General features: G+C 73.8%; 79 protein-coding genes, 1 rRNA gene and 1 pseudogene. 63 read left to right on the top strand and 18 right to left on the bottom strand.

Going from position 1 to position 109,726, the window contains the following annotated elements; all coding sequences use genetic code 11:
• Positions 1-91: ribosomal RNA gene (gene rrf, locus ACZ6EM_RS28465) — 5S ribosomal RNA — on the top strand; the annotation flags it as partial.
• 59 nt (positions 92-150) lie between these two features.
• On the top strand, positions 151-996 hold the full coding sequence (locus tag ACZ6EM_RS28460; RefSeq protein WP_465773549.1) for a phosphatase PAP2 family protein: 846 nt from the start codon (positions 151-153) through the stop codon (positions 994-996).
• A gap of 20 nt (positions 997-1,016) precedes the next feature.
• Here ACZ6EM_RS28460 and ACZ6EM_RS28455 read toward each other — a convergent pair whose 3' ends face one another.
• Together ACZ6EM_RS28455 and ACZ6EM_RS28450 are read right to left on the bottom strand one after the other, a co-directional pair.
• Entirely contained in the window at positions 1,017-1,580 is a 564-nt protein-coding gene (locus tag ACZ6EM_RS28455) for a GPR1/FUN34/YaaH family transporter (protein WP_401047942.1), read from the bottom strand.
• Positions 1,581-1,940: 360 nt separating this feature from the next.
• A complete protein-coding gene (locus ACZ6EM_RS28450) occupies positions 1,941-4,502 on the bottom strand; it encodes a SpoIIE family protein phosphatase (protein ID WP_452180523.1) in 2,562 nt (853 codons plus the stop codon).
• A 481-nt stretch (positions 4,503-4,983) separates the two neighbouring features.
• Here ACZ6EM_RS28450 and ACZ6EM_RS28445 point away from each other — a divergent pair, with 481 nt between their 5' ends.
• The 9 genes from ACZ6EM_RS28445 to ACZ6EM_RS28405 all read left to right on the top strand — a co-directional run bounded on the left by ACZ6EM_RS28445 (position 4,984) and on the right by ACZ6EM_RS28405 (position 18,347).
• On the top strand, positions 4,984-9,585 hold the full coding sequence (locus ACZ6EM_RS28445) for a HAMP domain-containing protein (RefSeq protein ID WP_465773548.1): 4,602 nt from the start codon (positions 4,984-4,986) through the stop codon (positions 9,583-9,585).
• 311 nt (positions 9,586-9,896) lie between these two features.
• Positions 9,897-10,535, top strand: a complete 639-nt coding sequence (locus tag ACZ6EM_RS28440) for a response regulator (RefSeq protein WP_359913916.1) — start codon at positions 9,897-9,899, stop codon at positions 10,533-10,535.
• 146 nt (positions 10,536-10,681) lie between these two features.
• A complete protein-coding gene (locus tag ACZ6EM_RS28435) occupies positions 10,682-13,354 on the top strand; it encodes an FtsK/SpoIIIE family DNA translocase (protein ID WP_452180524.1) in 2,673 nt (890 codons plus the stop codon).
• A 281-nt stretch (positions 13,355-13,635) separates the two neighbouring features.
• On the top strand, positions 13,636-14,499 hold the full coding sequence (locus tag ACZ6EM_RS28430; RefSeq protein WP_387694053.1) for a helix-turn-helix domain-containing protein: 864 nt from the start codon (positions 13,636-13,638) through the stop codon (positions 14,497-14,499).
• 96 nt (positions 14,500-14,595) lie between these two features.
• A complete protein-coding gene (rimO, locus tag ACZ6EM_RS28425; protein ID WP_401048230.1) occupies positions 14,596-16,116 on the top strand; it encodes a 30S ribosomal protein S12 methylthiotransferase RimO in 1,521 nt (506 codons plus the stop codon).
• On the top strand, positions 16,113-16,751 hold the full coding sequence (pgsA, locus tag ACZ6EM_RS28420) for a CDP-diacylglycerol--glycerol-3-phosphate 3-phosphatidyltransferase (protein ID WP_465773547.1): 639 nt from the start codon (positions 16,113-16,115) through the stop codon (positions 16,749-16,751). Before rimO ends, pgsA begins: the two co-directional genes overlap by 4 nt.
• A gap of 83 nt (positions 16,752-16,834) precedes the next feature.
• Positions 16,835-17,296: a CinA family protein gene (locus ACZ6EM_RS28415; RefSeq protein ID WP_359913911.1), complete on the top strand. Its 462-nt coding sequence runs from the start codon at positions 16,835-16,837 to the stop codon at positions 17,294-17,296.
• A gap of 318 nt (positions 17,297-17,614) precedes the next feature.
• Positions 17,615-17,983, top strand: a complete 369-nt coding sequence (locus ACZ6EM_RS28410) for a helix-turn-helix domain-containing protein (protein ID WP_387694057.1) — start codon at positions 17,615-17,617, stop codon at positions 17,981-17,983.
• 55 nt (positions 17,984-18,038) lie between these two features.
• Positions 18,039-18,347, top strand: coding sequence for a hypothetical protein (locus ACZ6EM_RS28405; RefSeq protein WP_465773546.1), 309 nt, complete (start codon positions 18,039-18,041; stop codon positions 18,345-18,347).
• A gap of 94 nt (positions 18,348-18,441) precedes the next feature.
• On the opposite strand, the gene ACZ6EM_RS28400 is transcribed toward ACZ6EM_RS28405, so the two are convergent.
• Complete coding sequence (locus ACZ6EM_RS28400) at positions 18,442-23,175, bottom strand: ATP-dependent helicase (protein WP_465773545.1); 4,734 nt, start codon at positions 23,173-23,175, stop codon at positions 18,442-18,444.
• 213 nt (positions 23,176-23,388) lie between these two features.
• Between ACZ6EM_RS28400 and ACZ6EM_RS28395 the strand changes: the two genes are divergently transcribed.
• The 7 genes from ACZ6EM_RS28395 (at position 23,389) to rny (ending at position 31,087) form a co-directional block, all read left to right on the top strand.
• Positions 23,389-24,987, top strand: coding sequence for a S8 family serine peptidase (locus ACZ6EM_RS28395; protein ID WP_465773544.1), 1,599 nt, complete (start codon positions 23,389-23,391; stop codon positions 24,985-24,987).
• A gap of 113 nt (positions 24,988-25,100) precedes the next feature.
• Positions 25,101-25,691 carry a GNAT family N-acetyltransferase gene (locus ACZ6EM_RS28390; RefSeq protein WP_465773543.1) on the top strand — a complete coding sequence of 197 codons (591 nt, stop codon included), beginning with the start codon at positions 25,101-25,103 and terminating at the stop codon, positions 25,689-25,691.
• The gene (locus ACZ6EM_RS28385) at positions 25,688-25,882 is read left to right on the top strand and encodes a DUF3046 domain-containing protein (protein WP_359907122.1); all 195 of its coding nucleotides are present in this window, start codon (positions 25,688-25,690) and stop codon (positions 25,880-25,882) included. The genes ACZ6EM_RS28390 and ACZ6EM_RS28385 overlap by 4 nt, the downstream gene beginning before the upstream one ends.
• Before the next feature lie 37 nt (positions 25,883-25,919).
• A complete protein-coding gene (locus tag ACZ6EM_RS28380) occupies positions 25,920-27,146 on the top strand; it encodes an AI-2E family transporter (RefSeq protein WP_465773542.1) in 1,227 nt (408 codons plus the stop codon).
• A gap of 197 nt (positions 27,147-27,343) precedes the next feature.
• Positions 27,344-28,471 (top strand): recombinase RecA, encoded by a 1,128-nt coding sequence (gene recA / locus ACZ6EM_RS28375; RefSeq protein ID WP_401043927.1) that lies wholly within the window; start codon positions 27,344-27,346, stop codon positions 28,469-28,471.
• Between the two features lie 4 nt (positions 28,472-28,475).
• A complete protein-coding gene (locus ACZ6EM_RS28370; RefSeq protein ID WP_465773541.1) occupies positions 28,476-29,483 on the top strand; it encodes a regulatory protein RecX in 1,008 nt (335 codons plus the stop codon).
• 134 nt (positions 29,484-29,617) lie between these two features.
• Positions 29,618-31,087, top strand: a complete 1,470-nt coding sequence (gene rny, locus ACZ6EM_RS28365) for a ribonuclease Y (protein WP_465773540.1) — start codon at positions 29,618-29,620, stop codon at positions 31,085-31,087.
• A gap of 83 nt (positions 31,088-31,170) precedes the next feature.
• Here rny and ACZ6EM_RS28360 read toward each other — a convergent pair whose 3' ends face one another.
• The 5 genes from ACZ6EM_RS28360 to ACZ6EM_RS28340 form a co-directional block, all read right to left on the bottom strand.
• Entirely contained in the window at positions 31,171-32,898 is a 1,728-nt protein-coding gene (locus ACZ6EM_RS28360) for an FAD-dependent monooxygenase (RefSeq protein ID WP_452180250.1), read from the bottom strand.
• Positions 32,899-33,020: 122 nt separating this feature from the next.
• On the bottom strand, positions 33,021-33,869 hold the full coding sequence (locus ACZ6EM_RS28355; RefSeq protein ID WP_401043918.1) for an amino acid ABC transporter permease: 849 nt from the start codon (positions 33,867-33,869) through the stop codon (positions 33,021-33,023).
• On the bottom strand, positions 33,866-34,516 hold the full coding sequence (locus ACZ6EM_RS28350) for an amino acid ABC transporter permease (RefSeq protein WP_359907105.1): 651 nt from the start codon (positions 34,514-34,516) through the stop codon (positions 33,866-33,868). Before ACZ6EM_RS28350 ends, ACZ6EM_RS28355 begins: the two co-directional genes overlap by 4 nt.
• Before the next feature lie 52 nt (positions 34,517-34,568).
• Positions 34,569-35,474, bottom strand: coding sequence for a glutamate ABC transporter substrate-binding protein (locus ACZ6EM_RS28345; RefSeq protein ID WP_359907103.1), 906 nt, complete (start codon positions 35,472-35,474; stop codon positions 34,569-34,571).
• Between the two features lie 115 nt (positions 35,475-35,589).
• Complete coding sequence (locus ACZ6EM_RS28340) at positions 35,590-36,363, bottom strand: amino acid ABC transporter ATP-binding protein (protein WP_359907100.1); 774 nt, start codon at positions 36,361-36,363, stop codon at positions 35,590-35,592.
• Between the two features lie 391 nt (positions 36,364-36,754).
• Here ACZ6EM_RS28340 and ACZ6EM_RS28335 point away from each other — a divergent pair, with 391 nt between their 5' ends.
• Together ACZ6EM_RS28335 and ACZ6EM_RS28330 are read left to right on the top strand one after the other, a co-directional pair.
• Positions 36,755-37,513 (top strand): response regulator transcription factor, encoded by a 759-nt coding sequence (locus tag ACZ6EM_RS28335; RefSeq protein ID WP_380540185.1) that lies wholly within the window; start codon positions 36,755-36,757, stop codon positions 37,511-37,513.
• Between the two features lie 6 nt (positions 37,514-37,519).
• Positions 37,520-38,944, top strand: a complete 1,425-nt coding sequence (locus tag ACZ6EM_RS28330; RefSeq protein WP_401043911.1) for a sensor histidine kinase — start codon at positions 37,520-37,522, stop codon at positions 38,942-38,944.
• A 22-nt stretch (positions 38,945-38,966) separates the two neighbouring features.
• Here the strand turns inward: ACZ6EM_RS28330 and ACZ6EM_RS28325 are convergent, their stop codons facing one another.
• On the bottom strand, positions 38,967-39,986 hold the full coding sequence (locus ACZ6EM_RS28325) for a TAXI family TRAP transporter solute-binding subunit (protein ID WP_401043909.1): 1,020 nt from the start codon (positions 39,984-39,986) through the stop codon (positions 38,967-38,969).
• Between the two features lie 95 nt (positions 39,987-40,081).
• Between ACZ6EM_RS28325 and miaB the strand changes: the two genes are divergently transcribed.
• A complete protein-coding gene (miaB, locus tag ACZ6EM_RS28320; RefSeq protein WP_452180251.1) occupies positions 40,082-41,584 on the top strand; it encodes a tRNA (N6-isopentenyl adenosine(37)-C2)-methylthiotransferase MiaB in 1,503 nt (500 codons plus the stop codon).
• Between the two features lie 82 nt (positions 41,585-41,666).
• Complete coding sequence (locus ACZ6EM_RS28315) at positions 41,667-42,365, top strand: class III extradiol dioxygenase subunit B-like domain-containing protein (RefSeq protein ID WP_465773539.1); 699 nt, start codon at positions 41,667-41,669, stop codon at positions 42,363-42,365.
• 85 nt (positions 42,366-42,450) lie between these two features.
• On the opposite strand, the gene ACZ6EM_RS28310 is transcribed toward ACZ6EM_RS28315, so the two are convergent.
• Entirely contained in the window at positions 42,451-42,711 is a 261-nt protein-coding gene (locus tag ACZ6EM_RS28310) for an antitoxin (protein ID WP_401043901.1), read from the bottom strand.
• Positions 42,712-42,875: 164 nt separating this feature from the next.
• Between ACZ6EM_RS28310 and miaA the strand changes: the two are divergent.
• The 5 genes and pseudogenes from miaA to hflX all read left to right on the top strand — a co-directional run.
• Positions 42,876-43,814, top strand: a pseudogene (gene miaA / locus ACZ6EM_RS28305) (tRNA (adenosine(37)-N6)-dimethylallyltransferase MiaA); the annotation flags it as partial.
• A 249-nt stretch (positions 43,815-44,063) separates the two neighbouring features.
• Positions 44,064-44,576 carry a hypothetical protein gene (locus ACZ6EM_RS28300; protein ID WP_401043898.1) on the top strand — a complete coding sequence of 171 codons (513 nt, stop codon included), beginning with the start codon at positions 44,064-44,066 and terminating at the stop codon, positions 44,574-44,576.
• A gap of 96 nt (positions 44,577-44,672) precedes the next feature.
• Entirely contained in the window at positions 44,673-45,578 is a 906-nt protein-coding gene (gene dapF, locus ACZ6EM_RS28295) for a diaminopimelate epimerase (protein WP_401043895.1), read from the top strand.
• 201 nt (positions 45,579-45,779) lie between these two features.
• Positions 45,780-48,017, top strand: coding sequence for a RelA/SpoT family protein (locus tag ACZ6EM_RS28290; protein ID WP_465773538.1), 2,238 nt, complete (start codon positions 45,780-45,782; stop codon positions 48,015-48,017).
• A gap of 209 nt (positions 48,018-48,226) precedes the next feature.
• A complete protein-coding gene (gene hflX / locus ACZ6EM_RS28285; RefSeq protein ID WP_401048534.1) occupies positions 48,227-49,729 on the top strand; it encodes a GTPase HflX in 1,503 nt (500 codons plus the stop codon).
• A gap of 69 nt (positions 49,730-49,798) precedes the next feature.
• Here the strand turns inward: hflX and ACZ6EM_RS28280 are convergent, their stop codons facing one another.
• Both ACZ6EM_RS28280 and ACZ6EM_RS28275 read right to left on the bottom strand, forming a co-directional pair.
• Positions 49,799-50,917 carry a trypsin-like serine peptidase gene (locus tag ACZ6EM_RS28280; protein WP_465773537.1) on the bottom strand — a complete coding sequence of 373 codons (1,119 nt, stop codon included), beginning with the start codon at positions 50,915-50,917 and terminating at the stop codon, positions 49,799-49,801.
• Between the two features lie 74 nt (positions 50,918-50,991).
• Positions 50,992-52,185 carry a trypsin-like serine peptidase gene (locus tag ACZ6EM_RS28275; protein ID WP_465773536.1) on the bottom strand — a complete coding sequence of 398 codons (1,194 nt, stop codon included), beginning with the start codon at positions 52,183-52,185 and terminating at the stop codon, positions 50,992-50,994.
• A gap of 368 nt (positions 52,186-52,553) precedes the next feature.
• Between ACZ6EM_RS28275 and ACZ6EM_RS28270 the strand changes: the two genes are divergently transcribed.
• From ACZ6EM_RS28270 to ACZ6EM_RS28250, 5 genes are read left to right on the top strand one after another with little or no spacing between them, the layout of a single operon-like run.
• Positions 52,554-54,413, top strand: a complete 1,860-nt coding sequence (locus tag ACZ6EM_RS28270) for an IucA/IucC family protein (RefSeq protein WP_401048538.1) — start codon at positions 52,554-52,556, stop codon at positions 54,411-54,413.
• Entirely contained in the window at positions 54,305-55,033 is a 729-nt protein-coding gene (locus ACZ6EM_RS28265; protein WP_465773552.1) for a GNAT family N-acetyltransferase, read from the top strand. The genes ACZ6EM_RS28270 and ACZ6EM_RS28265 overlap by 109 nt, the downstream gene beginning before the upstream one ends.
• Positions 55,034-55,042: 9 nt before the next feature.
• Complete coding sequence (locus tag ACZ6EM_RS28260; RefSeq protein ID WP_401048540.1) at positions 55,043-56,443, top strand: lysine N(6)-hydroxylase/L-ornithine N(5)-oxygenase family protein; 1,401 nt, start codon at positions 55,043-55,045, stop codon at positions 56,441-56,443.
• Positions 56,421-58,244, top strand: coding sequence for an IucA/IucC family protein (locus ACZ6EM_RS28255; RefSeq protein WP_359907056.1), 1,824 nt, complete (start codon positions 56,421-56,423; stop codon positions 58,242-58,244). Before ACZ6EM_RS28260 ends, ACZ6EM_RS28255 begins: the two co-directional genes overlap by 23 nt.
• 12 nt (positions 58,245-58,256) lie before the next feature.
• On the top strand, positions 58,257-60,371 hold the full coding sequence (locus ACZ6EM_RS28250; RefSeq protein ID WP_401055405.1) for an ATP-dependent DNA helicase: 2,115 nt from the start codon (positions 58,257-58,259) through the stop codon (positions 60,369-60,371).
• Positions 60,372-60,523: 152 nt separating this feature from the next.
• On the opposite strand, the gene lexA is transcribed toward ACZ6EM_RS28250, so the two are convergent.
• A complete protein-coding gene (gene lexA / locus ACZ6EM_RS28245) occupies positions 60,524-61,186 on the bottom strand; it encodes a transcriptional repressor LexA (RefSeq protein WP_359907136.1) in 663 nt (220 codons plus the stop codon).
• Between the two features lie 574 nt (positions 61,187-61,760).
• Here lexA and nrdR point away from each other — a divergent pair.
• The 13 genes from nrdR to ACZ6EM_RS28180 all read left to right on the top strand — a co-directional run bounded on the left by nrdR (position 61,761) and on the right by ACZ6EM_RS28180 (position 78,522).
• Positions 61,761-62,261, top strand: a complete 501-nt coding sequence (gene nrdR, locus ACZ6EM_RS28240) for a transcriptional regulator NrdR (protein WP_401055850.1) — start codon at positions 61,761-61,763, stop codon at positions 62,259-62,261.
• 207 nt (positions 62,262-62,468) lie between these two features.
• The gene (locus ACZ6EM_RS28235; protein WP_401046360.1) at positions 62,469-65,354 is read left to right on the top strand and encodes a vitamin B12-dependent ribonucleotide reductase; all 2,886 of its coding nucleotides are present in this window, start codon (positions 62,469-62,471) and stop codon (positions 65,352-65,354) included.
• Between the two features lie 170 nt (positions 65,355-65,524).
• Positions 65,525-66,289 (top strand): SDR family oxidoreductase, encoded by a 765-nt coding sequence (locus tag ACZ6EM_RS28230; RefSeq protein ID WP_465773551.1) that lies wholly within the window; start codon positions 65,525-65,527, stop codon positions 66,287-66,289.
• Positions 66,290-66,593: 304 nt separating this feature from the next.
• Entirely contained in the window at positions 66,594-68,501 is a 1,908-nt protein-coding gene (locus ACZ6EM_RS28225; protein WP_465773535.1) for a sensor histidine kinase, read from the top strand.
• Positions 68,501-68,938, top strand: a complete 438-nt coding sequence (locus ACZ6EM_RS28220) for a roadblock/LC7 domain-containing protein (protein ID WP_465773534.1) — start codon at positions 68,501-68,503, stop codon at positions 68,936-68,938. The genes ACZ6EM_RS28225 and ACZ6EM_RS28220 overlap by 1 nt, the downstream gene beginning before the upstream one ends.
• The gene (locus ACZ6EM_RS28215; RefSeq protein WP_465773533.1) at positions 68,935-69,303 is read left to right on the top strand and encodes a DUF742 domain-containing protein; all 369 of its coding nucleotides are present in this window, start codon (positions 68,935-68,937) and stop codon (positions 69,301-69,303) included. Before ACZ6EM_RS28220 ends, ACZ6EM_RS28215 begins: the two co-directional genes overlap by 4 nt.
• Entirely contained in the window at positions 69,284-70,036 is a 753-nt protein-coding gene (locus ACZ6EM_RS28210) for a GTP-binding protein (RefSeq protein ID WP_465773532.1), read from the top strand. Before ACZ6EM_RS28215 ends, ACZ6EM_RS28210 begins: the two co-directional genes overlap by 20 nt.
• Complete coding sequence (locus tag ACZ6EM_RS28205) at positions 70,033-71,277, top strand: cytochrome P450 (protein WP_452177373.1); 1,245 nt, start codon at positions 70,033-70,035, stop codon at positions 71,275-71,277. The genes ACZ6EM_RS28210 and ACZ6EM_RS28205 overlap by 4 nt, the downstream gene beginning before the upstream one ends.
• A 35-nt stretch (positions 71,278-71,312) precedes the next feature.
• Entirely contained in the window at positions 71,313-72,527 is a 1,215-nt protein-coding gene (locus tag ACZ6EM_RS28200) for a cytochrome P450 family protein (RefSeq protein WP_465773531.1), read from the top strand.
• A 299-nt stretch (positions 72,528-72,826) separates the two neighbouring features.
• Positions 72,827-74,215 carry an ABC transporter substrate-binding protein gene (locus ACZ6EM_RS28195; protein WP_465773530.1) on the top strand — a complete coding sequence of 463 codons (1,389 nt, stop codon included), beginning with the start codon at positions 72,827-72,829 and terminating at the stop codon, positions 74,213-74,215.
• Positions 74,216-74,425: 210 nt separating this feature from the next.
• Positions 74,426-75,493, top strand: coding sequence for a carbohydrate ABC transporter permease (locus tag ACZ6EM_RS28190; RefSeq protein WP_401055178.1), 1,068 nt, complete (start codon positions 74,426-74,428; stop codon positions 75,491-75,493).
• Entirely contained in the window at positions 75,490-76,464 is a 975-nt protein-coding gene (locus tag ACZ6EM_RS28185; protein ID WP_465773529.1) for a carbohydrate ABC transporter permease, read from the top strand. Before ACZ6EM_RS28190 ends, ACZ6EM_RS28185 begins: the two co-directional genes overlap by 4 nt.
• Before the next feature lie 534 nt (positions 76,465-76,998).
• Positions 76,999-78,522, top strand: a complete 1,524-nt coding sequence (locus tag ACZ6EM_RS28180; protein ID WP_465773528.1) for a DUF4153 domain-containing protein — start codon at positions 76,999-77,001, stop codon at positions 78,520-78,522.
• 218 nt (positions 78,523-78,740) lie between these two features.
• Here the strand turns inward: ACZ6EM_RS28180 and ACZ6EM_RS28175 are convergent, their stop codons facing one another.
• Positions 78,741-80,288: an MFS transporter gene (locus ACZ6EM_RS28175; RefSeq protein ID WP_380633448.1), complete on the bottom strand. Its 1,548-nt coding sequence runs from the start codon at positions 80,286-80,288 to the stop codon at positions 78,741-78,743.
• Between the two features lie 403 nt (positions 80,289-80,691).
• On the opposite strand from ACZ6EM_RS28175, the gene ACZ6EM_RS28170 reads away from it, so the two are divergent.
• From ACZ6EM_RS28170 to ACZ6EM_RS28160, 3 genes are all read left to right on the top strand, one after another.
• Positions 80,692-81,297, top strand: a complete 606-nt coding sequence (locus ACZ6EM_RS28170; RefSeq protein ID WP_359912705.1) for a TetR/AcrR family transcriptional regulator — start codon at positions 80,692-80,694, stop codon at positions 81,295-81,297.
• Between the two features lie 297 nt (positions 81,298-81,594).
• Positions 81,595-82,293 (top strand): ribonuclease HII, encoded by a 699-nt coding sequence (locus tag ACZ6EM_RS28165; RefSeq protein WP_380540118.1) that lies wholly within the window; start codon positions 81,595-81,597, stop codon positions 82,291-82,293.
• Positions 82,294-82,394: 101 nt separating this feature from the next.
• Positions 82,395-83,051, top strand: a complete 657-nt coding sequence (locus ACZ6EM_RS28160; protein WP_452177376.1) for a hypothetical protein — start codon at positions 82,395-82,397, stop codon at positions 83,049-83,051.
• A 142-nt stretch (positions 83,052-83,193) separates the two neighbouring features.
• Here ACZ6EM_RS28160 and ACZ6EM_RS28155 read toward each other — a convergent pair whose 3' ends face one another.
• Positions 83,194-83,850 (bottom strand): hypothetical protein, encoded by a 657-nt coding sequence (locus ACZ6EM_RS28155; protein ID WP_465773527.1) that lies wholly within the window; start codon positions 83,848-83,850, stop codon positions 83,194-83,196.
• Between the two features lie 426 nt (positions 83,851-84,276).
• The gene (locus ACZ6EM_RS28150; RefSeq protein ID WP_380540110.1) at positions 84,277-86,472 is read right to left on the bottom strand and encodes a RecQ family ATP-dependent DNA helicase; all 2,196 of its coding nucleotides are present in this window, start codon (positions 86,470-86,472) and stop codon (positions 84,277-84,279) included.
• 229 nt (positions 86,473-86,701) lie between these two features.
• Between ACZ6EM_RS28150 and ACZ6EM_RS28145 the strand changes: the two genes are divergently transcribed.
• Positions 86,702-88,270, top strand: coding sequence for a DUF4192 domain-containing protein (locus tag ACZ6EM_RS28145; RefSeq protein ID WP_465773526.1), 1,569 nt, complete (start codon positions 86,702-86,704; stop codon positions 88,268-88,270).
• Positions 88,271-88,304: 34 nt separating this feature from the next.
• On the opposite strand, the gene ACZ6EM_RS28140 is transcribed toward ACZ6EM_RS28145, so the two are convergent.
• On the bottom strand, positions 88,305-89,618 hold the full coding sequence (locus ACZ6EM_RS28140) for an alpha/beta fold hydrolase (protein WP_401051031.1): 1,314 nt from the start codon (positions 89,616-89,618) through the stop codon (positions 88,305-88,307).
• A 771-nt stretch (positions 89,619-90,389) separates the two neighbouring features.
• Between ACZ6EM_RS28140 and ACZ6EM_RS28135 the strand changes: the two genes are divergently transcribed.
• From ACZ6EM_RS28135 to ACZ6EM_RS28100, 8 genes are all read left to right on the top strand, one after another.
• Complete coding sequence (locus ACZ6EM_RS28135; protein WP_465773550.1) at positions 90,390-92,516, top strand: amylo-alpha-1,6-glucosidase; 2,127 nt, start codon at positions 90,390-90,392, stop codon at positions 92,514-92,516.
• Positions 92,517-92,696: 180 nt separating this feature from the next.
• Entirely contained in the window at positions 92,697-93,455 is a 759-nt protein-coding gene (locus ACZ6EM_RS28130) for an NUDIX hydrolase (RefSeq protein WP_359912725.1), read from the top strand.
• A 183-nt stretch (positions 93,456-93,638) separates the two neighbouring features.
• Complete coding sequence (locus ACZ6EM_RS28125; RefSeq protein WP_387694106.1) at positions 93,639-93,917, top strand: hypothetical protein; 279 nt, start codon at positions 93,639-93,641, stop codon at positions 93,915-93,917.
• A 354-nt stretch (positions 93,918-94,271) separates the two neighbouring features.
• Positions 94,272-95,900 carry an ATP-binding cassette domain-containing protein gene (locus ACZ6EM_RS28120; protein ID WP_465773525.1) on the top strand — a complete coding sequence of 543 codons (1,629 nt, stop codon included), beginning with the start codon at positions 94,272-94,274 and terminating at the stop codon, positions 95,898-95,900.
• Positions 95,901-95,903: 3 nt separating this feature from the next.
• On the top strand, positions 95,904-96,809 hold the full coding sequence (locus ACZ6EM_RS28115; RefSeq protein WP_452177380.1) for a hypothetical protein: 906 nt from the start codon (positions 95,904-95,906) through the stop codon (positions 96,807-96,809).
• A gap of 225 nt (positions 96,810-97,034) precedes the next feature.
• On the top strand, positions 97,035-97,967 hold the full coding sequence (locus ACZ6EM_RS28110; RefSeq protein ID WP_380540092.1) for a FadR/GntR family transcriptional regulator: 933 nt from the start codon (positions 97,035-97,037) through the stop codon (positions 97,965-97,967).
• A gap of 563 nt (positions 97,968-98,530) precedes the next feature.
• A complete protein-coding gene (locus ACZ6EM_RS28105) occupies positions 98,531-100,168 on the top strand; it encodes an RNA polymerase sigma factor (protein WP_380350869.1) in 1,638 nt (545 codons plus the stop codon).
• A 310-nt stretch (positions 100,169-100,478) separates the two neighbouring features.
• Positions 100,479-101,279, top strand: a complete 801-nt coding sequence (locus ACZ6EM_RS28100) for a S1 family peptidase (RefSeq protein WP_452177392.1) — start codon at positions 100,479-100,481, stop codon at positions 101,277-101,279.
• A 251-nt stretch (positions 101,280-101,530) separates the two neighbouring features.
• Here the strand turns inward: ACZ6EM_RS28100 and ACZ6EM_RS28095 are convergent, their stop codons facing one another.
• Entirely contained in the window at positions 101,531-101,761 is a 231-nt protein-coding gene (locus ACZ6EM_RS28095; RefSeq protein WP_359912625.1) for a DUF7455 domain-containing protein, read from the bottom strand.
• A 538-nt stretch (positions 101,762-102,299) separates the two neighbouring features.
• Between ACZ6EM_RS28095 and ACZ6EM_RS28090 the strand changes: the two genes are divergently transcribed.
• The 6 genes from ACZ6EM_RS28090 to ACZ6EM_RS28065 all read left to right on the top strand — a co-directional run bounded on the left by ACZ6EM_RS28090 (position 102,300) and on the right by ACZ6EM_RS28065 (position 109,512).
• Positions 102,300-104,411, top strand: coding sequence for a DNA gyrase/topoisomerase IV subunit B (locus ACZ6EM_RS28090; RefSeq protein ID WP_380540089.1), 2,112 nt, complete (start codon positions 102,300-102,302; stop codon positions 104,409-104,411).
• Positions 104,412-104,566: 155 nt separating this feature from the next.
• Positions 104,567-105,052 carry a DUF1453 domain-containing protein gene (locus ACZ6EM_RS28085; protein WP_465773524.1) on the top strand — a complete coding sequence of 162 codons (486 nt, stop codon included), beginning with the start codon at positions 104,567-104,569 and terminating at the stop codon, positions 105,050-105,052.
• A gap of 29 nt (positions 105,053-105,081) precedes the next feature.
• On the top strand, positions 105,082-106,257 hold the full coding sequence (locus tag ACZ6EM_RS28080; RefSeq protein ID WP_465773523.1) for a sensor histidine kinase: 1,176 nt from the start codon (positions 105,082-105,084) through the stop codon (positions 106,255-106,257).
• Positions 106,254-106,961 carry a response regulator transcription factor gene (locus ACZ6EM_RS28075; RefSeq protein WP_401052582.1) on the top strand — a complete coding sequence of 236 codons (708 nt, stop codon included), beginning with the start codon at positions 106,254-106,256 and terminating at the stop codon, positions 106,959-106,961. Before ACZ6EM_RS28080 ends, ACZ6EM_RS28075 begins: the two co-directional genes overlap by 4 nt.
• Positions 106,962-107,281: 320 nt before the next feature.
• Positions 107,282-107,713 (top strand): DUF485 domain-containing protein, encoded by a 432-nt coding sequence (locus ACZ6EM_RS28070; RefSeq protein ID WP_359912610.1) that lies wholly within the window; start codon positions 107,282-107,284, stop codon positions 107,711-107,713.
• Entirely contained in the window at positions 107,710-109,512 is a 1,803-nt protein-coding gene (locus ACZ6EM_RS28065; protein ID WP_401052580.1) for a solute symporter family protein, read from the top strand. Before ACZ6EM_RS28070 ends, ACZ6EM_RS28065 begins: the two co-directional genes overlap by 4 nt.
• The last annotated feature ends 214 nt before the right edge of the window (positions 109,513-109,726 follow it).

Here is a 109,726-nt window from a genome sequence, read left to right as displayed (position 1 = left end):
GCCCGGTTACATTCCGAACCCGGAAGCTAAGCCTTACAGCGCCGATGGTACTGCAGGGGGGACCCTGTGGGAGAGTAGGACGCCGCCGAACAATTATTCCGAAAAGCCCCTTCCCAACCGGGAAGGGGCTTTTTGCGTTACCCTCTGCCAATGCAGAACCTGACCCTGACCTGGCAGTCCGCCGGGGCCGCCGCCATCGGCCTCCACGCGGGCGCGTACGCCGCGGCGAAGGGCCGGAAGCCGGCGCTGTCCGCGCTGCTGCGGGAGGCCGGGACGCTGCTGGCGCTGTTCGCGCTCTGGCAGCTGGTCGGGCACCTCTCGGTGATGAGTACGGACCACGCGCTGGACCGCGCGAGCTGGATCCACCACACCGAGCAGGTGGTCGGGCTGCCGGACGAGGCGTCCTGGCAGCGGGCGGTCACGCCGTACCCGGTGCTGGTGAGGCTGGCGAACTACTACTACGCGGCCATGCACTTCGCCGTGATGCTGGGCGTGCTGCTCTGGGTGTTCGTGCGGCACCGCGAGCGCTACGCGTGGGTGCGCAACACGGTGGTGATCACGACCGCGGTCTGCCTGCTGGTGCAGTTCATCCCGGTGGCGCCGCCGCGGATGCTGCCGGAGAGCGGTTTCGTCGACGTGGCCGCCCAGTACGGGCAGTCGGTCTACGGCGGCGCGGTCGGCGGTGTGGTGGTGGCCGATCAGCTGTCGGCGATGCCCTCGGTGCACGTCGCCTGGTGCGTGCTGGCGGCGGTCGCGGTGATCCGGGTGTCGCGCAGTTCACTGCGATGGGTGATGGTGCTGCATCCGGTGCTGACGGTGGCCGTGGTGGTGGTGACGGCGAACCACTTCTGGTTGGACGGCATCGTGGCGGTGGTGATCCTGCTCCTCGCCTACGCCGTGCTGGCGTTGGCGGCACGCCGACGGGGCCGGGCCTCCGTCGGGACGGAGGCCAGGCCCCGCGGCACCGCCGAGGAGCAGTTGGAGCAGGTGGGCTGACCGAGGTCGTTCCCGGCCGGTTACTTGACCGGCAGGGCGATCTTTCCCCAGGAGCCGTTGCTCAGTGCGGAGGTGGCCCAGTACCAGGCGGCCAGCCCGGAGACGGCCGCGATCCAGCCGGCGGCCTTGGCCAGGCCGCCGTAGCCGCCGAAGGTGGCGATGGCGGAGAGCAGCAGGGAGACCGTCAGCAGGCCGTAGACGGCGCGGCCGAGCAGGCCCGAACCCCAGCTCGCGGCGGTGAGGGTGAGGGCGAGCAGGGCCCACAGCAGCAGGAAGAGTCCGGCGGCGTTCTTGCCCGCCCCTGCGGCAGTTGACCAGGTCGCCCAGAAGGCGCCGAGGGTGGTGAAGGCGGTTCCGGTGAAGCCCTCGCCGCCGCGGAGTTGCCAGAGGCCCGCGATGAAGAGGGTGACGCCGCCGAGGATATGGGCGAGGTGGGCCGCGTTCCCGGCTCCGGCGCCGTGCAGGATGCCGGTGGAGAGCAGGCCGTAGGCGAGCAGTGTGAGACCGAGCGCGAGGTAGCCGAGGTTACCCGCGTCGGCTCCGGTGGAGCGGGCGTTCGTTGCCCCGGAAGCGTCGTTGCTCACCGGAGGCTCCTTTCACTCTGGGCGCGCGCAGGGCGCAGTGACGCTGTGGTGTCGTCTCGATGAGTGGATGCGCGCGACCGCGCCGAAGGCGCACGGTTGTGAGTGTGCGCGGGCTGCGGTCGGAAGTGAGGGGCCATCGGAAGTGGTGGGCCAGCGGAGAGCCGCTGGTCGTGCCCCCGCCGGAGGGAATCTCCGGTGAGATCGGTCTACCCGACCCAGTTTCGCTTGTACCCTTGTGAATATAACAATTTGTGACTGCGTCAGCATGGCCCAGCACGGCGTCAGCACGGCCCAGCACGGCGCCAGCAAGGCACCGACGCCGCGCCGACACTCGCCAGCATGCGCCGGCCCGCCGGACGCTCAGGTCTTGCGCTGGGTGGGCACCCGGAGGGTCAGGATCGCCATGTCGTCGGACGGCGGCTCCGGGGCGAAGCGTTCGACCGCACGCTGCACCCTCGCCGCGACCGCCCCGGCGGTCAGGCCGGTACAGCCGGTGAGCACCTCGGCGAGGCCGTCGTCGCCCAGCATCCGCCGGCCCTCGCGGCGTTCGGTGACCCCGTCGGTGACACAGAGCAGGACCTCGCCGGGGGCGAGCACCAGGTGCTCGGCGGTGAGGTCGAGGTCCTCCATGACGCCGAGCAGCGGCTGCGGGGTGGCGGCCCGGTCGACCTGGCCGTCGGTGCGCAGCCGCAGCGGCAGCGGGTGGCCGGCGCAGACCAGGGAGAGCTCGGTGCTGCCGTCCGGGCGGGGCGTCAGCTCGCCGTAGAGCAGGGTGAGGAAGCGGCTGCGCGAACCCTCGTCCAGGATGGCCGCGTTGAGCCGGCGCAGCACCTGCGGGGCGTCCAGGCCCTCGCGGGCGAGGAGCCGCAGCGAGTGCCGGGCCAGGCCGGTGACCGAGGCGGCCTCGGGGCCGGTGCCGCAGACGTCGCCGATGGCGAAGCCGTAGGTGCCCTCGCGGATGGTGAACAGGTCGTAGAAGTCGCCGCCGACCTCGTTGCCCTCGCCGGCCGCCTGGTAGTAGACGTCCACCTCGACGCCGGGGATCTCCGGCAGGTCCGGCGGGAGCAGGCTGCGCTGGAGGGCCTGGCTGGTGGCGGTGCGCTCGGAGTAGAGGCGGGAGTTGTCCAGGGCGAGGGCGGCCCGGCGGGAGAGGTCCTCGGCGAGTTCGAGGATCTCCTGGCGGAATCCGACGCCGGCCGGGACCCCGAGCACCAGCAGGCCGATGACGCGGTTGCGGGCGGTCAGTGCGAGGACGACGGTCTCGCCGAGCAGGCCGGCGAGCTCCGGGCTGTCGGCGAGGCCGCCCGCCTCGGCGGACTCTGCGAGGGCCGTCCAGAACCGGACGCCGTGGGCGGGGCCGGCCTCCGGTACGGGCGTCTTGTCGAGCAGGTCGCGCAGCGGGTCGATGCGGTCCTCGTCCTCGTGCAGGACGAAGGCGAGCCTGGCCGGTGAGGAGCGGTCGGCGGTGGTGTAGACGGCACACCAGGAGGCGAGGGTGGGGACGGCCATCTGGGCCATCAGCGCGAGGGTCTGCTCGTGTTCGAGGGTGCCGGCCAGCAGGTCGGAGGCCTCGACCAGGAAGGAGAGCGAGCCTCGGCGCAGCTGTTCGAGCTCGGTCAGCCGGGTGCTCTCGACGGCGAGGGCGACCCGGTCGGCGGCGAACTGCAGGCGCAGCGCGTCCTCGTTGTCGTAGCGGCCGGGCACGGCGGCGGCGATGCCCAGCGAACCGATCAGCCGGCCCTCGACCTTGAGCGGGACGGTGATCAGGGAGCGCATGCCGCTGTCGGAGAGCAGTGGCAGGCCGGTGGGCCGGGCGGAGAGGTCCTCGTGGACGGAGGGCAGCCGGGCGGAGTCGTAGCGGTTGCCGGTGCCGACCGGGAAGCGGGTGTGCCTGCGGTGTCCGGAGGTGAGGCCGGTGGCGGCGCGGACCTCGAACTCGGCCTCGTCGTCGGTGGTGAGCAGCAGGTACGCGGCGTCGCCGTCGAGCAGGTCGCGGGCGCGTTCGACGGTGCGCTGGAGCAGGGTGTCGAGGTCGTCGGTGGCGACCGGGCCGGCCAGCAGGTCGAGCCGGGGGCCGGCCGGGTCGGGGCGCTCGCCGGGCAGGGCCCGGGCGGGGGAGCGCAGCACCGCGCGGTCGGGTTCGAGGACCAGCAGGCAGAGGGTGGAGGGGACACCCTCGGTGTCGCGCAGCCGGACCTGGACGCCGTACACCTCGACCTCCTGGCCGTCCTGGCGGCGGATGCCGTAGCCGCCCTCCCAGCGGGCCATCCGCAGGGTGTCGGTCAGGCCGAGGCCGCGGGCGGGGGACTTGGGCCAGACCGCGAGGTCGGCCCAGGGGCGGCCGAGGACGGCCCCGGCGGGGTACTGGAAGAGCGCCTCGGCGTCCGGGTTCCAGGCCAGCACCCGGCCGTCCTCGTCGAGCTGGACGACGGCGACGCGCACCGGGCCGGGGCCGCTGGGCAGATCGCTGCCGGGGGTCGCGGGAACGGCGTAGCGGGTCCCGGACACGTGTACGGGCAGCGCGAGGCGGAACCAGACGGTCTTGCGTCCGGCCGCGTACTCGACGCCCCACCGCTCCGAGAGGGCGGAGCACATCAGCAGGCCGCGACCGCCCTCGCCGTCCGGGTCGGCGTAGCGGTCGGAGCCGGTGACCGGACCGTCGCCGAGCGAGGGCAGGCCGCGCTCGGGGTGGTGATCGGTGACCTCGATCCGGACGCTCTCCTCCTCGCGCAGGCAGCAGACCTCCGCGGCGGTGCCGGCGTGCACGACGGCGTTGGTGACGAGCTCGCTGACCAGCACGACCGCGTCGTCGACGACCTCGGGCAGGCCCCAGCCGAGCAGCGCGTCCCGGATGAACCCCCGTGCGGCGGCCGCGGACCGGCCGTCGGGATCGAAGGTGGCGGCTGCGCGCGCGGTGACCACGTTGCCACTTCTCCTCTGCTGCTCTTGCCCTGGCTGTCCGGGGTGCGGCGCCGAATCCCCGTGCGCGCCGTCGGGGTGAGCGGCGGCGCTGGGTCGGGTCGTGGCCCGGTGCAGCGCTCCACCCTACTTTCCGCTTGGTTCCCCGTGGGGACGGGGAGTCGAAACAGGCACCTGAGGGTGATTCTGCCCACCTGTTTCGGACGGTGCGGTACGAACCGAGCGCAACCGGCCGTGCACCCGGTGCCGGTGCTGCCAGACTGGGGGGTCCGCGACGGTCGGTGCGAGCAGTACGGTCGTGTGGGTGCCGGCGCGTCGCGGACCGTCGGCACGCAGCCCAGCCGGGCCGGTGCCCGGGTGCGTGCCGCACCGGCACGGTCGGTCACCGGACAGTTCACGATGTGGGAGGGGCCCGTTGAGTTCGGCCACCAAGGACGCAACCGGAACGACGCCGCCCACTGCGCGCGGTGGACGCCCCGGGGCCGTGCCGCGGAACGCGGCCGGCCGACGGGCGCCGGGCCACAATCGTGGCGCGGAGCCCGCCGAGCTGCGCAAGCTGCTGTCGGCGCTGACCGCGATGAGGGACGGCAACTTCCGCCGCCGGCTGACCGTCCCGGGGGACGGGCCGCTGGCCGAGATCGCCGCGGTGTTCAACGAGGTCGCCGAGCGCAACCAGCACCTGACCGGTGAACTGGCGAGGGTCCGGCGCGCGGTGGGCCGCGAGGGCCGGCTGAACGAGCGGCTGGAGACCGGCGCGGGCGAGGGCGCCTGGATGGCGGCGGTCGACAACTGCAACGCGCTGATCGACGACCTGGCCCGCCCGATGGCCGAGGTGGGCCGGGTGCTCACCTCGATCGCCGAGGGCGACCTGGACCAGAAGATGGAGCTGCGCTCGCTGCACAGCAACGGGGTGAGCCACCCGCTGCGCGGCGAGTACCTGAAGATCGGGCGGACCGTCAACGGGCTGGTGGACCAGCTCTCCGAGTTCACCGACGAGGTGACCCGGGTGGCCCGCGAGGTCGGTACCGAGGGCAAGCTCGGCGGCCAGGCCAAGGTCCGCAGCGTGTCCGGCAGTTGGAAGGACCTGGCGGACTCGGTCAACACCATGGCGGGCCGGCTGACCGCCCAGGTGCGCAACATCGCCCAGGTGACCACGGCGGTGGCCAAGGGCGATCTGTCCCGCAAGGTCACCGTCGAGGTGGCCGGCGAGATGCTGGAGCTGAAGAACACCGTCAACACGATGGTCGACCAGCTGAACGGGTTCGCCGCCCAGGTCACCACGGTGGCCCGGGACGTGGGGACGGAGGGCCGGCTCGGCGGGCAGGCCCAGGTGCCGGGCGTGGCCGGGGTCTGGCGGGACCTGACCGACTCGGTGAACTTCATGGCGAACAACCTGACCGGCCAGGTGCGCAACATCGCCCAGGTGACGACCGCGGTGGCCAAGGGCGACCTGTCGCAGAAGATCGAGGTGGACGCGCGCGGCGAGATGCTGGAGCTGAAGAACACCATCAACACGATGGTCGACCAGCTCTCCGGCTTCGCCGAGCAGGTGACCCGGGTGGCCCGTCAGGTGGGCACCGAGGGACGGCTCGGCGGTCAGGCGCAGGTGCCCTGGGCGGCCGGGGTCTGGCGGGACCTGACCGACAACGTCAACTTCATGGCGAACAACCTCACCGATCAGGTGCGCAACATCGCCCAGGTGACGACCGCGGTCGCCAAGGGCGACCTGTCGCAGAAGATCCAGGTGGACGCGCGCGGGGAGATCCTTGAGCTGAAGAACACCATCAACACGATGGTGGACCAGCTGGGCGCCTTCGCGGACGAGGTGACCCGGGTCGCCCGGGACGTGGGCACCGAGGGCATCCTCGGCGGCCAGGCCAGCGTGCCCGGCGTGGCCGGGATCTGGAAGGACCTGACCAACTCCGTCAACCTGATGGCCAACAACCTGACCAGCCAGGTCCGGAACATCGCCGAGGTGACCACGGCGGTGGCGCGCGGCGACGTCTCCAAGAAGATCACCGTCGACGCCCGGGGCGAGATCCTGGAGCTGGTGACGACCGTCAACACGATGGTGGACCAGCTGTCGGCGTTCGCCGACGAGGTGACCCGGGTGGCCCGCGAGGTGGGCACCGAGGGCATCCTGGGCGGCCAGGCCCGGGTGCGAGGGGTGTCGGGCATCTGGAAGGACCTGACCGACAACGTCAACTTCATGGCGTCGAACCTGACCGGGCAGGTGCGCAACATCGCCGAGGTCGCCGGTGCGGTGGCCCGCGGCGACCTCTCCAAGAAGATCGCCATCGACGCCCAGGGCGAGGTGGCGGCGCTCGCCGCGACCCTCAACACCATGGTCGACCAGCTGTCCTCCTTCGCGGTGGAGGTCACCCGGGTGGCCCGCGAGGTCGGCACCGACGGCACCCTGGGCGGCCAGGCCAGCGTGCCGGGCGTGGCCGGCATCTGGAAGGACCTGACCGACAACGTCAACCAGATGGCCAACAACCTCACCGGCCAGGTGCGGAACATCGCGCTGGTGATCACCGCGGTGGCCCGCGGCGACCTCTCGCAGAAGATCGACGTCGACGCGCGCGGCGAGATCCTCCAGCTCAAGACCAACATCAACACCATGGTCGACCAGCTGTCGGCCTTCGCCGACGAGGTGACCCGGGTGGCCCGCGAGGTGGGCACCGACGGGCGGCTCGGCGGCCAGGCCCGGGTGCCCGGCGTGGACGGCACCTGGCAGGACCTCACCGAGTCGGTGAACGAGCTGGCCAACAACCTGACCCGGCAGGTGCGCGCGATCGCCCAGGTCGCCACCGCGGTCACCAGGGGCGACCTGAGCCTGCGGATCGACGTGGACGCCGCGGGCGAGCTCGACGAGCTCAAGGACAACATCAACCAGATGATCGCCAACCTGCGCGAGACCACCCGCACCAACCAGGAGCAGGACTGGCTCAAGACCAACCTGGCCCGGATCTCCGGTCTGCTCCAGGGCCGCCGGGACCTGGAGGCGGTCGCCTCGCTGATCATGACCGAGCTGACCCCGGTGGTCTCCGCCCAGCACGGAGCCTTCTTCCTCGCCCAGCCGGCCGGCCGCACCGCCGAGCTGATCACCGAGGACGACGACGAGAACGACACCGTGCTGCGCCTGATCGGCAGCTACGGCTACCAGCGGCGGGCGATGCCGACCACCTTCCGCCCCGGCGAGTCGCTGATCGGCCAGGCCGCGGTGGAGAAGCGGGCGATCATCCTCAAGGAGGCGCCGCCCGGGTACCTGAAGATCGCCTCCGGACTCGGCGAGGCCTCCCCGGCCCACATCGTGGTGCTGCCGGTGCTGTTCGAGGGCCGGCTGCTGGGCGTGATCGAACTGGCCACCTTCAGCTCCTTCACCACCGTCGCGCTGGACTTCCTGAACCAGATCGCGGACCTCATCGGCGTCACGGTCAACACCATCAGCGTCAACACCAAGACCGAGGGCCTGCTGCTGGAGTCCCAGCGCCTCACCGCCGAACTCTCGATGCGGTCAGCCGAGTTGGAGGCCCGCCAGGAGGAACTGGAGCGCACCAACGAGGAATTGCAGGAGAAGGCCGAGCAACTCGCCCAGCAGAACCGCGACATCGAGATCAAGAACGGCGAGATCGAAGAGGCCCGGCAGGTCCTGGAGGAGCGCGCCGAGCAGCTCGCCCTGGCCTCCCGGTACAAGAGCGAGTTCCTCGCCAACATGTCGCACGAGCTGCGCACCCCGCTCAACTCGCTGCTGATCCTGGCCAAGCTGCTCTCCGACAACAACGAGGGCAACCTCTCGCCGAAGCAGGTCGAGTTCGCCGACACCATCCACGGCGCCGGCTCCGACCTGCTCCAGCTGATCAACGACATCCTCGACCTGTCCAAGGTCGAGGCCGGCAAGATGGACGTCCGCCCGGCCCGGATCGCGCTGGTCCAGCTGGTCGACTACGTCGAGGCCACCTTCCAGCCGGTCGCGCTGGACAAGAACCTGGACTTCGCCGTCCGGGTCTCGCCCGCCCTGCCGGTCACCCTGCACACCGACGAGCAGCGGCTCCAGCAGGTGCTGCGCAACCTGATCTCCAACGCGGTGAAGTTCACCGACGCCGGAGCCGTCGACTTCTCGATCCGCCCGGCCGGCCGGGAGGTCCCGCAGGACGTGCGCGAGCGGCTGCTGGAGTCCGGCTCGATCCAGGGCCCGGACGACGAGCTGATCGCCTTCGCGGTCTCCGACACCGGCATCGGCATCCCCGGGAACAAGCTGCGCGAGATCTTCGAGGCGTTCAAGCAGGCCGACGGCACCACCAGCCGCAAGTACGGCGGCACCGGCCTCGGCCTGTCCATCAGCCGCGAGATCGCCCGGCTGCTCGGCGGCGAGATCCACGCCGAGAGCGAGCTGGGCAAGGGCTCGACCTTCACGCTCTACCTGCCGCTGCGCACCGAGGCCCCGGAGGCCGTCGGCGACCCCCGCTCGACCGTGCCGGCCGGCCTGGCGCCGCGCGCCTCGGTCGGGGTGACCCCGGTGGGCCTGCCGGTGCCGGTCGGCGAGAACCCGGCCGACCACTGGGCCCAGGAGGTCCGCGAGCTGGCCGAGGAGCGCCGCCGCGGCGCGGTGGAGCGCCGGCGCAGCGCCGCCCTGGAGAGCGCCGCCGGACCGCGGCCGGCGGAGCCCCTCCAGCCCCGCCCGGTCAACGGCGGCCGGCGCTTCGACGGCCAGCAGGTGCTGATCGTGGACGACGACGTCCGCAACGTGTTCGCCCTCACCAGCGTGCTGGAGCAGCACGGCCTGACCGTCCTGTACGCCGAGAACGGCCGCGAGGGCATCGAGATGCTGGAGCAGCACGAGAACGTGGCGCTGGTCCTGATGGACATCATGATGCCGGAGATGGACGGCTACGCGACCACCGAGGCGATCCGCCGGATGCCCCAGTTCGCGGGCCTGCCGATCATCGCGCTGACCGCCAAGGCGATGAAGGGCGACCGGGAGAAGTCGCTGCAGGCGGGTGCCACCGACCACATCACCAAGCCGGTGGAGACCGACCACCTGCTGTCGGTCATGCGCGAGTGGCTGAACGCGGACCGCGCGTGAACGCGGACCGCGCGTGGTCGCGGGGGGAGGCGTGAAGCCCCGACCGGGCCCCGGGGTTCACGTCGGCCGGTCGGCCGGTTTGCTGGCGGTCGGGCCCGGGAACCGGGTAGGGTCACCGATCGTTGCGAACAGTGACCGGATGGCGACACGCTGCTGAGCGTGCGCCGGAGCACTGGCTGCGCGCCGCCCCGGATCGGGTCACGACGGGGCGATGTGCCGGGCGAGGGGGTGCGGCTAGCATGACCGGGGTAGCGGTGGGCAGTACGCGGGTGCCTGCACCGGGCGGCAGGCAGGCGACAGGAGGGCGAGCCCTGATGCAGAAGGCCAAGATCCTCCTGGTCGACGACCGACCGGAGAACCTGCTGGCGCTGGAGGCGATCCTCTCGGCCCTGGACCAGACACTGGTCCGTGCGGCCTCGGGTGAGGAGGCGCTGAAGGCGCTGCTCACCGACGACTTCGCGGTGATCCTGCTGGACGTCCAGATGCCGGGGATGGACGGCTTCGAGACCGCCGCCCACATCAAGCGCCGCGAGCGCACCCGGGACATCCCGATCATCTTCCTGACCGCGATCAACCACGGCCCGCACCACACCTTCCGCGGCTACGCGGCCGGCGCGGTGGACTACATCTCCAAGCCCTTCGACCCGTGGGTGCTGCGCGCCAAGGTCTCCGTCTTCGTCGACCTGTACGCGAAGAACTGCCAGCTGAAGGAGCAGGCCGCGCTGCTGCGCCTGCAGCTGGAGGAGGGCGGCGACGAGCGGGCCCTCGGCGGGGCGCTGCTGGGTGAGCTGTCCGCGCGGCTGGCGGCGGTCGAGGAGCAGGCGGAGGCGCTCGGCAAGCAGCTGGACGGGGGCGAGGACGCCGGGGTGGCCGCCACCGCGGCACACCTGGAGCGCAAGCTCGCCGGGCTGCGCCGGGCCCTGGACGCGATGCGCCCGGGCAGTTCCTGATCCCCTGCCGGGGTTCACCCGTCCGGGTGGTCCGGTGTGGCGACCGGGTGAATCCCGGTCAGGGTGACGGTGTGTCTGCGACACGTCCCGGCGCCCGGGCTCGGGCACATGTGCAGTGGTCGCCGGCCCCGGTAGGCTGCTGACCCATGGCCACTCGCACGCCCGGGAACGCAGCACGTAAGTCGAGTCCGGGAGCGTCCGGGAAGGCCGCGGCGAAGGCCCCGGGCAAGCCGCCCGCGAAGAAGGCGGCGGCCGGGAAGGCGGCTCCCGCGAAGAAGGCGGCGGCCAAGCCGGCCGCACCCGCGCCGAAGCCGTCCAGATCGGTGCTGATGGGCGCGCTCAACGCCCTGGCCAGCCCGATCGCGGCGATCTTCCGGGGCTTCGGCGACGGCGCCAAGAACCTGCATCCGGACCACCGCAAGGACGGCGTGGGCCTGCTGCTGTTCGCGCTCGCGCTGGTGACCGCGGCCGGCACCTGGTTCAGCCCGCAGGGCTGGCTGGGGGAGGGGGCCACCGCCGTGGTGTCCGGGCTGTTCGGCCGGCTCGACGTGCTGGTGCCGTTCCTGCTGGCCGCGATGGCGATCAGGCTCTGGCGCCACCCGGAGCTGCCGGAGGCCAACGGGCGGATCATGATCGGGCTGAGCGCGCTGCTGGTCGGCGTCCTCGGCCTGGTCCACATCGGCTGCGGCGCGCCCATGATGGGCAGCGGCGCCTCCCGGATAAGGGCGGCCGGCGGAATCATCGGCTGGGCCGCGTCCACCCCGATGATGGCCGCCGCCGGGCCGGCGCTCGCCGTGCCGCTGCTCCTGCTGCTGGCCTTCTTCGGCCTGCTGGTGGTCACCGCCACCCCGATCAACCGGATCGGCGAGCGGGTGCGGGGGATCGGCATACGGCTGGGTGTGGTCGAGCCCGGGCCGGAGGACGAGCGGTGGGGGCGCGCGCCGGAGCGCGAGCTGTCCACCGACCCGCCGGAGGACGCCGACCCCGACGCGCTGCCGTTCACCGTGGACACCGGCGGTGACGACCCCTCGGACGAGGTGGCCGCCCGCCGGCGCCGCCGCCGGCGCAAGCCCGCCGAGGAGCCGGAGGACGCCGAGCGGATCTCCCTGGACAAGGAGCCGCTGGACCCGTACGCCACCCGCGACCTCGCCGCCGGCGCGGCCGCGGACCTGGACGGCGCCCTGGTCTACGGCGTGCCCGCCTCCTCCGCGGTGGCGGACATGATGCACCAGGTGCAGGACCGCACCGCCCCGCCGGAGGAGGCCGCCGTCCCCGCCGCCCGCAGCGGCGGCCCGGGCGCGCCCGAGGAGCACGGCGCGGCGCCGGTGCGGATGGAGCAGCTGCAGTTCGGCGAGGGCGTCACCTACGCCCTGCCCTCGCTCGACCTGCTGGAGCGCGGCGGCCCGGCCAAGGCCCGCAGCGCCCTCAACGACGAGGTGGTCGCCCAGCTCACCGGCACCTTCGCCGAGTTCAAGGTGGACGCCAAGGTCACCGGCTTCACCCGGGGGCCGACGGTCACCCGCTACGAGGTCGAGCTCGGGCCGGCCGTCAAGGTGGAGCGGATCACGGCGCTCGCCAAGAACATCGCGTACGCGGTGGCCAGCCCGGACGTGCGGATCATCAGCCCGATCCCCGGAAAGTCCGCGGTCGGGATCGAGATCCCCAACCGGGACCGCGAGATGGTCAACCTCGGCGACCTGCTGCGCTCGCGCACGGCCGCCGAGGACACCCACCCGATGGTCGTCGGCATGGGCAAGGACGTCGAGGGCCACACCGTGATGGCCAACCTCGCCAAGATGCCGCACATCCTGGTGGCCGGCGCGACCGGTGCGGGCAAGTCCTCCTGCATCAACTGCCTGATCACCTCGATCCTCGCCCGGGCCACCCCGGACGAGGTGCGGATGGTGCTGGTCGACCCCAAGCGGGTCGAGCTGACCGCGTACGAGGGCATCCCGCACCTGATCACGCCGATCATCACCAACCCCAAGAAGGCCGCCGAGGCCCTCCAGTGGGTGGTGCGCGAGATGGACATGCGCTACGACGACCTCGCGGCGTTCGGCTTCCGGCACGTGGACGACTTCAACGCGGCGGTGCGGGCCGGCAAGGTCACCCCGCCGCTCGGCAGCGAGCGCGAGCTGACGCCGTACCCGTACCTGCTGGTGATCGTCGACGAGCTGGCCGACCTGATGATGGTCGCGCCGCGCGACGTCGAGGACTCGGTGGTCCGGATCACCCAGCTGGCCCGCGCGGCCGGCATCCACCTGGTGCTCGCCACCCAGCGGCCCTCGGTGGACGTGGTCACCGGCCTGATCAAGGCCAACGTGCCGTCCCGGCTGGCCTTCGCGACCTCCGCGATGGCCGACTCCCGGGTCATCCTGGACCAGCCCGGCGCGGAGAAGCTGATCGGCAAGGGCGACGCGCTCTTCCTGCCGATGGGCGCCAGCAAGCCGATCCGCATGCAGGGCGCGTTCGTCACCGAGGCGGAGATCGCCAGGGTGGTGCAGCACTGCAAGGACCAGCTGACCGCCGTCTACCGGGACGACGTGACGGTCGGGGGCGGGCCGAAGAAGGAGATCGACGAGGAGATCGGCGACGACCTGGACCTGCTGATCCAGGCGGCCGAGCTGGTGGTCTCCACCCAGTTCGGCTCGACCTCGATGCTCCAGCGCAAGCTCCGGGTCGGCTTCGCGAAGGCGGGCCGGCTGATGGACCTGATGGAGTCGCGCGGGATCGTCGGTCCGAGCGAGGGCTCCAAGGCCCGCGACGTGCTGGTGAAGCCGGACGAGCTGGACGGGGTGCTGATCACCCTTCGGGGCTGACGGGCGGGCCCGGTCGGGGCCCGGCCCGTGTCCTGGGCGAGGTGTCACTCGTTCGGAGGAGGGTAGGCGCCGCGTGGGGAACCGAACGTGCGTACACCGCGTCACACCGCGGAAAGCGGACCCCGGGTTCCCCGCGCGGCCGCGCTGACGGCCCGTCGGCTCGGTGCCGGACCCCGGTCGGACCGGGAGTGCGCATTCGGCCCGTTCCGCTTGAGAAACGATCCGCCCACGCCCCTAGACTGTTCCCCAGCAGGTGGCCATCCGCTCGAAAGGCGTGCCCCGTGACCATCGGCAAGTCCTCCGACCGCGAGAACACCATGCCGTCCCTCGAACCGGCCGACGACGTGGTGCAGGCGGCCGATGCCCCGAGCATCGGTCGGGTGCTGTCCACCGCCCGGATCGACGCGGGGCTCACGGTGGACCAGGTGAGTACCGCCACCCGGGTCCGGGTGCCGATCGTCCATGCCATCGAGGCGGACGACTTCGCCCGCTGCGGCGGCGACTTCTACGCCCGCGGGCACATCCGCCTGATCGCCCGGGTGGTCGGCCTGGACGGCGAGGCCCTGGTTGCCCGGTACGACGCCGCGCACGGCGGCCCGCCCGCCGCCAGGCGCCCGGCGACCCAGCTGATCGACAGCGGCCCGATCAAGGTGCCCCGCCGCGGCCGGCCGAACTGGGCGGCCGCCATGGTCGCCGCGATCGTCGCCGTGGTCGCGCTGATCGGCTTCAACCTGGTCAGCGGCACGGGCGGGCGCGGCAGCACCGGCTCGGCCAGCGCGCCGCTGCCCAGCGGCTCGGGGACCGGCTCGGTGGCCCCCGCCGCCACGCCCGCCGTCCAGCCGCCGGCTCCCGTGCCCAGCGCCGCCGCGATCGCCGCCGTCCCGGCCGACAAGGTCACCGTGAAGCTGGTCGCCGAGGGCACCAGCTGGGTCTCGGCGATGGACGGCAGCGGCAAGTCGCTGTTCCAGAACAACATCAGCAACGGCCAGGACCAGACCTTCACCGACCCCCGGCAGATCAAGCTGGTGCTCGGCAACGGCGGGGCCGTGCACGCGTACGTCAACGGGAAGGACCTCGGCCTCCTCGGCAAGGACGGCCAGGTGGTGCACGTCACGTACACCCCCGGAGACCCGCAGGCTGGCTGACCACAGGGGCCGGACGGCCCGCTGATGATCAGCTGATCCGAGGCGCGCGGACTCCGGGGCCAACGGCACCGGAGCCCGCGCGTTAATCTTGGGCCTATGCCTGAACGCCGTACTGTCGCCCTTGTCACGCTCGGATGCGCCCGCAACGAGGTGGACTCCGAGGAACTCGCCGGGCGACTGGAAGCCGACGGCTGGTTGCTCGTCGACGACGCCGCCGAAGCGGACGTCGCCGTGGTCAACACCTGCGGCTTCGTCGAGGCCGCCAAGAAGGACTCCGTGGACGCCCTGCTGGAGGCCAACGACCTCAAGGGACACGGCCGCACCCAGGCCGTCGTCGCGGTCGGCTGCATGGCCGAGCGGTACGGCAAGGAGCTCGCCGACGCGCTGCCCGAGGCCGACGGCGTGCTCGGCTTCGACGACTACACCAACATCTCCGACCGCCTGCAGACGATCCTCTCCGGCGGCCACCACGCCCCGCACCTGCCGCGCGACCGCCGCAAGCTGCTGCCGGTCAGCCCGGCCGAGCGGCAGTCCGCCGCCGAGGCCGTCGCGCTGCCCGGCCACGGCGCCGAGGCCCCCGCCGAGCCGATCACCGACCTGCCCGACGGCCTCGCCCCCGCCTCCGGCCCGCGCACCCTGCGCAAGCGGCTGGACGACAACCCGGTGGCCTCGGTCAAGCTCGCCTCCGGCTGCGACCGCCGCTGCTCCTTCTGCGCCATCCCGGCCTTCCGCGGCTCCTTCATCTCCCGGCGCCCCTCCGACGTGCTGAACGAGGCCCAGTGGCTGGCCGGGCAGGGCGTGCGCGAGATCGTCCTGGTGAGCGAGAACAACACCTCGTACGGCAAGGATCTCGGCGACATCCGGCTGCTGGAGACGCTGCTCGGCGAGATCGCCGCGATCGAGGGCGTCGAGCGGGTCCGGGTCTCCTACCTCCAGCCGGCCGAGATGCGCCCGGGCCTGATCGACTCGATGACCGGGACCGCCGACGTGGTGCCCTACTTCGACCTGTCCTTCCAGCACTCGGCACCCGCCGTGCTGCGCCGGATGCGCCGCTTCGGCTCCACCGACCAGTTCCTGGAACTGCTGGGGACCATCCGCGGCAAGGCCCCGCAGGCCGGCGCCCGGTCCAACTTCATCGTCGGCTTCCCCGGTGAGACCGAGGAGGACTTCGCCGAGCTGGAGCGCTTCGTCACCCATGCCGGGCTGGACGCGATCGGCGTCTTCGGCTACTCGGACGAGGACGGCACCGAGGCCGCGACCTACGACGGCAAGCTCGCCGAGGACGTGATCGCCGACCGTCTGGACCGGCTGAGCCGGCTGGCCGAGGAGATGACCGCCCAGCGGGCCGAGCAGCGGATCGGCACCGAGGTCGAGGTGCTGATCGAGTCGGTCGAGGACGGCGTGGTCGAGGGCCGCTCCGCGCACCAGGCCCCGGAGACCGACGGCCTGACCACCCTCACCGGCGTCGAGGCGCCCGGGATCGGCCAGTTCTGGCGGGCCAAGGTGGTCGCCAGCGAGGGCGTCGACCTGATCGCCGAGGCGCTGGAGCAGGTGCGACCGCCCAGGACCCCGGGCGCCGAGGTCGCGGGGGCCAAGGTCTCGGGAGTCGGGGAATGACCAAGGGGCCCGTCGCCCCGGCCGCGGCCCACCCGGGCAGACCGGTGGCCGCGGCGGCGTCCGCCCCGGGGGTCTGGAACATCGCCAACGTGCTCACGATGGTCCGGGTGCTGCTGGTGCCGGTCTTCGTGGCCCTGCTGTTCGCCGACGACGGGCACAACCCCAAGTGGCGCGCGGTCGCCTGGGCGGCGTTCGCGATCGCGATGATCACCGACCTGTTCGACGGCGAGCTCGCCCGGCGCAAGGGCCTGGTCACCGACTTCGGCAAGATCGCCGACCCGATCGCCGACAAGGCGATCATGGGCTCGGCGCTGATCGGCCTCTCGGTGCTCGGCGACCTGCCCTGGTGGGTCACCGTGGTGATCCTGGCCCGCGAGCTCGGCATCACGCTGATGCGCTTCTGGGTGATCCGTTACGGCGTCATCCCGGCCAGCCGCGGCGGCAAGCTCAAGACGCTCACCCAGGGCACCGCGGTCGGCATGTACGTGCTGCCGCTGACCGGCTGGCTGGCCACCGGGCGGGCCGTGCTGATGGGCGTGGCGGTACTGCTGACCGTCGGCACCGCGCTGGACTACATCGGACAGGCGCTGCGACTGCGCCGCGAGGGACAGGCCGCGGCCCGGGCCGGCCGCTGAGCGACGGGGGAGACCGGGTGGCGGAGCGGGACGTGGCGGAGCGGGACGTGGCGAAGCGGGACGCGGCGGAGCGGGACTACGAGCTGGCCGAGCGGGCGCACGCCGCGCTGCGGGCCGAGGGCGGCACACTGGCGGTCGCCGAATCGCTGACCGGGGGTCTGCTGGCCGCCGCGCTGGTGGACGTCCCCGGGGCGTCCGCGACCTTCCGGGGCTCGGTCACCGCGTACGCGACCGAACTGAAGGCCTCGGTGCTCGGGGTGGACGAGGGCCTGCTGGACGTGTACGGGCCGGTCCATCCGGTGGTGGCCCGGCAGATGGCCGAGGGCGTGCGCGGATTGCTGGGGGCCACGTACGGGCTCGCGACGACCGGGGTGGCCGGGCCCGACCCGCAGGACGGGCGGCCGGTGGGCACGGTGCACCTGGCGGTCGCCGGCCCGGGGGGAACTCTGGTCAGTTCTCCCCTGCTGTCGGGCGGTCGTGCCACAATCCGTCACGGGGCGGTGACCGCGGCGCTGGAGCTGCTGGTCGGTCGGTTCGCACGGTAGGAGCCCGCCGGGCGGGGATCTCCACCGAACCGGGATCCGGCGATCCGGTGCGCGGGTATGGGACAGCTGGAGGATCGTGTTACATCCAACACCCTGGTTGGGCAGAAACCAGGTGGCGAACGAGTTGCGTGACGGTGGCGGGGCGGGTCGCGACGGGTACCACGAAGGGCCCGCGAACCCCGGTGCGACACCGGAACGAGGAGGGGGACGGCCTTGCAGCCCAGAGTGAACACGACCAGGGTCCCCGCACGCGAAGCGGGCAAGGCGGTACGGTGGGGTCGTGACATCTCGATCCGCAGTCCGAGGAGGGAGGCACCGATGATCCTGCTTCGTCGCCTACTGGGCGATGTACTGCGTCGGCAGCGCCAGCGCCAGGGCCGCACACTCCGCGAGGTGTCGGCGGCCGCCAGGGTTTCGCTCGGATACCTCTCCGAGGTCGAGCGGGGACAGAAGGAGGCGTCCTCGGAGCTGCTCTCCGCCATCTGCGACGCACTCGATGTCCGGATGTCCGAGGTCATGCGCGAGGTCAGCGACGAACTGTCGCTCGCCGAACTTGCGGCGATGGCCACCCTCTCCGAAGGTGATCTGCTGAGGCCGGTACTCGAACCGGTTCCGCTGCCCGCCCCCGGCACCGACCGGGCGACCCTGTCGCCCAAGGCCGCCGCGATGGACGTGGTCGCCGCCTGATCCCGGCCTCGACTCCCGGGCGCCCCTGCCCGGGGCGAGCGAAGGGAGGGCGGTCGTGCGAACAGACGCGCAGACGCGCCCGATGGCCCGAATACGGGCCCGGGCGCGGCTGTCCACCCGGGTACGGCGTCCGGTGCGCCGGCTGTTGGTGCTCTCGGCGGCCGGGCTCGCCTGGTGGCTCCTGGTGGTCCGGGGGCAGTTGACCGACGGTGCGGTGCTGGGGCTGCTCGCGGCCGGCGGCTGGGGACTCGGTCTCATCCCGGTCCACGCCGACTGGAACGCGACCGGACCGGCCCGGCGTCCGCGCGCGGAGCCGGTGGCACCGGTGGAGCCGGTGGAGGTACAGCCGCCGCCGACCGGGTGATTCGACGGGGCCGGAGGCCGCGGGGCCCGACCCCGCGGCCTCCGGCCTTTCGGCGTTCCCCGCCGGCCCCCGCGGCGGGGCCGGAACCGCGCGGTCAGGGGCGCAGGCGCAGGCCGCGCGGGGTGGCGTGGAAGCCGGCCTCCTCCAGGGCGCGGCCGAGATCCGAGCCGAGGGCGGGCTCGCCGTTGGCCCGCTCGACCGTCACGCTGCCGAGCGCGCCCTCCCGGACGGCGGCCGCGAGCGCCCCGGCCGCCAGGGCCAGGGTGGCTCCGTCCTGCGGCCAGGCCAGCAGGGACTTGCCGCCGCGCTCGACGTACAGCGCCGGCTCGCCGTCCACCAGGACCACCAGGGCGCCCGCCTTGCGCCCCGGGCGGTGGGCGGTGGACTCCTTGCCGCCGGGGGCGGTGGGCGGCTCGGGCCAGGGCAGGGCGGCGCCGTACGCGTTGGCCGGGTCCGCTGCCGCCAGCACCAGCGTCTGCGGCGGCTCGCCCACCGGGGCGGCCGGCCACTCGGCGGCCCGGGCCCGCTCCAGCCGGCCGTTCACCGAGCGCAGCCGGTCCGCCGCGCCCTCCATGGCGAACTGGGCGCCGCCCAGGCCCTCGACGAAGTAGCCCCGGCGGGCCCGGCCGCGCTCCTCCATCGCGGCGAGCACCCGGTAGACGCCGGCGAAGCCGCCGGGCACCCGTTCGGCCGCCACCGTGCCCCGGGTGAGCAGGCCGTGCCGGTCCAGCAGGCTCTGCGCCCGGGCGGTGGCCCGGACCGTCGGGTCGGCGGCGAAGGCGGGCAGCAGCGACCACCGGCCGGCCACCGTCGGCGGGCCGCTGCGCAGGGCGCCGCCGACCCGGCCGAAGGCGCGGCCGGCGCCGCCGTAGCGGCCGCGCGGGGTGGACCTCGGCGCGCGGTGGGCGGTGGCGCCGGCCGTCCGGCCGGAGCCGAGCAGGGCGCGCAGCGGGGCGAGGGTGTCGTTGGTGACGTGACCGGCCCAGACCAGGTCCCAGAGCGCCTCGACGATCTCCGCCTCGGCGGTCTCCTCCGGCAACTGCTGGACGAGCTGGCGGAAGAACAGGCCGTAGCCGCCGGCCAGCGCGGACATCAGGGCGCTGTGCACCGGGGTGAGCGCGGGCGGAACGGGCTCGGGGCGCAGCAGGTGGGCGTTCTCGGCGAGGTGCAGGCTGAGCCAGCCGTCCTTGCCGGGCAGCGCGCCGGCCCCGCACCAGCCGACCTCGCCGGCCGCCATCAGCTCGTCCAGCAGACCGGGGGAGTAGTCGGTGAGCCGGGCCGGGAGGATCAGCTTCTCCAGCGCGGAGGCGGGCAGGGCGGTGCCCTGGAGCTGCTCGACCACCCGCAGCAGGCCGTCCGGGCCGCGCAGCCGGTGGCCGGACAGGTGCTGCCACTGCGGCAGGAAGGCGGCCAGGGCGCGCGGCGGGACCGGCTCGACCTCCTGGCGCAGGGCCGCCAGCGAGCGGCGGCGCAACCGGCGCAGCACCTCGGCGTCGCACCACTCGGGGGCGGTGTGGCTCTCGGCGGGCCTGAAGCGGCCCTGGACCAGACGGCCGGCGGCGGTCAGGCGGTGCAGGGTGCCGGCGACCACGGCGCCGCCCAGGCCGTAGCGGGCGGCGGCCTCCGCGGCGGTGAACGGGCCGTGGGTGCGGGCGTGGCGGGCGATCAGATCGCCCAGCGGATCCTTGACCGGTTCGGTGAAGGCCTCCGGGACACCCACCGGCAGCGGCGTGCCCAGCGCGTCGCGCAGCCGTCCGGCGTCCTCGATCGCCGTCCAGCGCTGCTCGCCGGCGATCCGGACCTGGATCACCCGGCGGGCCGCCTCCAGCTCCAGGGCCCAGAGCGGATCGGCGCCGCGGAGCGTCAACTCGGCCTCGGTGAGCGGGCCGAGCAGGCGCAGGGCGTCGGCGACACCCTCGGCGTCCTTGATCCGGCGCTCGGGGGTGAGGCGCTGGAGCTCGGCCTCCAGCTCGGTGAGCACCTGCGGGTCGAGCAGTTCGCTCAGCTCGGCCTGGCCGAGGAGTTCGGACAGCAGCCGGGAGTCGAGCGAGAGGGCGGCGGCACGGCGCTCGGCGAGCGGGGAGTCGCCCTCGTAGAGGAACTGGGCGACGTAGCCGAACAGCAGCGAGCGGGCGAAGGGCGAGGGCTCCGCGGTGGTGACCTCGACCAGGCGGACGGCGCGGGACTCCAGATCGCCCATCAGTTCGACCAGGCCGGGGACGTCGAACACGTCCTGCAGGCACTCCCGGACGGCCTCCAGGACGATCGGGAACGAGCCGTACTCGGAGGCGACTTCGAGCAACTGGGCGGCGCGCTGGCGCTGCTGCCAGAGCGGGGTGCGGCGGCCGGGGCTGCGGCGGGGGAGCAGCAGGGCGCGGCCGGCGCACTCCCGGAAGCGGGAGGCGAACAGGGCGGAGCCGCCGACCTGGTCGGTGACCAGCTGCTCGATCTCGCCGGGGTCGAACAGGGCGGCGTCGGCGCCGACCGGCGCTTCGTCCGCGACCGCCTGCTCCGGGGGGCCGCCGAAGTCGAAGTCGGCGGCCAGCAGGTCGGCGTCGGGCAGGCGCAGCACGATGCCGTCGTCGGCGTGCATGACCTGCGGGTCCAGGCCGTGCTTCTCGCGCAGCCGGGCGCCGAGGGCGAGCGCCCAGGGGGCGTGCACCTGGGCGCCGAAGGGGGAGTGGATGACGATCCGCCAGTCGCCGAGCTCGTCCCGGAAGCGCTCGACCACGATGGTGCGGTCGTCCGGGAGGTGGCCGCAGGCGGCGCGCTGCTCGGCCAGGTAGTCCAGCAGGTTGGCGGCCGCCCAGTCGTCCAGGCCGGCCTGCTGCAGGCGCTCGGTGGCGGCCTCGGGCCGGAGGGCACCCAGTTCGCGGGTGAAGGCGCCGAGGGCGCGGCCGAGTTCGAGCGGACGGCCGAGGGTGTCGCCCTTCCAGAACGGGAGCCGGCCGGGGACGCCGGGAGCCGGGGTGACCAGCACCTTGTCGTGGGTGATCTCCTCGATCCGCCAGGAGGTGGTGCCGAGGGTGAACACGTCGCCGACGCGGGACTCGTAGACCATCTCCTCGTCGAGCTCCCCGACCCGGCCGCCGCCCTTCTTCCCCGTCTTCGAATCGGACGCGGTGGTGCCGACGATGAAGACGCCGAACAGGCCGCGGTCGGGGATGGTGCCGCCGGAGGTGACGGCCAGCCGCTGGGCGCCGGGGCGGCCGGTCACCGTGCCGGCCACCCGGTCCCACACCAGGCGGGGGCGCAGCTCGGCGAAGGCGTCCGAGGGGTAGCGGCCGGCCAGCATGTCGAGCACGGCGTCGAACGCGGACTGCGGGAGGGCGGCGAAGGGGGCGGCGCGGCGGACCACGGCGAGCAGCTCGTCCACCGGCCAGACGTCCAGGGCCGTCATCGCGACCAGCTGCTGGGCGAGCACGTCCAGCGGGTTGCGCGGGATGCGCAGCGACTCGATCCGGCCGGCCCGCATCCGCTCGGTGACCACGGCGGACTGCACGAGGTCCCCCCGGTACTTGGGGAAGAAGACACCGGTGGAGACGGCGCCGACCTGGTGGCCGGCCCGGCCGACCCGCTGCAGGCCGGAGGCGACCGAGGGCGGGGACTCGACCTGGACGACCAGCTCGACGGCGCCCATGTCGATGCCCAGCTCCAGGCTGGAGGTGGCGACCACGGCGGGCAGCCGGCCGGCCTTCAACTCCTCCTCGACGAGCGACCGCTGCTCCTTGGAGACGGAGCCGTGGTGGGCCCGGGCGATCACCGGGGGCGCGCCCTTGGCCGCGCCCGAGCCGCCCATCAGCTCGGCCGGGGCGTGCGCCCCGGGGACGGCGGTGCCGGTGGCGCGCTCGTAGGCGATCTCGTTCAGCCGGTTGCACAGCCGCTCGGCCAGCCGGCGGGAGTTGGCGAAGACGATGGTCGAGCGGTGCGCCTCGACCAGGTCGACGATCCGCTCCTCGACGTGCGGCCAGATCGACGCGCCCCCGGCCTGGCGGCCGGGAGGTGCCCCCAGCCGCTGCGGGTCGGTGCCGGTGGAGCCGCCGGTGGCCGGGGCGGCGGGCAGGTCGTCCAGGTCGGGGACGGGGACGACCACCGAGAGGTCGAAGTCCTTCTCGGAGGCGGGCTGGACCACGGCGGCGCCGCGCCGGGGGCTCAGGAAGCGGGCCACCTCCTCGACCGGGCGGACCGTCGCGGACAGGCCGATCCGGCGGGCCGGGCGGTCCAGCAGCTCGTCCAGCCGCTCCAGGCTGAGCGCGAGGTGCGCGCCGCGCTTGGTGCCGGCGACCGCGTGCACCTCGTCCAGGATCACCGTGTCCACGCCGCGCAGGGCCTCCCGGGAGGCGGAGGTGAGCAGCAGGAACAGCGACTCGGGGGTGGTGATCAGGATGTCCGGCGGGTGGGTCGCGAAGCGGCGGCGGTCGGCGGCCGGGGTGTCGCCGGAGCGGATGGCGACCTGGACCTCCGGTTCGGGCAGGCCGAGCCGGACGGCGGCCTGGCGCAGGCCGGCCAGCGGGGCGCGCAGGTTCCGTTCGACGTCCACCGCGAGCGCCTTGAGCGGCGAGACGTAGAGGACCCGGCAGCGGCGTCTGGGTTCGGCGGGGGGCGGGGTGGTGCTGAGGCGGTCGAGGGCGGAGAGGAAGGCGGCCAGCGTCTTGCCGGAGCCGGTGGGGGCGACCACCAGGACGTCCGTCCCCCGCTGGATGGCCCGCCAGGCCTCGGACTGGGCGGCGGTGGGGGCGGAGAAGGCGCCGGTGAACCAGGCCCGGGTGGCCGGGGCGAAACCGGCCAGGGGGTCGTCGGCGGGCGGGGTCGGGTGCTGGGGCGCCATGCCCCCATGGTGCCGGGTGGGACCGACAAGTGGAGGTGGGCCGGGACGGGGGTCCGGGCGGGCGGTCCGGGCGGGGGCGGGCGGGAGGTGCGGCGGAGGGGTGCGGTGGAGGGGTGCAAGCCGGGGAGCAGAAATAACAATCCGCTCATATGGTGAGGAATCGGATGCTTGATCCAGCCGTGACCCACCGGACCGACGAGCGGAGACCGTGCGATGGCGCAGGTGCACCCGTCGGGCAGGACCGTCCGGCGCCGCCGGGTCGGCGGGCCCGCCCGGGCGCTGCTCGCGATGCTGCTCACGGCGCTCGTGGTGGGTGGCGCCGTCCCGTACGTGTCCGGATCGGGGCGGGCGTACCTCAGCTACCTGGTGCTGGCCGAGGGCGAGGACGCCGCCGGCGCGGCCCGGGCCGGTGCGGAGAGCCGGGCCGCGGGCGGGCAGGTGGTCCAGGAGTACCCGCAGATCGGGGCCGCGCTGGTGTACGCGACCGGCCCGTTCGCCGACCGGGTGCGGGCCCGGCCCGGGATCGCCGCCGTCGGGGCGACCAGGACCGCGCCGGTGGTCGCGCCGCCGCGGGCGGTGGCGGGGGCGGGCGACTTCTCGGCGGGCACCGGCGCGGGGCCGGCGGCCGGGACGGGGCGGAGCGGGGACGTCCTTCCGCGCGGTGGTGACCGGGCGGACTCCGGGACCATGACGGTGCCCGATCCGGGGGAGGCGGGCGCCTGGAACCTCGCCATGGTCGGGGGCGCCGGCGTCCGGGCGGGCGATGCCTCGGCGGTGTCCGGTGGCGCGCCGCCGGCCGCAGGCGCGGTGCGGGGCGGGGGTTCGGCGCCGGCCGGGGGGGCGGTGCCGGGCGATGCCGTGCTGCACAAGGTGCTGGCCGCCGTGCTGGACTCCGGTGTCGACGACACCCACCCGGACCTGCGTGCCGCCGTCGACCCCAAGGCCTCCGCCTCCTGCGCGGACGGCCGGCCCGACGCCCGGACCGGCGCCTGGCGGCCGGACCCCGGGGTGGTCGAGAGCGGCCACGGCACGCACGTCGCCGGGATCGTGGGTGCCACCCGGGACGGCCACGGCGTCACCGGGGTCGCGCCGGGCGTACGGATCGCCGCCGTCCGGCTGCTCGGGCCGCTCGGGCAGTACTACGCCGAGAACATCGTCTGCGGCATGCTCTGGGCCGCCGACCACGGGGCCAGGGCGATCAACAACAGCTACTTCACCGACCCGTGGAAGTACAACTGCCCCGAGGACCGGGACCAGGCCGCACTGACCGCGGCCGTCGGGCGGGCCGTCGGGTACGCCCGGCGGAAGGGGGCGGTGGTGGTCGCCTCGGCGGGCAACGACGGGCAGGACCTCGGCGCCGGGCGGACCGACGACCGGAGCCCCAACGACCGGGTCTCGGGGCCGGCGCCCGTCCGCCACCTGGGCACCGAGTGCGTACGGCTGCCCGGCGAGCTGCCCGGGGTGGTCACCGTCACCGCGGTCAACCGGGACGGGCACCCGGCGGGCTACTCCAACTACGGGCGCGGACGGGTCTCGCTGGCCGCGCCGGGGGGCGACCCGGACGGCGGGCCGCAGGGCGCGATCGTCTCCGACTGGCCGGACGGGCGGTACGCCGCGCTGGCGGGGACCTCGATGGCGGCCGCGCACGTGACCGGGGCGGTGGCGGTGGTGGCGGCCCTGCGGCCGGAGCTGGGGGCGGACGGGTTGGCGGGGGTGCTGGCGGGGGCGGCGGCGCCCGGGTGTCCTGCGGGGGTGTTCGGCTGCGGGGAGCGGCAGTACTTCGGTGCGGGGCTGCTGGCGCTGCCCCGGTGACGGGGACGCGGTTTCCGTTGGGGGCGCGCGGGCTGCGCCCCGCGCGCCCGTCGGGTGGTGGGGGCGGGGAAAAGCAGGTGACGGGGCGGCGGGACGGGGGTGAGGATCGGGGCATGGGTGAATCGGACGCGGCGGTGTTCCTGACGACCGAGCGGCTGGTGCTGCGGCGCTTCACGGCGGCGGACGCGGACCGGCTCGTGGAGCTGGACGGGGACCCCGCGGTGATGCGCTTCCTCACCGGGGGGAGGCCGAGCCCGCGGGAGTGGGTCGAGGGGGAGTTGTTGCCGCAGTACCTGGAGCACTACCGGCGGTACGGCGACCTCGGCTGGTGGGCGGCCGAGGAGCGGGCGGGCGGGGCGTTCCTGGGGTGGTTCGAGTTCCGGCCGACGCGGGAGGGGGAGCGCGGGGAGGTCGAGCTCGGGTACCGCCTGCGGCGGGCCGCGTGGGGGCGCGGGTACGCGACGGAGGGAGCGCGGGCGCTGGTCCGGCGCGGGTTCGCGGAGCTGGGGGTGGAGCGGGTGGTGGCGTACACCATGGCGGTGAACGCGGGCTCGCGGCGGGTGATGGAGAAGAGCGGGCTCTCGTACGTCCGTACGTTCCGCGAGGACTGCCCGGAGCCGATCCCGGGCAGTGAGCACGGTGAGGTCGAGTACGCGCTGACGGCCGGGGACTGGCGGGCGCGGTCCGGGATACTCGGGGCATGAGGCTGACGGATTTCTGGCGACGGATGTACGCGCACTTCGGGGAGTCGTACGCGGAGTCGTTCGCGACCGACCACGTGATGAGCGAGCTGGGCGGGCGGACGGTGCGCCAGGCGCTGGAGTCGGGCTGGGAGGCCAAGGACGTCTGGCGCGTGGTCTGCGACACCCAGGGCGTGTCCGGCGTGCTGCGCTGAGTGCCGGCCTCCGGGCGGCATGGGACAGACTGTTCGGGTGACAAATAGCGCAGAGCAGAAGAATTCGGACCGGAGTGCCGAGCGCGCTCCGGTGGGCGGGGGGCTCTGGGGCGGCGGGATGCCGCGCTGGCTGCCGCGGGCGATGGTGCTGTTCCTGGTGCTGGTGGGGGTGTTCCAGCTCGCCGACTGGGCGTTCCGGCAGCTGATCGACCTGTTCGTGATGCTGTTGGTGTCGTTCTTCCTGTCGCTGGCGCTGGAGCCGGCCGTGGACCGGATGGCGGCGCGGGGGGTGCGCCGGGGGGTGGGGACCTTCCTGGTGTTCGTGGCGGTCGGGGCCGCGGTGGTGGGCTTCCTCGCCGCGCTCGGCACGCTGCTGGTCGACCAGGTGGCGAAGATCGCGGGGGACCTTCCGCACCTGGTCGACAATCTGATCGGCTGGATCAACCGGACCTTCCACCAGGACCTCTCGCTGGGCGAGTTGCAGAATCGGTTGCTCAAGGACTCCGGCACCATCGAGAACTACGTCCAGCAGGCCGCCGACAATGTCTGGGGCGTCTCGTCCACCGTGATCGGCGGGCTCTTCCAGGCCTTCACGGTCGGGCTGTTCACCTTCTACTTCACCGCCGAGGGCCCGCGGGTGCGCCGGACGGTCTGTTCGATGCTGCCGCCCGCCAAGCAGGGCGAGGTGCTGCGGGCCTGGGAGATCGCGCTCGCCAAGACCGGCGGCTACCTGTACTCCCGGGCGCTGCTCGCGGTGGTGTCGGCCGCCGGGCACTGGGTGATGTTCGAGCTGCTGAACCTGCCGTACGCGGCGGCGCTGGCGGTCTGGGTCGGCGTCATGTCGCAGTTCGTGCCGACCCTCGGGACGTACCTGGCCGGGACGCTGCCGGTGCTGGTGGCGCTGACGGTGGAGCCGGTGGACGCGCTCTGGGTGCTGGTCTTCGTGGTGGTCTACCAGCAGGTCGAGAACTACCTGCTGCAGCCGCGGATCACCGCGCGGACGGTGGACGTGCACCCGGCGGTGGCCTTCGGCTCGGTGATCGCGGGCGCGGCGCTGCTCGGCGCGGTCGGCGCGGTGATCGCGATCCCGGCGGCGGCCACGCTCCAGGGCTTCGTGGGGACGTACGTGCGGCGGTACGAGGTGGCCACCGATCCGCGGATCGACCGGGGCGAGCAGCGGCGGGCGCGGCGGGAGCTGCGCCGGGAGGCGGCCCGGCGGCTGCGCCGGATGGTCGGCGGGGACGGGACGAGGCGCGGGGAGTGACCCGGGGCGCCGCCCCCGGGGGGTGTCCCCGGGGGCGGCACGGCCCGGACGTGCGACGCTTGAATCGAACAGATGTTCTTTGTACTCTCCGGCGAGGAGTTTTCCACAGGCCGAGCCCGATCGAGCCCGTTTGTCAGTGGGACGCGCTAGCGTCGAGGACGATGAAGCGCACAGCACAGAACCCGAGGGAAAAAGCCATGGCAGGTACGGACCGCGAGAAGGCCCTGGAGACCGCTCTCGCCCAGATCGAGCGGCAGTTCGGCAAGGGCTCGGTGATGCGCCTCGGCGAGAAGGCCAACGAGCCGGTCGAGGTGATCTCCACCGGGTCCACCGCCCTGGACGTCGCCCTCGGGGTCGGCGGCATCCCGCGCGGCCGGGTGGTCGAGATCTACGGCCCCGAGTCCTCCGGCAAGACCACCCTGACCCTGCACCTGGCCGCCAACGCCCAGAAGGCCGGCGGCACGGTCGCGTTCGTCGACGCGGAGCACGCGCTCGACCCGGAGTACGCCAAGAAGCTCGGCGTGGACACCGACGCCCTGCTGGTCAGCCAGCCGGACACCGGTGAGCAGGCGCTGGAGATCACCGACATGCTGATCCGCTCCGGCGCGATCGACCTGGTGATCATCGACTCGGTCGCGGCGCTCGTGCCGCGCGCCGAGATCGAGGGCGAGATGGGCGACTCGCACGTCGGTCTGCAGGCCCGACTGATGAGCCAGGCGCTGCGCAAGATCGCCGGTGCGCTGAACCAGTCGAACACCACCGCGATCTTCATCAACCAGCTGCGCGAAAAGATCGGCGTGATGTTCGGTTCGCCGGAGACCACGACGGGTGGCCGGGCGCTGAAGTTCTACGCCTCGGTCCGCCTCGACATCCGCCGGATCGAGACCCTGAAGGACGGCACCGAGGCGGTCGGCAACCGCACCCGCGTCAAGGTGGTCAAGAACAAGGTCGCCGCGCCGTTCAAGCAGGCCGAGTTCGACATCCTCTACGGCGTGGGCATCAGCCGCGAGGGCGGCCTGATCGACATGGGCGTGGAGCACGGCTTCATCCGCAAGTCGGGCGCCTGGTACACCTACGAGGGCGACCAGCTCGGCCAGGGCAAGGAGAACGCCCGCAACTTCCTGCGGGACAACCCGCAGCTCGCCGACGAGATCGAGCGGAAGATCAAGGGCAAGCTCGGCATCGGCCCGAAGGTGGAGGAGCCGGCCGAGAGCGGGGCCGACGCCGCCGCTGCTGCTCCCGCCGCCGACGGCGCCGCCAAGCCGATCACCGCGACCGCCACCAAGACGGCCGCGGCGAAGAAGACGGCGGCGGCCAAGGCCTGATCCGTTGACGCAGTACGACACGGTGGGCGGCGGCCCGGCGGGCCCGGAGGACGACGACTACGGCCCGCCGGACTGGTTCGCCGCGGTCGCGGAGGAACCGGAGCCGGCGGCCGAGAGGCCCGGGCGGAGGCCCTCCCGGCGCGACCGCCGCTCCACCACGCAGTGGGCATCCGGCCCCGAGCCGGAGTTCGACCTGGCTCCGGACCGGGCGGTGCGCGGCGCGGCGCCCGGGCCGGAGCCGGCGGAAGCATCGGTCGAGGCGCTCGGCCTGGTCTCCGCCTCCGAGCTGCCCACCGGCCGCCGACGACGGCGCTCGGCCCTGGAGGCCGAGGAACTCGAAGCGGCGGGGCCCGCTTCGGCACCGGCGGCCGTGGAGAGCGGCCGGGGCGGAGGCGAGGCGGCCGGTCACGGGGGTGCGGCCGCCTCGGCCTCCCGTCGCGGCGCCCGTCGGGGCCGTTCCGCGGCCGGGCCGTCCGGGGAGGAGGCCACCGGCCGTGCCTCCCGGAAGCAGACCGAGGAGTCGGTCGATCCGGAGACCCGCGCGCGGGACATCTGCCTGCGGCTGCTGACCGGCGCCGCCAAGACCCGCAAGCAGCTCGCCGACGCCCTGCGCAAGCGGGAGATCCCGGACGAGGTCGCCGATGAGGTGCTCACCCGGCTCGAAGAGGTCGGGCTGATCGACGACGCGGCCTTCGCCGCGGCCTGGGTGGAGTCCCGGCACGCCGTCCGGGGCCTGTCCCGGCGGGCGCTGACCCAGGAGCTGCGCACCAAGGGCGTCGCCGCCGACCTGGTCGAGCAGGCCGTCGCCCAGGTCGACCACGACGACGAGACGGACGCGGCCCGGGCGCTGGTGGAGCGCAGGCTGCGCTCCACCCGAGGGCTGGACGCACAGGTGCGCACCCGGCGGCTGGTCGGGATGCTGGCCCGGCGCGGCTACTCCGAGGGACTGGCGTTCCGGGTGGTGCGCAGTGCGCTGGAGGAGGAGCGGAGTGAACTGTCGGGTCGGGAGTAGTGGCAGTTCTGTAGGCGTCCTGGAGTGAACCAGGTCAACCCTTGACCCTTTCATGACCCCCACCTAGCCTCGCCATCAGTTCCCGGGGCGCCTCCGTACGGCGGCCCGCGCGGCGACGGGGGAGTGGGCGGCACATGGGGATCTCGGCGGGCACCGGCCCGGGCGGCTCGCTGGTGGCGGTCGCCGGATCGGCCGCGTTCCTGCTGCTGGTGTTCGCGGTGGCCGCCGGGCTGGTGATCAGGCGGCTCCGGGCGGCCCGGCACAGCGCGCTGGCCGAGGCCGAGCAGGCCCGTCGGCGGGCCGAGGAGCAGAGCGCCGGGCAGCGGGCCGAACTCGCCCGGCGCGAGCAGGACATGGCCGAGGAGCTGCGCAGGCTGCGCCGCCGCGAGGACGAACTGGCGGAGCGCTCGGCCGAGTTGGAGCGGTCCCGGAGCGAGTCCGAGGCGCTGGTCGCCCGCCGGGTGGCGGCGCTGGAGCGGGCCGCCGGGCTCTCCGCCGAGCAGGCCCGCGCCGAACTCCTGCGGGAGGCCGAGGAGTCGGTCCGGCGGGAGGCCGCGGTCACCGTCCGGGAGATCGAGCGCGAGGCCAAGGAGGAGGGCGAGCGCCGGGCCCGGGACATCGTCGCCGGGGCGATCCAGCGGCTGGCGACGGAGCAGACGATGGAGAGCGCCGTCACTGTCCTGCCGTTGCCCAACGAGGACATCAAGGGCCGGATCATCGGTCGGGACGGCCGCAACATCCGGGCCTTCGAGGCGGTCACCGGCGTGAACCTGATCGTCGACGACACCCCCGAGTCGGTGCAGCTGTCCTGCTTCGACCCGGTCCGCCGGGAGACCGCCCGGCTCACCCTGGAGCAGCTGGTCGAGGACGGCCGGATCCACCCGACCCGGATCGAGCACCTGCACGAGCGCAGCCGCGAGGAGGTCGGGCAGCGCTGCGTCCGGGCCGGCGAGGACGCCCTGCTGGACGCCCGGGTCGGCGCGATGCACCCCGAACTCGTCCGCACCCTGGGCTCGTTGCGCTACCGGGCGTCGTACGGGCAGAACGTGCTCGGGCACCTGCTGGAGTCCGCGCACCTGGCCGGGATGATGGCCGCCGAGCTCGGGGTGGACCCGGAGCCGGTGCGGCGCGCGGCGCTGCTGCACGACATCGGCAAGGCGCTCACCCATGAGTCGGAGGGCAGCCACGCGGCGGTGGGCGCGGAGCTCGCCCGGCGGTACGGCGAATCCCCCGAGGTGGTGCACGCGATCGCCGCCCACCACAACGAGGTCGATCCGCGGACGGTGACGGCCGTGCTGACCCAGGCCGCGGACGGCTGCTCGGGCGGTCGGCCGGGCGCGCGCAAGGAGTCGCTGGAGCTGTACGTGCGGCGGCTGGCGCGGCTGGAGGAGATCGCGCGCTCGCACCAGGGCGTGGCCGAGGTGTACGCGATGCAGGCCGGCCGCGAGGTCCGGGTGATGGTCCGCCCGGACGCGGTGGACGACCTGGGCGCGGAGCTGATCGCCCGTGAGGTCGCCCGCCAGTTCTCGACCGAGCTGACCTACCCGGGCCGGATCCGGGTGACGGTGGTCCGCGAGAGCCGGGCCACGGCGGTGGCCGGCTAGGACGCCCCGCCAGGAGACCTGCCAGACCTGCCTAGACCTGCCAGGGCCTGCCGGGCCGTCCCGCCATGACCCGCCAGGACCCGTCAGGACACGCCCTGGCTCGGGGAGTCCACCTCGTGGGGCGCGGGTTGCTCGGCCGGGTCGGGGGCCGGGGTGAGCGTGGCCGGGCCGCCGCGGGCGCGGTCGGCGAGGGCGAGGAGGTCCTCGGCGACGGCGCCCTGGGTGACGCCGACGAGGTGGCCGTCCGGGCGGATCAGCAGGACGGTGTGCGGGCCGGCGCCCGGGTAGTCCTCGGTGACCAGCACCTCGGCGGGGACGGGCAGCGCGGCGGCGACCTCGGCGAGGCGGGGCATCAGGCCGGCGCCGAGCCAGTGCTCGGAGGACCAGACGGCGGTGCCGGGGGCGACCAGCAGCAGCAGGAAGGTGGTGCCGAGCCGGGCGTGCAGGTGGTCTGGGGTGCCGTCGTCGGCGAGCACCGGAAGGTCCGGGACGAGCACCCCGGGGGCGGTGGCGGGCAGCAGCTCGCTGAGCGAGGTGGTGCCGCGCGCGCCGCGCTGCACCGGGACCCGGCCGGGGACGCCGGAGGGCGCCGCCGGGTAGGCGGGCGCGCCGCCGAACCGGCCGGTGCCGAGCTGGCCGTCGGCGAGCAGCGGGGCGTGCTTGCGGAAGCCGCCGACCAGCAGCGAGCGCCGGGTCTGCTGCCAGCCGCGCAGCGGGCGCAGCAGCGGCATGGACTGGTCGACCGCGCGCAGCCGGGCGCCGACCGCACCGCGCCGCTCGGCCTCGTAGCCGTCCAGCAGCGATCCGCCGGGCTGCGGGCCGCCGGAGTGGAGGTGCCAGGCGAGGGCCAGCCGCCAGGCGAGGTTGTCGGCGTCGCGCAGCCCGTCCGGGAGGTTCTGCATGCCGAGCGCGCCGTGCAGGTGGGCGGCGTCGCCGGCCAGGAAGCAGCGGCCGATCCGGAAGCGGGCGGCGAGTCGCTGCTGGGCGGTGTGGTCGGCGGCGGCCAGCAGTTCGAAGCGGGGCAGCTCGCCGCACCAGCCGGTGAGGGTGGAGGTGACCCGGGTGAGCAGGGTGTCGCCGGTGACGATGCCGGGCCAGGTGGCGTGCGGGTCGACCGTCTCGGTGGCGGCGGGCCGGCCGGGGGGCAGTCGCCAGTCGAGCCGCCAGACGCCGTCCGGCAGCGGACGGGCGGAGGCCTCGCGGTCGCCCCGCCACGGGGGCTCGCGGTGCAAGCGGGCGCCGTCGAAGGGCAGGTCGACCCGGACGGTGGCGATGGCGTTGCGGTCGACCGCCGGGCGGCCGGGGAAACGGATCTTCAGGAGCTTGCGGACGGTGGATCTGGCGCCGTCGCAGCCGACCAGGTGGCTGCCGCGCCACCAGGTGGTGGAGCCGTCCTGGGTGCCCATGGTGCGGATGCTGACGCCGTCCCGGTCCTGTTCGAGTTCGACGACCCGGTTGAGCGGGACCAGCTTGATCAGCGGGGTGCCGGTGAGGGCGTCGCGCAGCCCGCGCTGGAGGCGGTGCTGGGGCAGGTGGTAGGTGGGCGAATCGGTGAGGTCGATCCGCAGCACCTCCTGGCGGCGGCGCCAGACGGCGAAGGAGTCCCACAGCGCGGAGTCCGAGGCGGCCCGCGGGTAGCCGATCCGGGTCAGGAAGGCGGCGGTGTCGGCGCCGAGCACGAGGCTGCGCGGGCCCTCGGGACAGAGTCCGGAGCCCTCGTCCAGGACGATGGTGGGTACCTCGTGCCGGGCCAGGGCGAGGGCCAGGGCCAGACCGACCGGTCCGGCCCCGACCACGATCACCGGGTCCATGAGGGAACCTCCGGGCGCGAACCGGCCGATCGGCCGGCGTCAGTTACCGCTGCCGCATATGCCGCGTGGATGCTCCCGGGAGGTGTCACGAAGAGCAATGCAACAGTTCACCTGCGTGTCCGTCAAGCAGAAGCTGAAGTGCGCCGGTTCGCGCCGCGACGGCCACGTGCTTCGATCCAGCGTGCGAGCGCGGTCAACAGAAGGCACATCACGATGTAGATCGGGCCGATCACGAGCACCACGGGGATGTAGGGGAAGCCCGCGGCGTTGATCGGCTGGCTGGCGATCTTCTTGCCCATGAACAACAGTTCGCTGTAGGTGATGACGAAGCCGAGCGAGGTGTCCTTGAGGGTGACGACCAGCTGGCCGATCATCGAGGGCAGCATCGAGCGGACGGCCTGCGGCACCAGGATCGACATCATCACCTGGGTCTTGCGCATGCCGAGCCCGTACGCCGCCTCGCCCTGGCCGCGCGGGACGGCGTTGACGCCGCTGCGGATGATCTCGGCCTGGACCGCCCCGTTGTAGAGGGTGAGACCGAGCACCAGCGCCCACATCGGCTGCTGGGCGAAGAAGGCGTAGTAGAGCCCGACGATCAGGATCAGCAGCGGCATCGCCCGGAAGAACTGGGTGAAGGCCGTGCAGAACCAGCGGACCGGCCGGTGGTCGGAGAGCTGACCGGCCGCCAGCAGCGCGCCCAGAGTGAGCGAGAAGGCTGCCGCGAGCCCGAAGGCCTCCAGGGTGGACAGCAGGCCGTCCACGATCTGCTGCTGGACGAAGGTGTACTGGAAGGCGTCCCAGAGGCCGGCGTCGAACTGGCCGTTGTCGTTCAGCGCGTTGAAGACGTACCAGAGGAGACCGGCGATGCCGAGCACCGAGAGGACGCCGAACATGCGGTACCGGGTACGGGCCTTCGGGCCGGGGGTGTCGTAGAGGACACTCGCCGACGCCTGACGGTTCAGAATGCTCATCGGGCCACCGCCAGTCGGGATTCCAGGAAGCGGAAGAAGGTGGCGACCGTGGCGCTGATCAGCAGGTAGGCGCAGGCCACCCAGAAGAAGATGGCGAAGATCGAGTAGCCGCGCTCGGAGAAGGTCTGCTGGGCGCTGTACAGCTCGGGGACGCTGAACGCGCCGGCGATCGCCGAGTTCCTGGGCAGGGCGATGAACACGCTGCTCATCGGGCCCAGGACGGTCCGGGCGGCCTGCGGCAGGACGACCAGGGTGAGGGTCTGGCCGAAGGTCATGCCCAGGCTGCGGGCGGCCTCCGCCTGGCCCAGCGGCACGGTGTTGATGCCGGAGCGGATGACCTCGCAGACGAACGAGGCGGTGTACCCGCCGAGCGCCAGCACCGCGAACGCCAGGTGGCTGAAGTGCACGCCCAGCGGCGGCAGGCCGAAGGTGACGGCGAAGAACAGCAGCGTCAGCGGGGTGTTGCGGAAGAGCGTCACCCAGGCGGTGCCGAAGGCGCGCAGGACCGGCACCGGGGAGACCCGGAAGGCCGCCAGCAGGGTGCCCAGCAGCAGGGCGAGAAGAGCGCTGAGCGCGCTCACCTCGATCGTCTGTAGGAAGCCGTCGCGGAACAACGCGAAGTTGTCGTCCTCGAACAGGAACCCCATCCGGCGGCCCTCCTCTCAGTTCATGGTCGGGAGTCGACGTACGGCGGGCGGATCAGTAGCGCTCGAGGGCCGGGACGTCCGGCGCCGGGGAGCCGGAGGCGCCCAGGGTCGCGTCGTAGGCCTTCTTCCAGTCGCCGTTGTCCTCGTGGGCCTTGAGGGCGTCGCTGATCGCGTCGCGCAGCGCCTTGTCGTCCTTGTTGAGGCCGACGCCGTAGTTCTCCTTGGTGAACGGCTTGCCGACCACCTTGAGCTTGGGGCTGTACTTGGAGGCGTAGCCCTTGAGGATCGCGTCGTCGGTGGTGACCGCGTCGACCTCGCCGGACAGCAGCTTCTCGACGCAGGCCGAGTAGGTGTCGAACTGGGTGACCTTCGGGTTGTACTGCTGGATGTTCTTGATCGAGGTCGAGCCGGTGGCGGTGCAGACGTTCTTGCCGCCGGTGCTCTCCGGGCCGGTGATCGTGGTGTTGTCGGCCTTCACCAGCAGGTCCTGGCCGGCGATGTAGTACGGGCCGGCGAAGGAGACGCTCTTCTTGCGCTCGTCGTTGATGCTGTAGGTGCCGACGTAGAAGTCGATCTGGCCCTTGGCGATGGCCGGCTCGCGCTGCGAGGAGACCAGGGTCTGCCACTTGATCTGCTGCGGGGTGAAGCCGAGGTCGGCGGCGATCATCTTGGCGATCTCGATGTCGAAGCCGCTGCGGTCGCCGCTGGCGACGTCCTCCCAGCCGAGGTTCGGCTGGTCGGCCTTGGCGCCGATGATCAGCTGGCCGCGCTTCTTGGCCTCGGCGAGGACCGCGGAGTCCACCTTGACGTCGGTCTTGACCGTGTAGCTCGGCAGCTTCGGGGCGCCGGCGCCGCTGCTCGCGGCGGTGGCGCCGGGGGTGCCGTCCTTGCCGCAGGCGGCGGTGGCGGTGAGCGCGACGGCACAGAGCGCGACGGCGAGGGTGCGGGACGTCCTCATGAGGGTTCTCCTGGGGCTGGGCCGCGGTGTCAACCGGGCTCTGGCGTCTGGAAGGCGTGCACGGGCGGGGCCGGCCGGCACTGCGGCCGGGGGCGGTCCCGCCGGTCTCGAAGCGTCAGTGGTGGAGGATCTTCGAGAGGAAGTCCTTGGCGCGCTCGGAGCGCGGCGCGGTGAAGAAGGCGTCCGGGGTGTTCTGCTCGACGATCTTCCCGTCGGCCATGAACAGGACCCGGTTGGCGGCGGAGCGGGCGAAGCCCATCTCGTGGGTGACCACGACCATCGTCATGCCGTCCGCGGCGAGCTGGCGCATGACCTCCAGCACCTCGTTGACCATCTCCGGGTCCAGCGCCGAGGTGGGCTCGTCGAAGAGCATCACCTTGGGCTTCATCGCCAGCGCGCGGGCGATCGCCACGCGCTGCTGCTGGCCGCCGGAGAGCTGGGCCGGGAACTTGTCCGCCTGCGCGCCGACGCCGACCCGCTCCAGCAGCTCCCGGGCGGTCTTCTCGGCCTGCGGGCGGGGCACCTTGCGCACCTTCACCTGGCCGATGACCACGTTCTCCAGCACGGTCTTGTGCGCGAACAGGTTGAAGCTCTGGAACACCATGCCGACCTCGGCGCGCAGCCGGGCCAGTTCCTTGCCCTCGTCGGGCAGCGGCCGGCCGTCGATCGTGATCGCGCCGGAGTCGATCGTCTCCAGCCGGTTGATCGTCCGGCAGAGCGTCGACTTGCCCGAGCCGGACGGGCCGATCAGCACGACCACCTCGCCCTGGGCGATCCGGAGGTCGATGTCCTGCAGGACGTGCAGCGCGCCGTAGTGCTTGTTGACGTTGCTCAGCACGACCAGTGGGGCGGCTGCGGGGGTGGAGTCCTCGACCGGGCTCTCGGTCATCGCGCCTGCTCCCTCTGTCGTCGAATCACGCCTGTCCGAGAAGTCTCAACTCCCTTGACAGGCAATGGTGGTACGGATCCGGGGGCCGAGGCCGGCGGAGCCGCGGCCCCCGGTGGGCCGACCTTAGGAGCCATGACCGCGCGCCGTCAGCCGATCTGAGCGGAACTTGAGGATCACGAAACGGCCACACGGCGCTCGCACGCTGTTCGCGCGGGCGCCGACGGGGCATGTCACAGCGGGAATCCGCTCCGGTGCTCCCCGTTCCCCCCGGGCCCGGTGCGCGGTCGAACCTGGCGCCGGGCCGTTCACTGGCCCATACTGCGCAGGACCGGGACCTGAACGATCGGCCCGGTGATCATCGGTGATCACGTGGGGGAAGGAGGAGGACAGGATGCGACTGCTGCTCGTCGAGGACGACGAACGCGTGGCCGCCGCGCTGGTCGCGGTGCTGGGCCGGCACGGCTTCCAGGTCCGGCATGCCCGCAGCGGGCACGAGGCGCTGGACGCCCTGGTGCCGGACGGCAACGAGCCGTACCGCGTGGTGCTGCTCGACCTCGGACTGCCCGACCGCGACGGCTTCGAGGTGTGCAGCCGGATCAGGGCCGGCAGCGGCGTGCCGGTGATCATGGTCACCGCCCGCGCCGACGTCCGCTCCCGGATCCACGGCCTCAACCTGGGCGCCGACGACTACGTCACCAAGCCGTACGACATGGGCGAGCTGCTCGCCCGCATCCACGCCGTGGCCCGCCGCGGCGCCGCCCCCGCCGCGGTGGCGGTGCCCGCGCCCGACACCGTGCCGCAGCAGCGCGGCCCGCTGGAGTCCCGCGGCATCCGGATCGACCGGGAGCGCCGCCGGGTCAGCGTGGACGGCCGCGACGTGCCGCTCACCCGCAAGGAGTTCGACCTGCTCGCGCTGCTCGCGCAGAGCCCCGGCGTCGTCTACCGGCGCGAGCAGATCTTCAGCGAGGTCTGGCGCAGCGGCTGGGAGGGCAACGGGCGCACCCTGGAGGTGCACATCGGCTCGCTGCGCAACAAGCTGGCACTGCCCGGCCTGGTCGAGGCCGTGCGCGGGGTCGGCTACCGGCTGATCCCCGACTGCCCGACGCCCGCCGCGGCCGAACCGGCCCCGAGCGCCCCCGCGGAGCACTGACCGCACGTGCGCACCCGCCTGCTCGGCATCCTGATCGCCCTCATGCTCTGCGTCCTGGCCGCCCTGGGGCTGCCGCTCGCGGCGGCGGTCGCGGCGGCCGAACAGACCAAGGTGGTCGTCGACCGGCTCGACGACGCCGCCCGCCTCGCCCAGGACCTGCCCACCTCCGGCGCCGCCGACTCCGCCCGCAAGGGCGACCCGGAACCCGCCCCGGGCGACGGCAGCCGGCAGCGCGCGATCGAGGCCGAGGTCCGCCGCTACCACGACCTGTACGGCGTGCGCCTGGGCATCTTCCAGCGCGACGGCGTTCCGCTCGCCGTCGCCCCGGACGACTGGCGGGTGCCCTCCGGGGGCTGGGGCGCCCAGGCCTTCCAGGAGGCACTGGACGGGCGGCGCAGCCACAACCCGCCGCAGGTCTGGCCGTGGACGCCGGACCGGACGATCACCGTCGCCGCCCCCGTGGTGCGCGACGGCGACGTGGTCGCGGTGGTGCTCAGCGAATCCCCGGCCGAGGCGCTGCGCACCCGGGTGGTGCACAAGTGGCTGGTGATCGGCGCGGGCGAGGCCGCCGCGATGATCGTCGCCGTGCTGCTCGCCGTCCGGCTCACCGAGTGGGTGCTGCGCCCGGTGCGCACCCTGGACCGGGCCACCCACGACATCGCCACCGGCCGGATGGCCGCCCGGGTCGCCCCGGGCGGCGGACCGCCCGAACTCCAGCGGCTGGCCCGCTCGTTCAACGAGATGGCGGACCACGTGGTGCTCGCCATGGACCAGCAGAAGGCCTTCGTCGCGGACGCCTCCCACCAGCTGCGCAACCCGCTGTCGGCGCTGCTGCTGCGGGTCGAGCTGCTCGGCCTGGAACTGCCCGAGGGTCACGAGGAGGAGCTCAGCGGCGTACGGGAGGAGGGCGCCCGGCTGGCCCGGGTGCTGGACGACCTGCTCGGCCTGGCCACCGCCGAGCACGCCCGCCCCGAACCGGAGCGCACCGACCTCGCCGAGCTCACCCTGTCCCGGGTGGACGCCTGGCGGCCGGTGGCCGAGCAGCGCGGGATCGGGCTGCGCTGGGACGGCCCGGCGCTGGCGATCGGGATGGCCGACCCGATCGGCTTCGGCTCGGCGCTGGACGCCGTGGTGGACAACGCGCTCAAGTTCAGCCCGGCCGGCAGCGAGGTGCGGCTGCGGGTGGCGGTGCGCCGGGACGAGGTCGCGGTGACCGTCACCGACGCCGGACCCGGCCTCACCGAGGACGAGCTGTCCCGGGCCGGGGACCGGTTCTGGCGCAGCACGCGGCACCAGAACGTGGACGGTTCGGGGCTCGGGCTGTCCATCGCCCGCACCCTGCTGGCGGCCGGCGGCGGCACGCTCGGCTTCGCGCCGGTCAGGCCGACCGGGCTAGCGGTGACGCTGGCGGTGCCCCGGCCGGAGAAGTAGCCGCCGGGGCAGGCCCTACGCCCTACGGCTTCACCGAGCGGTAGTAGCGGGCCGCGCCGGTGTGCAGCGGGAGCGGGTCGGTGTAGACGGCGGTGCGCAGGTCGACCAGCTGGGCCGCGTGCACCTGGGCGCCGATCTGGTCCCGGCTGTCGATCACCGCGCGGGTCATCCCCTCCACCAGGCGCGGGTCCGCGTCGTCCAGGGTGATCAGCAGGTTGGGCACGGCCACCGTGGCGACGGCCTCCTTGGGCTCGGCGTTCGGGTACGTCCCCTTGGGCATGGTGGCCGCCCGGTAGGCGTCGGTGCCGCCGCCCTCGGCCTTGTGCAGGGCCTCGGCGAGGTCGCTCAGCGGCACGACACGGATCGGGAAGTGGTCGGAGAGGTCGGTGAGCGCGCTGGTGGGCAGGCCACCGGACCAGAAGAAGGCGTCCAGCCTGCCCGCGCGCAGGTCGTCGGCGGCCTCGCCGATCCCCTTCGGCACCGGGACGATGTCGTGGTCCGGGTCCAGGCCGGCCGCGCCCAGCAGCCGCTTGGTCACCAGGTTCACCCCGGACTGCGGCAGGCCGACGCCGACCCGCAGGCCCTTGAGGTCGGCGGTGCGGCGCACCGGGGAGGAGGCCGGGACGATCAGCTGCAGGTAGTCGTCGTACAGCCGGGCGATGGCCCGCAGCTTCTCCTTGCCCTGGCCCTGGTAGTCGGCGACCGCGTCGGCGGTGGCTATCGCGAAGGCGTCCCGGCCTCTGATCACCCGGGTGAGGTTGTCGATCGAGCCCTCGGAGTTGTCCAGGGCCAGCCGCACCCCGGGCATGGCCCGGGAGACGTGGGCCTGGAGCAGCTGCCCGTACCGGTCGTAGACGCCGCGCTGCACCCCGGTGGCGAAGCGGACCTCGCCGCGCGGGTACCCGGGCGAGCGGCCCGCCGACAGCCACCAGCCGCCGAACCCGGCCACCAGCAGTACCACCACCAGCACCGTGCGCCACAGCGGGCTCCGGGCCGCGGTGCGGACGGCGGCGCCGAGACGGGACGCAGTGGTGGGGGTCATGCAGGGATACTGCCAGGCGCTCCGGCCGAACGGGAGTGGAACGGGTGGTGGAAGCTCAGGGAAAAGCCCTTCGCCGCTGCCCGTACCCTGGTCTGGTGAGCGGTGAGAGCGGATTGAAGAGCTACAAGGTCGTCACGCACGGCTGTCAGATGAACGTCCACGACTCCGAGCGGCTGTCCGGCCTGCTGGAGGACGCGGGGTACGTCAAGGCCGGGCCCGAGGGCGACCCGGACCTGGTGGTGTTCAACACCTGCGCGGTGCGCGAGAACGCCGACAACAAGCTGTACGGCAACCTCGGCCAGCTCGCGCCGGTCAAGACCCGTCACAAGGGCATGCAGATCGCCGTCGGCGGCTGCCTGGCCCAGAAGGACCGCGAGAGCATCGTCAAGCGCGCCCCCTGGGTCGACGTGGTCTTCGGCACCCACAACATCGGCCACCTGCCGGCGCTGCTGGAGCGGGCCGCGGTCGAGCGCAGGGCCCAGGTCGAGATCCTGGAGTCGCTGGAGACCTTCCCCTCCACCCTGCCGACCCGCCGCGAGTCCGCGTACGCCGCCTGGGTCGCCATCTCGGTCGGCTGCAACAACACCTGCACCTTCTGCATCGTCCCCGCGCTGCGCGGCAAGGAGGAGGACCGCCGCCCCGGCGACGTCCTCGCCGAGATCGAGGCGCTGGTGGACGAGGGCGTCATCGAGGTGACCCTGCTCGGCCAGAACGTCAACGCCTACGGCTCCGACCTGGGCGACCGCGAGGCCTTCTCCAAGCTGCTGCGCGCCGCCGGGCAGATCGAGGGCCTGGAGCGGATCCGCTTCACCTCGCCGCACCCCCGCGACTTCACCGACGACGTGATCGCCGCGATGGCCGAGACCCCGAGCGTGATGCACCAGCTGCACATGCCGCTGCAGTCCGGCTCGGACCGCGTCCTCAAGGCGATGCGCCGCTCGTACCGGCAGGACCGTTTCCTCGGGATCATCCGCAAGGTCCGCGAGGCGATGCCGGACGCGGCCATCTCCACCGACATCATCGTGGGCTTCCCCGGCGAGACGGAGGAGGACTTCGAGGAGACGATGCACACCGTCCGCGAGGCCCGCTTCACCAACGCCTTCACCTTCCAGTACTCGAAGCGCCCCGGCACCCCCGCCGCGGACATGGCGGACCAGGTGCCGAAGGAGGTCGTCCAGGCCCGCTACGACCGGCTGATCGCCCTCCAGGAGGAGATCTCCTGGGAGGAGAACAAGAAGCAGGTCGGCCGCACCCTGGACATCCTGGTCGCCGAGGGCGAGGGCAAGAAGGACGATCAGACCCGGCGGCTCTCCGGACGCGCCCCCGACAACCGGCTGGTGCACTTCACGAAGCCGGACGAGCCGGTGCGCCCGGGCGACGTGGTGACCGTCGAGATCACCTACGCCGCCCCGCACCACCTGCTCGCCGAGGGCCCGGCGCTCGCGGTGCGCCGCACCCGCGCCGGCGACGCCTGGGAGAAGCGCCGGGCCGCGCCCGCCGCCAAGCCGGCGGGAGTGATGCTCGGCCTGCCGAAGATCGGCGCCCCGGCCGAGCTGCCGCTGGCCGCGCCGGCGGGCGGGGCCTGCTGCGGCGACTGACTGACCCGCACGTGTTCCGGGCGGCCCGGCGGGAGCTTCGGCTCCGGCCGGGCCGCCCGGCTTCTTGGCTAGAGTGATCCACATGCTGGTAGCCGCCGCCGTGTGCCCCTGTCCGCCGCTGCTCGTCCCCGAGGTCGCCGCCGGGGCCGCGCCCGAGCTGGACGCCCTGCGCACGGCCTGCGACGAGGCGCTGGCGGCGCTGGTCGCGGCCGGGCCGCAGCTGGTCGTGGTGGTCGGCACCGGGCCGACGGCCGAGGTCTGGACCGAGGGCGGAGCCGGCTCCTTCCGCCGCTACGGGGTGCCGTTGGTCGCCAAGCTGCCCGGCGACCGGGTCGAGGGGCCGGAGCTGGCCCCCTCGCTGACCGTCGGCGCCTGGCTGCTGGAGCGCGCCGGGGTGACCCTGCCGACGCACGCCTGCGCGGTGCCCGCCGACGCCCCCGCCGACCGGATGCTCGGCCTCGGCCAGGGCCTGGCCGGCCTCGCCGAGCGGGTCGCCCTGCTGGTGCTCGGCGACGGCAGCGCCTGCCGCTCGGTCAAGGCGCCCGGCTACCTGGACGAGCGGGCCGAGGGCTTCGACACCGCCCTGGCCGCCGCCCTGGGCGCGGCCGACCTGCCCGCCCTGGCCGCGCTGGACCCGGGGCTGGCCGCCGAGCTCAAGGCCGACGGCCGGGCGCCCTGGCAGGTGCTGGCCGGTGCCGCGGAGGGCGCCGGCCTCACCGGGCGGCTGGGCCACCAGGAGGCGCCGTACGGGGTCGGGTACTTCGTGGCGTCCTGGTCCTAGCCGGCCGGGGCCGCCGGACCGGGACTCCCGGCCGTCGGGGCTCCCGGTCGGGGCCGCCGGACCGGCCAGGACCGGGACCGCGGGGTCAGGACCGCGGGGGCTGCCCCTCGTCGCCCGGCTTCGGCTTCTGGGCGAAGTCGCCGACCGCGTCCTTGGCCTTCTCGGCGCCGTGCTCGATCTTGTCGCTGTACTTGCCCTTGGTCGCCTTGTCGATGGCCCCGCCGGCCTTGTCCACGGCCTTCTCGATCTGGTCGCTGTGCTTGTTTGCGAACTCGCCGGCCTTGCCCTTGAGCTCCTCGGCCTTGCCCTTGAGGTTGTCCATCAGGCCCATGACGATCTCCTTCATCCGCTGTTCCCCGCACAACGAGCGGGCCGGGCAAAGCGTTCGCAAACCGGGTCCAACCGGGGAAACGGCCGGAAAATGTCCGGGAAACAGTCATATCGTCGCGCAGTCGCGGGCCGGTGGCAGCCCGGTCCCCGGTGGCCCGGCGGTTTTGGGAGACTGGAACGGTGAGCAGCTCCCGTACCCCGCATGTCGCCCCTCCCCGTGTGGTCTGCGTCGTCGGCGCGACCGCCGCCGGCAAGTCCGACCTGGCCGTCGCCATCGCCCGCAGCCTCGACGGCGAGGTGATCAACACCGACTCGATGCAGCTGTACCGGGGCATGGACATCGGCACCGCCAAGCTCACCACGGCCGAGCGCGGGGGAGTGCCGCACCACCTGCTGGACGTCTGGGACGTCACCGAGGCCGCCAGCGTCGCCGAGTACCAGCGGCTGGCCCGGGCCGAGATCGACCGGCTGCTCGCCGCCGGCCGCACGCCCGTCCTGGTCGGCGGCTCCGGGCTGTACGTCCGGGCGGCGATCGACGAGATGGAGTTCCCGGGCACCGACCCGGAGGTGCGGGCCCGGCTGGAGGCCGAGCTGGAGCTGGTCGGCCCGTACGCGCTGCACGGGCGGCTGGCCGAGCTGGACCCGGCGGCCGCCGAGGCGATCCTCGTCAGCAACGGCCGGCGGATCGTCCGCGCCCTGGAGGTCATCGAGATCACCGGGCAGCCGTTCACCGCCAACCTGCCGAGCAACACCGCCGTGTACGAGGCGGTGCAGATCGGCGTCGCCGTGCCGCGCCCGGAACTGGACGAGCGGATCGCGCTGCGGGTCGACCGGATGTGGGAGGACGGGCTGCTGGACGAGGTGCGGGAGCTGGAGAGGGCCGGGCTGCGCGAGGGCAGGACCGCCTCCCGGGCGCTCGGCTACCAGCAGGTGCTCGACCACTTCGCCGGGGAGTGCACCGAGGACGAGGCCCGGGCCGAGACCGTCCGGGCGACCAAGCGCTTCGCCCGGCGTCAGGAGTCCTGGTTCCGCCGCGACGACCGCATCGAATGGCTCTCCCGGCCGGCCGGAACCGACCCCGTCGAGCTGCTGGAACGATCCCTCGAACTGATCGGCCGTCAGGCGGTTCCGGCCGTACAGGACGGGTTTTTGGCCAATCCGGCGGTGCACCTGCGCGCGCAGGCGACCGTGCAGGACGAACCGGCGGTCACGGCCCGATCACGTGATGGCCACGGATCACCCGTCGACCCCGGTCAGGCCCGGAACGCCTCTCTGGACATGCCATCATCGATGCCGTAGGGGTCGGCCGAACGGGCCGACCGTGCCCGGCCGCGAGTCCGCTCGTGTCGAACTGTCAGGGGAGGCCGTGTGTCGACGGGTACCGGCCCCGAATCCGGCCAGGGCGGAAGTGTCACCGCGCCGGCCGAGGAGTTCGACGAGTCGACGATGGGTGACCTCCCCGTGCTGACCGGACTGGAGGCACCGACCTCCTACGCGGCCGCGGTGCCCGCCCTGGACACCCGCACGCCGCCCGACGCCGCGGTGCACGAACGGGAGATCCGTCCGCTGCGCCGGCTGCGCTGGTGGCAGACGCTGCCGATCGCCCTGCTGGGCACCCTCGGCTCGCTGATGTTCGCCTTCCCGCTCGCCTTCGGCTCGGCCGGGGCGCGCGCCACCATGGTCGGGATGCTCGGGCTGCTGTTCACCGCCGCCTCGATGGGCTGGGGCGCGATGGCCGCCCGGCACGCCGGCTACACGTGGCCGGGACTGCCGCGGCGGGGCTCCGGGCAGCGGGCCGGCTGGAAGGCGATCGTGGTCTACACCCTGATCGCGCTGGCCGCCTGCGCGCTCGCGGTCTGGCGGGTCGCCTACCTGCGCTGAGCGCCGCCCGCCCGGAGCACCTCCGCCCCGGGAGCCTCCCGCTCCGGGAGGCTCCCGCCCCGAGCGGGCGGGTCGCCGCTCAGTACCATCGGAGGGGTGAGCGCATCCTCTTCCCAGCAGGGCGGCATCCCCTTCTTCAAGGGGCACGGCACCCAGAACGACTTCGTCATCGTCCCGGACCCGGACGGTGCGCTGGAGATCGGTCCCGAGACCGTCGCCGCGCTGTGCGACCGGCGGGCCGGCCTCGGCGGGGACGGGCTGCTGCGCGTGGTGCGTGCCGCCGCCGACCCGGCGGCCGCGGCGATGGCCGACCGGGCCGAGTGGTTCATGGACTACCGCAACTCGGACGGCAGCGTCGCCGAGATGTGCGGCAACGGCCTGCGGGTCTTCGCCCGCTTCCTGGTCGAGGCCGGCCTGGCCGAGCCGGGCGAGCTGGCCGTCGCCACCCGCTCCGGGGTGCTCACCGCGAAGGTCGCCGAGGCCGCCGAGGACGGCACGCCCGGCGACGTCACCATCGACATGGGCCGGGCCCGGCTGCCCGGGCCGGACGGCATCGAGGTCGCGGTCGGCGAGCGGCGCTGGCCGGCCCTGAACGTCAACATGGGCAACCCGCACGCGGTGGCCTTCGTGGAGAGCCTGGACCACGCCGGCGACCTGTTCGCCGCGCCGCTCACCAGCCCCGCGAGCGCCTACCCGGAGGGCGTCAACGTCGAGTTCGTGGTGGACCGCGGGCCGCGGCACGTCGCGATGCGGGTGCACGAGCGCGGCTCGGGCGAGACCCGCTCGTGCGGCACCGGCGCCTGCGCGGTGGCGGTGGCGGCCATCCGCCGGGACGGCGCCGACCCGGCGGTCACCGGCGAGTCGGTCGCGTACACCGTGGACGTGCTGGGCGGGCGACTGGTCATCACCGAGCACCCGGACGGCCGGGTGGAGATGACCGGGCCGGCGGTGATCGTGGCCGAGGGGCGGCTGGACGGGCGTTGGTGGGAGTCGGTGCGCTGAGGCCTGCGGCCCGGTTTGCCCAATTCGTATGGTGACGAATCCCCCCGATCGGGTGATACCGGTCGCGGACGGGAATCAGGGCGTCGCGGAACGTGCTCTGCTCGGTAGCATGGACCACCGGGTCGATCACCCCATGGGGAGGGGTGTCGAGATCACCCCCTCGGACGGGGCGGCGCCCGGCGACCGTTGCCGGAGGTGCCGATGACCATCGAAGCCGGGCAGTCCCTGACGGGGCAGCCGACGACCGTACGGCAGGCCGGGGCCAGGCGGCCCCTCGGGGAGCTCGGCCGGGCCGCTCTCGGCCGGGCCGGGCGGGCCGCGTTACTGGCCACCGGCCGGCCGCCGGTGCCGGACGCCCTGGAGCCGCTCGTCCAGGTCCACCGCCGGCACCACCCGCAGGCCGACCTCGGCCTGCTCGCCCGGGCGTACCGGCTCGCCGAGGCCAGCCACCGCGGCCAGAAGCGCAAGAGCGGCGAGCCGTACATCACCCACCCGCTGGCCGTGACCATGATCCTGGCCCAACTCGGCGCCGGGACGACGACCCTGGTCGCCTCGCTGCTCCACGACACGGTCGAGGACACCGAGTTGACGCTGGACCAGGTGGGCGCCGGATTCGGGCCCGAAGTCGCCTACCTGGTCGACGGGGTGACGAAGCTGGAGAAGGTCGACTTCGGCGCCGCCGCCGAGGCCGAGACCTTCCGCAAGATGCTGGTCGCCACCGGGGACGACGTCCGGGTGATGGTGATCAAGCTGGCCGACCGGCTGCACAACATGCGCACCATCCGGCACATGAAGCCGGCCAGCCAGGTGCGGATCGCCAAGGTCACCCGGGACGTGCTGATCCCGCTGGCCGAGCGGCTCGGCATCCAGGTGCTCAAGGCGGAGCTGGAGGACATCGTCTTCGCCACCCTGCACCCCGAGGAACACGCCCGCACCCGCGCCCTGATGGCCGGTCACGAGGCCGAGCCGGACACCCTGCTGGAGCCCTTCGCCCGGCAGCTGGCCCGCCAACTGGCCGAGGCCGGGGTGACCGCCGAGGTGACCGTCCGCCCCCGGCACTGCGTCTCGCTGCACCGGGTGCTGCTCCGCCGGGCCGCCGTGCCCGGGCCGGACGGCCGGCCGCAGGGGCCGCGGCCGGCCGACTTCGGGCGGCTGCTGGTGGTGGTCGAGGAGAACGCCGACTGCTACGCCGTGCTCGGCGAGCTGCACACCTGCTGGACGCCGCTGCCCGGGGAGTTCAAGGACTTCGTGGCCGCGCCCAAGTTCAACCTCTACCAGTCGCTGCACACCGCCGTGGCGCTCAGCGGCGGCGCGGTGGTCGAGGTGCTGGTCCGCACCCGGCGGATGCACGAGGTGGCCGAGACCGGGGTGGTCGCGCTCGGGGACCCGTCCCCGGCCGGCGCCGTGCAGGACGCCGACGAGCTGGACCGCACCGACCCGGCCCGCCCGGGCTGGCTCAGCCGGCTGCTGGAGTGGCAGCAGGAGACGCCCGATCCGGACGCCTTCTGGTCCGCGCTCACCGCCGACCTGGCCGGCGACCGCGAGATCACCGTGGTGACGGAGAGCGGCGAAACGCTTCAGCTGAGGGCCGGCGCCACCTGCGTGGACGCGGCCTACCTGCTCGGCGAGGAGACCGGCCACCGATGTATCGGGGTGCGGGTCAACGGGCGGCTCACCGCCCTGTCCACCGTGCTGGAGGACGGCGACCAGATCGCGGTGCTCACCGAATCCCTCCCGGCCGGCGGAGGCCAGCCCTCCGGCCCCGCCCCCGAGTGGCTCGCGCACGCCCGCACCCCGGGCGCCCGGCTGGCCATCGAGCGCTGGCTGGCCGACCACCCGGCCCGGCAGCCGGTGGTCCGCACCGGCCCGACCGGAGGCCAGCCCGCCCCGCCCGGGCGCCCGACCGCCGAGCGGCGGGCCGCCCCGGTCGCGGTGGCCGGACGGCCAGGGGCGCCGGTCCGGCTGGCGCGCTGCTGCACCCCGGTGCCGCCGGACGAGGTGGCCGGCTACCCGATCCGCGGCGGCGCGGTCGCGGTGCACCGCACCGGCTGCCCGGCGGGGGAGCGGATGCGCGCGGACGGGCGGGCCGAGCTGGAGGTCCGCTGGCGGCCGGAGGACGCCCCGGCGACCGGGCACCGGGTCACCCTGCGGGCCGAGGCGCTGAACCGGCCCCGGCTGCTCGCCGACCTCACCGCCGCGATCTCCGGAGCCGGCGCCGGCGTCGGCATCGTCTCGGCCGAGGTCGAGCCGCCGCAGGAGTCCCGGGTCCGGCACACCTACACCGTCGAACTGCCCGAGCCGGCCGCCCTGCCGCGGCTGATGCGGGCGATGCTCAAGGTCTCCGGGGTGTACGACGTGAGCCGCCCGCAGGCCCCGGACGGCGGCCGGGAACCGGGGGAGCGGCCGCTCGGCCCGGCGGCCCGCGGGAAATGGGGATGACCGGCCCGCGCCGGGCGTGCGACCATCATGGGGAATTCACGGCCGGTCCACGGCGTTGTCCGGGCACAGGAGCCCGGGTCTCACCCGAGGACCCGAGGGGCAGCTCACCCCCGCCCGGACGGTAACCGGGGCGGCAGCTGGGCAGACTCCGTACGGGACCGCGGCAGCGGTCCCCGAAGGCCACCCGTACCAGCGAGCCAAAGGACAGAATGACCTCCACGTTCGACACCCGCGACCACGCCGACGCTCCGCGCCGCCTCGACGGTCTGCGGGCGGAAGCCCTCATGGACGAGGACCTCGCGGCCATCGACGAGGACCTCGGCCACCACTACGACGGCGACCAGTACGACCGCAGCGAGCGAGCCGCCCTGCGCCGTGTCGCCGGCCTCTCCACCGAACTCGAAGACGTCACCGAGGTCGAGTACCGCCAGCTCCGCCTGGAGCGCGTGGTGCTCGTCGGCGTCTGGACGGACGGCACGCTGGAGGAGGCGGAGAACTCGATGGCCGAGCTCGCCGCGCTCGCCGAGACGGCCGGCTCCCAGGTGCTGGACGGCGTCATCCAGCGCCGCGACAAGCCCGACGCGGCCACCTACATCGGCTCCGGCAAGGCGAAGGAACTGCGCGACATCGTCGCCGCCAGCGGCGCCGACACCGTCGTCTGCGACGGTGAGCTCACCCCCGGCCAGCTGATCCACCTGGAGGACGTGGTCAAGGTCAAGGTCGTCGACCGGACGGCCCTGATCCTGGACATCTTCGCCCAGCACGCCAAGTCCCGGGAGGGCAAGGCGCAGGTCTCGCTCGCGCAGATGCAGTACATGCTGCCGCGCCTGCGCGGCTGGGGCCAGTCGCTGTCCCGGCAGATGGGCGGCGGTGGCTCCGGCACCTCGGGCGGCGGCATGGCCACCCGTGGTCCCGGTGAGACCAAGATCGAGACCGACCGGCGCCGGATCCGCGAGAAGATGGCGAAGCTCCGCAAGGAGATCGCCGACATGAAGAAGGGCCGCGACACCAAGCGCCAGGAGCGCAAGCGCCACCAGGTGCCGTCCGTGGCCATCGCCGGGTACACCAACGCCGGCAAGTCCTCGCTGCTCAACCGGCTCACCGGTGCGGGCGTCCTGGTGGAGAACTCGCTGTTCGCCACCCTGGACCCGACCGTGCGCCGGGCCGAGACCCCCAGCGGGCGGCTCTACACCCTGGCGGACACCGTCGGCTTCGTCCGGCACCTGCCGCACCACCTGGTCGAGGCCTTCCGCTCGACCATGGAGGAGGTCGCCGACGCCGACCTCATCCTGCACGTGGTGGACGGCTCGCACCCCGAGCCGGAGACGCAGCTGGCCGCCGTCCGCGAGGTCATCGTCTCGGTCGACGCGCAGAACGTGCCGGAGATCGTGGTGATCAACAAGGCGGACGCCGCCGACCCGCACGTGCTCCAGCGCCTGCTGCGCCGCGAGCCGCACGCCATCGTGGTGTCGGCCCGCAGCGGCGCGGGGATCGAGGAGCTGCTGCAGCTCATCGACGACGAGCTGCCGCGTCCGGCGGTCGAGGTGCGGGCCCTGGTGCCCTACACCCAGGGCGCACTGGTCTCCCGGGTGCACGCCGAGGGGGAGCTGATCTCCGCCGAGCACACCGGCGAGGGCACCCTGCTGCACGCCAAGGTGCAGGCCGAGCTGGCCGCCGAGCTGGAGTACTTCGCGGTGGCCCTGCAGGGCTGAGGCCGGAGCCGACGGAGGGCCCCGGGACGGTTCGCCGTCCCGGGGCCCTTCCCGTTGCCCCCGCAGGGGCTACCGGATGTTCTTGGCGAAGTAGTCGAAGGCCTGCTTCGCCTGGTCGTGCAGGGAGGGTCCGGCCTGGTAGCCGGCCGGGTTGCGGTTGCCGACCGCGCCGACGCTGATCAGGTTGGGCTTGCCGTCCCTGATGACGAACCAGCCGCCGCCGGAGGCGCCGGCCGTCATGGAGCAGCCGATCACGTACATCGGTGGGCGGGTCCGGTCGAAGGAGAGCCTCCCGGGCGCGGCCGGGGAGTCGCAGTGTTCGAGCTCCAGGCCGTCGAACGGCCGCTCGGCCGGGTAGCCGTAGGCGGCGGCCGCGGTGATCTGCTCGCGCGGGGCGTTGAACCAGATCGGCACCGAGCCGCCGACCGTCTCCTCCAGGGACCTGCCGGAGCCGTCCTCGCCGCGCACCCGCAGCACGCCGTAGTCGTACTGGTTGCGGGCACCGACGCCGCTCTCCTGGCGCCAGGTCGGCGAGACCAGCGCGCGCACCGCCGTCCACCGGCCGTACGGGGCGGCCTGCTGGTCCGGGTTCGGCTTGCCGTGGACCATCCGGCCGTCCCGGTTGAAGGCGGGGACGAAGACCAGGTTCTTCAACCAGCCGCCGCCCTTGCCGTCGTGCAGGCAGTGCGCGGCGGTGTAGACGAGGTTGCTGCGGCCGGGGTTGACCGGGTCGGAGACCACGGTGGCGGAGCAGGCCGCGTCGCCCTGCGGCGTGGTCATGAAGAGCCGGCCGACCACCGCGCCGGCCTGGGCGTACGGGTGCGGCAGCGGCTGGGCCGGGACGGCGGCCGGCGGGGCGTCCTGTTCGACACCGGCCGCCGCGGGGGCGGTCAGGGAGTACTCCGGGGTGGGCCGGGGCTTGGCGGTGTCCATCCGGGCGGCCGTCCAGAAGCCGGGCGCCGCGTCGCCGGCGAAGGCGCTGTCGGCGACGTAGCGGTCCCAGTCCTCCACCTTCCAGCCGGTCAGGTCGCCCAGGCTGGTGGGCGCGGAGCGGGGCAGGGCGAGGGGCGCGGTGGCGGGCCGGGCCGGGCCGTCCGGGCCGCATCCGGCGGCGCCCAGCGCGAGCGCGGCGAGCAGCGCGGCGCCGGCCGTCGCGGCCCGGCGCCGCCGGCTGGTGGTTGTCGGCATGCTGGCTCGTCCCCCGTGCTGTGCTGGTGGTCCCGTACCGCCCCCCGCCGGCGGCTGCTTCCCTCGTACGGCTGCTACTTCTTGGAGATCCAGTCCAGTGCCTGCCGGGCGACCGCCTCCAGGTAGGGGCCGCTCAGCGAGGTGTGCTCCTGGGTGCCGATCGAGGTGTTGCTGACCAGGGCGGTCCTGCCGTCGGGCATGGTGGCGAACCAGCCGCCGCCACTGGCGCCCTGGGTCATGGTGCAGCCGATGGTCAGCATCGTCGGGCGCTTGGCGTCGAAGGAGAGCCGGGTCGGCTTGCCGCCGTCGCACTTGTACAGCTCCTGGCCGTCGAACGGCTTGACGAGCGGGTAGCCGACGGCCGAGACCTTGAGCTGGTCGCGCGGCGCGTCGAACCAGACCGGAACGGCCGAACCGACCGTCTCCTCCAGGGACTTGCCGGTGTCGTTCTGGTTGCGCACGCGCATCACCGCGAAGTCGTACTGGTTGGCGGCGTCGCCGCTGCCGCCGCCCTCGACCATCCACTGCGGCGAGGCGGTGACCTGGTCGGCCCACCAGGTGCCCAGCGGGGCCAGCTCGGACAGCGGGGCCCGCTTGCCGCCGCTGGAGGCGCCCGAGTTGTTGTAGGCGGGCACGAAGACCAGGTCCTTGAAGAAGTTCCCGCCCTTGCCCTCGTGCACGCAGTGGCCGGCCGTCCAGACCAGGTTGCTCTTTCCCGGGTGCTGCGGGTCGGTGATCACCGTCGCCGAGCAGTTGCCGCGGCCGCCCTGGGCGGAGAAGAACACCTTTCCGGAGGGCTGCTTCGTGTACGGGCGGGGCATCGCCAGGGCCTTGACCACCGGGGGCTCGGGGTCGGTCACGCCGTCGTCGGTGGACGGCGCGGGGGTGGCGGGGGCGGGCTTGGCGGCGGGCGGGGCCGGCTCGGCGGGCTTGGAGTCGCCCATCTTGTCCGGGTCCCAGAAGTCCTTCACCACCGGGTTGTTGAAGACGTGCTTGGACGCCCACTTGTCCCAGTCCTCGAACTTCCACTTCTTCAGGTCGTCCCAGCTCCTGGGCAGTCCCTCCAGCAGGCTGGTCGGCAGCCCGGACGGGAGGGTGATTCCGCCGATCGCCCCGCCCGCGCCCGCGGCCTGGGCCGCCGCGGAGGAGGGCGGCGGCGCGGGGCTGGTCCCGCCGCCCGCCGGGCCGTCGGGCCCGCAGGCGCTCACGGCGAGCAGGGTGCCCGCGGCCAGGGCGGCGGCCAGGGCTGACCGGTGGATCGTTGGCATCTGTGCGCTTCCCCCTGTGCTCGGGCGGTGGGTGCTGGGCGGTGCCGGGTCGCCGAGTGGTCCCGGCTCGCCGGACGGTGCCGCGGCGGGCGGCCGCACACCGGGGCGGTGGGTGCCCGGCCGGTTCGCGGTGCGGCGGTCCGCCGTTCTGGAGTCTTCCATCGCGCAGAAGGACGGCGGTGCCCGCCCCCCGGGTTGCGCTGCCGGCCGGAGGTCACCGATCCGTGATCCGGGCCCGGCCGGTGCACCGGCCCAGCAGGGCATCCGGCCCCGGATGTACACAATCGCCGATTCTCACCCGGACGAGTGAGCGCTCCTTGTGATCACCCGTCATGGATAGGTAACCCTTACCTGACGCGACGGTGCGAGTGCCCGCCGATCCCCTCCACCACAGTGCGCGTCCGCACCCCCACGCGCCCCAAGGAGCAGCCTTGAGCACCGCCCTCACCGGAGCCCCGCCCGTACCGCCGCCCACCGTGGCACGGGCCTTCGGACACGACCTGCTGCTGCACCCCGACCCGGCCGTCGCCGCCGAACAGGCCGGGCTGGAGGCCCTGCTGCGCTGCTGGACGCGGGAGACCGGAGCCCGGCCCGGCCCGGACGGCCGACTGCGGATCGCCGTCCTCGGCGGGGCCGCCCGGCTCACCGCCCCGGTCCGCTACTGGTCGCCCGGCGGCTGGCACCGCTTCGGCCCCGCCACCCTCGCGGCCGGCGAGGGCGGCGCCGAGGCCCCGGTGGACGCCGTCACCGCCGCCGCGCTGCTCGCCGCCGCGGCCGCCGAACGGCCCGACCCCGGGCAGGTCGCCGACCTCGCCGGCCGGGTCGCCGACTCGGTCGTGCGCACCGCCGAGATCCTCGCCCACCGCCGCACCGCCGCCGTGCCCGGCGGGCCGGAGCGCTCGCACTTCCTCGCCGCCGAACAGTCCCTGCTGCTCGGCCACCCGCTGCACCCCACCCCCAAGAGCCGCGACGGCCTCGGCCCCGCCCAGAGCGCCGCCTACTCGCCCGAACTGCACGGCTCCTTCCAACTGCACTGGTACGCGGTGGACCGCGAACTGCTCGCGGCCGGCTCCGCCGTCGCCGAGAGCGCCGAGCAGCTCACCGCCGGCCTGCTCGACGGCGGCCCGGCGCTGCCGCCCGGCACCGCCGCCGTCCCGCTGCACCCCTGGCAGGCCCGCGAGCTCGCCCACCGCCCGGCCGTCGCCGCACTGCTCGCCGACGGGCTGCTGCACGACCTCGGCCCGGCCGGCGAGCCCTGGTACCCCACCTCCTCGGTGCGCACCGTCTACCGGCCCGGCACCCCGTGGATGCTCAAGCTCTCGCTCGGCCTGCGGATCACCAACTCCCGCCGGGAGAACCTGCGCAAGGAACTGCACCGCGGCCTGGAGATGCACCGGCTGCTGGAGAGCGGGCTGGCCGCCGAGTGGCGGGCCGCCCACCCCGGCTTCGACATCGTCCGCGACCCGGCCTGGATCGGCGTCGACCACCCCGACCTCGGCGACCCCAACGGCCTGGACACCGTGCTGCGCGCCCAGCCCTTCGCACCCACCGACCGCGTGCTGTGCGTCGCCGGGCTGGTCGCCGAACAACCGCTCGGCGGCGGCGACACCGTGCCCTCCCGGCTCGGCGACCTCCTGCGGGCGCTGGCCCTGCGCTGCGCCCGCCCGCTGCGGACGGTGGCCGCCGAATGGTTCCTGCGCTACCTGGACGCGGTCGTGCTGCCCATCCTCTGGCTGGACGGCCGGGGCGGCATCGCCCTGGAGGCGCACCAGCAGAACAGCCTCGTGCTGCTGGACGCCGAGGGCTGGCCGTGCGGCGGCCGCTACCGCGACAACCAGGGCTACTACTACCGGGAGAGCGCCGCCGGCGCGCTCGCCGCCCGGCTGCCCGGGCTCGGTACGGACAGCGACACCTTCCTGCCGGACGAGGTGATCGACCATCACTTCGCCTACTACCTCGGCATCAACCACGTGCTCGGCCTGATCGGCGCCTTCGGCTCCCAGCGGCTCGCCGACGAAACGGTGCTGCTGGCGGCGCTGCGCCGGTTCCTGGCCGGTCCGCGGGCCGCCGCCACCGGCTCGGCGCTGCCCGCCCTGCTGCTGGACGCGCCCACGCTGCCCTGCAAGGCCAACCTGCTCACCCGGATCAACGGCATGGACGAGCTGGTCGGCCCGGTCGCCAGCCAGTCCGTGTACGTGGACATCCCCAACCCGGTGGCGGGCGCCTGATGCCGTACGAGCTGCCCGGGCGGGCACCGGTGCCCGCCCCGGCGGGCGAGTTCCGGCTCGGTCCGGTGCCCACCCCGGCGGGCGAGTTCCGGCTCGGCCCGGTGCTGCTGCCCGCCGACCTGGCGCTGCTCACCGGCTGGATGAACGACCCGGAGGTCGACGCCTTCTGGGAGCTCGCCGGGCCGCCGGAGGTCACCGAACGGCACGTCCGGGCCCAGCAGGACGGCGACGGCCGGAGCCTGCCCTGCCTCGGCCTGCTCGACGGCGAGCCGATGAGCTACTGGGAGGTCTACCGCGCCGACCTCGACCCGCTCGCCGCGCACTACCCCGCCCGGCCGTACGACACCGGCGTGCACCTGCTGCTCGGCCCCGCCGCCAGCCGCGGCCGAGGGCTGGGCGCCGTCCTCCTCGCCGCCTTCGCAGAATTGATTCTTCGTGGGAATCCGCGCTGCGAACGGGTGGTGGCCGAGCCGGACGTCCGCAACCGGCGGTCCGTCCGGGCCTTCGAACGGGCCGGATTCCGAGCCGCCGCCGAACTCGACCTGCCCGGCAAGCGCGCCGCCCTGATGGTCCGCGACCGGGCCGACGGGCCCGCCGCGCAGGCCCAACTCCCCGCCTAGGAAACCCCTGTGGACACCTCGACACCCCCCGCGTACGACCTGCTCGGCGTCGGCATCGGCCCGTTCAACCTCTCCCTCGCCGCGCTCGCCGAGCCCGTCCCCGGCCTGCGCACGCTCTTCTGCGACCAGCGCCCGGAGTTCCGCTGGCACCACGGGATGCTGGTGGACGGGGCCCGGATGCAGGTGCCGTTCCTCGCCGACCTGGTCTCCCTGGTCGACCCGACCAGCCCGTGGTCCTTCCTCAACTACCTGCGCGACCAGGACCGGCTCTTCCCGTTCTACTTCGCCGAGCGCTTCCAGCTCCCGCGCCGCGAGTACGACCACTACTGCCGCTGGGCCGCCGAACGGCTGGCCGGCTGCCGCTTCGGCACCGAGGTCACCGCCCTGCACTGGGACGCGCCCTGGTACCGCGCCGAGCTGACCGACACCGCGACCGGCCGGCGCTCCGAGGTCAGGGCCCGCAACCTCGCCCTCGGCGTCGGCACCCGGCCGGTCCTCCCCGAGGCCTTCGCCGCGCTGGCCGGACACCCGCGCGCCTTCCACTCCGCCGAGTACCTGGACCGCCGCGCCGACCTGGCCGGCGCCCGGGACATCACCGTGATCGGCAGCGGACAGTCCGGCGCCGAGGTCTTCCTCGACCTGCTCCGGCGCCACGAGGGCGACGGCGTCCGGCTGCGCTGGCTCACCCGCACCAGGGCGCTCGCCCCCATGGAGTACTCCAAGCTCGGCCTGGAGCACTTCACCCCCGACTACACCCGCTACTTCCACGGCCTGCCCGGCCCCGTCCGGGACGCGCTGGTCGCCGCCCAGTGGCAGCTCCACAAGGCCGCCAGCACCGAGACCCTCGCCGAGATCCACGACCACCTCTACGAGCGCACCATCGGCCGCCCGATCGACACCGCCCCGGTCGAGATCACCCCCGGCACCGCCGTCACCGCCGCCCGACCGGGCCCCTGCGGCGGCCTCGAACTGCACTGCCGGCACACCGACTCCGGCGCCGAGCACCTGCTGCGCACCGACGCCCTGGTGCTCGCCACCGGCTACCGGGCGGCCCGCCCGGCCGCCCTCGAACCGCTCGCCGAGCTGATCGACTGGGACGAGGCCGGGCGCTACCGGGTCGACCTGGACCACCGGGTCGCCACCCGCCCCGAACTCACCGGCGGGCTGTATGTCCAGAACGCCGAACTGCACACCCACGGCGTCGGCACCCCCGACCTCGGACTCGGCGCCCACCGGGCCGCCGTGATCCTCAACGCCGTCACCGGGCGCACCGTCCACCGGCTGCCCGACCGCACCGCCTGGACCGGCTTCGCACCGCCCGTACCCGCCCCCGACCCCGCGTCCCACCACCGGACCCCCGTCGTCCCCCGCCCCCAGGAGTTGACCCGTGCCGCAACCGTCGGCCGCTGAACCGCCGCTCCACCTGCCCCCGCACCTCACCGCCGGGCACTGGCAGCGGGCCGGCCGCGCCCTGCTGGCCAAGATGCTGGGCGAGTTCGCCTACGAGGACCTGCTCCGGCCCGTCCCCGGCGAGGCGCCCGGCGAGTACCGGCTGGAGCTGCCCGAGGCCGAGTACCGCTTCACCGCCCGGCGCGGCGCCTACGACAGCTGGCAGGTCGACCCCGAGTCCGTCCGCTGCACCCGCCCGGACGGCCTGGACCCGCTGCGCTTCCTCCCGTACGCCCGGCAGACCCTCGGCATGCGCGGCGAGACCACCGGCCACCTGATCCGCGAGCTCTGCGCCACCCTGACCGCCGACGCCCGCCAGCTCGCCACCGCGCTGACCGCCGCCGAACTCGCCGACCTCGACCACGCCGCCCTGGAGGGCCGGCAGACCGGCCACCCCTGGATCGTGCCCAACAAGGGCCGGATCGGCTTCTCCGGCACCGACGCCGCCCGCTGGGCCCCGGAGGCCCGCAGCCCCCGCCCGCTGCCCTGGATCGCCGTCCACCGCCGGCTCGCCGAGTACCGCGGGGTGCCCGGCCTGGAACGGCCCGAGCAGCTGTACGCCCGCGAGCTGGACGACGTCGACGCGCTGCGCGCCGCGCTCGGCCCGGACGCCGGGGACTACCTGCTGCTGCCCGTCCACCCCTGGCAGTGGGACGAGACGATCCTGCCGCTGTTCGCCCCCTGGATCGCCTCCGGCGAGATCGTCCCGCTGCCCTCGGACGGCGACCCACGGCTGCCCCAGCAGTCCATCCGCTCCTTCTTCAACACCGCCCACCCCGAGCGCTGCACCGTCAAGCTGCCGCTGTCCGTCCTGAACACCCTGGTCTGGCGCGGCCTGCCGGTCGAGCGCACGCTGGCCGCGCCCGCCGTCACCGCCTGGCTGCTCGGGCTGCGCGACGCCGACCCGTACCTGCGCGACGAGTGCCGGGTGATCCTGCTCGGCGAGATCGCCTCCGTCACCGTCGACCACCCGCTCTACCGCGAGCTGCCCGAGGCTCCGTACCAGTACAAGGAGCTGCTCGGCGCGATCTGGCGCCAGCCGCTCGGCCCCTTCCTGGACGGCGGCGAGCGGGCCCGCACCCTGGCCGCGCTGCTGCAGACCGGCTCCGACGGGCGGGCGCTCGCCGCCGAGCTGATCGACCGCTCCGGCCTGCTCCCCGGCGACTGGACCGCCCGGCTGTTCGCCGCGACGATGCCGCCGCTGCTGCACTTCCTCTACCGCTACGGGCTGGTCTTCTCCCCGCACGGCGAGAACGCGATCGTGGTCTTCGACCCGTCCGACGTGCCGGTCCGGCTCGCGGTCAAGGACTTCGTGGACGACGTCAACCTCAGCGCGCAGAGCCTGCCCGAACTGCACGCGCTGCCCGCCGAGGTCGCCGAGGTGCTGCTGCGGGAGAGCCCGCAGGGACTCTGCCAGTTCATCCACTCCGGGCTCTTCATCGGCGTCTTCCGCTACCTCGCCCCGCTGCTGGAGGCGCAGACCGGACTGCCCGAGACCGAGTTCTGGGCGCTGCTGCGTGCCGAGGTGCTGCGCTACCAGGACCGCTTCCCCGAGCTGGGCGAGCGCTTCGAGCTGTTCGACCTGTTCCGCCCCCGGATCGACCGGCTCTGCCTCAACCGCAACCGGCTGCTGCTGGACGGCTACCAGGACCGCCCGCACCGCCCGCACGCCGCCCGGCACGGGACCGTGCCGAACGCGCTGGTCGCGGTGGACGTGCGACTGCCCGGGCAACGGGACCGGATTGTCACCCCCGCCCCGTAGGGTGGGAGGGTCATGACGAACGACTCCGAATCCCAGCCCGCGACGGCCCTCGGCGACGAGGCCGAGGAAGCCGTCGCCGTCCCGCGCTCGCGGATCCCCGAACTGCTGCACGCCGCGGTGGCGGCCGTCGGCGGCGCGGAGCGCCCCGGTCAGGTCCGGATGGCCGAGGCCGTCGCCGACGCCGTCGACCACGGCGAGCACCTGCTCGTCCAGGCCGGCACCGGCACCGGGAAGTCCCTGGCCTATCTGGTGCCCGCACTCGCCCACGGCGACCGCGTGGTCGTCGCCACGGCCACCCTGGCGCTGCAACGCCAGCTGGTGGAACGGGACTTGCCGCGCACCGTCGAGGCGCTGCACCCCGTGCTGCGCCGCCGGCCGCTGTTCGCGATGCTCAAGGGCCGCTCCAACTACCTGTGCCTGCACCGGGCCAACGAGGGCACCCCGAGCGACGAGGGCGAGGGCCTCTTCGACCCGGTGGACGCGCTCGGCGGGCCCACCGGGAAGCTCGGCAAGGACGTGCTGCGGCTGCGCGACTGGGCCGACGAGACGGACACCGGGGACCGCGACGACCTCAGCCCCGGCGTCTCCGACAAGGCCTGGGCCCAGCTGTCGGTCACCTCCAAGGAGTGCCTGGGCGCCACCCGCTGCCCGTACGGGCAGGAGTGCTTCGCGGAGAAGGCGCGGGAGCGGGCCAAGCTGGCGGACGTCGTGGTCACCAACCACGCGATGCTCGCGATCGACGCGATCGAGGGCGCGCCGGTGCTGCCCGAGCACGGGCTGCTGATCGTGGACGAGGCGCACGAACTGGTCAACCGGGTCACCGGCGCGGCCACCGCCGAGCTGACCGTCGGGGCGGTCAACCGGGCGGTCAAGCGGGCCGCGCGGCTGGCCAACGAGAAGGCGGTCGACGCGCTCCAGGCCGCCGCCGAGAACTACCACGGCCTGATGGAGACCGCTCAGCCCGGCCGGGTCGAGGAACTGCCCGAGTACCTGGCGTACGCGGTCACCGCGATCCGGGACGCCTCCCGCCAGGTGATCAGCTCGCTCGGCGAGACCAGGGACAAGGGGCTCAGCGACGAGGACGCCGTCCGCAAGCAGGCGATGGCCTCGGCCGAGGCGCTGCACGAGACGGCCGAGCGGCTGCTGGAGGACTCCGAGTACGACGTGGTCTGGATCGAGCGCAGCGACCGCTACGGGCTGGGCACCGCCTCGCTGCGGGTCGCCCCGCTGAGCGTCTCCGGGCTGCTGCGCGAGGGGCTGTACAAGGAGCGCTCGGTCGTCCTCACCTCGGCCACGCTCAAGCTCGGCGGGGACTTCAACGGCGTCGCCGCCTCCGTCGGCCTGCCCTCCGAGACGCGGCTGCCGGACGTCCGCACCGCCGGGGACAACCCGGAGCCCGGCCCGGCCTTCGGCGAGGACGCGGTGCCGCACTGGCGCGGGATCGACGTCGGCTCGCCGTTCAAGTACCCGAAGCAGGGCATCCTGTACGTCGCCAAGCACCTCGCCGACCCCGGGCGCGATCCCGAACGGCCGGACATGCTGGACGAGTTGGCCGAGCTGATCGGTGCGGCCGGCGGGCGGACGCTGGGGCTGTTCTCCTCGATGCGGGGCGCCCAGACGGCCGCCGAGGCGATGCGCGAGCGGCTGGACCAGCGCGTCCTGCTGCAGGGCGAGGACACCCTGGGCGAGCTGATCCGGGAGTTCGCCTCGGACGCCACCACCTGCCTGTTCGGCACGCTCTCGCTCTGGCAGGGCGTGGACGTGCCCGGCTCGGCCTGCCAGCTGGTCGTGATGGACCGGATCCCGTTCCCCCGGCCGGACGACCCGCTGATGAGCGCCCGCCAGAAGGACGTCGAGCAGCGCGGCGGGAACGGCTTCATGGCCGTCGCGGCGACGCACGCGGCGCTGCTGATGGCGCAGGGCGCGGGCCGGCTGGTGCGCGCGGCCGACGACCGGGGCGTGGTCGCGGTGCTGGACCCGCGGGTGGAGACCAAGCGGTACGGGAGCTTCTTCCGGTCCTCGATGCCCGAGTTCTGGTACACCACGGACCGCAACCAGGTGCGCCGCTCGCTGGCGGCGATCGACGCCTCGGCGGCGCCGGTGCGGCCGGTGGTGAAGCGGGGCTGAGGGCCCCGGCCCTCGGGCCCCGGCGTTCCGGGCCCAGGGGGCCGTGGGTTGCCGGGCCCGGGGGCCGGGGGTTGCCGGGCCGCAATGCCGGAGGGGCTCCCCGCACGAGCGGTGGAGCCCCTTCCCGGTGCCGTCGGTCGCGGCACGGGAGCTCAGAGGCGGCGCAGGACCGCGACGACCTTGCCCAGGATGGTCGCGTTGTCGCCGTTGATCGGCTCGTACGCCGAGTTGTGCGGCATCAGCCAGATCCGGCCGTCCTCGCGCTTGAGCCGCTTGACGGTGGCCTCGCCGTCGATCATCGCGGCCACGATGTCGCCGTTCTCGGCGACCGGCTGGCGGCGCACGGTGACCCAGTCGCCGTCGCAGATGGCGGCCTCGATCATCGAGTCGCCGCGCACGGTGAGCGCGAACAGCTCGCCCTCGCCGACCAGCTGGCGGGGCAGCGGGAAGACGTCCTCGACCGTCTGCTCGGCCAGGATCGGCCCGCCGGCGGCGATCCGGCCGACCAGCGGGACGTAGGAGGTGGACGGGCGGCCGGCCGTCTCGGCGGTGTTCGGGCGGGCCACCTCGACGCCGCGGACCTCGTAGGCGCGCGGGCGGTGCGGGTCCCGGCGCAGGAAGCCCTTGCGTTCCAGGGCCATCAGCTGGTGGGCCACCGAGGAGGTGCTGGACAGGCCCACGGCCTGGCCGATCTCGCGCATGGACGGCGGGTAGCCGCGGCGCTGGACGGAATCCCGGATGACCTCGATCACCCGGCGCTGGCGCTCGGTGAGACCGGCCTCGTCGGTGCGGATCCCGGGGGGGCGGCCGGGCATCGCGCGGGCGGGGGCGGGATGGCCGTCGTCCAGGGTGGCGGAGTGTTCGATCGGCTGGTCCGGAACGCGGGCCGTTCCGGACAGGGCCGCGCCGGGGAGACGGTGGTCTTCGCTACGGTCCATGCTGATGTCCAGACCCTGTTGATTCGTGGTGCGCTGCCCCACCTTGAACTGGGAGTGTTCCTGCACCGGGATGGTGTTGCTTTCGATCGTGTTCACGGCGGCCCCTCTCGACGGCTGTCCTCTCCCCTTTTCCAGCCCAACGCGCCTCCTATCGAAAGGTTGCGCCAAACACACGTTCGAGTGAATTATTCGGGAGTTGACTGACTCGATCAAGGCTTTGTTGTACATCGAGTAAATGTTCGAGCAGAACTCGACTCCGGCAGTCTAATCGGCGCCGTCGCGGCATCGACACGCCATGGTGCTCACCTCCCCCGGACTCCTAGATGTAGTGGCTACAGTCATCATCCGTGCCCAGTACTAGTGGTCACCCCGCATGATCGGCTTGCCCAGGCCGGGGGCACATCGCATAGACTCAAGAGGTCCGAACGTTCTGCCAGGGAGGGATCCCGAGGTGCACTGCCCCTTCTGCCGGCACTCCGACAGCCGTGTTGTCGACAGCCGGACCACCGAGGACGGCAGCTGCATCCGCCGCCGTCGGCAGTGCCCGGACTGCGGCCGCCGCTTCACCACGGTGGAGACGGCCGCGCTGATGGTCATCAAGCGCAGCGGCGTCACCGAGCCGTTCTCCCGGCAGAAGGTCATCACCGGCGTCCGCAAGGCCTGCCAGGGCCGCCCGGTCACCGAGGACGCGCTGGCCCAGCTCGGGCAGCGGGTCGAGGAGTGCGTGCGCGCCAGCGGCAGCGCCGAGCTGACCACCCACGACGTGGGGCTGGCCATACTCGGCCCGCTCAAGGAGCTCGACGTGGTCGCCTACCTGCGCTTCGCCTCCGTGTACCAGGCGTACGACGGACTTGAGGACTTCGAGGCCGCCATCGCGGAACTCCGCGTCGAACGGCCCCGCGCCCCCGAGACGGACGACACCCCCGTGTCCGTCTCCGCCGCCGCGCCCTAGCGGGCGCCGGCACCGGGCCCCGGGCGGGCCCCGTCGCACCACCATGGCCCCGCGGGGCCCACGCGTGCCCGAAAACGGGGCACAGAACACTACAAACCGTGCGTAAGCAGGCAAGGTCTCCGCCTGCCCGCACACCGGAAGAACGAACCAGCAGTGCCCGGACTTTTCAGGGCACTTCGGGCGTTTGCCCAGGAGGAGGAGCGAGAAGTGACAGACACCACGAGCGGTTCGGCGCGCGGGTCGAAGTCCGAGAAGGCCGCGGTCAAGGGCGCCAAGGCCCCGAAGGGCGGCCTCCCGATGGAGCGCATCTACACCACTCCTGGCGTGCACCCGTACGACGAGGTCCGCTGGGAGCGGCGTGACGTCGTCATGACCAACTGGCGCGACGGCTCGATCAACTTCGAGCAGCGCGGCGTCGAGTTCCCCGACTTCTGGTCGGTCAACGCCGTCAACATCGTCACGTCCAAGTACTTCCGCGGCGCCGTCGGCACCCCGCAGCGCGAGTGGAGCCTGAAGCAGATCATCGACCGCGTGGTGCTCACCTACCGCGCCGCCGGTGAGAAGCACGGCTACTTCGCCACCAAGGACGACGCCGAGATCTTCGAGCACGAGCTGACGCACGCCCTCCTCCACCAGGTGTTCAGCTTCAACTCGCCGGTCTGGTTCAACGTCGGCACCAAGCAGCCCCAGCAGGTCAGCGCCTGCTTCATCCTGTCCGTCGACGACTCCATGGAGTCGATCCTCGACTGGTACAAGGAAGAGGGCATGATCTTCAAGGGCGGCTCCGGCGCCGGCCTCAACCTCTCCCGGATCCGCTCCTCCAAGGAACTGCTCTCCTCCGGCGGCAACGCCTCCGGCCCGGTCTCCTTCATGCGCGGCGCCGACGCCTCGGCCGGCACCATCAAGTCCGGCGGCGCCACCCGCCGCGCGGCCAAGATGGTCGTCCTCGACGTGGACCACCCGGACGTCGAGGCCTTCATCGAGACCAAGGTGAAGGAGGAGGAGAAGATCCGCGCCCTGCGCGACGCGGGCTTCGACATGGACCTCGGCGGGGACGACATCACCTCCGTCCAGTACCAGAACGCCAACAACTCGGTCCGCGTCAACGACGAATTCATGACCGCCGTCGAGAACGGCACCGAATTCGGCCTGCGCGCCCGGATGACCGGCGAGGTCATCGAGACCGTCGACGCGAAGAAGCTGTTCCGCAAGATGGCCGAGGCCGCCTGGGCCTGCGCCGACCCCGGAATCCAGTACGACACCACCATCAACCACTGGCACACCTGCCCGGAGTCCGGCCGCATCAACGCGTCCAACCCCTGCTCCGAGTACATGCACCTGGACAACTCCAGCTGCAACCTCGCCTCGCTGAACCTGATGAAGTTCCTGCGCGACGACGACTCGTTCGACGCGGCGGCCTTCGCCAAGGTCGTCGAGCTGGTCATCACCGCGATGGACATCTCCATCTGCTTCGCGGACTTCCCCACCGAGAAGATCGGCGAGACCACCCGCGCCTACCGCCAGCTCGGCATCGGCTACGCCAACCTCGGCGCCCTGCTGATGGCCACCGGCCACGCCTACGACAGCGAGGGCGGCCGCGCCCTGGCCGGCGCCATCACCTCGCTGATGACCGGCACCGCCTACCGCCGCGGCGCCGAACTCGCCGGTGTGGTCGGCCCGTACGACGGCTACGCCCGCAACGCGGCCCCGCACCAGCAGGTCATGAAGCAGCACGCCGACGCCTCGCTGGACGCCGTCTCCCACGACGACCTGGACGCCCCGGTCTGGCTGGCCGCCAACAAGACCTGGCAGGACGTGCTGCGCGTCGGTGCGCAGAACGGCTTCCGCAACGCCCAGGCCTCGGTGCTCGCCCCGACCGGCACCATCGGCCTGATGATGGACTGCGACACCACCGGCGTCGAGCCCGACCTGGCCCTGGTCAAGTTCAAGAAGCTGGTCGGCGGCGGCTCGATGCAGATCGTCAACGGCACCGTCCCGCGCGCCCTCAAGCGCCTCGGCTACCAGGACGAGCAGATCGAGGCGGTCGTCGCCCACATCGCCGAGCACGGCAACGTGGTGGACGCGCCCGGCCTGAAGGCCGAGCACTACGAGGTGTTCGACTGCGCGATGGGCGAGCGCTCCATCTCGCCGATGGGCCACGTGCGGATGATGGCCGCGATCCAGCCCTGGATTTCCGGCGCCATCTCCAAGACCGTGAACATGCCGGCCGCCGCGACCGTCGAGGACGTCGAGGAGATCTACTTCGAGGCGTGGAAGATGGGCGTCAAGGCGCTCGCCATCTACCGCGAAAACTCGAAGGTCGGCCAGCCGCTCTCGGCCAAGAAGAAGGACTCCGAGGAGAAGTCGGCGCAGGCCGAGGCTCCCGCGGTGGTCGAGAAGGTGGTCGAGTACCGCCCGGTCCGCAAGCGTCTGCCCAAGGGCCGCCCGGGCATCACCACCTCCTTCACGGTCGGTGGCGCCGAGGGCTACATGACCGCCAACTCCTACCCGGACGACGGTCTGGGCGAGGTCTTCCTGAAGATGTCCAAGCAGGGCTCGACCCTCGCGGGCATGATGGACGCCTTCTCCATCGCCGTCTCGGTCGGCCTCCAGTACGGCGTGCCGCTGGAGACCTACGTCTCCAAGTTCACCAACATGCGCTTCGAGCCGGCCGGCCTGACCGACGACCCGGACGTGCGGATGGCGCAGTCGATCGTCGACTACATCTTCCGCCGCCTGGCACTCGACTTCCTGCCGTTCGAGACCCGCTCGGCGCTCGGCATCCACTCCGTCGAGGAGCGCCAGCGCCACCTGGAGACGGGCTCGTACGAGCCGCTGGAGGCCGAGGAGCTCGACACCGAGTCGCTCGCCCAGTCCGCCCCGGTCGCCGCCAGGCCGGCCGTGGTCCCGGCCCCGGCCGTCGAGGCGCCCAGGACGGCCCCGAAGCAGGCCCACAACTCCACGGAGCTGATGGAGATCCAGCTCGGCCTCAACGCCGACGCCCCGCTCTGCTTCTCCTGCGGCACCAAGATGCGCCGCGCCGGCAGCTGCTACCTCTGCGAGGGCTGCGGCTCCACCAGCGGCTGCAGCTGATCACGCTCGAGCCCGGTTTCACCCGATGAGGTGAAAACCTGAGGCGGGGCGAGGACTTCACGGTCCTCGCCCCGCCTTTTTCGTGTTCCCGGGAATGCCGATGTCACGTTCGGGGGTGGTGTCCGGTCCACAGGGGGTGACGGGTTCTGCCGAGAAGGAGTGGTGCGGTGATGGGAACGGTGCTGGTGACCGGGGCGACGGGGACGCTCGGGCGGGAGGTGGTGCGGCTGCTGGTGGCGCGCGGGGCGGCGGTGCGGGGGCTGAGCCGGCGGGCGCGGGCCGGGGGCGACGGGGTCGAGTGGGCGGTCGGCGACCTGGTGAGCGGCGCCGGGATCGCCGAGGCGATGGCCGGGGTCGAGGTGGTGGTGGACTGCGCGACCACGCAGAAGAAGGAGGACCTGGCCGGGGTCCGGACGCTGGTGGCGCGGGCCCGGGAGGCCGGGGTGCGGCACCTGGTGTACGTGTCGATCGTCGGGATCGACCGGGTGCCGATCTCGTACTACAACACGAAGCTCGCCTGTGAGCGGGTGGTGCGGGAGTCGGGGCTGGGCTGGACGGTGCTGCGGGTGACGCAGTTCCACGACCTGGTACTCAGGTTCTTCGACGCCTCCGTGAAGCTGCCGGTCTTCCCGGTGCTGAGCGGGACGGCGTGCCAGCCGGTGGACGTGCGGGAGGTGGCGGCGGCGGTCGCGGACCTGGTGGGGGAGGAGCCGGCCGGCTTCGCGCCGGAGGTGGGCGGCCCGCAGGTGCGTTCGTACCGGGAGCTGGCCGAGGCCTACCTGCGGGCGGCGGGCAGGCGCCGACTGCTGCTGACGCTGCGCGTGCCGGGTGCGGCCGGCCGCGGGTTTCGGGCGGGCGGCAACCTGACGCCGGACCGGGCGGTGGGCCGGGGGACCTTCGAGGAGGCGCTGGAACGGCGGTTCGGCCGCCGCTGAGTTCGGCGGCGGCCGACAGGGGCTGTCCTTCGGGGTGTGAACCGTGGCACGCGGGTGGGCGTCGGCGGTGTCGCAGTGTGGTGTGGACGGTGTGAAAGCAGGAGATTGGCCGTCAACTGGCCACTTGAGGCCTATGTCTGAATCGATATGATCGGCCGAAAGCGTGAACCGATCAGACGCCCGGAGACGTTTCATAACGTCGCCGGGCGGTCCGGTATGCGCCCGACCCAGCTGTCGGCGGCCGCGACCGTCGCCGACCCGCCGCCCGCGCCGCCGCCCGCCGACGTTGCCGAGGACCGCACCGATGAGAGAAGCCACCAGCCCCGACGGCCGATCGCGCCGACGGCCCGCGCCGCGCACCGTCGCCCTGACCGCGGCCGCCGTGCTGCTGGCGCTGGTCGCCGCGCCGGTCGGCGTCGTCCGGGCGTTCGGCGCGCACCAGCCGCTCACCGCCCTCGCGGTGGTTGCCGTCACGGTGCTCTGGCTGATCGCCGTCGGCCTCGCCTCGACCGGTGCGGAGCGCGCCCGCGGGCTGACCGAGGAGCTGGCCGCTCAGCACGAGGAGACCCGGGCCGCGCTGGTCGCCGCGGGCACGGCCCGGCAGGCCGAGACGGCCGCCGCCGACCGCGCCGCCGCCGCGCTCGCCGAGCGGGACGCCGCCCGCGCCGAGCAGTCCCGCGCCGAGGCGGACGCCACCACCGCGCACACCGAACTGGCCCGGCTGCGGGCCGAACTCGACGCCGAGCGGGCCGGGGCGCAGACGGAGCGGACCCGGGCCGAGTCGGAACGCGCCGAACTGGCCCGGATCGTCGAGGGCGTGCTGCCCGAGGTGGTGGCGAAGCTGCGGGCCGGCGCCGCCGTGGACAGCGCGCTGGCCGTCCACCGCAAGCACCCCCAGTACGCGCTGCTGCGCGCCGTCGGCGAGGAGATCGGCCGCGGCGAGCGGCTGCGGGCAGCCGCCCTGGCCGTCTGCGCGACCGCCGCCGGGCGGGTCCAGGCGCTGGCCACGAGCATGCACGCCGAGCTGCGCGAGATGCAGCACCGGCACGACGAGGAGGTCCTCGGCGACCTGCTGAGCCTGGACCACTCGACCGCCCAGGCGGGCCGGATGGCCGACAGCATCGCGGTGCTCACCGGCGCCCGCTCGGGCCGCCGCTGGGCCAAGCCGATCGCGGTGGAGTCGGTGTTGCGCGGCGCGCTCGGCCGGATCGGCGCCTACCAGCGGGTGCGGCTGCACAACGCCAGCACCGCCGCGGTCGCCGGGTACGCGGCCGAGGGCGTGATGCACGCGCTGGCCGAACTGCTGGACAACGCCACCAACTTCTCCGCCCCACCGGCCGAGGTGCACGTCTACGTCGAGGAGGTGCCGGCCGGGCTGGTGGTCACCGTCGAGGACAGCGGGCTGGGGCTGAGCGACAGCTGGCTGCGCCGGGCCGAGCGGGCCGTCTGCGCCGAGCCGCTGGACCTCACCACGCTCTCCGCCGGTACCCGGCTGGGGCTCGCGGTGGTCGGCGTGCTGGCGCGCAAGCACGGGCTGCAGATCTCCTTCCGGCCGTCGGCGCGCGGCGGCACCGGCGTGGTGATGCTGATCCCGCCGCGGCTCGTCACGCACCCGGTGCCGACCGCCGCCCCGGCGCCCGTCCAGGCGTTCGTCCCGGCACAGACGCCGCCCGTGGAGACCGCGCGCCCCGCGCTCACCTCGGCGCGTCCCGCGCCCGCCTCCCTGCCTCCGGCGCCCGCCTCCCTGCCTCCGGCGCCCGCCTCCCCGCCTTCGGCGTCCGCCTCCCTGCCTCCGGCGTCCGCCTCCCTGCCTCCGGCGCCCGCCTCCCTGCCTCCGGCGCCCGCCTCCCCGCCTTCGGCGTCCGCCTCCCTGCCTCCGGCGCCCTCCGCGCAGCGGACCCCGGCCGGGACGCCGACCGCCACCGGGACGCAGACGTCCACCGCGCCCGCCCTGCCGGCCGCGCCCGCCCGGATGACCGACAGCGGCCTGCCGCAGCGCCGGCGCGGGCAGACGCTGGCGACCAGCGCCCCCGCGACGGCCCGGACCGCGAAGGCCATGAGCACCGACGCGGTCGGCGCGGCCGCCCGGTTCGGCGCGTTCCGCCGGGCCGCCGCCCGTCCCGCGGGGGCCGAGCAGCCCTCCGCCGGGGCGCCGACCACGGATCCCGACACCCTGCCCGACGCTTCCCCCGTCACCGAGAAGGACACCTGATGAGCAGTGCCACCGACCGCGACCTCGACTGGCTGTTGGAGAACCTGCTGGCGGCGACCCCCGGCACCCGGCACGCCCTGGTCCTCTCCGCCGACGGCCTCAAGCTCTGCCACACCGCTGGGCTGAGCACCGACCAGGCCGACCAGCTGGCCGCCATCGCCTCCGGCCTGCAGAGCCTGGCGCACGGCGCCTCCATCGAGTTCGGCGACGGCAGCGGCGGCGTGCGGCAGTCGATGACCGAGTTCCACGGCGGCATCCTGTGCATCGTGGCGGCCGGTGAGGGCGCGCACCTCGCGGTGGTCACGGACGACGACGCGGACGTCGGCGTGGTCGGCCACAACATGCACGGCCTGATCGAGCAGATCGGGGTCCACCTCAGCGCGCCCGCCCGGGAGGCGGAGGGCGAGGCCGCCGCGCAAGAGAGCGTCGGCATATGACTGCCGGGCCGGCGCTGCCGGGCCGTGACGACGACCCGGACCGCCTCTACACCATCACCCGGGGCCGCAGCCGGGCGCCGGAGAACGCCTTCGACCTGGTCACCCTGATCGTCGCCGAGCGGCAGCCGGCGCCCGGGATGCAGTCGGAGCACGTCCGGATCCTGCGGATGTGCGAGGCCCCGACCGCCGTCGTGGAGGTGGCGGCGGAGCTGGCGCTGCCCGTCTCGGTGGTGAAGATCCTGCTCGGCGACCTGCTGGAGTCCGGGGCGGTCACCGCCCGCCACCCCCGGTTCGCGCCGAACAAGGCCCGGCTGCCCGACCTCGACACGCTGAAGCAGGTGCTGCATGGCCTCCAACGGCTCTGATGCGTGGGACGCCGCTGCCGCTGCCGCTGCCGGCGTCCGGCCCGCCGGCGCGCGCACCCCGCTGCGGGCGACGGCCGACAACGCGCTGAAGATCGTCGTGGTCGGCGGCTTCGGGGTGGGCAAGACCACCCTGGTCGGCTCGGTCAGCGAGATCCGCCCGCTGAACACCGAAGAGGTGATGACCAGGGCGGGCGAGGGCATCGACCCGGCCGGCGCCTGGGGCAAGCGCTCCACCACGGTCGCCTTCGACTTCGGCCGGATCACCCTCTCCGAGCGCCAGGTGCTGTACCTGTTCGGCGCGCCCGGCCAGGAGCGCTTCTGGTTCCTCTGGGACCGGCTGTTCAGCGGCGCCCTGGGCGCGGTCGTCCTGGTGGACACCCGGCGGCTGGAGGACTCCTGGTACGCGATCGACCGGCTGGAGCACCACGGCACGCCGTTCATCGTGGCCCGCAACAACTTCGGCGAGCCCGGCCACACCCTGGAGCAGGTCCGCGAGGCGCTGGACCTGCCGGCCGGGGTACCGCTGGTGGACTGCGACGCGCGCGACCGCGAGTCCGGCAAGCAGGTGCTGATCGCCCTGGTCCACCACCTGGCCGTCCTGGCCGGGGCCGACGAGGGGGCCCTGACCGGCGGGGCCGCTCCGGCCGTTGCCGCCGGTGCCGTTGCCGCCGGGGCCGAGGAGCCCGCCCAGGCAGGGTCCCGCACCGTGATCTACGAGGAGAGCACCCCGTGACCGAGCCCGCCGCCACCCCGCCCCCGGGCTGCCCGGCGCACGCCGGCGCCACGCCGCTGTACGGGCCGCGCTTCCAGACCGACCCGTCCCAGCTCTACCGCGAGCTGCGCGCCACGCACGGCCCGGTCGCCCCGGTCGAGCTGGCCGGCGGCGTGCCCGCCTGGCTGGTCATCGGCTACCGCGAGCTCCAGCAGGTGACCGGCCGGCCGCAGCTGTTCGGCCGCGACTCCAGCCGCTGGCACGCCTGGGAGACGCTGCCCGCCGACTGGCCGCTGAAGCCGATGATGGCGCCCGTGCCGTCGATCCTCTACGCCGAGGGCGAGGAGCACGTCCGGCGTTCGCGCGCGGTCACCGACGCGCTGGCCGGGATCGACCCGTACGAGCTGCGCAAGCACGCCGAGGAGATCGCCGACCGGCTGATCGACGAGTTCGCCGGGCGCGGCGAGGCCGATCTGGTCGCCGAGTACGCGCACCGGATGCCGCTGCTGGTGCTGTGCCGGGTGCTCGGCCTGGACGAGGAGCAGGCGCCGCAGCTGATCGCGGCTCTGCTGGCGATGCTGGACGGCGGCCCGGACGCGCCGGCCGGCGCCCAGCGGCTGTTGGAGCTGATGTTCGCGCTGGTCGAGGAGAAGGCGGAGTACCCGGGCGCCGACGTCGCCTCGCGGATGCTGGCGCACCCGGCCGGGCTGACCCACGACGAGGTGATGCGCGACCTGCGGGTGCTGCTGATCGCCGGCCACCAGCCGAGCTCGTACTGGATCTCCAACGCGCTGCGGCTGATGCTCACCGACGAGCGGTTCGCCGCCTCGCTGGCCGGCGGCCGGCGCAGCATCAGCCAGGCGTTGAACGAGGCGCTGTGGGAGGACACCCCGACCCAGATCTTCGCCGGCCGCTGGGCGGTCCGTGACACCCAGCTGGGCGGCCAGCGGATCGCCGAGGGGGACATGGTCCTGCTGGGCTTCGCCGGGGCCAACGCCGATCCGGCGGTCCGGCAGGCGGACGGCCGCCCGGCGGAGGGGAACCGGGCGCACATGAGCTACTCGTACGGCGAGCACGGCTGCCCGTTCCCGGCGCAGGAGGCGGCCGAGGTGATCGCCGCCACCGCGATCGAGGTGCTGCTCGACCGGCTGCCGGACCTTCGGCTGGCGGTGGCCGAGCACGCGTTGGTGTGGCGGCCGTCGGCCTGGGTGCGGGGGCTGGTGGCGCTGCCGGTCTCGTTCACCCCGGGCCACCCGGCCTGATCATTCAACACCCGCCGTTCGAAAGAGAGTTGTCGATGACCGCTGCCCCGGCCCGAATCGTCCTCGACCCGCTGGCCCGTGACAACGCGGCCGAGGGCGCGCTGCTGCGGGCCGCCGGCCCGGCGGTGCCGGTCGAGCTGCCCGGTGGGGTCGCCGCCTGGGCGGTGACGCAGCACGCCGCCGCGCGCGACCTGCTGACCGACGCCCGGCTGGTGAAGGACGCCGCGCACTGGGCGGCGTACCAGCGCGGCGAGGTGCCGAAGACCTGGCCGCTGATCGGTCTGGCGGTGCCCGGCCCGAGCATGGTGACCACGGACGGCGCCGAGCACCGCCGGCTGCGGGCGCTGGTCGCGCAGGCCTTCACCCCGCGCCGGGTGGAGCTGATGCGTCCGCGCGTCGAGGAGATCACCCACGCGCTGCTGGACGCCCTGGCGGCAGGCGAGCCGGTGGTGGACCTGAAGACGGCCTTCGCCTTCCCGCTGCCGATGACGGTGATCTGCTCGCTGCTGGGCGTTCCCGAGTCGGACCACGGCCTGTTGCGCGACCTGTACGAGCGGTTCTTCGGCATCAAGCCGAACCCGGAGGGCATCCAGGCGACCGTCGCCGCGCTGAACGCCTTCGTCAACGGTCTGGTGGCGCAGCGCCGTTCGGCTCCCGGCGAGGACCTGGCGAGTGTGCTGCTGGCGGCCGACACCGAGGGCGGGGCGCTGACCGACGCGGAGGCTGCGGCCACCCTGCGGGTGATCATCGCGGCCGGCCACGAGACCACGGTGAACCTGATCGGCAACGCGGTGCGGGCGCTGCTGACCCACCCGGACCAGTTGGAGCTGGTGCGCTCGGGCCGGGTGTCCTGGGACGCGGTGGTGGAGGAGTCGCTCCGCTGGACGCCGCCGACCAGCAACTTCCTGTTCCGGTTCGCCGCGCAGGACATCCCGGTCGGCGAGGTGGAGATCCCGGCGGGTGAGCCGGTGCTGGTCTCGTACAACGCGATCGGCCGCGACCCGCTCCAGCACGGGGTGACGGCCGAGGTCTTCGACCTCACCCGGGACCCGGCCCGCCACCTGTCCTTCGGGCACGGCCCGCACGTCTGCCCGGGCTCCCCGCTGGCCCGGCTGGAGGCGGGGATCGCGCTGCCCGCGCTGTTCGAGCGCTTCCCGGGGCTGTCGCTCGCGGTGCCGGACGCCGAGCTGCGGCCGAGCCCCTCTCTGGTGGTGAACAGCCTGCGGGAGCTGCCGATCCGGTTGTTCTGACCTGACGTGTCGTCATGTCCTGGGCCTCGTCCGGATTTCCGGTCGGGGCCTTCGACTTCTGGTGGTGGCGGTCCGGGGACCGCCTGTCGCGGGTCACGGTCGGGACACCGGCTTGTGAAGGTCGAACGTGGACCTTGGCGAGGGGCGGCGGCTGCGTTAACGTCTTCGATCAGTCCGGACGCGGCTCGCCCGTGATCCCGTCCGTGATCCCGTCCGTGATCCCTTGCAGGCCCATCTCCGGTACAGCGCGATGTCGTTCAGCCCACCGTCGGCAGCACGCCCTGGCGAGGAGAACCGCATTGACCCTCAACCCGACCGCGCAGCACCCGGGTTACCGCCGTCGTCCGGTCGCCGCGGCCGCCCTGGTGGCGGCGCTGGCGCTGACCGCGGCCTGTTCCAACAGCTCCGGCGGTTCGGGCGGTGGCGGGGGCGGATCGGCCGCGTCGCTGTCCGGCGACTGCGCCGCGTACCAGCCGTACGCCGGACACGCGGGCACCACGGTGACGATGTTCGCCTCGATCCTGAGCCCGGAGTCGGACAACCTGGAGAAGTCCTGGGCCGAGTTCAGCAAGTGCACCGGAATCAAGATCAGTTACGAGGGCTCGAACGACTTCGAGTCGCAGCTGCCGGTCCGGGTCTCCGGGGGCAACGCCCCGGACTTCGCGATCATCCCGCAGCCGGGCCTGCTGGCGCAGATGGTGAAGAGCGGCAAGGTGGTGAAGCCGCCCGCCCAGACCGTCGCCAACCAGGACAAGTGGAGCCCGATCTGGAAGACCTACGGATCGGTCAACGGCACGTTCTACGCGGCCCCGATGAGCGCCAACATGAAGTCCCTGGTCTGGTACTCGCCGAAGGCCTTCAAGGCGGCCGGCTACGAGGCGCCCAAGACCTGGGCCGACCTGATGGCGCTCAGCGACCGGATCGCCAAGGCGGGCGGCGCCAGGCCGTGGTGCGGCGGCATCGCCTCCGGAACGGCCACCGGCTGGCCGGCCACCGACTGGCTGGAGGAGGTGGTGCTCGGCTCGTACGGCGGCGAGGTGTACGACCAGTGGGTCGGCCACCAGGTGAAGTTCTCCGACCCGAAGATCACCACCGCGATGAAGACGGTCGCCGACTGGATGCAGAACCCGGCCTGGGTCAACGCGGGCTTCGGTGACGTGAAGTCGATCGCCACCACCACCTTCCAGGACGCGGGCACCCCGATCCTGAGCGGCACGTGCATGCTGCTCCAGCAGGCCTCCTTCTACGAGGCGCAGTGGCCCAAGGGCACCAAGGTCGGCCCGGACGGGGACGTCTTCGCCTTCCACCTGCCCGCGGTGAACCCGTCGATCGCCAATCCGGTCGAGGGCGGCGGCGAGTTCCTGGCGGCCTTCTCCGGCCGGCCCGAGGCACAGGCGGTGCAGAACTACCTGTCCAGCTCCGCCTGGGCGAGCAGCCGGGTGAAGACCGCGAGCGGCTGGGTCTCGGCCAACCAGGGCGTGGACAAGGGCCTCTACACCGACCCGATCGACAAGCTGTCGGCCGAGGCGCTGACCGACCCGTCGGCGACCTTCCGCTTCGACGGCTCCGACCTGATGCCGGCCGCCGTGGGCGCCGGACAGGAGTGGAAGTCGCTGACCGCCTGGTTCGCCGAGGGGCAGTCGATCCAGAAGACCGCCGCCGACATCGACGCCGCCTGGCCGCAGTAGCCGACGCGCCGGTTCGCTGCCGGCGGGAGCAACCGACGCGTCGGCTTCGCTGCCGGCGGGAGCAACCGACGCGTCGGCTTCGCTGCCGGCGCGAGCAACCGAGGCGCCGGTCCGCTGCCGGCGCACTGGGACCACCTGCCGAGGGCGGTGCGGGGCCACCCACCCGCACCGCCCGCCCCCTTCCCACCACGCCCGAAGGGACGCACAGCCATGTCCGTACCCGGATTCCCGTCACCCGTCGCCGAGTTGGCCGCGGACCGGTTGGCCGCCGGCGGGCTGGTCGCCGAGAGACTGGCGGCCGGCACCTGGAACGACGCGGCCGTCAAGTTCGGCAACACCTTCGGCGCCGTCGCCGGCTTCCTCGGCATCCTGCTGGTGGTCTTCCTGGTCGCCGGCCGGGCCCGGGGCCGCCTGGCCCGTCCGCTGGCGGTCGCGGTGTTCCTCGGCCCGGCGGTGCTGCTGCTGGCCGTCGGCCTGGTCGTGCCGCTGGTCCGCACGGTCTACCTCAGCCTCCAGAACGACGACGGCACCCGGTTCGTCGGCGGTGAGAACTTCGGCTGGGCCCTCACCTCCGACTCGGTGCAGAAGGTGCTGGTCAACACGCTGCTCTGGCTGGTGGTCGCGCCGTTGGCGGCGACCGGGCTGGGGCTGGTACTGGCGCTGCTGGTGGACCGGATGCGCGGCCAGTCGGTGTACAAGTCGCTGATCTTCATGCCGATGGCGATCTCGCTGGTCGGCGCGTCGATCATCTTCAAGTTCGTCTACGAGTCGCGCGGTCCGGGCCAGCCGCAGATCGGTCTGCTCAGCCAGCTCGCCGTCGCGGTGGGCTGGGACGATCCGCCGAACTGGCTGCTCTCGCAGCCGCTGAACACCTTCCTGCTGATGGCGGTGATGGTCTGGGTGCAGACCGGCTTCGCGATGGTGGTGCTGTCGGCGGCGATCAAGGCGATCCCGGACGAGGTCGTGGAGGCGGCCCGGCTGGACGGCGCGAGCGGGGTGCGGCTGTTCTGGTACGTCACCGTGCCGATGATCCGCACCACGGTGATGGTCGTCCTGACCACGGTCATGATCATCACCCTGAAGGCCTTCGACATCGTCCGCACCATGACCGGCGGCAACTTCGGCACCCAGGTGCTGGCCAACGAGATGTACTCGCAGTCCTTCGTGCAGTTCAACTCCGGGCGGGGCAGTGCCCTCGCGGTGCTCCTCTTCCTCGCGGTGCTGCCGCTGGTGGCCTACAACATCCTGCAGCTGCGGAAGGAGCGTGAGGTCCGGTGACCGGGACGGACGGCCGGGAGGGGGCGGCGAAGGCGGTGCGGACGGAGGGGATGGTGCGGCCGGCCGGTGCGGTGCGGCCGGTGCGGAAGGCCTTCAGCAGTCCGCTGGCCTCGGTGTTCGTGATCGCGATGACGGTGCTCTGGACGGTCCCGACGCTGGGTCTGCTGGTGACCTCGCTGCGGCCCAAGCAGGACGTGACCGCCAGCGGCTGGTGGAACGCCTTCCTCCACCCCGACCTCGGCCTCGGCAACTACCACTCGGTGCTGTTCGAGGGCGGATCCGGGGCCTCCACCGGCCTGATGCCCTTCCTGGTCAACTCGCTGGCGATCAGCATCCCGGCGACGGTCTTCCCGCTGGCACTGGCGGCGATGGCGGCGTACGCGCTGGCCTGGGTGCGGTTCCGGGGGAGCGACGCGGTCTTCTTCACGGTGTTCGCGCTCCAGGTGGTGCCGCTCCAGATGGCGCTGATCCCGCTGCTGCGGCTGTTCGCCGGCGGCGCGCACCTGGGCGCGCTGACGCTGATTCCGGCGGTGGACCTGAAGGGCAGCTACGCGCCGGTCTGGCTGGCGCACACCATGTTCGCGCTGCCGCTGGCGGTGTTCCTGCTGCACAACTTCATCGCCCAGCTGCCGCGCGACCTGATGGAGGCCGCGGTGGTGGACGGCGCCTCGCACTTCAAGATCTTCCGCTCCATCGTGCTGCCGCTGTGCACCCCGGCGCTGGCCTCGTTCGCGATCTTCCAGTTCCTGTGGGTCTGGAACGACCTGCTGGTGGCGCTGACCTTCGCGGGCGGCACGCCGGAGGTGGCGCCGATGACGGTGCGGCTGGCGCAGCTGTCCGGCTCGCTCGGCGGGCGCTGGGAGCTGCTGACGGCCGGGGCGTTCCTGTCGATCGTCGTGCCGCTGATCGTCTTCTTCAGTCTCCAGCGGTACTTCGTTCGCGGGCTGCTGGCCGGGTCGGTGAAGGGGTAGCGAGGGAGTCCTTGGTGGTGAGGGCGTTCTGAACGCGTTCAGAGCTGACTTTTGAACCTGTTCAGAATGGTCTACAGTCGGCAGCGGCCGGGGCGCCGAGAGCGCCCGCCGGTGGACCGCCCGACGGGTGGCCTCCGCATGCCCGCCGACCACTGAGGGGGACTCATGTCAGGTCCGTCCGTTCCCGCCGCGTCTGATTCGCCCGGTTCGCCCGGTTCGCTCGGTTCACCTGGCTCGCCCGGCTCCACCGGTTCGACCCAGCCGCAGGGGGCGACCGAGGCACAGGGGGCGACCGAGGCGTCGGGGGCGACCGAGGCGTCGGGGGCGACCGGGGTTCCGGGCCTGTCCGGGGTTCCGGGCCTGTCCGGGGCGGCTGGCCCGACCGAGCCGCACAACCCCTATGACGCGTACGACCCGTACGGCCCGTACCGTGCGACGGGCCCCGGCCCGCAGGGACCGCAGGGACCGCAGGGGCCGCAGGGACCGCAGGTCCGGCAAGGGCGGCCGGGCCCGGGCCGGGTTCCCGGCGCGCCCGTGCCCTCGACCGGTGCGTGGCTGCGCCGGAGCGACCCCGAACGCCGGGCGGCGGCCACGCCCGGGGTCGCCCTGGCGGCCCTGCTCACCGGCCTGCTGACGGCCTGGCTGCTCTTCGACGGCCTGGGGCCCAACCTGCTGGTGCTCGGCGCCGCCGTCGCCGTCGGGGCAGGGGTCACCGCCCGGGCGGCCGGTCGCCGGATCCGGCCCTGGACGGCGGCGTGGAGCCTGCTCGCCCTCGCCCTGCTCGCCGTTCCGGCCTGCTGGGACGCCTCCTGGCCCGGGGCGCTGGCCACCGTCGGCGCGCTCGCGCTGGCCTCACTGGCCCTGCACGGCGGCCGCCGCTGGGCGGGTGTGCTGTTCCCGCTGCCCGGCATCCTGTGGCAGCTGGTGCCCTCGGTGGTCTGGGTCTGGGAGAGCGTGGACCGGCGGAACCTGCCCGGCCGCGGCCGGATCGTCCCGGTGCTCAAGGCGCTCGCGGTCGCCGCCGGCCTGCTGACCGTCTTCGGCCTGCTGTTCGCCAGCGCCGACGCCGCCATGGCGGACCTGCTGGGCAGCCTCAGCCCGGACCTCGACCTCGACCAACTCCCGGGGCGCGGCGTGTTGTTCGTGCTCGGGTCGGCGACCGCGCTGGGCTTCGCGCACATGGCCGCCGGCCCGCGCCGCTGGGACCGCACGGTGATCCGGCCGGGCCGGGAGCGGCGCCGGCTGGAGTGGGCGCTGCCGCTGGTCGCGCTCAACCTGATGTTCGGCGTCTTCGCCGTGATCCAGGCCGTGGTGGTGCTCGGCGGTGCGGACGCCGTGCTGAGCAACACCGGGATGAGCCGCTCCGCGTACGCCCGGCAGGGCTTCTGGCAGTTGAGCGTGATCACCGTGCTCACGCTGGTCGTGGTGGCGGTCGCCAAGCGGTGGGCGCCGCGCAGCACCGCGGCCGACCGCCGGATGGCGCGGATCCTGCTCGGGCTGCTCTGCCTGCTGGCGCTGGCCGTGGTCGCCTCGGCGCTCGGCCGGATGTGGTTCTACGTGGACGCCTCCGGGCTCACCCGGCTGCGGCTCTGGGTGCTGGTGGTCGAGGTCTGGCTGGGCGCCGTCTTCCTGCTGCTGATCGCGGCAGGGCTGACCCGCCGCACCGGCTGGCTGCCGCGCGTCGTCGTCCTCAGCGGGGCGCTCACCGTCGCGGTCTACGGCCTGATGGGCCCGGACGCGATCGTCGCCGAGCAGAACGTCACCCGGTACGAGCGGGCGCTGCGGACCGACCCGCACACCGCGGCGATCGACCTGCGCAACGTCCGCCGGCTCGCGGCGGATGCGGTGCCCGCCCTGGACCGGCTCCCCGAGCCGCAGCGGAGCTGTGCGCTGCAGCTGATCGGTCAGGGCGTGGGCGGAGCGTCGAAGCCCTGGTACGCGACCAACCTGGCGGCCGCCCGGGCCCGGGAGATCCTGGCGGAGCGGCCGCTGATGGACTCGACGGCGCCCGGCCGCACGGCCTGCGACTGGGCGAGGCTGGCGTACGAGGACAGGTAGGACGACCGGGGCGGGGCCCGTGGACGGCGGCAGGGCCGGTCGGGAGCGTGCTGCTCCCGGCCGGCCCTGCGTCGTGCGGCGGCTTGTTGCGGCTGGTTGTGGCTTGTCGCGCGGTGTTGCGGTGTTGCGGTGTCATGGTGTCGCGGCCGCGGGCCGCGGTGTCGCCGCATCGTGACGGCGTCGGACTGCCGTGACGGTGTCGGAGGGCCGTGACGGTGTCAGTGCATCGCGACGGCGGAGGAGCCGCTCGGCAGGTCGCTGGCCTTGGCCTTGATCGCGAAGACCGCGACGAGCAGGGCGACGGCCGCGAGCGCGGCGCCCACGATGAAGCCGTGCGAAATGCCCTGGGTGAGCACGGTGTTGGCGGCGTCCGTGCCCGGCGGGAACTCGTGGTGCTGCTGGAGGTAGGCCAACTGCTCCGGCGTCGCGCTCTCCATGAACTTCGGCAGCTGCGCGGTGGCCTCCGCCGTGGCGTAGTGCGCGAAGACCGTGGTCAGGATCGACAGGCCGAGCGAACCGCCGATCTGCTGCATCGAGTTGAGGAGGCCGGAGGCGGCGCCGGTCTCCTCGCCCGGAACACCGGCGACGGAGAGCAGCATCACCGGGACGAAGATCAGACCCATGCCGAAGCCGAACACCACCGTGGGGCCGAGCACCCCGTCCAGGTAGCCGCTGTCCTTGCTCATCTGGGTCAGCCAGCTGAGCCCGACGGTGACCAGCAGCGCGCCGCCCGCCATGAAGGGCTTCGGGCCGTACTTGGCCTGGAGGTTGGAGGCGATCTGCGCGGCGATGATGATCGCGACGCTGATCGGGAGGAAGGAGACGCCGGCCTTCAGCGGGCTGTAGCCGAGCGGACCCTGCACGAACAGCACGACGTAGAAGAAGATGCCGAACATGGCCGCGGCCAGGCAGAGCATCATCACCAGGCCGCCGGTGCGGTTCCGGTCGGCGAACAGGTGCATCGGGGTGATCGGCTGGTCGGTGCGGCTCTCCACCACGAGGAAGGCCGCGAGCAGGATCGCGCCGGCCGCGAAGGAGCCGAGCGTGATGCCGTCCGACCAGCCGTCCGAGGCGGCCCGGATGAATCCGTAGACCAGGCCGACCAGGCCGAGTGTCGAGGTGAGCGCGCCGGGCAGGTCGAAGCGGCCCGGGTGGCGCTCGGACTCGGCGATGTAGCGCGGCGCGGCTATCGCGATCAGGATCGCGATCGGCACGTTGACGAAGAACACCCAGCGCCAGTTCAGGTACTCGGTGAGCAGACCGCCGGCCAGCAGGCCGATCGCGGCGCCCGAACCGGCGACCGCCGAGAACACGCCGAACGCGCGGTTGCGTTCCGGCCCCTCGTCGAAGTTGGTCGCGATCAGGGCGAAGGCGGTCGGGGAACAGATCGCGCCACCGATGCCCTGGAGCGCGCGGGCGGCCAGCAGCAGAGTGCTGTCCTGCGCGAAACCACCGAGCAGCGAGGCCAGGCCGAACAGCAGAGTGCCGAAGATGAACACCCGGCGGCGGCCGAGGATGTCGCCCGCGCGACCGCCGAGCAGCAGCAGCCCGCCGAAGGTCAGGGTGTAGGCGTTGATGACCCACGACAGGTCGGTGGTGGAGAAGCCCAGGGCGTCCTTGATGTGCGGAAGCGCGATGTTCACGATGGTCGCGTCGAGGACCACCATGAGCTGGGTGGCCGCGATGACGGTCAGGGTGATGCCCTTGCCCCGCCCCTGGCTCGTCCGCGGTGGCGAGTTCTTGCTGAGCGTGTCGGAGATGGCCACGAATGTGCCCCCTGCTGGCTGTGTGCTCGGTGGTGCGGTTCGGCGGAGTCGCCGGTCCGGGTGCGGCCGCGCGCCCTTGCGCGGGCCGGGAAGGAACGGGATCGTTCACTAATCGGGACGATATCCTGGCCGTGATTGTGAACGCAAGCGTTCCTTAAGGATGGTGGCGATGGAGCGGTTGGTGCGGCGCCTGGTGGCGGACCGGTCCGGTCGGTCGCGGGGAGGTGCCCCGGGGGGTTCTCCGGGAGGGCCGGCGGACTCGGCCGGCCAGGCGGACCCGGCGTCGGGGGAGGCGACTCTTCGGCCTGCGGAGGCGGACGCCGGGGCGGCGGTCACGGGGCAGGGCGTCGGAGCCGGCGCGGAGCCGGGCGGCAGGCCGGGCGCGGACCCGGCCTTCTGTCCGGTGCGGGCCGCCCATCAGGCACTGAGGCGGCCGGCGCGGCGCCGGGGGAAGGAACTGGAGGCGGCGATCTTCGAGGCCGCGCTCGACCAGCTCACCTCCGGCGGATACGCGCGGCTGACCATGGAAGGGGTCGCCAGTGCGGCGCGGACCGGGAAGGCCGCGCTCTACCGGCGCTGGGCGTCCAAGGACGAACTCGTTCTCGACGCCCTGGACGCCACTCTCCCACGCCCTTACGACACCCCCGACCTCGGGTCCGCACGGGACGAACTCCACCGGCTCGTCGAGGGGTTCACGAAGGCGATGACCTCCCGGGTGGGCTCCGCGCTCAATGCCCTGATGGGCGAGATCGACCACGAGCGGGCCGAGGTCTTCAAGGCCTTCGTCACCGACCGGGTCATCGAGCCGACCGCGCGGACCATCCTGGAGATCCTGCGACGCGGCGCCGAGCGCGGCGACGTCCGGCCCGGCGCGGCCACCCCCCTGGTGGCGGACGTCATCCCGGCGGTACTGCTCTACCAGGTCAAGATCCGCGGGCTGGAGAACATGGGGCCGGGCTTCGCCGGCCGGCTGGTGGACGAGGTGCTGGAGCCGATGATCCGGGCCTGAGGCGGCCGGTGCCGGGCGCGCGGAGCGTGTGGCCCGGCGGCCGGGCGGCGCCCGAGGAGAGCCGGGGTGGGGGTGGGGGCAGGCCGGGCGGGCCCGGAGCCCGGTGGCTCCGGCGGCGGGCCCCGCCCGCCCGTCCGTTGACGGCCCCGCCCGTCCGTCCTTCGACGGCCCCGCCCGCCCGTCCTTCGACGGCCCCGCCCGCCCGTCCTTCGACGGCCCCGCCCGCCCGGGAGGGCGGACTCGGCGGTCGGGGACCGGGCTTAGGCTGGAGGCTGCCCCCGCTGAACGGAAGACGCCATGCCCATCGTCCCCCCGACGCACTCCGTCGAACGCTCGCTCCGCCGGGCCGGCGCCAAGATCGTCGTCGGTCTCGACGAGGTCGGGCGCGGCGCCTGGGCCGGGCCGGTCACGGTGGGCGCGGCCGTCACCGGCCTGCGCAAGGCGCCGGAGGGGCTGACCGACTCCAAGCTGCTCACCGAGCTGCGCCGCCGCGCGCTCGCCCCCGTGCTCGCCGACTGGGTCACCGCGTACGCGCTCGGGCAGGCCTCCCCGCAGGAGTGCGACGAGCTCGGTATGACGGCGGCGCTGCGGCTGGCCGCCGTCCGCGCGCTGGAGGCGCTGCCGGTCGAACCCGACGCGGTGATCCTGGACGGCAAGCACGACTACCTCGGCGGCCCCTGGCGGGTGCGCACGGTGATCAAGGGCGACCAGTCCTGCATCTGCGTGTCCGCCGCCTCGGTGCTCGCCAAGGTCCACCGCGACGGCCTGATGGCCGAACTGGGCGAGGGGTGCCCGGAGTACGGCTTCGCCGACAACGCCGGTTACCCGTCCCCGGTGCACCGAGCCGCACTGGAGGAGTTCGGCCCCACCGGGCACCACCGGCTCTCCTGGGCGTACATGGACGCACTGCCGAAGTGGCGCCATCTCAAGCGCGTCCGGGAGGGTGCGGGCGACGGCCGTGGGTCCGCCGACGAACAGTTGACGCTCGGTTTCTGACGATCCGTCTGGAATTGCCCCGGGAGGGGGCGGCAGGAGAGCGGTGCCCAATGGGTGGGGCGCCCGTGCGCGTCCGACCGGCATTTGATAGATATCCGGGTATGCCTGTCTTCCCCGAGGAGCCGGAGATTCACGAGAGCATCCCGGGCCCCGGCGTTCCCTTCCCCCGCGAGTCGGACGCACAAGCCCCCGCCACCGCACCCACCACCACCGTCGCCGCCCCGGCCCCGGTGCCCGGCCCCCGTCCGGCGCCTCCGCGCCCGGCCCCGCCGCGCGCCGCCCGTCCGGGCCCGCCGCGACTGATCCCCAAGCCCGGGCCGGCACCACGCCGCCCGGCCCCCGCCGCACCGCAGGTGGAGGTCCAACGGATCGCCGCCACCCCGGCGCGGGCCGTGGAGCACGCCGACGAAGCGGTCGACCTGCTGTTGGAGTCCGGCCGCGATCCGGGCGACATCCTGGTGCTGACGGTCGGCGAGGCCCACCCGTGGCAGCAGCACGAGCTCTCCTTCGGTGAGGAGCGCTACTGGGCGCAGCTCGCCGAGGGCGGTGACGTGTTCTACGCGGACGCCGCGCTGACCCGTCCGGTCACCCGCGAGGTGGTCGTCCTGGTGGTCAACGGCGGACCGTCCGCCCGGGCCGCCGAGGCGTACACCAAGGCGCTCGGCCACGCGGCCGCGCTGCTGGTGGTCTGCGGCGACGCCGGCCCGGCTGCCGTGGGCGCGGCCGGAGCCGCGCCGAGCCGTCCGGTCAAGGCCTGACCACAGTCGTCCACCCCGGGCCCGGTGCCGTCGTACGGTGCCGGGCCCGCGGTCCGTCCCACGGCGCTCGGGGCCGGTGCCGACGGCCGGCGGCCGTCGGTCGGCGGTCGACGCCCCGGTGGGGCCGGTGGCCCGTGCGGACTCAGCCCGTGCCGGTGCGGCGCGTCGGTTCGGCCGCTGCGACCCGCGCCGCTGCCCACGGGGGCTCGGACTTCGGGGAGCGTGCCGCGTCCTCGCCGCGCTCGGCCTGGTCGGCGGTCTGTTGGCGGGTGCGGTGGTTGCGCGGGGCGTCCAGCGCCGAGCGCGGCGGCAGTTCCGTCACGGTGTGCACCGGCCCGTCGGCCCACGAGCCCGCGTGCGGGTTGCGTCCGCCCCGTCCGTCCCCGAGGACCTGCCAACCCGCCGGGGTGAGCCCGATGTACGCGCCGCAGCGCAGTCCGTGGAGCGCGGACGCGTCTCTCAGTGCCCACATCCAGGCGCCGTCCTGCTCCGTCCAGCCGGGTGCGCCGTCGCGGCAGCGCAGCAGTACGGCCGTCCGGGCCGGCTCGGACCGTCGCAGGTCGTGCGGAATGATCCGGCGCAGGTGCGTCAGCAGCGCGTTGCGGTGCTGCCAGCCGTCGGTGTCGTGCGGCCAGGGGGTGAACGAGGCCGAGGCGGCGAGGCGGTGGAGCGCGTCCACGACGGCGACCACGACGGTGCCCGGCTGCGGCAGGTGATGCTGGTGCAGTTCCAGGACGAACTCGCGGGGGTCGCGCAGCAACGGGATCCCCGAGGCGGTCCAGGTCTCCAGGTCCAGCACCCGTCTGGGTTCCGGACTCCCGGAGAAGGGATTCTGACCTCGGTCGATACCGTTGATCACGATCCTCCTTCCTGGCCCGTGGGCAGGCGGGTGCCTGGGTACGCCGAAGGGCGGGGCCAGCGGACCGGGTTTCGGGTACCTCCCAATTCTCAGGGCATCGGGGGCGGAGCGGCAATGATGAAAAGATGAACGCCACCCGATAGCCCATGGTCTGCCGGATATGTTCCACAGCGGACCGAGTACCGAGCAGGCGCCTCCGGGCCTTGATCCACAGCGCCCTGAGGGCAGGGCGAACCGTCGTCGGCATGGTGAGCACTCCTTTCCCGGATCGTTCGGCCGGTGTGATCGAAATCGCTTCGCCTGATCCTTTCTGTTAGGCCATTCGGGTGAGTGGGTGGGCTTCGTCGACGGCCTTCCGCCGTCGCGTCACCCCTGCACGGCCAGTACCAGCGGCAGCACCGCGCTCGCCCCCGCCCGGCGCAGCAGCCGGGCGGCCACGGTGACCGTCCAGCCCGAGTCGACGAGGTCGTCCACCAGGAGCACCGGTCCACCGGCGGCCGCCACCGCCTGCTCCACCTCCGGGGGCAGGACCAGCGCGCCGGCCAGCGAGTGCAGCCGCTGGGCGCTGTTGCTGCGGGCACCGTGCGGGGGCAGCCCGCCGGCGTAGTCGATCCCGCCGAGCAGCGGCAGCCGCCCGACCTCGGCGATCCGGGCGCCCAGGCTGCCGACCAGTCGCGGCCTGGTCGAGGAAGCCATCGTCACCACGCCGACCGGCCGCTCCAGCCGGGCGCCCTCCGTCGTCGCGGGCCCGGCCCAGCCGCCCGGACCCCGGGCCCAGTCGGCGAGCACCGCCACCAGCGCGTCCACCGCCTCGCCGGGCACCGGCACGTCCGGCGCCTGCTCGGCGAGCAGGGTGCGCAGCCGGGTGCCCCAGCCGATGTCGGACAGCCGGCCCAGCGCCCGGCCGGTCTCCGCCTGTTCGCCCGCGGGGATCCGGCCCTTGAGCGGCACTCCCAGCGAGTCCATCCCGGTCGGCCACAGCCGGCGCGGCTCGAAGCTCACGCCGGGGCGGCCGAGCGCGGCCCGGGCGGCCGCCAGCGTCTCCGCGGAGACGTCCGGGGTGTGCAGCGGCCCCGCGCAGTTGTCGCACCGCCCGCACGGCACGGCCTGCTCGTCGTCCAGCTGGCGGCGCAGGAACTCCATCCGGCAGCCGGTGCCCGCCGCATAGTCGCGCATCGCCCGCTGCTCCGCCTCCCGGGAGGCGGCGACCTTGGCGTAGCGGGCGCCGTCGTACGCCCAGCTCTGCCCGGTGGCCGTCCAGCCGCCCTTGACCCGGCGGACGGCGCCGTCCACGTCGAGCACCTTGAGCATGGTCTCCAGCCGGGCCCGGCGCAGATCCACCCGGGGCTCCAGGGCGGCGGTGGAGAGCGGCCGGCCGGCCTCGGCGAGGGCGTCGATGGTGCGGCGCACCTGCTCCTCCGGCGGGAAGGCCAGCGAGGCGAAGTAGCGCCAGATCGCCTCGTCCTCGCGCCCGGGCAGCAGCAGCACCTCGGCCCGGTCCACCCCGCGCCCGGCGCGGCCGACCTGCTGGTAGTAGGCGATCGGCGAGCTGGGCGAGCCGAGGTGCACCACGAAGCCGAGGTCGGGCTTGTCGAAGCCCATGCCGAGTGCGGAGGTGGCGACCAGCGCCTTGACCCGGTTGGCCAGCAGGTCGGCCTCGGCGGTGCGGCGCTCGGCGTCCTCGGTACGGCCGGAGTAGGAGGCCACCGGGAAGCCGCGCTCGCGCAGGAAGGCCGTCACCTCCTCGGCGGCGGCCACCGTCAGGGTGTAGACGATGCCCGAGCCGGGGAGCCGTTCGAGGTGGTCGGCCAGCCAGGCGAGGCGGTGGGCCGGGTCGGGCAGGGAGAGCACGCCCAGGGTGAGGCTCTCCCGGTCGAGCGGCCCGCGCAGCACCAGGGCGTGCTCGTCGGTGGCGCCGGTGCCGAGCTGTTCGGCGACGTCCGCGGTGACCCGGGCGTTGGCGGTGGCGGTGGTGGCCAGCACCGGGACGCCGGCCGGCAGGTCGGCGAGCATGGTGCGCAGCCGGCGGTAGTCGGGGCGGAAGTCGTGCCCCCAGTCCGAGATGCAGTGGGCCTCGTCGACCACCAGCAGGCCGGTGGAGGCGGCGAGCTCGGGCAGCACCTGGTCACGGAAGTCCGGGTTGTTCAGCCGCTCGGGGCTGACCAGCAGGATGTCGACCTTCCCCGCGGCGACCTCCTCCTGGATCGCGGCCCACTCGTCGCTGTTGGCCGAGTTGATGGTGCGGGCGTGGATGCCGGCCCGGCCGGCCGACTCGACCTGGTTGCGCATCAGGGCGAGCAGCGGCGAGACGATCACCGTCGGCCCGGAGCCGCGGGCCCGGAGCAGGGCGGTGGCGATGAAGTAGACCGCGGACTTCCCCCAGCCGGTGCGCTGGACGACCAGGGCACGGCGGCGGTCGACCACGAGGGCCTCGATGGCCGTCCACTGGTCCTCGCGCAGGGTGGCTCCGGGGCCGGCGAGCTCGCGCAGGACGGCCTCGGCCCGCGCCCGGACCTCGGCGCGGTCGGCGGTGGCGGTGGTGTGGGTGTCGGGCTGCTGCATGGCGTCCATGTAACCCCGTACCGCTGACAAGCGACGAATGCGGGGGAGGGGAAGCGGGGGAAGGCGGGGTGTATTTCATCCGCTGATCCGCTGAACGGCAGACAAAATCCACCCGTGGGAGTGAGTCTTGCCTACTCCGAATGAGCGAAGGAAAATTCGGGGGCGGGGTTATCCACAGGAAAAAACTCGGTTCCGGTGTCGTCCGAGGATTGCGTCCACTCTTGCGGCCATGAACGCGATGAACAACGAACACGTCATTCTGTCCCTCGGTCCGGCCTCCGACCACCGGTCGGTCGTCATGCGCGGCCCGGCCGACATGGCCGAGCTGCTTCCGTACTTCCTGGGCTTCTACCCGGACGACAGCATCGTCGCGGTCGGGCTCCACGGCCCCGGCCTCCACCAGGGCGGGGTGATCCGGGCGGACCTGCCGCGGTCGCCCGCGCAGTGGCCGGCCGCGGCGGAGGAGACGGCCGCCCTGCTGGTCGCCCTCTCCGAGCGGCACGGCGCCCGGCCGCTCCAGGTGCTCCTCTACCTCTGCCAGGATCCCGGCACGGCCCACGTCCCTCCGGTGGTGGACGGGCTGCGGCCACTGGCGCAGGCCCTCCGGGCGGCCTTCGGGCGCCGGGGCGTGGCCGTCAAGGAGTCGCTGTGCGTCTCGGACGGCCGCTGGTGGTCCTTCCTCTGCCGCGGCGACGGCTGCTGCGACGCGGCGGGCAATCCGGTGCGGCGCAGCCCCGACCCCGGTCCGGCGGCCGCCGCCGCGACGGTCGCCGGCCTGGTGCCGCGCGGCAGCCGGAAGGCGATCATCGGCGGGCTGGAGCCCGTCGGTCCGCCGGATGCCGTCGCCCAGCGCGACGCGCTCGCCCGGGCGGAGGCCGTGGACGCCCTCGCCAGGGAGCAGCGCATCGCCCTGCTCGACCAGGCCGTCGCCGAGTTCCGGGCCGGGGCCGGGGAACTCGATCCGGACCGGACGGCCCAACTGCTGCTCGCCCTGCGGGACCGCCTGGTACGGGACCGCGGCGTCGAGTACGCCCGGCCCGACGAGCTGGCCCCGGCCGAGCGGCTCTGGCGTTTCCTCGCCCGGCGGGCGGTGCCGCCCTACGAGGGCTGCGCGGTGGCCCCGCTCACCCTGCTGGCCTGGACGTCCTGGGTTGCGGGGGACACGGCGACGGCCCGGGTCGTGCTCGGCCACGTCCTGCGGCTCGCCCCGGGCTACCTGCTGGCCGAACTGCTCTACGAGTCGCTCAACGACGGCATGACGCCCCAGGGCCTGTTGGCCGCCGTCGAGGCCCAGCGGCGGCGGCGCGAGGAGCCCGAGGCCACGGCGGCCCCGGTCGACGAACCGCGGCCCCCGGCCGGCGGAGCGCCGAGCGCCGAGGGGTCACCGCCCGCTCAGGAGGTGCCGTCCGGTGGCGCGGCGGCTCCCGGGCCCGCCGCCCCGGGGGCGGGTGCGGCTCCCGGTGAACGGCCCGGGCGGTCCGCCGGTGGCCGACGGCATCGGCGGGGCGGTCGCCGGAAGGGCTCGTCCACGGCACCGGCACCGGCCGATCCGGGGCCGGGCGCGCCCGACGGCCCCGACAGCACGGAGCCGGGCGGTGGCGCCGCCGGGGCGGTCGCCCTGCTCCCGGCGCCCGGACGGGTCGATCAGCCCGGGCACACCCGGGCGGCCGGCGAGCGGTCCGCCCGGGGCCTGCGGCTCGGCCGGGCCGCGGCGTGCGCGCCCGCCGCGGTCCGGACCGGCCTCCACCGCTGCCGGGGCGTCCGGCGGGCGGGGAGGGGGAGCCATCGTGCGTACTGAGCCGCGCGGCACGGCGGCGCCGGCCCGCAGGCGGCTACGCCTCGCCGCGCGCCATCCTGATCAGGTGGTCCAGCACCTTGCCGCCGCTCAGCCGAAGGCCGTCGTGCTCCCACTCGTTGGTGATCCAGGCCCGCAGGCCGCGCACCGCGCGCGCGGTCTCCAGCGAGTCGGCGGTGTCCACGTACATGTCGTCGTGGTACACCGCCGCCACGACCGGCACGGTGTTGGCGGCCAGCCGCGCCCGGTCGTACAGGTCGGGCCAGTCGGTGCGGGCGGCGAGCAGGTCCGCGGTCTCCTTCAGCGGGCGCAGCGCCGGGTCGGTGTCGAACATCCAGGGGTAGATCATCTCCCCGGTGAACAGCACCGGCGCGTCGGACTCCAGCGCGGCCCGGGCGTCGAACTGCGGGAACTCCTTGCGGACCCGCTCGGCCGCCCAGGCGGTGCCGCCCTGGTCCACCGACCGCTGGCCGTAGATCGACTCGTGCAGCACCGCGTACAGCGGACCGCCCGCGAAGGAGAGCTGGGCCTGGGCGCCGGCCAGGAAGGTGTCGGAGAGCTCGGGCCCGGCCGCGCCCTCCACCCAGGCCTCCTCCAGCAGGTAGTGGAGCGTGCCGGACCCGTTGCCACCACCGAGCAGCAGGCCGAGCAGCTGGAACGCCTCGACGGTGAGCAGCCCGCCGTCCGGCAGGGTCGCGGGGGAGTCGGCGAGGTGGGCCGCGATCCGGCGCACCGCCTGGACGTCCTGCGGGAACCGGGCGTAGTGGTCCTCGTTCTTACGGACCACCCGCGGGTAGGCGGCGCGGTAGACGTCGTCGGCCGAACTGCCGAGGCCGGCGAGGCCACCGGTGATGAAGGCCTCGGTCAGGCCCTCGGGGGCGATGGAGAGGTAGGTGAGGGTGCAGAAGCCGCCGAAGCTCTGGCCGAGCACGCTCCAGCGCCGGTCGGCGCCGAGCAGCCGCTCGCGGATCAGCTCGGCGTCCCTGACGATCGAGTCCGCCCGGAAGTGGGCCAGGTAGTCCGCCTGCTCCTGCGGGCCGCCGCGCCGGGCGAGGGTCTGCCGGGTCGCGGGGGTGGACCGCCCGGTGCCGCGCTGGTCGAGCAGCAGCACCCGGTAGTCGTCCAGAGCGCGCTCCAGCCAGGAGTCCCGGCCGAGCGGGCGGGCGGCCTTGCCGCCGGGACCGCCCTGGAGGAAGACCAGCCAGGGCAGGTCGTCCCGCTCGCGGCCTGTGGCCACCACCTCGCGGGCGTACACCTCGATCTGCTCGCCCTGCGGGGCGGCGTGGTCGAGCGGCAGCTGGAACACGTGGTCGGTCGTGACAATCCCGGGCAGCCGGCTGATGGTGGACATGCAACTCCTCGGTCTCTGCTGGTCACAGCGATGGCGTCGCGGTTCACGGGATCACCGGGTGCGGGGGCCGCGACCCCCGCACCGTATCCTGGCGGCGGTCGAGCACCGGTTCGACCGCCCCGCCCGTCCGATCGGACGGCCGAGCCCGACCGGCGGACGGCCCGAGCCGGCCCCGGCAGCGGCCCGGACGGTGGGTGCCGGCCCCGGAGGGTGGACGGTGACGTGCCCGCAGCGAGGCCCCGGTGACGATCCGACGGAAGTGGTACGACCGCCGAGCCGAGCCGCCCTGACCAGCGGTGCAGCGGCGGGGCGTGACCTGGCGGCGGTGCGCGGCGTTCACCCCCGGGGGCCTGCACCCGGTTCGGGCGGGCCGATCGGGCCGATCGCCGGGCGATGCGGACCCGGCCGCCCGGGCACCGGCAGCGCTGGGTGACCGCGTGCGGCGCCACGACCGGCCGCCGCCACGGGACCGCACGGCCCGGAGGGCGCGGGCCGCGGGGGAAGGGTGTCACCGGCAGGCCGGGGCGCCGGACCTGACGGCGTGCCGGGCACGGCGGCGAGCCCCGGAACGAAGGCGCGGCGCGCCGGTACCCACCCGGTACCGAGCACCGCATGGCACGACCCACCACCGGGTACGGCCAGACACGGCACATCCGCCGACGGGACGGCCCCGCCGGCCCGGCACCACCAGCACGCGATCGAGCACGCTCGCGGCCCACCGGCCTGACCCGGCCACCGGACCGCCGAGGGGAGGAGAGTCCGGTGACCGCCATGAGGCCACCACAGGCCATGCCGGCCGAGAGCGTGGTCGGCGCGCCGCCCAGGCCGATGGGCCGCCCCGACCAGGCCCCGGTGGCCGGGCCCGCGGGCGCACCGGTCGGCCCGGGCCGACCCGCGGCCCCGCCGCGCCCGCAGCCGCCCGCCGTCCACCACGCGGTGATCTGCGTCAACGCTCCGGCGATGGCCGCCTCCGGCCCCGACGGCCAGCTGCGCGGCCACGGCCTGCACGGCTTCTACCGCAACGGCGTCCGGGTGCTCGCCCGGATGGAGCTGCGGCTGGGCGGCATGGAGCCGCTGCCGCTCCAGGGCACCCTGACCAGCACCGCCCAGGCCCGCTTCCTCGGTGCGGTCCGCGTCCCCGGCGACCTGGACCCGGACCCGGCGCTCACCGTCGAGCGGCTGCGGCACGCCGACGGCGTGGAGACCGTGGTCGTGCGCAACACCGGTCCGCGGCCCGCCCGGCTGCCCCTGGAGATAGCCCTCGGCACCGATCTCGGCCCGGTCGCCGAGATCGCCGCCGGGCACCGCCAGCCCGACCTGCCGGGCCAGGTGCAGTCCGCCGGGCTGCGCTGGACGGGGTCGGTGCACAGCGCCGTGGTCAGCGCCCAGCCCTCCCCGCACGCCGTCCTGGCCGGCGCCGGCGTGCTGCGTTGGGACCTGGAGGTCCAGCCGGGCGCCCGCTGGTCGGTCGAGCTGCACACCGAGCTGGAGAGCGCCGTCGGCGGCCCGCGCCCGCCGGGCGGCCGCGGCACCGGAGCCCCGCTGCCCTGGTCCGAGCCGGAGGTCCGCAGCGACGACGGCCGGGCGGCTCCGCTGGTCTCCCGCTCGCTGGACGCCCTCGGCGGGCTGCTGTTCGCCGACCCGGACCGCCCGACCGACCTCTACCCGGCCTCCGGCGCGCCCTGGCGCTTCGGCCTCGCCCCGGCCGACGCGCTCTGGGCCGCCCGGCTGACCCTGCCGCTCGGCACCCGGCTGGCGGCCGGCACCCTCCGTGCGCTGGCCCGCCGTCAGCAGCTCGTCCCCGCCCCGGGCCGCACCGAGGGCCTGCTGCCCGGCGCCCTGCGCCACGGCGGTCCCGAGCTGCCGCCCACCTGCACCGCCACCGAGGCCACCCTGCTGTTCGTCACCGTGCTGACCGAGGCCTGGCGCTGGGGCCTGCCCCCGGCGGAGGTCGCCGAGCTGCTCCCGGCCGCCGAGCGGGCCCTGGCCGCCCTGCGCGAAGGCCTGGTCGACGGCTTCGTCACCGACCTGAGCCGCCCGCGGGAGGAGCGCTCCGCCCACCCGGTCGCCGCCCGCGCCGAGGTCCAGGCGCAGGCCCACCGCGCCGCCCTGCACGGGGCCGAGCTGCTGGAGGCCTTCGGCAGGCCGGGCGCCGAGGACTGGCGCGGCTGGGCCGCCGCGCTGCGCGGGCGCTTCCGCGAGCGGTTCTGGATCGACGACCTGTCCGGCGGCCGTCCCGCGGCCGGGCTGGCCCCGGGCGGCCAGCCGCTGCCCGCCGTCGCCTCCTCCCTGGTGCACCTGCTGGACACCGGGCTCGCCGTCGACGGCGGCCGGTACGAGAGCCTGCTGGACCGCGAGCAGACCCGGCTGCTCGCCCAGCGCCTGGTCGCGCCGGAGCTGGACAGCGGCTGGGGCCTGCGCACGCTGAGCGCCAAGTCCCCCCGGTTCAACCCGCTGGGCCACCGCGGCGGTGCGGTGCGGGTCCACGAGACGGCCCTGGCGATCGCCGGACTGGCCGAGGCCGGTCACGAGAACGAGGCCGGCACCCTGCTGGAGGGCCTGCTCGCCGCGAGCGCCCACTTCGAGGGGCGGCTGCCGGAGATGTACGCGGGGGAGCAGCGCACCCCGGGCTGCCCGCCGGTGCCGCACCCGGCCGCCTGTCGCCCGGCAGCGGTCTCCGCGGCCGCCGCCGCGCACGCGGTGTTCGCCCTCGCCGGGGTCCGGCCCGACGTCCCGGGCGGCCGGGTGCTGGTCCGCCCGGCCAGCACCGCACCGCTCGGCGAGCTGGAGCTGACCGGCCTGCGGGTGGCGGGCGAGCCGTTCTCCGTCCGGGTGAGCCGGATCGGCGTGGCGATGGTGGAGGAGGCGTCCACGGACCTGCAACTCGTCGCCCGCTGAGCCGCCGCGGGGGCTCGTGCCCCCGCGGCGGTGACACCGGGTCACCGGCGCCGCGCCTGCCCGTTCCCGGTCCCGCGCTGGACGGGTGCGAACCGCACGGGGCCCGTGCGGGGCCCCGGCCCTGCGCGGTCCCCGCGCGGGCCTGTGCTTATCGTCAGAGAGACGACTATGATCGTCGCCATGTCGCGCTACGATCCGTCGGCCTTTCCCCCGTTCGCTGTCACGGTTGACCTCGTGGTGCTGACGGTGCGCGACCACTCGCTCTGCGCCCTGCTGGTCAGACGAGGAGAGCCGCCGTTCCAGGGGTACTGGGCGCTGCCCGGTGGCTTCGTCCGCCCGGACGAGGGCCTGGCCGAGGCCGCCTCCCGCGAGCTGGCCGAGGAGACCGGCCTGCGCGCACACACCGCCCCCGGCCACGACGCGGTCGGTCCCGGCGCGGCCGGTGCCCACCTGGAGCAGCTCGCCACCTACGGCCACCCGCAGCGCGACCCCCGGATGCGCGTGGTCAGCGTCGCCTACCTGGTGCTGGCCCCCGATCTGCCCACGCCCCGGGCCGGCGGCGACGCCAGCAGCGCCCGCTGGGCCCCGGTCGGCGAACTCCTCGGCGAGAACCCGGCCGACGGCGTCCCGCTCGCCTTCGACCACGGCCTGATCCTCGCCGACGGTGTGGAACGCGCCCGCTCCAAGATCGAATACTCCTCCCTCGCCACCGCCTTCTGCCCGACCGAGTTCACCGTCGGCGAGCTGCGCCGGGTCTACGAGGCGGTCTGGGGCGTGGTGCTGGACCCGCGGAACTTCCACCGCAAGGTCACCGGCACCCCCGGCTTCCTGCTGCCCTCGGGCGGCACGACGACGCGTCAGGGCGGCCGTCCGGCCCAGCTGTTCACCGCCGGCGGGGCGACCGTCCTCAACCCGCCCATGCTCCGCCCGGAGTCCTGAGCGCCGCCGGACCCGTGCCCGGCCCGCCCTGTCCCGATCCCACCCGGCCCGCTCCGTCGCGGTGCGCGGCCCCGAAGCAGCCGAATGGCCTGGCCTGGCTGCGAACGCGGGGCCGGCGGCGCAGAGTGTCGGTGGACGCTCCGGCCGCCGGGTCGGAGGCCTTCCGGCCCAGGGAGCCCCGCGATGGCCATCGAGGACTGCGCCAACCAGCGAACCCTCATCGAGGGGCTGGCGGCGGACTACCGGAGCCTCGACGAGACCACCACCGCCACGGAGAAGGAACTGGCCGCACTGCAGGCCGAGCAGGCGGCGCCCGAGGCGATCGCCGCCGTGCAGGAACGGCTGGCCGCCGAGCGGGAGCGACTGGGCGAGATCACGGTGGAGGGCCAGGCCGCCGTCGACGAGTTCCACGCGGTGTGCGGCGGCGAGCAGCTCCCGCCCCCGCCCTGGCCTCCCCGCTAGCGGCTGCGCCCCGTCCTCGGGCACGGCGCTGAGCCCGGCCTGAGCTCCCGGGGCCACCGATGCCGGTGAAGCTCCCGAAGCCCCGGAGCCATCAGCGCTCCCGGAGCCGGCCGGAGCAGCCCGGGTCCGGAGCGGCCCGGGCCCGGAACGGACCGGTCCCCCGTGAATCGCAGGATCGGATTTTCCCCTGATCGGGTGAGGCGGGCAGCCGGTGGGCCCGTGCCGTTCCCGCAATGCCCGGAATAGCCGTCGTCGCCCCCTAATGTGCTGGCGCGGAGCCGCGCGGGTGCATGCCCGCCCCTCAGGGGCGCTCCGCGTCGAGCAGGTCGGCCGAGGGCATGGGAGCAGCCAGCGATGATCCAGATCACCGGACTGACCAAGGTCTATCGCAAGGGCGCTCCGCCCGCGGTACTCGATCTGACCTTCGACGCCCGGCCCGGCACGGTGACCGCGCTGCTCGGCGCCGAGGGGGCGGGCAAGTCCACCGCGCTGCGGCTGATGCTCGAACTCGAACGGGGCCAGGGCGTCACGTTCTTCGGCGACCGCCCGTACCGCCGACTGCGCCACCCCGAGCGCGTGGTCGGGGTGATGATGCCCGGCGCCGGGGAGTCCGCAGTGGCCGGTCACCCGGGCCGCAAGGCGCGCAGCCACCTGCGGATGCTCGCCGCGGCCGTCGGCGTCCCGGCCCGCCGGGCCGACGAACTGCTGGAGCAGACCAGGCTGGCCGCGGTCGCCGGGCAGCGGCTGCGCACCTTCTCGCCCGGCATGCACCGCCGCCTGGCGCTGGCCGCCGCCCTGCTCGGCGACCCCGGCACGCTGCTGCTGGACGGGCCCGCCGACGGCCTGTCACCGCGCAACGTCGAGTGGTTCCACTCCTTCCTGCGCTCCTTCGGCGCCGCCGGCGGAACGGTCCTGGTGACCACCCGCAGCCCGCAGGAGGCCTCGCAGCTCGCGGACCGGGTGGTCACCCTGGACCGCGGCCGGCTGGTGGCCGACCAGCCCGTCGCGGAGTTCCGGCAGACCAGGCTCAGTCCCGAAGTGGCCGTCCGGGGGCCGCAGATGGCGCGACTGGCCGATCTGCTGGTCAGCCAGGGCGCGGACGTCCGCCGGGACGGCAGCGTCGGTCTCGCGGTGGCCGGGATCGACCGCACCGAGATCGGCGAACTCGCCTACCGCCACGGGATCCTGCTGCACGAGCTGGCCGACCGGGTGGTCGAGCAGCCGGCGCCGCGGGTCGTCCTTCCGGTCGGCTCGGGCCGCTCCGGCGACCTCCGCGTCCACCCGGAACCCGAGGCCGGTCCGAGCCAGGAGCCTGGCCGGCGGCCGAACCGGGAGCCGAACCGGGAGCCAGGCCCGAAGCCGCCCGCCCGGCGGGTCCCCGAACCGGCCGCCGAGCCCGTTCCGGGCGAGGCCGTGACGTCCCCGGCCGAGCCCACGACGGCACCGCCCCCGACCCCGGCCCCGGCCGAACCGGCCACCGCCGCCGCGCCGGGAGGCGCCGCCGTCCCGAAGCGCGGCGCTCCCCGCCGCCCCCGGCAGGACGGTTCCCTGCCCGCCCGCGCCCTGCCCGCCGTGGCCGTCGCCGCCGCCCTCCCGGCCGCCGCGCTCCCCGTCCTCGGCTCGGCCGGCCGCCGACCCGAGCCGCCGGGCCGTCGCCCCGGGCCGTCCATGCGGACGGGGGCCGACGCCATGGACGAACCCGCGCCCACGGTGGCCGTCGACCGGCTCTTCCGCGACGACCCGGCCCCGCCGCTGGAGCCCGCCCGGGTCCGGCCCCTCGGCCGCCGGGCCAGTGCCGACGACCTGCTCACCGACGACACCGTGCGTCTCCGGCGCCCCGCCTCGGGCGCGACCGCCGTCCGAGCCTCCGCCGTCCGGGGCGCCGTCGCCCAGAGCCCCGTCAGGCGAGCCGCCCCGGCCACCCCGGCCACCCCGGGCACCTCTGCAGCCCCCGCCATCCCCGACGACCACCGGAGCGAGTGAACCGTGCGTGTCCTGGCCTACGAGCTGCGCCGCCTGCGCGGCCTGCGTTCCACCTGGCTGCTGCTCGCCGCCGTACTGCTCGGCGACGCCGGCGTGGCCGCCGTCCTGGCGAGCCAGGCCCCGGACGGCCCGCTGACGGCCCCGGCGGGGGTGCGGCTGCTGACCGCCGCCGTCCCACTGATCCCGCTGCCCTTCGCGGCGCTCGGCGCCGGGGTACTGGGCGCGCTCTCGTACGGGCACGAGGTGCGCCACCCGGGGCTGGTGGCCTCGCAGGTGTCGTACCCGCGCCGGGTGCGGCTGCTGCTGGCCAAGCTGGTGGTGATCGGCCCGGTCGCGGCGCTGCTGGCGCTGGCCACCCTGCTGTTCGACATGGTGGCCGTGCACCTCGCGCTGCCGGACGGCGTCACGGTGGCGGCCTGGGCGGACCCGTCCGCACTGTCGGACCGGGTCTTCGAGGCGCTGACGGGTGCGGGGGTGTCCGGGCTGTCCGACCTGCCGGGCGTGGGCGCCCCGCTGGGGCTGGTGGCCGGCCACGGGGTGCCCGCCGCACTGCTGGCCTTCGTCCTGCTCACCGTGGTGGCGGGCTGGACCGGGGTGCTGGCCGCCTCGCTGACCCGCAGTGCCGCGGCCGGGGTGCTGCTGCTGTGCGCGCTGCCGCCGCTGCTGGAGTCCGGCGTCGCCCTGCTGCTGCGCCGCACCGGCAGGCCGTGGCCGACCCGGGCGACCGAACTGCTGCCGTTCCAGTCCGGGATCGAGTGGGCCTACGGCTGGGTGTACGGCGGTGCGCACGAGGCGGTGGCCGGGAGCGCGGCGTTGACCGATCCGGCGCTGCTCGCCGCGGTCGCGACCCCTGCGGCGCTCCTACTGCTGGCCGCCCTGCTGGCCCAGGCCCGCCGCCGCGCCCTGTAGCGCCGCGTCGCACGGAACCGCCCGCGTCGCGTGGAACCGCCCGCGCAGCGCTGGGCCCCGATGAACCGCGCTGAGCCGCTTGTGCGGGGCCGCCCGCCCGGGCCCGAGGCCGTGTCACGGGTGCGGTCCCGCCCCGGACTTCCAAGATCGACCAGCAGTGACCGGAATGCGCGGTTCTTCCTGATAAGAAGTCAATTATCCAGTCACGGTCGATCACCCTTTCGTGTGCTTTTCACGAGAATTCTCAAGCCACGCCTGCCGATCGCCGACAAAGGAGGCGTGAGTACCCTTGCGCACCCCACCATGACCCCCGCCCGTTCCGCCGAAGGGCCCATCCACGGTCCCGGCGACCTGGACCGCTTCTCGTACGCCGACCGGCCGACCCCGCCGGTGCCCCGCTGGGAGGGCGCCGAGTCGGACATCGCCCGGGTCGGCCGCAAGACCACCAGCAGCCGGGGCCGTGGTCTGCACGGCCAGCTGGTCCAGCAGCTCGGTCAGATGATCGTCTCCGGCGACCTCGGTGCCGACCGCCCGCTGGTGCCCGAGGAGATCGGCCAGCGGTTCGAGGTCTCCCGCACCGTCGTCCGCGAGTCGCTGCGCGTGCTGGAGGCCAAGGGCCTGGTCAGCGCCCGGCCGAACGTCGGCACCCGGGTCCGTCCGGTCGGCGACTGGAACCTGCTGGACCCGGACATCATCGAGTGGCGCGCCTTCGGGCCGCAGCGGGACGAGCAGCGCCGGGAGCTGTTCGAGCTCCGCTGGGCGATCGAGCCGCTGGCCGCCCGGCTCGCCTCCGGCCACGGCCGGGAGGACGTCCAGCAGCGCCTGGCCGAGCTGGTCGAGATCATGAGCCACGCCGCCTCCCAGGCCGACCTCTCGACCTACACCCGGGCCGACGCCGAGCTGCACGGCCTGGTCCTCCAGATGGCCGGCAACCGGATGCTGGAGCACCTGTCCGGGATCGTCGCCTGCGCGCTGCAGGTCTCGGGCGGTCCGGCGATCTCCTGCGAGCGCCCCACGGAGTCCTCGGTCAGCCTGCACGCCCGGCTGGTGGAGGCGCTGGGCGCCGGCGACGGCGCCGCGGGCGAGGTCGCGATGCGGGCGCTGCTCACCGTCCATCCCGAGATCGAGCCCTCCGTTCCCGCGCCCAGGGAGCACTGAACGGGCTGTTTTCCACGAGCGGAGGCGCCGGACGGCGGCGGCCCGCTCCGCCCGGGCCCTCCGGCCGCACCGCGCGGCGCAGCCGGGGGGCTTCCGCATGCCGCCGTCCCACCGGGCAGAGCCGGCGGAGGCCGCGTGGCCCGAGGGGCGGAGTCCCCAGGGGGGCGAACCGCCGGGAGCGGCCCGGCGAATGCGGGTGGCGAAAGCGGGTGGCGAAAGCGGGCCCACGTCGGACTTGTCCATGACAATAGATTCACCGGTGAGTGCGCGATGATGGAACCGGCTCCGGGTTGCGGGCGCCGGATGGTGTGACCCGCGACACGAAGGCCATGCGTAACACTTGACGAGTAGCAGCGATGTGTCCTGAGCGGAAGCAGCTCCGGAATACTCCAACATGTCAGAATGCTGTGTTGGTCCGCGGCGCTGCTGCCGTCCTGCAAACCCAGTCCTCAAGCCCGAGTCGGTCGGAATCGACACCGCGCGTCCGACGCGCGATCTCCTTCCCCGCCCGCTCGGGCGGCCGGTACGGGTTCGAGATCCACTCATCGTCCGAGAGGTTGTTCGTGTCGGCCAGCACATCCCGTTCGCTTCCCCCCGAGATCGCCGAGTCCGCGGCTCTGCTGGCTCTCATCGAGCGGGGCAAGGCCCAGGGGCAGATCGCCGGTGACGACGTGCGCCAGGCGTTCGAGGCGGACCAGATCCCGGTCACCAAGTGGAAGAACGTCATGCGCAGCCTCAATCAGGTGCTGATTGAGGAGGGCGTGGACCTCATGGTCAGCGCGGCCGAACCGGCCGGCGCCAAGCGCAAGAGCGTTGCTGCCAAGAGCCCCACCAAGCGCACCGCCACCAAGGCTGTCACCACCCGGACCCCGTCGGCCCCGACCAAGCCGCCCGTGCGGATCGCCCCCGGCGCTCCCGTCGCGGCTCCGGCCGTCGTCGCCGCCGCGGCCACGGCTCCCACCGTCTCCGCCGAGATCACCGTCGAGGAGACGACCGGCGTCGTCGCCGGGGTGAAGGCGGCTCCCGCCAAGAAGGCCGCGCCGGCCAAGAAGGCCGCCGCCAAGAAGACCGCCGCGCCGGCCAAGAAGACCGCCGCCAAGAAGACCGCCGCCGGCAAGACCGCCAAGGGCGACGAGGAGCTGCTCGGCGAGGAGGAGCTGCTCGAGGACGTCGCGCTGCCCGGTGACAAGACCGAGGCCGAGGGCACCGGTCCGGAGGAGGAGTCGGAGGGCTTCGTCCTCTCCGACGACGACGAGGACGACGCGCCGGCCCAGCAGGTCGCCGTCGCCGGCGCCACCGCCGACCCGGTCAAGGACTACCTGAAGCAGATCGGCAAGGTCCCGCTGCTCAACGCCGAGCAGGAGGTCGAGCTCGCCAAGCGCATCGAGGCCGGTCTGTTCGCCGAGGACAAGCTCTCGGCCGCCGACAAGCTCGCCCCGAAGCTCAAGCGCGAGCTGGAGATCATCGCCGAGGACGGCCGCCGGGCCAAGAACCACCTGCTGGAGGCCAACCTCCGTCTGGTGGTCTCGCTGGCCAAGCGCTACACCGGTCGCGGCATGCTCTTCCTGGACCTGATCCAGGAGGGCAACCTCGGTCTGATCCGTGCGGTCGAGAAGTTCGACTACACCAAGGGCTACAAGTTCTCGACCTACGCCACCTGGTGGATCCGCCAGGCGATCACCCGCGCCATGGCCGACCAGGCCCGCACCATCCGCATCCCGGTGCACATGGTCGAGGTCATCAACAAGCTGGCCCGCGTCCAGCGCCAGATGCTCCAGGACCTGGGCCGCGAGCCCACCCCGGAGGAGCTGGCCAAGGAACTCGACATGACCCCCGAGAAGGTCATCGAGGTCCAGAAGTACGGCCGTGAGCCGATCTCGCTGCACACCCCGCTGGGCGAGGACGGCGACAGCGAGTTCGGTGACCTGATCGAGGACTCCGAGGCGGTCGTCCCGGCCGACGCGGTCTCCTTCACCCTGCTCCAGGAGCAGCTGCACTCGGTGCTGGACACCCTGTCCGAGCGCGAGGCGGGCGTGGTCTCGATGCGCTTCGGTCTGACCGACGGCCAGCCGAAGACGCTGGACGAGATCGGCAAGGTGTACGGGGTCACCCGTGAGCGCATCCGCCAGATCGAGTCGAAGACCATGTCGAAGCTGCGCCACCCGTCGCGCTCCCAGGTGCTGCGCGACTACCTGGACTGATCGACGGCAGTCGTTCCATGCGAAGGCCCGGAGCCGCACGGCTCCGGGCCTTCGCGGCTGTCCGGGCCCGGGCGTGTCAGCGTCCGGGTGCTGGTTGTCGCTCGTCCGGGTGGCGGCGCGGCGGGAAGTGGTCGCACGGTGTAGCCGGTCACCTACGCTGTGCCGGTTGCCTGCTTCCGAGCCTCCTGGAGTCACGGTGCCGACCGAGCCGGACCGCACTGACCTGCCGACGCCCATCCTGTTTCCGGCAGACCTCGCCGATCCGGCCGATCCGGCCGTCGGCCGGGCGGGCCGCCGCCGCAGGGCCGCCGTGCTGGCGCTGCTGGCCGCCGTGCCCGTCCCGCTGGTCGCCCTCGGCGGCGCGGCGCCGGCCGAGGCCCAGCGCCGGGTGGTCGGCGGCACGGCGGCGAGCACCGAGGACCACCCGTGGATCGTGGCGCTGTCCAGCCGCCAGCAGTTCGGCAGCGGCCGTTCCGGCCAGTTCTGCGGGGGCGCGCTGGTCACCCCGACCAAGGTGGTCACGGCCGCGCACTGCTTCTACGACGAGGGCAAGGGCCGGGTGGAGCGGCCGGGCCTCAAGGTGATCGTCGGCCGGGACGACATGCGCGGCACGGCCGGCCGCGAGGTGGCGGTGCGGTCGGTCTGGATCCACCCCGACTACTCCTTCGACGCGAACATGAACGACGTCGCGGTGATCACCCTGGCCGAGTCCCAGGGCGCCCGGCCGGTGGTCGAGCTGGTCGGCCAGGGCGAGACGGCGCCGTACCTGGCCGGGACCACGACGCAGGTGTACGGCTGGGGCGACACCACCGGGCGGGGCGACTACTCGCCCACGCTGCGCGGGGTGTCCGTGCCGATCGTGCCGGACGGGGCCTGTGCGCAGGCGTACCCGGGCGGGCGGGACGGAAAGTTCGACGCCCGGGGCATGGTCTGCGCGGGCGAGGAGCGGGGCGGCAAGGACGCCTGCCAGGGCGACAGCGGCGGCCCGATGATCGTCGAGGGCCGGCTGGTGGGCCTGGTGTCCTGGGGGACGGGCTGCGCCGAGGCGGCCCACCCGGGTGTCTACACCAGGGTGTCCTCGGTCGCCGACGCGGTGCGCTCGGTCCTGTGAACGCCCGCGGACGCGGTGTGCCCGGTGCCGCGGACGTCGCGGTGGGTGTGCGCCCAGTCACGTGCTGACGCCGGGTTCTGACGCGGCGTCGGCAGTCGTGGCCGGGCTGTCACCGGACCCGGGAGGGTGCCCGGGGGTACAGCAGAGCCGGGCGGCCGGCCCCCGAGGGGGTCAGCCGCCCGGCCCACCGGTCGCGCGCGGTGCACGACCGGACACAGCTCGACGCCGGCTGCTGGTTTTGGCGCCCGGGATCAGCGCTCGTCTTCGGTCGCCGTGGCGGTGGTCGTGGTGAGACGGCCGCTCTCGTCCTGTATCTCCACGGCGATCTTCTTGAGCTCGGGCTCGAACTTCCGGCCGTGGTGGGCGCAGAAGAGCAGCTCTCCGCCGCTGGCGAGTACGACGCGCAGGTAGGCCTGGGCGCCGCAGCGGTCGCAGCGGTCAGCCGCGGTCAGCGGGCTCGCAGGGGTCAGAACAGTAGTCACGTCGCCTCTTCTCTAGCTCGACGAGCTGTCGTACCAGGGTCAACATCCAACCAGGCCGAAAACGTTCCCGCTCGTGGCTTTTCTTCTCTGAGGATTCTGCTGTGTTGATGAGGACGTGCCCCGGGCGTCGGTGGTTCATGCGTGCCGATTCCCGGGATCCGCCCGTCGCTCGAACGCCCGATCGGGATCGGGTACGAGGTCCGCGTAGCATAATCCTCTGCCGGGTTGGAGCATAAGCCCCGCCCCGGGCCCCGGTAGCCTGCATAACGGCAGTTCCGGAGCCTGTGCCGGGTCCCACGATCCGCCAGGACCGGTGGTACCGGGAGGAGATGGCGCCCCCGGGGTCCGTACCCGGGTCCGGTGCTTGTTCGCGCAGCGCGTACAAGCTGCGCGGGGCCGGCCCGACGTGCTGTGCACCCGGCGCAGGGGCTCGGGCACGCAGGGCGACGGGTGTCGGTGCGGCGTGCTGCACTGGCGTTTGGTCCGGATGCGTCCGGATGTGACCGATGAGACAGAACTTCACCGAGGAGAGTGCCGCGTGAGTGCCGAAACGACCGTGCCGTCCGCGCTGCTGGCCGGCGACGACGGTTCCAACTACACCGCGCGGCACCTGCTCGTCCTGGAGGGCCTGGAGGCGGTCCGCAAGCGCCCCGGCATGTACATCGGCTCGACCGACAGCCGCGGTCTGATGCACTGCCTCTGGGAGATCATCGACAACTCCGTCGACGAGGCGCTCGGCGGCTACTGCGACCGCATCGACGTCGTGCTGCACCCCGACTCCTCGGTCGAGGTCCGGGACAACGGGCGCGGCATCCCGGTCGACGTCGAACCCAAGACCGGGCTGTCCGGCGTCGAGGTCGTGATGACCAAGCTGCACGCCGGCGGCAAGTTCGGCGGCGGCTCCTACGCGGCCTCCGGCGGCCTGCACGGCGTCGGCGCCTCGGTCGTCAACGCGCTCTCCGCCCGCCTCGACGTCGAGGTCGACCGCGGCGGGCACACCCACGCGATCAGCTTCCGCCGCGGCACCCCCGGCCTCTTCACCGAGACCAGCCCGGACGCGCCCTTCGAGCCCGGCAACGGCCTGACCAGGGCCCGCAAGGTGCCGAAGACCCGCACCGGCACCCGGATCCGCTACTGGGCCGACCGGCAGATCTTCCTCAAGGACGCCAAGCTCTCCCTGGAGACGCTGCACAGCCGCGCCCGGCAGACCGCCTTCCTGGTCCCCGGCCTCACCATCGTGGTGCGTGACGAGCGGCTCACCGAGAGCGAGAAGGTCGAGGAGAGCACCTTCCGCTTCGACGGCGGCATCGCCGAGTTCTGCGAGTTCCTGGCCCCCGACAAGCCGGTCTGCGACGTGGTGCGGCTGCACGGCGAGGGCACCTTCAAGGAGACCGTGCCGGTCCTGGACGACCTCGGGCACATGACCCCCACCGAGGTCACCCGTCACCTCGGTGTGGACATCGCGCTGCGCTGGGGGACCGGCTACGACACCACGCTGCGCTCCTTCGTCAACATCATCGCCACCCCCAAGGGCGGCACCCACGTCACCGGTTTCGAGCGCTCGCTGGCCAAGACGGTCAACGAGGCGCTGCGCGCGGGCAAGCTGCTGCGCGTCGCCGAGGACGACATCACCAAGGACGACGCCACCGAGGGCCTCACCGCGGTGGTCACCGTCCGGCTCGCCGAGCCGCAGTTCGAGGGCCAGACCAAGGAGGTGCTCGGCACCTCGGCGGCCAACCGGATCGTCGCGGCCGTCGTCGCCAAGGAGCTCAAGGCCTTCCTGACCTCGGCCAAGAAGGACCAGAAGCTCCAGGCCCGGGCCGTGCTCGACAAGGTCGTCGCGGCCGCCCGCACCCGGGTCGCCGCCCGGCAGCACAAGGAGGCCCAGCGCCGCAAGACCGCGCTGGAGACCAGCTCGCTGCCCGCCAAGCTGGCCGACTGCCGCAGCGACGACGTCGACCGCAGCGAACTGTTCATCGTCGAGGGGGACTCCGCGCTCGGCACCGCCAAGCTCGCCCGCAACTCCGAGTTCCAGGCGCTGCTGCCGATCCGCGGCAAGATCCTCAACGTGCAGAAGGCCTCGGTGAGCGACATGCTCAAGAACGCCGAGTGCGCCGCGATCATCCAGGTGATAGGGGCCGGCTCGGGCCGCACCTTCGACATCGACCAGGCCCGCTACGGCCGGGTCATCTTCATGGCCGACGCCGACGTCGACGGTTCGCACATCCGCACCCTGCTGCTCACCCTCTTCCACCGCTACATGCGGCCGATGGTCGAGCAGGGCCGGGTCTTCGCCGCCGTGCCGCCGCTGCACCGGATCGAGCTCACCAGCCCCAAGCGCGGCCAGGAGAAGTACCACTACACCTACTCCGACGCCGAACTGCGCTCCACGCTGCTGGAGTTCCAGCGCAAGAACCAGCGCTGGAAGGAGCCGGTGCAGCGTTACAAGGGCCTGGGCGAGATGGACGCCGACCAGCTGGCCGAGACCACCATGGACCCGCGCCACCGCACGCTGCGCCGGATCAACCTGGGCGACCTGGAGCAGGCCGAGAGGATCTTCGACCTGCTGATGGGCAACGACGTCGCCCCCCGCAAGGAGTTCATCGTGGACTCGGCGGCCACCCTGGACCGCTCCCGCATCGACGCCTGATCCCGGCCGTGCGCGAGGGCCCTCCACCCGTGGGTGGAGGGCCCTCGCGCTGCCGGTTCCACCCGTGCTCCACCCCGGCTCCGATCAGCGGGAAGCGCCGGATCCGTAGCGTCGGAGAGGTCAGCAACAAGCCTCTCCCCGGGACGGAGAATTCGATGGGTTCCATCGCCAACATCCTCGTAGGCCTCGCGGTGGTGGTCCTGGTGGTCCAGCGCCAGATGCGCGTCCAGCGCCTGGACACCGAGCGCCGTTTCTGGCTGCTGCCGCTGATCCTGGGCGCGCTCGCGCTGCGCGACCCGCAGCTCGTCGACCACCGGCACACCGCGCTCTCCGCCGGGCTGCTGGCCGCCGGACTGGTCGCCGTGCTCGCGATGGGCACGGTCTGGGGCTGGACCGTCCGGATCTGGCGGGCCTCCGACGGCAGCGTCCTGGTCAAGGGCACCAGGGCCACCGTGGCCGCCTGGTGCGGGATGATCGCCGTCCGGATCGGCCTGTACGCGGTCGGTGCGGCCCTGCACGTCCACCAGGCGGGCAGTTCGCTGATGCTGGGCATGGCGGTCCTGCTGCTGGTCCGCTCCTTCGTGGTGAACTGGAGGGCCCGGACGCTGGAGCCCTCGCGGCCCGCCGCCGCACTGCACTGACCCGCCGCCGTGAGCATCGAGGAGGCCCCGTGGCCGGGTGGTACTGGACCCGCTGGCCGTCCCGGGAAGGGATCGGCCACGAGGACGAGAGCCGGCCGCGGCGGGTCCTGTCCGTGTTCGGCCGGAGCGTCCTGCTGGTCGTCGTCGGCTGGGGGACCTTCTCCGGCGGCAGGTACACCGGCTGGACGGTGGCGGCCGCGGCGGCCGGGCTGGTCGCGGCCGTCGCCCTCTGCACGGCGTACCTGCGGGTCACCCGGGAGCAGCGCCCGGCGGTCTCGTACCTGCTGGCCGCCGGCCTGGTCGGCGGCGGCTGGCTCGCCGACCGGGGGCTGGCCCACACGCTGGCCTACTTCCTGTGGATCGGGTTGACCGTGACGGCTCTGATCCGGCTGCCGCCCGCGCCCGCGCTGGTCGTCGCGGCGGCGGCGCTGGGTTCGTACACGGCGGCCTCCCCGGCGGGCTGGCTCGGCAACGCCGCCACCGTCGGGGGCTCCGTCCTGGTCGGCTGCCTGCTGCGGCTGGACATCGAGGCGCGCGGCACCGCCCGCCGGCTGCTCGCCCAGGAGCGGGCCGCCCAGGCCGCCCAGGCGGAGAGCGCGGCGCTCGCCGAACGGGCCAGGATCGCGCGGGAGATCCACGACGTGCTCGCCCACAGCCTCTCCGCGCAGCTCGTCCACCTGGAGGCGGCCCGGCTGATGCTGGACGCCGGGACGGACCGCGAGCAGATCCGTGAACGGGTCGTCGCCGCCCGGCGGATGGCGCAGGACGGGCTGGTCGAGACCCGCCAGGCACTGTCCGCGCTGCGCGGGGAGCTCACCCCGGTCGGGGAGTTCCTGGTCGAGCTGACCGGTCGGGAGCGGGCCGCCCTCACCGTCACCGGCACGCCCCGTCCGCTCGCCGCCGAGGCCGCCCTCGCGGTGCGGCGCACCGCGCAGGAGGCGATGACCAACGTCCGCAAGCACGCGTCCGGGGCCCGCGGCTCCGTCGAACTGCGCTACCTGGACGGCGCGGTGGAGCTGGAGGTGTGCAACACCCGGCCGCCGCGCGGCCAATCCGCCGGTGAGTCCCCGTCGGAGGAGCTGGCCGCCAGTGGCAGCGGGTACGGTCTGCTGGGAATGCGCGAACGCGCGGAACTGCTCGGGGGCACGCTGCTGGCGGGCCCGCAGGACGGAGGGTGGCGCGTGCTGCTGCGGGTGCCGGCATGAGTGAGCACATGGGCGGTGCGGGGGCGATCAGGGTGGTGGTCGCGGACGACCAGACGGTGGTGCGCGAGGGCATCGTGATGCTGCTGGGGCTGTTGCCCGGCATCGAGGTGGTCGGTGCGGCCGGGGACGGGGAGGAGGCCGTCGCCCTGGTGGAGCGTCATCACCCGGACGTGGTGCTGATGGATCTGCGGATGCCGCGCTGCGACGGGGTCGAGGCGACGAGGCGGATCCGCGCGGCGCACCCGGAGACCGAGGTCGTGGTGCTCACCACCTACGCCGACGACGACTCGCTGTTCCCGGCGCTCCGGGCCGGGGCGCGCGGCTACCTCACCAAGGACGCCGGCGCCGAGGAGATCGCCCGGGCCGTCGCGGACGTCCGCTCGGGTGCCGCCGGGCTCTCCCCGCAGGTCCAACTCCGGCTGCTGGAAAGGCTTTCGGAGCAGCACGGCGACGCCGGGCCGGCTGCCGGGAGGCCCGGAACCCGGTCGGGGGAGCTGCCCGACGGGCTGACCGTCCGGGAGGCCGAGGTGCTGGCGCTGATCGCCGAGGGGCTGTCCAACGCCGAGATCGCCCAGCGGCTGTTCGTCAGCCAGGCGACCGTGAAGACCCACATCAACAATCTGTTCGCCAAGACCGCGGTGCGGGACCGGGCTCAGGCGGTCGCGTACGCGTTCCGACACGGAATCACTGGGACGCAGCAGTAGTCCGATGAGTGTCTGTCGGATGATCGATCACCTCATCGAGTGAACGTATCTGCGATGGTCAGGGGCGCTCTCCTAGGGCCGCCATCATGGTTCGGGTCAGAACATCCGGCCGTCCAGGAGCAGCAGTGCCACAGCAGCAGACGAGCAGTCCCGGCCCGGGACAGCAATTCGACTGGTGGGCCGCTGCGGCCGCCGGTACCCCCGTTGAGTCCGCCGAGCCATCGGCTGCGCACCGCCGGACGGCGGTACCGGCGCAGTCGGGCCCCGCCCCCACGGACCACGTTCCTACGGCCCGGTCGGCAGAGGCCGCCGTCGGGTCAGTGGCCGTCGGCGCACCGGTCCACGGGGCCGCCGTCGAGCCGTTCGCCCAGAGCATCCCAGCCGATCCGGCGGCCCCGGCCGCACCGCACGCACCACTCGACGAGGAACCGGTCGCCGACCGCACCGAGGTCTACCGGACGGTTCAGGCCAGCGAGACGTTCCTGCAGATCCGCCGCAGCTACCGGACCTTCGTCTTCCCGATCACCGGGGCCTTCCTCGCCTGGTACCTGCTGTACGTCGCCGCCCAGGCGGGTGCCCCCGACCTGATGCGCAGGACGGTGGCCGGCCCGCTCAACGTGGCCTGGCTGCTGGGGCTGCTGCAGTTCGCCTCGACCTTCCTGCTCACCTGGCTCTACGCCCGCAACTCCCGGACCAAGCGCGACCGCGCCGCCCTGGGCCTGCGCTGGGACACCCAGGACCAGCTGCGATGACGCCCCTGCTGGCCACCGTGCCCACCGATGCGGCCAAGGCCGCGGTGCAGACCGCCGTCCGGACCGTGGTGTCGACCGCCACCCCGCCGCCGGTCGCCCCCACCGGCGACCACCACTCGCTCGCCATCGCGCTGTTCGCCGTCGTCGTCCTGGTCACCCTGGGGGTCACCCTCTGGGTCGGCCGCCAGGGCAACGCCGCCGAGGACTTCTTCGCCGGCGGCCGCGACTTCACCCCGCTGCAGAACGGCTTCGCGCTCTCCGGGGACTACCTCTCCGCCGCGTCCTTCCTGGGCGTCGCCGGGCTGATCGCGCTGTACGGCTACGACGGCGTGCTCTACAGCATCGGCTTCCTGGTCGCCTGGCTGGTCGTGCTGATGCTGGTCGCCGAACTCGTCCGCAACGCGGGCCGGTACACCCTCGCCGACGTCCTCGCGCTGCGGCTGCGCCGTCGCAAGGTGCGCGCCGCGGCCGGTGGTGCCAGCGTCGTGGTCACCCTGCTCTACCTGGTGGCCCAGATGGTCGGCGCCGGTTCGCTGGTCGCCCTCCTGCTCGGCACCGGCAGCCCGCACGCCCGCACCTGGACCATCATCGCGGTCGGCGCCCTGATGATCGTCTACGTCACCATCGGCGGGATGCGGGCCACCACCTGGATCCAGATCATCAAGGCCTTCCTGCTGACCGGCGGTTCGGTGCTGCTCACGGTGCTGCTGGTGGTCCGCTTCCACGGGGACCTCGGCGAGCTGATGCGCGAGGCCGCCCAGCACAGCGGCGCCGGGCAGCGCTACCTGGAGCCCGGGCTCAAGTACGGCGGCAGCATCACCAGCCGGCTGGACTTCGTCAGCCTCGGGCTCGGCCTGGTGCTCGGCACCGCGGGCCTGCCGCACATCCTGTCCCGCTTCTACACGGTGCCCACCGCGCGGGCCGCCCGCCGCTCCACGATGTGGGCGATCGGCCTGGTCGGCAGCTTCTACCTGATGGCCATCGTGCTCGGCCTCGGCGCCACCGCGCTGATCGGCTCGGCCGAGGTGCGGCACGCCAACTCGGCCGGGAACACCGCCGTTCCGCTGCTCGCCCTGGTGCTCGGCGGCGGCAACGGCAGTACCGGCGGGGTGCTCCTGTTCGCCCTGATCTCGGCGATCGCCTTCGCCACCATCCTCGCGGTGGTCGCCGGGCTGACCCTGGCCTCCTCGGCGGCCTTCGCCCACGACATCTGGGCCGGCGCCTGGCGCGCCCGGCCGAGCCGCGAACAGCTGAAGAGCCGCGAACAGTTGAAGAACGGCCGCGGGCGGCGCCGCCGGGGCGAGACCGTCCCGGCCTCCCGGGCGGCGGAGGAACCGGTCTCCGAGCTCAGTGAGCAGCAGGAGGTGGTGGTCGCCCGGTTCGCCGCCGCCGGGATCGGTGCGACGGCGATCGTGATCAGCCTCTTCGCCCAGCAGCTGAACGTCGCCTTCCTGGTGGGCCTGGCCTTCGCCGTCGCCGCGTCCTCCAACCTGCCGGTGCTGCTGTACAGCCTGTTCTGGTCGCGGTTCACCGCTCGCGGCGCGGTCTGGGCGGTGTACGGCGGGCTGGTTCCGGCGATCGTGCTGGTGTTCTTCTCGCCGGTGGTGTCCGGTTCCCCCGAGGCGCTCTTCCCGGGCCTCGACTTCCACTGGTTCCCGCTGGAGAACCCGGGCATCGTCTCCATCCCGCTGGGCTTCCTGGCCGGCTGGGTCGGGACGGTCACCTCGTCCGAGCCCGCCGATCCGGACCGGTTCGCCGAGCTGGAGGTACGTGCACTCACCGGTGCGGGCGCGGCCTGAGCCGTCGCGCCCGGGGAACCCCGGCGGGCCTGGGGCCGCCGGGGTTCCCCCCTGTCCGGCCCCAGGCCCGAGACCACGTCCGGCCCGGCCCCTGTCCGGCCCCTGTCCGGAGACCACGCCCTAGTGAGCTGGTCTTGAGATCTGCGGTCGCCACGTGAGGCGCTTCGCGTCACAGTTTCGGTGTTCTCCGCGCTCCGGGTGGTGACATGGCGTC

It is taken from the genome of Kitasatospora sp. NPDC041917 (assembly GCF_055589745.1).
The sequence above is the reverse complement of the archived record's forward strand: the minus strand, read 5'-3'. Positions and strand labels throughout refer to the sequence as shown.

Bases quoted from the DNA above. Each gene is read 5' to 3' on its own strand.
- ACZ6EM_RS28460 (WP_465773549.1), top strand. From the start codon at position 151: ATGCAGAACCTGACCCTGACCTGGCAGTCCGCCGGGGCCGCCGCCATC.
- ACZ6EM_RS28435 (WP_452180524.1), top strand. From the start codon at position 10,682: ATGGCCACTCGCACGCCCGGGAACGCAGCACGTAAGTCGAGTCCGGGA.
- rimO (WP_401048230.1), top strand. From the start codon at position 14,596: ATGCCTGAACGCCGTACTGTCGCCCTTGTCACGCTCGGATGCGCCCGC.
- pgsA (WP_465773547.1), top strand. From the start codon at position 16,113: ATGACCAAGGGGCCCGTCGCCCCGGCCGCGGCCCACCCGGGCAGACCG.
- ACZ6EM_RS28410 (WP_387694057.1), top strand. From the start codon at position 17,615: ATGATCCTGCTTCGTCGCCTACTGGGCGATGTACTGCGTCGGCAGCGC.
- ACZ6EM_RS28400 (WP_465773545.1), bottom strand. From the start codon at position 23,175: ATGGCGCCCCAGCACCCGACCCCGCCCGCCGACGACCCCCTGGCCGGT.
- ACZ6EM_RS28395 (WP_465773544.1), top strand. From the start codon at position 23,389: ATGGCGCAGGTGCACCCGTCGGGCAGGACCGTCCGGCGCCGCCGGGTC.
- ACZ6EM_RS28390 (WP_465773543.1), top strand. From the start codon at position 25,101: ATGGGTGAATCGGACGCGGCGGTGTTCCTGACGACCGAGCGGCTGGTG.
- ACZ6EM_RS28385 (WP_359907122.1), top strand. From the start codon at position 25,688: ATGAGGCTGACGGATTTCTGGCGACGGATGTACGCGCACTTCGGGGAG.
- recA (WP_401043927.1), top strand. From the start codon at position 27,344: ATGGCAGGTACGGACCGCGAGAAGGCCCTGGAGACCGCTCTCGCCCAG.
- rny (WP_465773540.1), top strand. From the start codon at position 29,618: ATGGGGATCTCGGCGGGCACCGGCCCGGGCGGCTCGCTGGTGGCGGTC.
- ACZ6EM_RS28360 (WP_452180250.1), bottom strand. From the start codon at position 32,898: ATGGACCCGGTGATCGTGGTCGGGGCCGGACCGGTCGGTCTGGCCCTG.
- ACZ6EM_RS28355 (WP_401043918.1), bottom strand. From the start codon at position 33,869: ATGAGCATTCTGAACCGTCAGGCGTCGGCGAGTGTCCTCTACGACACC.
- ACZ6EM_RS28350 (WP_359907105.1), bottom strand. From the start codon at position 34,516: ATGGGGTTCCTGTTCGAGGACGACAACTTCGCGTTGTTCCGCGACGGC.
- ACZ6EM_RS28345 (WP_359907103.1), bottom strand. From the start codon at position 35,474: ATGAGGACGTCCCGCACCCTCGCCGTCGCGCTCTGTGCCGTCGCGCTC.
- ACZ6EM_RS28340 (WP_359907100.1), bottom strand. From the start codon at position 36,363: ATGACCGAGAGCCCGGTCGAGGACTCCACCCCCGCAGCCGCCCCACTG.
- ACZ6EM_RS28335 (WP_380540185.1), top strand. From the start codon at position 36,755: ATGCGACTGCTGCTCGTCGAGGACGACGAACGCGTGGCCGCCGCGCTG.
- ACZ6EM_RS28325 (WP_401043909.1), bottom strand. From the start codon at position 39,986: ATGACCCCCACCACTGCGTCCCGTCTCGGCGCCGCCGTCCGCACCGCG.
- ACZ6EM_RS28315 (WP_465773539.1), top strand. From the start codon at position 41,667: ATGCTGGTAGCCGCCGCCGTGTGCCCCTGTCCGCCGCTGCTCGTCCCC.
- ACZ6EM_RS28310 (WP_401043901.1), bottom strand. From the start codon at position 42,711: ATGAAGGAGATCGTCATGGGCCTGATGGACAACCTCAAGGGCAAGGCC.
- ACZ6EM_RS28290 (WP_465773538.1), top strand. From the start codon at position 45,780: ATGACCATCGAAGCCGGGCAGTCCCTGACGGGGCAGCCGACGACCGTA.
- hflX (WP_401048534.1), top strand. From the start codon at position 48,227: ATGACCTCCACGTTCGACACCCGCGACCACGCCGACGCTCCGCGCCGC.
- ACZ6EM_RS28280 (WP_465773537.1), bottom strand. From the start codon at position 50,917: ATGCCGACAACCACCAGCCGGCGGCGCCGGGCCGCGACGGCCGGCGCC.
- ACZ6EM_RS28275 (WP_465773536.1), bottom strand. From the start codon at position 52,185: ATGCCAACGATCCACCGGTCAGCCCTGGCCGCCGCCCTGGCCGCGGGC.
- ACZ6EM_RS28250 (WP_401055405.1), top strand. From the start codon at position 58,257: ATGACGAACGACTCCGAATCCCAGCCCGCGACGGCCCTCGGCGACGAG.
- lexA (WP_359907136.1), bottom strand. From the start codon at position 61,186: ATGCCCGGCCGCCCCCCCGGGATCCGCACCGACGAGGCCGGTCTCACC.
- ACZ6EM_RS28230 (WP_465773551.1), top strand. From the start codon at position 65,525: ATGGGAACGGTGCTGGTGACCGGGGCGACGGGGACGCTCGGGCGGGAG.
- ACZ6EM_RS28225 (WP_465773535.1), top strand. From the start codon at position 66,594: ATGAGAGAAGCCACCAGCCCCGACGGCCGATCGCGCCGACGGCCCGCG.
- ACZ6EM_RS28220 (WP_465773534.1), top strand. From the start codon at position 68,501: ATGAGCAGTGCCACCGACCGCGACCTCGACTGGCTGTTGGAGAACCTG.
- ACZ6EM_RS28215 (WP_465773533.1), top strand. From the start codon at position 68,935: ATGACTGCCGGGCCGGCGCTGCCGGGCCGTGACGACGACCCGGACCGC.
- ACZ6EM_RS28210 (WP_465773532.1), top strand. From the start codon at position 69,284: ATGGCCTCCAACGGCTCTGATGCGTGGGACGCCGCTGCCGCTGCCGCT.
- ACZ6EM_RS28200 (WP_465773531.1), top strand. From the start codon at position 71,313: ATGACCGCTGCCCCGGCCCGAATCGTCCTCGACCCGCTGGCCCGTGAC.
- ACZ6EM_RS28190 (WP_401055178.1), top strand. From the start codon at position 74,426: ATGTCCGTACCCGGATTCCCGTCACCCGTCGCCGAGTTGGCCGCGGAC.
- ACZ6EM_RS28165 (WP_380540118.1), top strand. From the start codon at position 81,595: ATGCCCATCGTCCCCCCGACGCACTCCGTCGAACGCTCGCTCCGCCGG.
- ACZ6EM_RS28160 (WP_452177376.1), top strand. From the start codon at position 82,395: ATGCCTGTCTTCCCCGAGGAGCCGGAGATTCACGAGAGCATCCCGGGC.
- ACZ6EM_RS28150 (WP_380540110.1), bottom strand. From the start codon at position 86,472: ATGCAGCAGCCCGACACCCACACCACCGCCACCGCCGACCGCGCCGAG.
- ACZ6EM_RS28145 (WP_465773526.1), top strand. From the start codon at position 86,702: ATGAACGCGATGAACAACGAACACGTCATTCTGTCCCTCGGTCCGGCC.
- ACZ6EM_RS28140 (WP_401051031.1), bottom strand. From the start codon at position 89,618: ATGTCCACCATCAGCCGGCTGCCCGGGATTGTCACGACCGACCACGTG.
- ACZ6EM_RS28135 (WP_465773550.1), top strand. From the start codon at position 90,390: ATGAGGCCACCACAGGCCATGCCGGCCGAGAGCGTGGTCGGCGCGCCG.
- ACZ6EM_RS28130 (WP_359912725.1), top strand. From the start codon at position 92,697: ATGTCGCGCTACGATCCGTCGGCCTTTCCCCCGTTCGCTGTCACGGTT.
- ACZ6EM_RS28125 (WP_387694106.1), top strand. From the start codon at position 93,639: ATGGCCATCGAGGACTGCGCCAACCAGCGAACCCTCATCGAGGGGCTG.
- ACZ6EM_RS28120 (WP_465773525.1), top strand. From the start codon at position 94,272: ATGATCCAGATCACCGGACTGACCAAGGTCTATCGCAAGGGCGCTCCG.
- ACZ6EM_RS28085 (WP_465773524.1), top strand. From the start codon at position 104,567: ATGGGTTCCATCGCCAACATCCTCGTAGGCCTCGCGGTGGTGGTCCTG.
- ACZ6EM_RS28075 (WP_401052582.1), top strand. From the start codon at position 106,254: ATGAGTGAGCACATGGGCGGTGCGGGGGCGATCAGGGTGGTGGTCGCG.
- ACZ6EM_RS28065 (WP_401052580.1), top strand. From the start codon at position 107,710: ATGACGCCCCTGCTGGCCACCGTGCCCACCGATGCGGCCAAGGCCGCG.